At 68.7% G+C, this 108582-nt stretch carries 115 protein-coding genes and 1 pseudogene (1 of these 116 only partly in view); 57 read left to right on the forward strand and 59 right to left on the reverse strand.

Features of this window, described 5'->3' with window-relative positions; all coding sequences use genetic code 11:
- From ACODTB_RS20620 to ACODTB_RS20630, 3 genes and pseudogenes are all read left to right on the forward strand, one after another.
- Positions 1-98, forward strand: a pseudogene (locus ACODTB_RS20620) (electron transfer flavoprotein subunit alpha/FixB family protein); the annotation flags it as partial.
- Positions 99-177: 79 nt separating this feature from the next.
- Entirely contained in the window at positions 178-1968 is a 1791-nt protein-coding gene (locus ACODTB_RS20625) for an acyl-CoA dehydrogenase (RefSeq protein WP_488929700.1), read from the forward strand.
- An 88-nt stretch (positions 1969-2056) separates the two neighbouring features.
- Complete coding sequence (locus ACODTB_RS20630; protein WP_291113042.1) at positions 2057-3037, forward strand: NAD(P)H-dependent flavin oxidoreductase; 981 nt, start codon at positions 2057-2059, stop codon at positions 3035-3037.
- Between the two features lie 5 nt (positions 3038-3042).
- Here ACODTB_RS20630 and ACODTB_RS20635 read toward each other — a convergent pair whose 3' ends face one another.
- Positions 3043-3873, reverse strand: a complete 831-nt coding sequence (locus ACODTB_RS20635; protein WP_291113044.1) for a thioesterase family protein — start codon at positions 3871-3873, stop codon at positions 3043-3045.
- Positions 3874-3942: 69 nt separating this feature from the next.
- Positions 3943-6264, reverse strand: coding sequence for a penicillin-binding protein 1A (locus ACODTB_RS20640; RefSeq protein ID WP_291113046.1), 2322 nt, complete (start codon positions 6262-6264; stop codon positions 3943-3945).
- Between the two features lie 138 nt (positions 6265-6402).
- Between ACODTB_RS20640 and creB the strand changes: the two genes are divergently transcribed.
- The 3 genes from creB to creD all read left to right on the forward strand — a co-directional run bounded on the left by creB (position 6403) and on the right by creD (position 9975).
- Positions 6403-7101, forward strand: a complete 699-nt coding sequence (gene creB, locus ACODTB_RS20645) for a two-component system response regulator CreB (RefSeq protein WP_291113048.1) — start codon at positions 6403-6405, stop codon at positions 7099-7101.
- A gap of 2 nt (positions 7102-7103) precedes the next feature.
- Complete coding sequence (creC, locus tag ACODTB_RS20650; protein WP_291113050.1) at positions 7104-8543, forward strand: two-component system sensor histidine kinase CreC; 1440 nt, start codon at positions 7104-7106, stop codon at positions 8541-8543.
- Positions 8544-8637: 94 nt separating this feature from the next.
- On the forward strand, positions 8638-9975 hold the full coding sequence (creD, locus tag ACODTB_RS20655; protein WP_291113052.1) for a cell envelope integrity protein CreD: 1338 nt from the start codon (positions 8638-8640) through the stop codon (positions 9973-9975).
- On the opposite strand, the gene ACODTB_RS20660 is transcribed toward creD, so the two are convergent.
- Positions 9969-10256: a DUF1330 domain-containing protein gene (locus tag ACODTB_RS20660; RefSeq protein ID WP_291113054.1), complete on the reverse strand. Its 288-nt coding sequence runs from the start codon at positions 10254-10256 to the stop codon at positions 9969-9971. The two genes, creD and ACODTB_RS20660, sit on opposite strands and share 7 nt — an antisense overlap.
- 98 nt (positions 10257-10354) lie before the next feature.
- Between ACODTB_RS20660 and ACODTB_RS20665 the strand changes: the two genes are divergently transcribed.
- A complete protein-coding gene (locus tag ACODTB_RS20665) occupies positions 10355-10720 on the forward strand; it encodes an ArsR/SmtB family transcription factor (protein WP_291113056.1) in 366 nt (121 codons plus the stop codon).
- Positions 10717-11247 (forward strand): SRPBCC family protein, encoded by a 531-nt coding sequence (locus ACODTB_RS20670; protein ID WP_291113058.1) that lies wholly within the window; start codon positions 10717-10719, stop codon positions 11245-11247. Before ACODTB_RS20665 ends, ACODTB_RS20670 begins: the two co-directional genes overlap by 4 nt.
- Positions 11248-11265: 18 nt before the next feature.
- Here the strand turns inward: ACODTB_RS20670 and gntR are convergent, their stop codons facing one another.
- Entirely contained in the window at positions 11266-12351 is a 1086-nt protein-coding gene (gntR, locus tag ACODTB_RS20675) for an HTH-type transcriptional regulator GntR (RefSeq protein ID WP_488929701.1), read from the reverse strand.
- A gap of 120 nt (positions 12352-12471) precedes the next feature.
- Between gntR and ACODTB_RS20680 the strand changes: the two genes are divergently transcribed.
- The 4 genes from ACODTB_RS20680 to ACODTB_RS20695 are packed head-to-tail and all read left to right on the forward strand — an operon-like array spanning position 12472 to position 15851.
- Positions 12472-13011, forward strand: coding sequence for a gluconokinase (locus ACODTB_RS20680; RefSeq protein ID WP_291113062.1), 540 nt, complete (start codon positions 12472-12474; stop codon positions 13009-13011).
- Positions 13008-13499, forward strand: coding sequence for a TRAP transporter small permease subunit (locus ACODTB_RS20685; RefSeq protein ID WP_291113064.1), 492 nt, complete (start codon positions 13008-13010; stop codon positions 13497-13499). Before ACODTB_RS20680 ends, ACODTB_RS20685 begins: the two co-directional genes overlap by 4 nt.
- A gap of 4 nt (positions 13500-13503) precedes the next feature.
- Complete coding sequence (locus ACODTB_RS20690) at positions 13504-14796, forward strand: TRAP transporter large permease (RefSeq protein WP_291113066.1); 1293 nt, start codon at positions 13504-13506, stop codon at positions 14794-14796.
- 32 nt (positions 14797-14828) lie between these two features.
- The gene (locus ACODTB_RS20695; protein WP_291113068.1) at positions 14829-15851 is read left to right on the forward strand and encodes a TRAP transporter substrate-binding protein; all 1023 of its coding nucleotides are present in this window, start codon (positions 14829-14831) and stop codon (positions 15849-15851) included.
- 10 nt (positions 15852-15861) lie between these two features.
- Here ACODTB_RS20695 and ACODTB_RS20700 read toward each other — a convergent pair whose 3' ends face one another.
- Both ACODTB_RS20700 and ACODTB_RS20705 read right to left on the reverse strand, forming a co-directional pair.
- Complete coding sequence (locus ACODTB_RS20700; protein WP_291113070.1) at positions 15862-16005, reverse strand: DUF6691 family protein; 144 nt, start codon at positions 16003-16005, stop codon at positions 15862-15864.
- Positions 15980-16870 carry a LysR family transcriptional regulator gene (locus tag ACODTB_RS20705; protein WP_291113071.1) on the reverse strand — a complete coding sequence of 297 codons (891 nt, stop codon included), beginning with the start codon at positions 16868-16870 and terminating at the stop codon, positions 15980-15982. The genes ACODTB_RS20700 and ACODTB_RS20705 overlap by 26 nt, the downstream gene beginning before the upstream one ends.
- Before the next feature lie 109 nt (positions 16871-16979).
- Between ACODTB_RS20705 and ACODTB_RS20710 the strand changes: the two genes are divergently transcribed.
- Positions 16980-17723: an SDR family oxidoreductase gene (locus ACODTB_RS20710; RefSeq protein WP_291113073.1), complete on the forward strand. Its 744-nt coding sequence runs from the start codon at positions 16980-16982 to the stop codon at positions 17721-17723.
- A gap of 162 nt (positions 17724-17885) precedes the next feature.
- Here the strand turns inward: ACODTB_RS20710 and ACODTB_RS20715 are convergent, their stop codons facing one another.
- The 12 genes from ACODTB_RS20715 to mutL form a co-directional block, all read right to left on the reverse strand.
- Positions 17886-18233, reverse strand: a complete 348-nt coding sequence (locus ACODTB_RS20715; protein ID WP_291113075.1) for a hypothetical protein — start codon at positions 18231-18233, stop codon at positions 17886-17888.
- 155 nt (positions 18234-18388) lie between these two features.
- Complete coding sequence (gene pgi, locus ACODTB_RS20720; RefSeq protein WP_488929702.1) at positions 18389-19963, reverse strand: glucose-6-phosphate isomerase; 1575 nt, start codon at positions 19961-19963, stop codon at positions 18389-18391.
- 22 nt (positions 19964-19985) lie between these two features.
- Positions 19986-20624: a bifunctional 4-hydroxy-2-oxoglutarate aldolase/2-dehydro-3-deoxy-phosphogluconate aldolase gene (eda, locus tag ACODTB_RS20725; RefSeq protein ID WP_291113079.1), complete on the reverse strand. Its 639-nt coding sequence runs from the start codon at positions 20622-20624 to the stop codon at positions 19986-19988.
- Positions 20625-20635: 11 nt separating this feature from the next.
- A complete protein-coding gene (edd, locus tag ACODTB_RS20730; RefSeq protein ID WP_291113081.1) occupies positions 20636-22519 on the reverse strand; it encodes a phosphogluconate dehydratase in 1884 nt (627 codons plus the stop codon).
- 13 nt (positions 22520-22532) lie between these two features.
- Positions 22533-23273, reverse strand: a complete 741-nt coding sequence (gene pgl, locus ACODTB_RS20735) for a 6-phosphogluconolactonase (RefSeq protein WP_291113083.1) — start codon at positions 23271-23273, stop codon at positions 22533-22535.
- Between the two features lie 4 nt (positions 23274-23277).
- Entirely contained in the window at positions 23278-24753 is a 1476-nt protein-coding gene (gene zwf / locus ACODTB_RS20740; RefSeq protein WP_291113085.1) for a glucose-6-phosphate dehydrogenase, read from the reverse strand.
- A 121-nt stretch (positions 24754-24874) separates the two neighbouring features.
- On the reverse strand, positions 24875-25543 hold the full coding sequence (locus tag ACODTB_RS20745; protein ID WP_291113087.1) for an ABC transporter ATP-binding protein: 669 nt from the start codon (positions 25541-25543) through the stop codon (positions 24875-24877).
- Entirely contained in the window at positions 25540-26508 is a 969-nt protein-coding gene (miaA, locus tag ACODTB_RS20750; RefSeq protein ID WP_291113089.1) for a tRNA (adenosine(37)-N6)-dimethylallyltransferase MiaA, read from the reverse strand. Before miaA ends, ACODTB_RS20745 begins: the two co-directional genes overlap by 4 nt.
- 11 nt (positions 26509-26519) lie before the next feature.
- The gene (locus ACODTB_RS20755) at positions 26520-27782 is read right to left on the reverse strand and encodes a multidrug effflux MFS transporter (protein ID WP_291113091.1); all 1263 of its coding nucleotides are present in this window, start codon (positions 27780-27782) and stop codon (positions 26520-26522) included.
- Positions 27783-27829: 47 nt separating this feature from the next.
- Positions 27830-28708 (reverse strand): alpha/beta hydrolase, encoded by an 879-nt coding sequence (locus ACODTB_RS20760; RefSeq protein ID WP_291113093.1) that lies wholly within the window; start codon positions 28706-28708, stop codon positions 27830-27832.
- A 217-nt stretch (positions 28709-28925) separates the two neighbouring features.
- Positions 28926-30269: an NADP-specific glutamate dehydrogenase gene (gene gdhA, locus ACODTB_RS20765; RefSeq protein WP_291113095.1), complete on the reverse strand. Its 1344-nt coding sequence runs from the start codon at positions 30267-30269 to the stop codon at positions 28926-28928.
- A gap of 149 nt (positions 30270-30418) precedes the next feature.
- Positions 30419-32329: a DNA mismatch repair endonuclease MutL gene (gene mutL, locus ACODTB_RS20770; protein ID WP_291113097.1), complete on the reverse strand. Its 1911-nt coding sequence runs from the start codon at positions 32327-32329 to the stop codon at positions 30419-30421.
- 36 nt (positions 32330-32365) lie between these two features.
- Here mutL and ACODTB_RS20775 point away from each other — a divergent pair, with 36 nt between their 5' ends.
- Entirely contained in the window at positions 32366-33019 is a 654-nt protein-coding gene (locus ACODTB_RS20775; protein WP_291113099.1) for a DedA family protein, read from the forward strand.
- Between the two features lie 7 nt (positions 33020-33026).
- On the opposite strand, the gene ACODTB_RS20780 is transcribed toward ACODTB_RS20775, so the two are convergent.
- Positions 33027-33947 (reverse strand): LysR family transcriptional regulator, encoded by a 921-nt coding sequence (locus ACODTB_RS20780; RefSeq protein ID WP_488929703.1) that lies wholly within the window; start codon positions 33945-33947, stop codon positions 33027-33029.
- Between the two features lie 146 nt (positions 33948-34093).
- Between ACODTB_RS20780 and ACODTB_RS20785 the strand changes: the two genes are divergently transcribed.
- From ACODTB_RS20785 to ACODTB_RS20810, 6 genes are read left to right on the forward strand one after another with little or no spacing between them, the layout of a single operon-like run.
- A complete protein-coding gene (locus ACODTB_RS20785) occupies positions 34094-35080 on the forward strand; it encodes a 2Fe-2S iron-sulfur cluster-binding protein (protein ID WP_291113103.1) in 987 nt (328 codons plus the stop codon).
- A gap of 10 nt (positions 35081-35090) precedes the next feature.
- Positions 35091-36338, forward strand: coding sequence for an aromatic ring-hydroxylating dioxygenase subunit alpha (locus tag ACODTB_RS20790; RefSeq protein ID WP_291113105.1), 1248 nt, complete (start codon positions 35091-35093; stop codon positions 36336-36338).
- 2 nt (positions 36339-36340) lie between these two features.
- Positions 36341-36829, forward strand: coding sequence for an aromatic-ring-hydroxylating dioxygenase subunit beta (locus ACODTB_RS20795; RefSeq protein ID WP_291113107.1), 489 nt, complete (start codon positions 36341-36343; stop codon positions 36827-36829).
- A 4-nt stretch (positions 36830-36833) separates the two neighbouring features.
- Positions 36834-37211: a chorismate mutase gene (locus tag ACODTB_RS20800; protein ID WP_291113109.1), complete on the forward strand. Its 378-nt coding sequence runs from the start codon at positions 36834-36836 to the stop codon at positions 37209-37211.
- Positions 37208-38176 carry a Bug family tripartite tricarboxylate transporter substrate binding protein gene (locus ACODTB_RS20805; protein ID WP_291113111.1) on the forward strand — a complete coding sequence of 323 codons (969 nt, stop codon included), beginning with the start codon at positions 37208-37210 and terminating at the stop codon, positions 38174-38176. The genes ACODTB_RS20800 and ACODTB_RS20805 overlap by 4 nt, the downstream gene beginning before the upstream one ends.
- A gap of 15 nt (positions 38177-38191) precedes the next feature.
- A complete protein-coding gene (locus tag ACODTB_RS20810; protein ID WP_291113113.1) occupies positions 38192-38521 on the forward strand; it encodes a non-heme iron oxygenase ferredoxin subunit in 330 nt (109 codons plus the stop codon).
- 2 nt (positions 38522-38523) lie between these two features.
- Here ACODTB_RS20810 and ACODTB_RS20815 read toward each other — a convergent pair whose 3' ends face one another.
- Positions 38524-39972: an N-acetylmuramoyl-L-alanine amidase gene (locus tag ACODTB_RS20815; RefSeq protein WP_291113115.1), complete on the reverse strand. Its 1449-nt coding sequence runs from the start codon at positions 39970-39972 to the stop codon at positions 38524-38526.
- Positions 39969-40505, reverse strand: coding sequence for a tRNA (adenosine(37)-N6)-threonylcarbamoyltransferase complex ATPase subunit type 1 TsaE (gene tsaE / locus ACODTB_RS20820; RefSeq protein WP_291113117.1), 537 nt, complete (start codon positions 40503-40505; stop codon positions 39969-39971). The genes ACODTB_RS20815 and tsaE overlap by 4 nt, the downstream gene beginning before the upstream one ends.
- 42 nt (positions 40506-40547) lie before the next feature.
- On the opposite strand from tsaE, the gene queG reads away from it, so the two are divergent.
- Positions 40548-41636 (forward strand): tRNA epoxyqueuosine(34) reductase QueG, encoded by a 1089-nt coding sequence (gene queG / locus ACODTB_RS20825; protein ID WP_291113119.1) that lies wholly within the window; start codon positions 40548-40550, stop codon positions 41634-41636.
- Positions 41637-41645: 9 nt separating this feature from the next.
- Here queG and ACODTB_RS20830 read toward each other — a convergent pair whose 3' ends face one another.
- The gene (locus ACODTB_RS20830; protein WP_291113121.1) at positions 41646-42083 is read right to left on the reverse strand and encodes a MarR family winged helix-turn-helix transcriptional regulator; all 438 of its coding nucleotides are present in this window, start codon (positions 42081-42083) and stop codon (positions 41646-41648) included.
- 74 nt (positions 42084-42157) lie between these two features.
- On the opposite strand from ACODTB_RS20830, the gene ACODTB_RS20835 reads away from it, so the two are divergent.
- The gene (locus ACODTB_RS20835; RefSeq protein WP_291113123.1) at positions 42158-42967 is read left to right on the forward strand and encodes a siderophore-interacting protein; all 810 of its coding nucleotides are present in this window, start codon (positions 42158-42160) and stop codon (positions 42965-42967) included.
- 6 nt (positions 42968-42973) lie between these two features.
- Here ACODTB_RS20835 and ACODTB_RS20840 read toward each other — a convergent pair whose 3' ends face one another.
- Positions 42974-44536 carry an acyl-CoA synthetase gene (locus ACODTB_RS20840; RefSeq protein ID WP_291113125.1) on the reverse strand — a complete coding sequence of 521 codons (1563 nt, stop codon included), beginning with the start codon at positions 44534-44536 and terminating at the stop codon, positions 42974-42976.
- Positions 44537-44659: 123 nt separating this feature from the next.
- On the opposite strand from ACODTB_RS20840, the gene ACODTB_RS20845 reads away from it, so the two are divergent.
- Genes ACODTB_RS20845 through ACODTB_RS20860 form a run of 4 tightly spaced genes read left to right on the forward strand, consistent with a single transcriptional unit; the run spans position 44660 to position 47622 of the window.
- Positions 44660-45466: an MlaE family ABC transporter permease gene (locus ACODTB_RS20845; protein WP_291113127.1), complete on the forward strand. Its 807-nt coding sequence runs from the start codon at positions 44660-44662 to the stop codon at positions 45464-45466.
- A 4-nt stretch (positions 45467-45470) separates the two neighbouring features.
- Positions 45471-46481, forward strand: a complete 1011-nt coding sequence (locus ACODTB_RS20850; RefSeq protein WP_291113129.1) for an MlaD family protein — start codon at positions 45471-45473, stop codon at positions 46479-46481.
- A gap of 32 nt (positions 46482-46513) precedes the next feature.
- Positions 46514-47137, forward strand: a complete 624-nt coding sequence (locus tag ACODTB_RS20855; RefSeq protein ID WP_366833022.1) for a hypothetical protein — start codon at positions 46514-46516, stop codon at positions 47135-47137.
- A gap of 41 nt (positions 47138-47178) precedes the next feature.
- Positions 47179-47622: an SRPBCC family protein gene (locus tag ACODTB_RS20860; protein WP_291113133.1), complete on the forward strand. Its 444-nt coding sequence runs from the start codon at positions 47179-47181 to the stop codon at positions 47620-47622.
- Here the strand turns inward: ACODTB_RS20860 and ACODTB_RS20865 are convergent.
- Complete coding sequence (locus ACODTB_RS20865) at positions 47619-48596, reverse strand: tripartite tricarboxylate transporter substrate binding protein (protein ID WP_291113135.1); 978 nt, start codon at positions 48594-48596, stop codon at positions 47619-47621. The genes ACODTB_RS20860 and ACODTB_RS20865 overlap by 4 nt on opposite strands.
- Positions 48597-48627: 31 nt before the next feature.
- Complete coding sequence (locus ACODTB_RS20870; protein ID WP_488929704.1) at positions 48628-49500, reverse strand: fumarylacetoacetate hydrolase family protein; 873 nt, start codon at positions 49498-49500, stop codon at positions 48628-48630.
- 154 nt (positions 49501-49654) lie between these two features.
- Here ACODTB_RS20870 and ACODTB_RS20875 point away from each other — a divergent pair, with 154 nt between their 5' ends.
- From ACODTB_RS20875 to ACODTB_RS20890, 4 genes are all read left to right on the forward strand, one after another.
- Positions 49655-50326 (forward strand): FadR/GntR family transcriptional regulator, encoded by a 672-nt coding sequence (locus tag ACODTB_RS20875; RefSeq protein WP_291113139.1) that lies wholly within the window; start codon positions 49655-49657, stop codon positions 50324-50326.
- Positions 50327-50634: 308 nt separating this feature from the next.
- Positions 50635-51795: a hypothetical protein gene (locus ACODTB_RS20880; RefSeq protein WP_291113141.1), complete on the forward strand. Its 1161-nt coding sequence runs from the start codon at positions 50635-50637 to the stop codon at positions 51793-51795.
- Positions 51773-52198 (forward strand): CesT family type III secretion system chaperone, encoded by a 426-nt coding sequence (locus ACODTB_RS20885; RefSeq protein ID WP_291113143.1) that lies wholly within the window; start codon positions 51773-51775, stop codon positions 52196-52198. The genes ACODTB_RS20880 and ACODTB_RS20885 overlap by 23 nt, the downstream gene beginning before the upstream one ends.
- Positions 52199-52230: 32 nt before the next feature.
- Positions 52231-52932, forward strand: a complete 702-nt coding sequence (locus ACODTB_RS20890; RefSeq protein WP_291113145.1) for a hypothetical protein — start codon at positions 52231-52233, stop codon at positions 52930-52932.
- Positions 52933-53124: 192 nt separating this feature from the next.
- On the opposite strand, the gene ACODTB_RS20895 is transcribed toward ACODTB_RS20890, so the two are convergent.
- A complete protein-coding gene (locus ACODTB_RS20895) occupies positions 53125-54039 on the reverse strand; it encodes an AEC family transporter (RefSeq protein ID WP_291113147.1) in 915 nt (304 codons plus the stop codon).
- Between the two features lie 175 nt (positions 54040-54214).
- On the opposite strand from ACODTB_RS20895, the gene ACODTB_RS20900 reads away from it, so the two are divergent.
- Together ACODTB_RS20900 and xerD are read left to right on the forward strand one after the other, a co-directional pair.
- On the forward strand, positions 54215-55192 hold the full coding sequence (locus ACODTB_RS20900) for a tripartite tricarboxylate transporter substrate binding protein BugE (RefSeq protein WP_291113149.1): 978 nt from the start codon (positions 54215-54217) through the stop codon (positions 55190-55192).
- Positions 55192-56109 (forward strand): site-specific tyrosine recombinase XerD, encoded by a 918-nt coding sequence (gene xerD / locus ACODTB_RS20905; protein ID WP_291113151.1) that lies wholly within the window; start codon positions 55192-55194, stop codon positions 56107-56109. Before ACODTB_RS20900 ends, xerD begins: the two co-directional genes overlap by 1 nt.
- 6 nt (positions 56110-56115) lie before the next feature.
- Here xerD and ACODTB_RS20910 read toward each other — a convergent pair whose 3' ends face one another.
- From ACODTB_RS20910 to ACODTB_RS20925, 4 genes are read right to left on the reverse strand one after another with little or no spacing between them, the layout of a single operon-like run.
- A complete protein-coding gene (locus tag ACODTB_RS20910; protein ID WP_291113153.1) occupies positions 56116-56694 on the reverse strand; it encodes a DUF1439 domain-containing protein in 579 nt (192 codons plus the stop codon).
- A gap of 50 nt (positions 56695-56744) precedes the next feature.
- The gene (locus tag ACODTB_RS20915) at positions 56745-57005 is read right to left on the reverse strand and encodes a DUF3297 family protein (protein WP_291113155.1); all 261 of its coding nucleotides are present in this window, start codon (positions 57003-57005) and stop codon (positions 56745-56747) included.
- A gap of 15 nt (positions 57006-57020) precedes the next feature.
- On the reverse strand, positions 57021-57734 hold the full coding sequence (locus ACODTB_RS20920; RefSeq protein WP_291113157.1) for a YebC/PmpR family DNA-binding transcriptional regulator: 714 nt from the start codon (positions 57732-57734) through the stop codon (positions 57021-57023).
- 40 nt (positions 57735-57774) lie between these two features.
- Positions 57775-58704 (reverse strand): SdiA-regulated domain-containing protein, encoded by a 930-nt coding sequence (locus ACODTB_RS20925; RefSeq protein WP_291113159.1) that lies wholly within the window; start codon positions 58702-58704, stop codon positions 57775-57777.
- Positions 58705-58776: 72 nt separating this feature from the next.
- Between ACODTB_RS20925 and ACODTB_RS20930 the strand changes: the two genes are divergently transcribed.
- Complete coding sequence (locus ACODTB_RS20930) at positions 58777-59205, forward strand: VOC family protein (RefSeq protein ID WP_291113162.1); 429 nt, start codon at positions 58777-58779, stop codon at positions 59203-59205.
- Here the strand turns inward: ACODTB_RS20930 and ACODTB_RS20935 are convergent.
- Positions 59195-59512, reverse strand: a complete 318-nt coding sequence (locus ACODTB_RS20935) for a hypothetical protein (RefSeq protein WP_291113165.1) — start codon at positions 59510-59512, stop codon at positions 59195-59197. The two genes, ACODTB_RS20930 and ACODTB_RS20935, sit on opposite strands and share 11 nt — an antisense overlap.
- 189 nt (positions 59513-59701) lie before the next feature.
- A complete protein-coding gene (locus ACODTB_RS20940) occupies positions 59702-60406 on the reverse strand; it encodes an SOS response-associated peptidase (protein ID WP_291113167.1) in 705 nt (234 codons plus the stop codon).
- A gap of 275 nt (positions 60407-60681) precedes the next feature.
- Between ACODTB_RS20940 and ACODTB_RS20945 the strand changes: the two genes are divergently transcribed.
- Both ACODTB_RS20945 and ACODTB_RS20950 read left to right on the forward strand, forming a co-directional pair.
- Positions 60682-61038 (forward strand): SH3 domain-containing protein, encoded by a 357-nt coding sequence (locus ACODTB_RS20945; RefSeq protein WP_291113169.1) that lies wholly within the window; start codon positions 60682-60684, stop codon positions 61036-61038.
- Positions 61039-61397: 359 nt separating this feature from the next.
- Complete coding sequence (locus tag ACODTB_RS20950; protein ID WP_291113171.1) at positions 61398-62027, forward strand: CDP-alcohol phosphatidyltransferase family protein; 630 nt, start codon at positions 61398-61400, stop codon at positions 62025-62027.
- 297 nt (positions 62028-62324) lie between these two features.
- Here ACODTB_RS20950 and ACODTB_RS20955 read toward each other — a convergent pair whose 3' ends face one another.
- The 5 genes from ACODTB_RS20955 to ACODTB_RS20975 all read right to left on the reverse strand — a co-directional run bounded on the left by ACODTB_RS20955 (position 62325) and on the right by ACODTB_RS20975 (position 66422).
- Positions 62325-63020: a phytanoyl-CoA dioxygenase family protein gene (locus tag ACODTB_RS20955; protein WP_291113173.1), complete on the reverse strand. Its 696-nt coding sequence runs from the start codon at positions 63018-63020 to the stop codon at positions 62325-62327.
- 83 nt (positions 63021-63103) lie between these two features.
- Positions 63104-63559, reverse strand: coding sequence for a DUF5990 family protein (locus ACODTB_RS20960; protein WP_291113175.1), 456 nt, complete (start codon positions 63557-63559; stop codon positions 63104-63106).
- Between the two features lie 6 nt (positions 63560-63565).
- Complete coding sequence (locus ACODTB_RS20965; protein WP_291113177.1) at positions 63566-63958, reverse strand: GFA family protein; 393 nt, start codon at positions 63956-63958, stop codon at positions 63566-63568.
- A 208-nt stretch (positions 63959-64166) separates the two neighbouring features.
- Positions 64167-65561 (reverse strand): ATP-dependent RNA helicase DbpA, encoded by a 1395-nt coding sequence (gene dbpA, locus ACODTB_RS20970; RefSeq protein WP_291113179.1) that lies wholly within the window; start codon positions 65559-65561, stop codon positions 64167-64169.
- A 6-nt stretch (positions 65562-65567) separates the two neighbouring features.
- Positions 65568-66422 carry a ferritin-like domain-containing protein gene (locus ACODTB_RS20975; RefSeq protein ID WP_291113182.1) on the reverse strand — a complete coding sequence of 285 codons (855 nt, stop codon included), beginning with the start codon at positions 66420-66422 and terminating at the stop codon, positions 65568-65570.
- A 41-nt stretch (positions 66423-66463) separates the two neighbouring features.
- Between ACODTB_RS20975 and ACODTB_RS20980 the strand changes: the two genes are divergently transcribed.
- Positions 66464-66988, forward strand: a complete 525-nt coding sequence (locus tag ACODTB_RS20980; protein WP_291113184.1) for a gamma carbonic anhydrase family protein — start codon at positions 66464-66466, stop codon at positions 66986-66988.
- Positions 66989-67038: 50 nt separating this feature from the next.
- Positions 67039-68016 carry an Hsp33 family molecular chaperone HslO gene (hslO, locus tag ACODTB_RS20985; RefSeq protein WP_291113186.1) on the forward strand — a complete coding sequence of 326 codons (978 nt, stop codon included), beginning with the start codon at positions 67039-67041 and terminating at the stop codon, positions 68014-68016.
- A 90-nt stretch (positions 68017-68106) separates the two neighbouring features.
- On the opposite strand, the gene ACODTB_RS20990 is transcribed toward hslO, so the two are convergent.
- Genes ACODTB_RS20990 through pyrG form a run of 5 tightly spaced genes read right to left on the reverse strand, consistent with a single transcriptional unit; the run spans position 68107 to position 72992 of the window.
- Positions 68107-68766: an AAA family ATPase gene (locus ACODTB_RS20990; protein WP_291113188.1), complete on the reverse strand. Its 660-nt coding sequence runs from the start codon at positions 68764-68766 to the stop codon at positions 68107-68109.
- Positions 68767-68769: 3 nt separating this feature from the next.
- Positions 68770-69054, reverse strand: a complete 285-nt coding sequence (gene ftsB, locus ACODTB_RS20995) for a cell division protein FtsB (RefSeq protein WP_291113190.1) — start codon at positions 69052-69054, stop codon at positions 68770-68772.
- 50 nt (positions 69055-69104) lie between these two features.
- Positions 69105-70391, reverse strand: a complete 1287-nt coding sequence (gene eno, locus ACODTB_RS21000) for a phosphopyruvate hydratase (RefSeq protein WP_291113192.1) — start codon at positions 70389-70391, stop codon at positions 69105-69107.
- 46 nt (positions 70392-70437) lie between these two features.
- Complete coding sequence (kdsA, locus tag ACODTB_RS21005) at positions 70438-71295, reverse strand: 3-deoxy-8-phosphooctulonate synthase (RefSeq protein WP_291113194.1); 858 nt, start codon at positions 71293-71295, stop codon at positions 70438-70440.
- A gap of 23 nt (positions 71296-71318) precedes the next feature.
- Positions 71319-72992 (reverse strand): CTP synthase, encoded by a 1674-nt coding sequence (gene pyrG, locus ACODTB_RS21010; RefSeq protein ID WP_291113196.1) that lies wholly within the window; start codon positions 72990-72992, stop codon positions 71319-71321.
- Between the two features lie 114 nt (positions 72993-73106).
- On the opposite strand from pyrG, the gene coaBC reads away from it, so the two are divergent.
- On the forward strand, positions 73107-74321 hold the full coding sequence (gene coaBC / locus ACODTB_RS21015; RefSeq protein ID WP_291113198.1) for a bifunctional phosphopantothenoylcysteine decarboxylase/phosphopantothenate--cysteine ligase CoaBC: 1215 nt from the start codon (positions 73107-73109) through the stop codon (positions 74319-74321).
- A gap of 11 nt (positions 74322-74332) precedes the next feature.
- Positions 74333-74926 (forward strand): nitroreductase family protein, encoded by a 594-nt coding sequence (locus ACODTB_RS21020; protein ID WP_291113200.1) that lies wholly within the window; start codon positions 74333-74335, stop codon positions 74924-74926.
- Here ACODTB_RS21020 and ACODTB_RS21025 read toward each other — a convergent pair whose 3' ends face one another.
- Complete coding sequence (locus tag ACODTB_RS21025) at positions 74927-76036, reverse strand: substrate-binding domain-containing protein (protein ID WP_488929705.1); 1110 nt, start codon at positions 76034-76036, stop codon at positions 74927-74929.
- 123 nt (positions 76037-76159) lie between these two features.
- Between ACODTB_RS21025 and ACODTB_RS21030 the strand changes: the two genes are divergently transcribed.
- From ACODTB_RS21030 to ACODTB_RS21060, 7 genes are all read left to right on the forward strand, one after another.
- The gene (locus ACODTB_RS21030; protein WP_291119030.1) at positions 76160-76897 is read left to right on the forward strand and encodes an ABC transporter permease; all 738 of its coding nucleotides are present in this window, start codon (positions 76160-76162) and stop codon (positions 76895-76897) included.
- 11 nt (positions 76898-76908) lie between these two features.
- Complete coding sequence (locus ACODTB_RS21035) at positions 76909-77679, forward strand: ATP-binding cassette domain-containing protein (RefSeq protein WP_488929706.1); 771 nt, start codon at positions 76909-76911, stop codon at positions 77677-77679.
- Between the two features lie 32 nt (positions 77680-77711).
- Positions 77712-78494, forward strand: a complete 783-nt coding sequence (locus tag ACODTB_RS21040; protein ID WP_291119153.1) for an ABC transporter substrate-binding protein — start codon at positions 77712-77714, stop codon at positions 78492-78494.
- A gap of 6 nt (positions 78495-78500) precedes the next feature.
- Positions 78501-79307, forward strand: coding sequence for a molybdate ABC transporter substrate-binding protein (locus tag ACODTB_RS21045; protein ID WP_291119036.1), 807 nt, complete (start codon positions 78501-78503; stop codon positions 79305-79307).
- Entirely contained in the window at positions 79294-80340 is a 1047-nt protein-coding gene (locus ACODTB_RS21050; RefSeq protein WP_291119038.1) for an iron ABC transporter substrate-binding protein, read from the forward strand. Before ACODTB_RS21045 ends, ACODTB_RS21050 begins: the two co-directional genes overlap by 14 nt.
- 86 nt (positions 80341-80426) lie before the next feature.
- The gene (locus tag ACODTB_RS21055) at positions 80427-81401 is read left to right on the forward strand and encodes a FecCD family ABC transporter permease (protein WP_488929707.1); all 975 of its coding nucleotides are present in this window, start codon (positions 80427-80429) and stop codon (positions 81399-81401) included.
- Positions 81398-82201 (forward strand): ABC transporter ATP-binding protein, encoded by an 804-nt coding sequence (locus ACODTB_RS21060; protein ID WP_291119042.1) that lies wholly within the window; start codon positions 81398-81400, stop codon positions 82199-82201. The genes ACODTB_RS21055 and ACODTB_RS21060 overlap by 4 nt, the downstream gene beginning before the upstream one ends.
- Here the strand turns inward: ACODTB_RS21060 and kdpE are convergent.
- From kdpE to kdpF, 7 genes are read right to left on the reverse strand one after another with little or no spacing between them, the layout of a single operon-like run.
- A complete protein-coding gene (kdpE, locus tag ACODTB_RS21065) occupies positions 82183-82875 on the reverse strand; it encodes a two-component system response regulator KdpE (protein ID WP_291119045.1) in 693 nt (230 codons plus the stop codon). The genes ACODTB_RS21060 and kdpE overlap by 19 nt on opposite strands.
- Complete coding sequence (locus tag ACODTB_RS21070) at positions 82872-85580, reverse strand: DUF4118 domain-containing protein (protein ID WP_291119048.1); 2709 nt, start codon at positions 85578-85580, stop codon at positions 82872-82874. Before ACODTB_RS21070 ends, kdpE begins: the two co-directional genes overlap by 4 nt.
- Before the next feature lie 20 nt (positions 85581-85600).
- Positions 85601-85756: a hypothetical protein gene (locus tag ACODTB_RS21075; RefSeq protein ID WP_291119051.1), complete on the reverse strand. Its 156-nt coding sequence runs from the start codon at positions 85754-85756 to the stop codon at positions 85601-85603.
- Positions 85753-86367, reverse strand: coding sequence for a potassium-transporting ATPase subunit KdpC (kdpC, locus tag ACODTB_RS21080; protein WP_291119052.1), 615 nt, complete (start codon positions 86365-86367; stop codon positions 85753-85755). Before kdpC ends, ACODTB_RS21075 begins: the two co-directional genes overlap by 4 nt.
- Before the next feature lie 19 nt (positions 86368-86386).
- A complete protein-coding gene (gene kdpB, locus ACODTB_RS21085; protein ID WP_488929708.1) occupies positions 86387-88465 on the reverse strand; it encodes a potassium-transporting ATPase subunit KdpB in 2079 nt (692 codons plus the stop codon).
- Positions 88466-88478: 13 nt separating this feature from the next.
- A complete protein-coding gene (gene kdpA, locus ACODTB_RS21090; protein WP_291119057.1) occupies positions 88479-90251 on the reverse strand; it encodes a potassium-transporting ATPase subunit KdpA in 1773 nt (590 codons plus the stop codon).
- Positions 90248-90340, reverse strand: coding sequence for a K(+)-transporting ATPase subunit F (gene kdpF / locus ACODTB_RS21095; protein ID WP_291119061.1), 93 nt, complete (start codon positions 90338-90340; stop codon positions 90248-90250). Before kdpF ends, kdpA begins: the two co-directional genes overlap by 4 nt.
- 358 nt (positions 90341-90698) lie before the next feature.
- On the opposite strand from kdpF, the gene ACODTB_RS21100 reads away from it, so the two are divergent.
- Positions 90699-91106 carry a DUF3597 domain-containing protein gene (locus ACODTB_RS21100; RefSeq protein WP_291119064.1) on the forward strand — a complete coding sequence of 136 codons (408 nt, stop codon included), beginning with the start codon at positions 90699-90701 and terminating at the stop codon, positions 91104-91106.
- Positions 91107-91210: 104 nt separating this feature from the next.
- On the opposite strand, the gene ACODTB_RS21105 is transcribed toward ACODTB_RS21100, so the two are convergent.
- On the reverse strand, positions 91211-93307 hold the full coding sequence (locus tag ACODTB_RS21105; RefSeq protein WP_291119066.1) for a hypothetical protein: 2097 nt from the start codon (positions 93305-93307) through the stop codon (positions 91211-91213).
- Between the two features lie 223 nt (positions 93308-93530).
- Between ACODTB_RS21105 and ACODTB_RS21110 the strand changes: the two genes are divergently transcribed.
- Both ACODTB_RS21110 and ACODTB_RS21115 read left to right on the forward strand, forming a co-directional pair.
- Positions 93531-94208 carry a response regulator transcription factor gene (locus ACODTB_RS21110; RefSeq protein WP_291119068.1) on the forward strand — a complete coding sequence of 226 codons (678 nt, stop codon included), beginning with the start codon at positions 93531-93533 and terminating at the stop codon, positions 94206-94208.
- Entirely contained in the window at positions 94201-96057 is a 1857-nt protein-coding gene (locus ACODTB_RS21115) for a sensor histidine kinase (RefSeq protein ID WP_291119070.1), read from the forward strand. Before ACODTB_RS21110 ends, ACODTB_RS21115 begins: the two co-directional genes overlap by 8 nt.
- 16 nt (positions 96058-96073) lie before the next feature.
- On the opposite strand, the gene ACODTB_RS21120 is transcribed toward ACODTB_RS21115, so the two are convergent.
- Genes ACODTB_RS21120 through ACODTB_RS21130 form a run of 3 tightly spaced genes read right to left on the reverse strand, consistent with a single transcriptional unit; the run spans position 96074 to position 98041 of the window.
- Complete coding sequence (locus tag ACODTB_RS21120; protein WP_291119072.1) at positions 96074-96265, reverse strand: hypothetical protein; 192 nt, start codon at positions 96263-96265, stop codon at positions 96074-96076.
- A gap of 7 nt (positions 96266-96272) precedes the next feature.
- Positions 96273-97007 carry an ATP-binding cassette domain-containing protein gene (locus ACODTB_RS21125; protein ID WP_291119074.1) on the reverse strand — a complete coding sequence of 245 codons (735 nt, stop codon included), beginning with the start codon at positions 97005-97007 and terminating at the stop codon, positions 96273-96275.
- Positions 97004-98041, reverse strand: a complete 1038-nt coding sequence (locus tag ACODTB_RS21130) for a tripartite tricarboxylate transporter substrate binding protein (protein WP_291119076.1) — start codon at positions 98039-98041, stop codon at positions 97004-97006. The genes ACODTB_RS21125 and ACODTB_RS21130 overlap by 4 nt, the downstream gene beginning before the upstream one ends.
- A 192-nt stretch (positions 98042-98233) precedes the next feature.
- Here ACODTB_RS21130 and ACODTB_RS21135 point away from each other — a divergent pair, with 192 nt between their 5' ends.
- The 8 genes from ACODTB_RS21135 to ACODTB_RS21170 all read left to right on the forward strand — a co-directional run bounded on the left by ACODTB_RS21135 (position 98234) and on the right by ACODTB_RS21170 (position 105600).
- Complete coding sequence (locus ACODTB_RS21135; RefSeq protein WP_291119078.1) at positions 98234-99202, forward strand: PQQ-dependent catabolism-associated beta-propeller protein; 969 nt, start codon at positions 98234-98236, stop codon at positions 99200-99202.
- A complete protein-coding gene (locus ACODTB_RS21140; protein WP_291119080.1) occupies positions 99202-100386 on the forward strand; it encodes an ABC transporter substrate-binding protein in 1185 nt (394 codons plus the stop codon). The genes ACODTB_RS21135 and ACODTB_RS21140 overlap by 1 nt, the downstream gene beginning before the upstream one ends.
- Positions 100368-101210 carry an ABC transporter permease gene (locus ACODTB_RS21145; RefSeq protein ID WP_291119082.1) on the forward strand — a complete coding sequence of 281 codons (843 nt, stop codon included), beginning with the start codon at positions 100368-100370 and terminating at the stop codon, positions 101208-101210. The genes ACODTB_RS21140 and ACODTB_RS21145 overlap by 19 nt, the downstream gene beginning before the upstream one ends.
- 2 nt (positions 101211-101212) lie before the next feature.
- Entirely contained in the window at positions 101213-101998 is a 786-nt protein-coding gene (locus tag ACODTB_RS21150; RefSeq protein WP_291119084.1) for a quinoprotein dehydrogenase-associated SoxYZ-like carrier, read from the forward strand.
- 11 nt (positions 101999-102009) lie between these two features.
- Complete coding sequence (locus ACODTB_RS21155) at positions 102010-102939, forward strand: quinoprotein relay system zinc metallohydrolase 1 (RefSeq protein WP_291119156.1); 930 nt, start codon at positions 102010-102012, stop codon at positions 102937-102939.
- Positions 102940-103195: 256 nt separating this feature from the next.
- Positions 103196-104893, forward strand: coding sequence for a PQQ-dependent methanol/ethanol family dehydrogenase (locus ACODTB_RS21160; RefSeq protein WP_291119159.1), 1698 nt, complete (start codon positions 103196-103198; stop codon positions 104891-104893).
- Positions 104894-104966: 73 nt separating this feature from the next.
- On the forward strand, positions 104967-105287 hold the full coding sequence (locus ACODTB_RS21165) for a c-type cytochrome (protein WP_291119086.1): 321 nt from the start codon (positions 104967-104969) through the stop codon (positions 105285-105287).
- Positions 105288-105315: 28 nt separating this feature from the next.
- Positions 105316-105600: an SEL1-like repeat protein gene (locus ACODTB_RS21170; RefSeq protein WP_291119088.1), complete on the forward strand. Its 285-nt coding sequence runs from the start codon at positions 105316-105318 to the stop codon at positions 105598-105600.
- Here the strand turns inward: ACODTB_RS21170 and ACODTB_RS21175 are convergent.
- The 5 genes in view from ACODTB_RS21175 to pqqE are tightly spaced (at most 13 nt apart) and all read right to left on the reverse strand, a layout consistent with a single transcriptional unit that may run on beyond the window.
- Positions 105593-106282, reverse strand: a complete 690-nt coding sequence (locus ACODTB_RS21175) for a hypothetical protein (RefSeq protein WP_291119090.1) — start codon at positions 106280-106282, stop codon at positions 105593-105595. The two genes, ACODTB_RS21170 and ACODTB_RS21175, sit on opposite strands and share 8 nt — an antisense overlap.
- Positions 106279-106803 carry a hypothetical protein gene (locus tag ACODTB_RS21180; RefSeq protein ID WP_291119092.1) on the reverse strand — a complete coding sequence of 175 codons (525 nt, stop codon included), beginning with the start codon at positions 106801-106803 and terminating at the stop codon, positions 106279-106281. The genes ACODTB_RS21175 and ACODTB_RS21180 overlap by 4 nt, the downstream gene beginning before the upstream one ends.
- A gap of 13 nt (positions 106804-106816) precedes the next feature.
- Positions 106817-107428: a DUF2135 domain-containing protein gene (locus ACODTB_RS21185; RefSeq protein WP_291119094.1), complete on the reverse strand. Its 612-nt coding sequence runs from the start codon at positions 107426-107428 to the stop codon at positions 106817-106819.
- On the reverse strand, positions 107403-108140 hold the full coding sequence (locus tag ACODTB_RS21190) for a hypothetical protein (protein WP_291119095.1): 738 nt from the start codon (positions 108138-108140) through the stop codon (positions 107403-107405). Before ACODTB_RS21190 ends, ACODTB_RS21185 begins: the two co-directional genes overlap by 26 nt.
- Positions 108137-108582 carry the end of a pyrroloquinoline quinone biosynthesis protein PqqE gene (gene pqqE, locus ACODTB_RS21195; RefSeq protein ID WP_291119096.1) on the reverse strand. The gene runs 682 nt beyond the window's last position, so 446 of the gene's 1128 nt are visible here — the last part of the coding sequence; its start codon lies off the right edge, out of view — the gene reads right to left on this strand; its stop codon occupies positions 108137-108139. The genes ACODTB_RS21190 and pqqE overlap by 4 nt, the downstream gene beginning before the upstream one ends.

Here is a 108582-nt window from a genome sequence, read left to right on the forward strand (position 1 = left end):
TCAACAAGGACCCCGAGGCCCCGATCTTCTCGGTGGCCGACTACGGCCTGGAGGCGGACCTGTTCACCGCCGTGCCCGAGTTGATCAAGGCACTCTGAGCCGCTTGAGAAAGACAAGGGCATCGTTCGCGATGCCCTTGCCGCATCTGCCCCCTGAATTTCCCCCGGAGACAAGACGATGAGCTACACCGCCCCCCTCAAGGACATGCTGTTCGACATCGAGCACCTGGCCCGCATCGACCAGGTGGCACAGATGCCCGGCTTCGAGGAAGCCGGCCTGGAAACCGCGCAAGCCGTGCTCGAGGAGTGCGCCAAGCTCAACGAAGGCGTGATCGCACCGCTGAACTTCGAGGGTGACAAGAACCCTTCGTGGTTCAAGGACGGCGTGGTCACCACCACGCCCGGTTTCAAGGACGCCTTCAAGCAGTACGCCGAGGGCGGCTGGCAGGGCTTGCAGCACCCGGTGGACTTCGGCGGCCAGGGCCTGCCCAAGACCATCGGCGCGGCCTGCGGCGAAATCCTCAACAGCGCCAACATGAGTTTCGCGCTGTGCCCGCTGTTGACGGACGGCGCGATCGAAGCGCTGCTCACCGCGGGCTCCGACGAGCTCAAGGCGACTTACCTCGAAAAACTGGTGAGCGGCCAATGGACCGGCACCATGAACCTGACCGAGCCGCAGGCCGGCTCCGATCTCGCTGCCGTGCGCAGCCGCGCCGAGCCGCAGCCCGACGGCAGCTACAAGGTGTTCGGCACCAAGATCTTCATCACCTACGGTGAGCACGACATGGCCGAGAACATCGTGCACCTCGTGCTCGCGCGCGTGACCGGCGCGCCCGAGGGCGTGAAGGGCATCAGCCTGTTCGTGGTGCCCAAGTTCATGGTGAACCAGGACGGCTCCCTGGGCGCGCGCAACGACGTGCATTGCGTGAGCATCGAGCACAAGATGGGCATCAAGGCTAGCCCCACCGCCGTGCTGCAGTACGGCGACCACGGCGGTGCCGTGGGCTACCTCGTGGGCCAGGAAAACCGGGGCCTGGAGTACATGTTCATCATGATGAACGCCGCGCGCTACGCCGTGGGTGTGCAAGGCATCGCCATCGCCGAACGCGCCTACCAGAAGGCCGTGGGCTACGCGAAGGACCGCGTGCAAAGCCGCCCGGTCGATGGCTCGATGAGCACGGCCGCGCCCATCATCCACCACCCGGATGTGAAGCGCATGCTCATGACCATGCGCGCGTCCACCGAAGGCTGTCGCGCCATGGCCAGCGTGGCCGCCGCGGCGTACGACGCCACCCACCACCACCCTGATGCCGAGGTGCGCAAGCAGAACGCGGCCTTCTACGAATTCCTGGTGCCCCTGGTCAAGGGCTACAGCACCGAGATGAGCCTGGAGGTCACCAGCCTGGGCGTGCAGGTGCACGGCGGCATGGGCTTCATCGAGGAGACGGGTGCGGCGCAGTACTACCGCGACGCCAAGATCCTCACCATCTACGAAGGCACGACCGCCATCCAGGCCAACGACCTCGTGGGCCGCAAGACCGCGCGCGACGGCGGCACCGGCGCCAAGGCCATCGCGGCCCAGATCGAGAAGACCGAAGCCGAGCTGGCCAAGCGCGGCAGCGCCAACGCCAAGGCCGTGCATGCGCGCCTGAAGGCCGCGCGCGAGGCCTTTGTGGACGTGGTCGAGTTCATCGCCGCCAACACGCGCGCCAACCCCAACGCGGCCTTCGCCGGCAGCGTGCCCTACCTCATGCTCGCGGGCAATCTCGTGGCGGGCTGGCAGATGGCGCGCGCGCTGATGGTGGCCGAGGACCAGCTGGCCCAAGGCAAGGACACGGCCTTCATGCAGGCCAAGGTCACCACTGCGCGCTTCTACGCCGACCACCTGCTCAGCCGCGCCCCGGGCGTGCGCGACAGCATCGTGGACGGCGCCGAGGCCGTGACCGCGCTCGCCATCGAGGCCTTCTGATCGCGGTTTTCGCGGGCCCTGTCGCCGCATCGACAGGGCCTCGCCCCGCGCTGCCCCCAGAATCCTGACGAACCCCAACGGAGACACCATGACCGCACCCGCCCGCAGCCTGCCGCCCGTTCTCAAGAACCTGAAGTTCCCGGTGATCGGCTCGCCGCTGTTCATCATCAGCAACCCCAAGCTCGTGATCGCGCAGTGCAAGGCCGGGGTTGTGGGCTCCATGCCCGCGCTCAACGCCCGCCCGGCCTCGCAGCTCGACGAATGGCTGGCCGAAATCACCGAGGCCCTGGCCGCGCACGACAAGGCGAACCCCGACAACAAGGCCGCGCCGTTCGCGATCAACCAGATCGTGCACAAGAGCAACGACCGGCTGGAGCACGACATGCAGCTGTGCGCCAAGTACAAGGTGCCGATCGTGATCACCAGCCTGGGCGCGCGCGAAGACGTGAACCAGGCGGTGCACGCCTGGGGTGGCATCGTGCTGCACGATGTGATCAACAACGTGTTCGCGCACAAGGCGATCGACAAGGGCGCCGACGGCCTGATCCCCGTGGCCGCCGGTGCCGGTGGCCACGCCAGCGTGAAGAGCCCGTTCGCGATGGTGCAGGAAATCCGCGAGTGGTTCGGCGGCCCGATCGCGCTCTCGGGCGCCATCGCCTCGGGCGGCGCCATCCTGGCCGCGCAGGCCATGGGTGCCGACCTGGCCTACATCGGCTCGGCCTTCATCGCCACCGAGGAAGCGCGCGCGGTGGACGGCTACAAGGAGATGATCACCGCGTCGAACTCCGACGACATCGTCTACAGCAACTTCTACACCGGCATCCACGGCAACTACCTCAAGGGCAGCATCAAGAACGCCGGCATGGACCCGGACAACCTGCCGCAGAGCGACCCGAGCAAGATGAACTTCGCCACCGGCGAGGGCGCCAACGCAGCCAAGGCGTGGCGCGACATCTGGGGCTGCGGTCAGGGCATCGGCGCGATCCGCGAGGTGCTGCCCGCCGCCGACCTGGTGGCGCGCTTCAAGCGCGAGTACGCCGAGGCCAAGGCGCGCATCTGCGCGGGCTGAGCGCTTCAGGCGCGCTCGCGCATCACCAGGGTCTGGATCGCGACGCCGATGGGGCCGCGCACGTCGTAGAGACGTGACAAGGTGGTGCCCACGCCGCCACCGTGGGCCTGGGTTTCCGAGCGCAGCCCGATCCACTCGCCTTCGGGTGGGCGGTGCAGGTGCAGACTGAGGTCGGCGTTCGAGAACAGGTAGCGCTCGGCCGGCAGCACCCAGCTCAGGCCGTTGCCGAAATCGGCGGCTGCCGCCGCCCGCATGGCGGGGGAGTTGGGCTGACCGTGCACCAGCGGCACACTCAGGCGAAACCAGGCGGCGGCCGGGCCGGGCTGCGCGGCATCGCCCTGAGCCATCCGGTGGTCCATGGCGGACTGGTAGAACGAGACACCATCCGGCAGGCCTGGAATGCGCAGCCGCTCGTGGCATTCGTCGGGCAGCGGCTGCAGCCGTTGCGGCGACCAGCCCGGCAGGCCGGACGGCAACTCGAACGGCTGCCCACGCACCAGGAGCGCATGGCCCCGGGCCACCAGAACATCGTCAGCGAAGAGGTCGATCGTCATGCGCGTGGTGGAGCGACCCGGGTGGGTGTCCAGGCGCGAGGTCAGCGGCGCCACCGGCACCGGCTTGATCAGCTCGACGCTCAGGCGCGAGAGCTGCCAGGCCGGGTCGGGCAGGGCGCTTTCGGCCAGATGCACCAGCAGGGCACAAGGCGCGCCGCCGTGCTGGGCGCGGGCATCCCAGGGGCCGCGGGCCAGCACGCTGGGCTGCCAGCGGGTGCCGTCCTGTTCGAACACGGCGGTGGGAAGGGCGTCGGCGTCGGAAGAGAGGGCGGCAGGGCTCATGGTGAGCCGATGATAGGTGCGCGGTCCGCGTGGGGCTGTCGCCGCTGTGCAGCGCTCAGGGGCCTTCGCTCAGGGCCTGGATTCGCCGCGCAGCCAGGCGCCGAACGAGTTGAACACCTTGCCGATCTCGCTGCCGATGTGGGTCTTGTATTGCACCCCGCTGGTGTCCGAGATCTGCGACACCCAGCCGCCGTCGTGCCATTCGGCGTACAGCCAGTCCTCGCCATCGCGCACCAGGCCTTCCGGCGGGGCGGGCGGTTGCGCCACCGGCACGCCCTTGAGCGCCGCGCCCATGTAGTCGATCCAGATCGGCAGCGCGATGCGCCCGCCCGACTCGCCGCCGCCCAGGCTGCGCGGCTTGTCGTAGCCCACCCACACGGCCGCGGCCAGCGAGGGCTGGTAGCCCGCGAACCAGGCGTCCACCGCGTCGTTGGTGGTGCCGGTCTTGCCGTAGATGTCGGGTCGCTTGAGCAGGGCCTGGGCCCGCGCGGCGGTGCCGGCGCGCGCCACGTCGTTGAGCAGGCTGCCGACCACGTAGGCGTTGCGCGCGGGAATGGCACGGGTCTCTTCGGTCAGCGCGGGCGCGGGCGGGGCTTCGAACAGCACCTTGCCCTGCGCGTCGGTGATCTTCTCGATCACCACCGGCGCCACCGGCCAGCCACCGTTGGCCAGGGTGGCGTAGGCCTGGGCCATCTGCAGCGGCGTCGCGCTGCCGGTGCCCAGGGCCAGGGTGAGGTCGTTGGGCTGGCGCGCCACGTCCAGGCCGAAGCGGCCGGTCCATTCGCGCGCGGGTTGCGTGCCGGTGTGCTGCAGCACGCGCACGCTGGCCAGGTTGCTCGAGCGCTTGAGCGCTTCGCGCACCGAGATCGGGCCCTGGTGTTCGCCGTTGGCGTTGTTCGGGCTCCAGCCGTTGGCGGCGGTGAAGGGCAGGTCGTCCACCATCGTGGCCGGCATCACACGCGCTTCCAGCGCGGCGGAGTAGAGCAGGGGCTTCAGCGCCGAGCCCGGCTGGCGCCAGCCTTGAGTCACGTGGTTGAACGGCTGGTTGGTGAAGTCGAAGCCGCCCACCAGCGCGCGCACGCGGCCGGTCTGCGGGTCCAGCGCCACGAGCGCGGCCTCGGCCTCGGGCCACTGCGAGATGGCCCACAGCGGCGTCTTCTTGTCCTTGGCCTTGCCGTTGGCGACCACGCGCACGATGGCGCCGCGCGTGATCTTCAGGGGCGCCTTGGCCTTGGCGTCCAGCGCCTTCTGTGCCCAGCGCAGGCCTTCGCCCTGGATGGTGAGGCGTTCGCCGCTGGCCAGCTGCACCTCCAGCGCCGTCGGGCTGGCCGCGAGCACGATGCCCACGCGCAGGGTTTCGTCGTCGCGGTGGTCCTTGAGCGCCTCGGCGGCGGCGCGCTCCAGCTCGGCGCCGTTGCCCGAGGGCAGCGATTCGGTGTCTTCCGGGCCGCGCCACGCGCCCCGGCGCTCGAAGGCCAGCACGCCGCGCTGCACGGCGGTGTGCGCCGCGCGCTGGTCGGCCGCGCGCAGCGAGGTGGTCACGCGCAGCCCGCTCGAATAGGCCTCGGTGCCGAAGCGCTCGACCACGGCGCGCCGGGCCATCTCGGCCACGTGGGCCGCGTGCACGCTGCGCGTGCCCGGGGTGCGGATGACCAGCTTCTCGGCGCGCGCGGCGGCGAGTTGCTTGTCGTTGATCGCATCGACGGCGCGCATGCGCTCGAGCACCACGCGCTGGCGCTGCGTGGCGCGCTCGAAGTTGGCCACCGGGTTGGCGTAGTACGGGTTCTGCGGCAGGCCCGCGAGCATGGCGGTCTCGGCCAGCGAGAGCTTGTCCAGTGGCTTGCCGAAGTAGATCTGCGAGGCGGCGGCGAAGCCATAGGCGCGCTGGCCCAGAAAGATCTCGTTCATGTAGATCTCCAGGATGCGGTCCTTGGAGATCTCGTCTTCCAGCTTGAGGGCCAGCCAGATTTCCTTGGCCTTGCGCTCGGCCGAGAACTCGCGCGTGAGCAGCATGGTGCGCACCAGCTGCTGCGTGATGGTGGAGGCGCCTTGCTTGCGCCCCCCGGTGATCACGGCCAGCACCGCGCGCGCCATGCCCTTGGGGTCCACGCCCGAGTGTTCGCGAAAGCGCGCGTCTTCCACCGCCAGCACGGCCTGCTGCAGCTGCATCGGCATGCGCGAGAGCGGCACGTAGTCGCGCCGCTCGGTGCCGAACTGCGCGATCTCTTCGCCGTCGGCGGTGTAGACCTGCAGCGGCAGCTTGGGCTGGTAGTGGACGATGCGGTCGAGCGAGGGCAGGTCGAAGGTCGACGCCGGGACCGGGAACGCCACGATGAGGGCGGCGGAGAACGCCAGGGCGAGAGCCGTCCTGCGTGGGGTGAGCTGAAGCATGGGGTGGAATTATCCCGCCCCCGTGTGAAGCCGGCGTGTGGTCAAAGGTCGTGCTCGTAACCAGCTGTGACTGGCTTTCAGGCCATTCCAGTGCCTTGGTTAAGATGGCCCGCTCCATCCGAACGCCCCCTCTACGCCATGCGCAAGCGCATCCTGCTGCTGGAAGACGAACAGGCCATCGCCGACACCTTGCTGTACGCGCTGCAGAGCGAGGGCTTCGAGGTGCGCCACGTGGGGCTGGCGCGCGAGGCGCTGTCGGCCTTCGAAGAGGCACCGCCGGACCTCGCCATCCTGGACGTGGGCGTGCCCGACGGCAACGGCTTCGACGTGTGCCGCGCGATCCGCAAGACCAGCGAGCTGCCCATCGTGTTCCTGACCGCGCGCCACGAGGAGATCGACCGCGTGCTGGGCCTGGAACTGGGCGCCGACGACTATGTGGTCAAACCGTTCTCGCCGCGCGAGGTGTGCGCCCGCGTGCGCGCCATCCTGCGCCGCAGCGCGGCCGGTGGCGCCCCGGCCGCCGTGGCCGCGCCCACCCCGGTGGTCCCGGGCCTGCTCACGCTGGACGAGAAGGCGCAGCGCATCGCCTGCGAAGGCGAACTGCTGGCGCTCACGCGCTACGAGTTCCTGCTGCTGGCCACGCTGCTGCGGCGGCCGCAGCGCATCTTCTCGCGCGCCGAACTCATGGAGCTGGTCTGGGGCGGTGCACCACACACCTCGGAGCGCACCGTGGACGCGCACATCAAGCTGCTGCGCGCCAAGCTGCGTGAGCGGGGCCTGGTGGCGGACGTGATCCAGACCCACCGGCACATGGGTTATTCCCTGCGGTTGCCCTGACGATGCGCATCGGCCTGCGCCTGCTCGTCGGGTTCTTCCTGGTGCTGGGCCTGGCGCTGTTCGTGGTGCTGCGCGTGCTGCTGGACGAGGTCAAACCCGGCACCCGCCTGGCCATGGAGGACAGCCTGATCGACGCCGCCTACACGCTGGCGCAACTGGCCACGCCCGACATGAAGGCCGGCACCATCGCCGAGGGCTTCTTCGCCCGCTCGCTGCAGGGCCTGGACACCGCGCGGCCCGGCGCCAACATCGGGGGCTTTCGCAAGGACCGCATCGACTACCGCATCACCATCACCGATGCCGAAGGCATCGTGCGCTTCGACACGCAGCCGCAGGCCATCGGCCAGGACCATTCGCGCTGGAACGACGTGGTGCGCACGCTGCGCGGCGAGTACGGCGCGCGCTCCAGCCCCGCCAGTCCCTACGACCCCGACAACACGGTGATGCACGTGGCCGCGCCGATCCGCGATGGCGACCGCGTCATCGGTGTGCTCACCGTCTCGCGCCCCAACCAGCGCCTGCAGCCCTACATCGACCGCAGCGAGCAGCGCATCCTGCGTTGGTCCTGGGCGCTGCTGGGCCTGTCCCTGCTCATCGGCCTGCTGTTCAGCTGGTGGATCGCGAGCTCGCTCTCGCGCCTGCGCGGGTATGCGAACGCGGTCTCGCGCGGCGAGCGCGCGCCGCTGCCGGTGCTCGGTCGCTTGAGCGGCAGCACCGAGTTCGCCGACCTGGCGGTGGCGCTGGAGCGCATGCGGCTCAAGCTGGAGGACAAGGCCTATGTGGAGAGCTACGTGCACACGCTCACGCACGAGCTCAAGAGCCCGCTGGCCGCGATCCGGGGCGCGGCGGAGCTGCTGCAGGAAGACCTGCCCGCGCCGGATCGGCAGCGCTTCGCCGGCAACGTGCAGCGGCAGGCCGAGCGCCTGCACCTGCTGGTGGACAAGCTGCTGCAGCTGGCCCACGTGGAGCAGATGCAAGGCCTGGGCACGCGCGAGCCGGTGGACCTGAGCGCGCTCACGCGCGAGCTGCTGCAGCGGCTCGAACCGCGCCTGCGCCGCAAGTCGCTGCGCGTGCGCGACGAACTCGGGCAGGGCCTGGTGGTGCAGGGCGATGCCTTCCTCATCGGCCAGGCCCTGCAGAACCTGCTGGACAACGCGATCGACTTCTCGCCGCCGCAGGGCGAGCTCTGGCTGCGCCTGCACAAGGAAGGAGGCCAGGTGGAGTGGTCGGTGCGCGACCAGGGACCGGGCATTCCCGACTACGCGCGAGAGCGCCTGTTCGAGCGCTTCTACTCGCTGCCGCGCGGCGAGGGGCAGGACAAGGGCTCGGGCCTGGGCCTGTGCCTGGTCAAGGAGGTGAGCGACCTGCACGGCGGCCAGGTGGTGGTGGAGAACGTGTCCTCCCCCGGCGGCTGCATCGCCCGCTGGCGCCTGCCGGCCTGAGGGTTTCACACCCACTGCACAAAACGCTGCCGCAGCGCACGGCCGCTTCGCACGGCGGGGCCAGACTGGCCGGGTTCTCACCACGGAGCCCGACTTGAACAAATACCCCCTGCTGAGCAAAGTCCTGGTCATCGGCCTGCTGATGCTGCTGCTCTCGATTCCCCTCCTGATGGTGCGCGACCTGATCCAGGAGCGCAGCCAGAACCGCGAAGCCGCCACCGAAGAGGTGGCGCGCGCGCACGCCGGCGCGCAGACCCTCACCGGACCGGTGCTGTACGTGCCCTACACCGAGACCTTCACGCGCACCGTGAGCGTGGGCGAGACCGGCCACACGCGCGAGGAGCGCGTGACGCAGTCGCACGCGGTGATCCGCTTTCCCACGGTGATGGAGACCCGCAGCGAACTCGCGACCGAGACGCGCTGGCGCGGCGTCTTTCCGATCACGGTCTACACCAGCGTGAACCAGAGCAGCGGCCGCTTCGTGTGGACCGAGGTCGAGCCGCGCGAGAAGAACGGCCAGATCAGCCTGGGCCAGCCACGCCTGCTCATGGGCGTGAGCGATTTGCGCGGCCTGCTCAACGCGCCTCAGCTCAAGGTCAACGGCGGCGCGCTGGCCGTGGCGCCCGGGCCGGCCGCGCAGCGGCTGCCCCTGCCGCTGGCCGCCTCGCTCGACGCGGCCCAGCTGCGGCCCGGCGCGGTGCTGTCCTTCGAACTGCAGCTCGAACTCGCCGGCACGGGCCGCATCGGCTGGGTGCCGCTGGCCGACGAGAACCGCGTGCAATTGCAATCGAGCTGGCCGCACCCCAGCTTCGACGGCGACTTTCTGCCGCGCACGCGCAGCGTGAGCGCCTCGGGCTTCGATGCCGCGTGGAGCGTGCCCTCGCTCTCGACCCAGGCGCAGCAGCAGTTCGTGCAGCAGGGCGGCGAGCCGCGGCGTGCGCCCGAGAGCTTCTCCGTCTCGCTCGGCAACCCGGTGGACGTCTACCGCATGACCGAGCGCGCGACCAAGTACGGGATGATGTTCATCGTGCTCACCTTCGCCGCCTTCTTCGTGCTGGAGATGGTGAAACGCTGGCGCATCCACCCCATGCAGTACCTGATGATCGGCGCCGCGCTGGTGCTGTTCTTCCTGCTGTTGCTGTCGATCGCCGAGCACCTGGACTTCGTCTGGGCCTACCTCGTGGCCAGCGCGGCCTGCATCGGTCTGCTGGCGCACTACCTGCGCCACGTGCTGGGCGGCTGGGCGCCGGGTCTGCTCATGAGCGGCCTGCTGGTGGCGCTCTATGGCGTGCTCTACGGCATCCTGATCTCGGAAGACAACGCGCTGATGATGGGCTCGCTGCTGATGTTCGGCGTGCTGGCCGCCATCATGGTCGCGACGCGCAAGGTCGACTGGTACAGCGTGATGGGGGCATCCGCCCCGCCTCAATAGCCTTCGATGGCGAACAGCGTGCCGCTGGCGGCGCGCTGCCGGATCGCCACCAGGCGCTGGTACTCGGGCGAGTGGTAGAAGGCCTCGAGCCGCGCCATGTCGGGGAATTCGAGGATCACCTGGCGGTTTGGCACGCCGTGGCCTTCGAGCACCTTCACCGCGCCGCCACGCACCAGGTAGCGGCCACCGTGTGCGGCGATGAGGGCGGGCACCTCGCGGCGGTATTCCTCGTAGAGGGCCGGGTCGGTGATGTCGATGTTGCCGTAGAGGTAGGCGGGCATGGTGTCTCCTGGTGGGGCCTGTCATGCAGCTTACCGTTGATCAGGAATATTCAATCACTCGGTTGACTATCTGGGGGGTGCTGGATATATTCAATCACATGGTTGAATATAAAACGTCCCCTCTCGACGCGGTGTTCCACGCGCTGGCCGACCCGACCCGGCGCGCCATGTTGCGCACGCTGTGCGCTCAGCCCTTGCCTGTGGGCGAGCTGGCGGCCCCGTTCGAGATTTCGCTGGCGGCGGTGTCCAAGCACATCCAGGTGCTCGAACGCGCCGGGCTCATCCGGCGCACCGTCACCGGCCGCACGCACCTGTGCGAGCTCGACGCGGCGCCGCTGCACGCCGGCATGGAATGGATTCGCCACTACGAACAGTTCTGGCAGCAACGCGTCGATGCACTCGAGGCGCTGCTCAAGACCGAGGACCTGTCCCGCTCCCCCCGCAAACCCAGGAGAAAACCATGACCGACGACCATGGCGTGCGCACCGCCGCCGACACCGTGCGCATCGAACGCCTGCTGCCCGGCCCTATTGAACGGCTGTGGGCGTACCTGACCGAATCCGACAAGCGCGCCCAGTGGATGGCGGCGGGCGACATGGCGCTGTCACCGGGCGGGCCGGTGGAACTGGTTTTTCGCCATCAGGATTTCGCTGCCGTTGACGATCCGGTGCCCGAGAAGTACCGCAGCGCCAGCGGCGAACACCGCCTGCGGGGTCGCATCACGGCTTGCGAGCCACCGCATGTGCTGGCTTACACCTGGGACGCGCATTCCGAGGTGCGCTTCGAACTCCATCCGCGTGGCGGGCAGGTGCTGCTGGAGATCACGCATACGCGTCTGCCCGATGTGGACGAGGTTCTCAGCGTGTCCGCCGGCTGGCATGCCCATCTCGCCATCCTGCGCGCGCGGCTGGAAGGACGCTCGCTGACCGAGGGCTTCTGGGCTCTGCACACCCGGCTGGAAGCGGAGTACGCCGCGCGCCTCATGGGCTGAGGCGAAGCGCGCGAGCGCTCAGCTGCTGCCGCGGATCAGGGGCTCGAAGCCCAGGTCCAGCGAGGGCTTGGGCGGCAGCTCGCCGCGCATCAGGCTCAGCAGCATCTGCGCGCTGGCCTCGCCGATGGCGCGGCGCGGCGTGCGCACCGTGGTCAGGGGCGGCACCATCTGGTCGCTGCCCGAGAGGTCGTTGAAGCCCGCCACCGCGATGCGCGCGGGCACCTCGATCTTCAGGCGCAGCGCGCACAGCAGGCCGCCCTGCGCCAGGTCGTCGTTGCAGAAGAACACCGCGTCCACCTCGGGGCGGGTGCGCAGCAGGTCTTCGAGCAGCTCACCGCCCAGTTGCATGGACGAAGGCTGCGGGCTCAGCAGCTCCAGCTTCGCGTCGTACAGGCCGTGCTGGCGCAGGCAGCGGCGGTAGCCCTCGGCGCGCTGCATGGTGCGTGGGTCCAGCTGCGCGGCCACGAAGGCGATGCGCCGGCGCCCGCGTTGCACCAGGTGCTCGGTGATCGCATGGCCGGCTTCCACCTGCGAGAAGCCCACGCAGTACACGCCGGGCGCCTGCGTCAGTTCCATCAGGTGCACGCAGGGCACACCGCTGCCGGCGATGAGCTGGCGCGCGGCCTCGGTGCGATCGAAGCCGGTGAGCAGCAGGCCCGCCGGCCGGTGCGCGAGGTAGCTGCGCAGCAACTGCTCTTCCTCGCGTGGCTCGTAGTGCGTCACGCCGATCAGGGTTTGGTAGCCGTGGGGCAGCAGGGTGCGGTGCACGGCCTCCAGCACATCGACGAAGAGCGCGTTGGACAGCAGCGGCACCAGCACCGGCACCTGCGTGCTGCGCTGGGAGGCAAGGGCGCGCGCCGCCGGGTCGGGCACATAGCCCAGCTGCTCGGCGGCGAGCTTGACGCGCTCCACCAGCTCGGCCGCCACGCTGCGCTCGCCGCGCAGCGCGCGCGAGGCGGTGATGGGGCTCACGTCGGCCGCGCGGGCCACGTCGCTGAGGGTGGTGCGGCCGCTGTGGCGGCGCTTGCGTTCGGTCGGTTCCAAGGGTTTTCCCGGTGTTGGAGGCGGTGAGGCTGGCGTTAGGATAGCGCTGTCCAAGGCCATGGACACCCGAATTTACCCTGAATCGTGCCACAGGCCGACCAATGTCCCAGCCAGGAAGGCGGGCACGGTCGGACATGAGGACCGGTTTTCTTTTTCATCCTGTTGGGACAGCGCTACCAAATGAATGCATCGCCCCCGAACACCTCCCTCGTCGTCATGGGCGTGGCGGGTTGCGGCAAGTCCAGCCTGGGCCAGTTGTGCGCCCGGACGCTGGGCGTGCCCTTGCTGGAGGGAGACGATTTCCACTCCGCCAGCAACGTCGCCAAGATGCGCGGCGGCATCCCCCTGAGCGACGACGACCGCGCGGTGTGGCTCGACACCCTGGCCGAGCAGTTGCAGGTGCACGCGGACGGCGTGGTGCTGACCTGTTCGGCGCTCAAGCTGCGCTACCGCGACCGCCTGCGCGCCGCCGTGCCGGGCCTGCGCTTCGTGTTTCTCGAACTCACGCAGGCGCAGGCGCGCGACCGCGTGGCCGCGCGCCCGGCCCATCTGTTCCCGGTGAGCCTGGTGGCCAGCCAGTTCGCCACGCTGGAAGACCCACGCCGCGAGCCCGGTGTGCTGCCGCTGGACGCCACGCGCCCGCTGGCCGAACTCGGTGAGGCCGTGGTGCACTGGGTGCACGGCAACGCCACCCCCCATTCCCTGGAGCTTCGCTCATGAAACCATCGCAAGTCTTGAAACACGGGGCCGAGGCCCTGCTCGCGCTGTGCCTGGCGGGCATGGTGGTCTGCGTGTTCGCCAACGTGGTGTTGCGCTACGGCTTCGACAGCGGCATCAACGCCACCGAAGAACTCTCGCGCCTGCTGTTCGTGTGGATGGTGTTCCTGGGCGCGACCGCCGCCTACCCGCTGGGCCAGCACATGGCCTTCACCAGCCTGGTCGGCGCGCTGCGCGACCGGCCTCGCGCGTTCGCCTTCGCCACGCTGGCCATCCGCCTGCTGGTGCTGCTGGCCTGCGTGCTGCTGGGCCGGGGCGCGTGGCAGCAGGTGGTGGTGGGCATGGACAGCCACTCCGTGGTGCTGGGTTACCCGGTGGCGCTGCTGCCCCTGCCGGCGCTGCTGTGCTCGCTGGCCATCGGCGCCATGGTGCTGGTCGAGATCGTGCGCCGCACGCCGCTCGACCTGGGCCACGCGGTGGACATGGAGTGACACGATGAGCGTTGAAGCATTGGCCTTCGTGGTCTTCATCGCCGGCATGCTGGTGCTCATGGGCATCGGCATGAACATGGCCTTCGCGCTGCTGCTCACCGGGGCCGCCATGGCCTGGGTCATGGACTTCTGGGACACCCAGCTGCTGGCGCAGAACATGGTGGCCGGCATCGACAGCTTCCCGCTGCTGGCCGTGCCCTTCTTCATCCTCGCTGGCGAGCTCATGAACTCGGGCGGCATCAGCAAGCGCATCATCGACATGGCGCAGGCCTGGGTCGGCCACGTGCGCGGCGGGCTGGGTTATGTGGCCATCGGCGCGGCGGTGCTGCTCTCGGCCATGTCGGGCTCGGCGCTGGCCGACGCGGCGGCGATGTCCGCCATCCTGCTGCCCATGATGCGCAAGCACGGCTACCCGGTGGCCTCGTCGGCCGGGCTCATCGCTGCCGGCAGCGTCATCGGGCCGATCATTCCGCCGTCCATGGCCTTCGTGATCTACGGCGTGACCACCAACACCTCGATCTCGGCGCTGTTCATCTCGGGCATCGTGCCCGGCCTGGTGATGGGCGTGGCGCTGGTCGTGGCCTGGCGCGTGGTGCTGCGCAAGATGACGCTGACCAGCTCGCCGCCGGTGCCCATGGCCGAGCGCCTGCGCCTCACGGGCCGCGCGGTCTGGGCATTGGTGATGCCGGTGATCATCATCGGCGGCATGAAGAGCGGCATCTTCACGCCCACCGAGGCCGCCGTGGTGGCCGCGTTCTATGCGCTGGTGATCGCGCTCTTCGTGCACCGCGAGATGCGCCTGCCCGAGCTGTACAGCGCGCTGGTGCGCGCCGCGAGCACCACCTCGGTGGTGATGTTCCTGTGCGCCGGTGCCGCCGTGGCCAGCTACATGATCACGCTGGCCGACCTGCCGTCCACGCTCACCGGCTGGCTGGGCCCGCTGGTGGAACACCCGCGCGTGCTGATGGTGGTGATGATGCTGGTGCTGGTGGCGATCGGCACCGCGCTGGACCTCACGCCCACCATCCTGATCTTCGCGCCGGTGATGCTGCCCATCGCCGTGAAGGCCGGCATCGACCCGGTGTACTTCGGCCTGATGTTCGTGCTCAACGGCGCCATCGGCCTGGTCACGCCGCCCGTGGGCACCGTGCTCAACGTGGTGGCCGGTGTCGGGCGCCTGCCCATGCACCAGGTCATCAAGGGCGTGAACCCTTTCCTGATCACCTACCTCATCGTTCTCGGCCTGTTCATCGTGTTCCCGCAGATCGTCACCGCGCCCGTGGCCTGGATGCGCTGACGCCTCAATTCACCCACTTCAAGGAGACAACCATGACCCTCTTGCGCCGCACCCTCATCGCCGCCACCGCGGCCGCCGCGCTCGCCACTCCCTTCGCCGCCAGCTGGGCGCAGGACATCAAGCCGCGCATCATCCGCTTCGGCTACGGCCTCAACGAGATCTCCAACCAGGGCCGCGCCACCAAGCTGTTCGTCGAAGAGGTGGAAAAGGCCTCGGGCGGCAAGATGAAGATCCGCGCCATCGGCGCCGCCGCGCTCGGCTCGGACGTGCAGATGCAGCAGGCGCTGATCGGCGGCGCACAGGAAATGATGGTGGGCTCCACCGCCACCCTGGTGGGCATCACCAAGGAAATGGCGATCTGGGACACGCCCTTCCTGTTCGACAACGCCAGGGAAGCCGACGTGGTGCTCGACGGCCCTGTGGGCCAGAAGGTGATGGACAAGCTGCAGGAGAAAGGCCTGGTCGGCCTGGTGTACTGGGAGAACGGTTTCCGCAACCTCACCAACAACAAGCGCGCGGTCACCAAGCTCGAGGACATGGACGGCATCAAGCTGCGCGTGATGCAGAACAACGTGTTCATCGACAGCTTCAAGACCCTGGGCGCCAACGCCGTGCCGCTGCCGTTCTCCGAGCTGTTCACTGCGCTGGAGACCAAGACCGTGGACGGCCAGGAGAACCCGTACAACACGATCCTCTCGAGCAAGTTCTACGAGGTGCAGAAGTACCTCACGGTGACCAACCACGTCTACAGCCCGTGGATCGTGCTGGTGAGCAAGAAGTACTGGGACGGCCTGAGCAAGGACGAGCACAAGGTGCTGCTGGACGCCGCGAAGAAGAGCCGCGACTTCGAGCGCCAGGACACGCGCGCCGAGGCCGACAAGGCGCTGGCCGATCTCAAGAGCAAGGGCATGCAGATCAACCAGCTCTCGCCGGCCGAAGCCAACCGCATGCGCGAAAAACTCGCCGGCGTGAACTCGGGCATCGCCGCCAACGTGGGCGAGGACCTGTGGAAGGAAACGCAGGCTGCCGTGGCCAAGGCGCGCGCCGCGAAGTAAGCCGGGTTCATCAGCGCGCGCCCGACACCCGGCTGCCCAGCACGAGGCGCCGGTCGATCTGCGTGGCTTGCGGCAGGTGCATGGCGCCGCCGAAGAAACTGGTGGTGCGCCGCTGACCCAGTGGGTGCTCAGGTGACTGTGTCGAACAGCTCACCCAGCCACTGCGCGAAGGCGCGCACGCGCACGGAGAGCTGGCGGTTCTGTGGATACAGCACCGACACCGGCAGCGGCGGCGGTGGCAGGTCCGCCAGCACCTCGCGCAACTGGCCCGAGGCCAGTTCGTCGGCCACGCGGTAGCGGGGGACCTGCACCAGGCCCAGGCCGGCGATCGCCGCGCCGGCGTAGACGTCGGCCCCCGTCACCGAGACCGGGCCGTTCAGGTTCAGCGTGCGCACTTCGCCGTTCACCGTGAACTCCATCGGCAGGGCCTGGCCCGTGGCGCTGGAGAGGTAGTTCACCGCGCGGTGGCCGGCCAGGTCGACCAGGGTCCGAGGCTCGCCGAATTGCGCGAGATAGCTCGCGCTGGCGCAGGTGAGCTGCGGCAGCAGCGCCACCCGACGCGCCACCAGGGACGAGTCGCGCAGCTGCCCGGCGCGCAGCACGCAGTCCACGCCTTCGCGCACCAGGTCGACCAGGCGGTCATCCTCACCGATCTGCAGTTCCAGCAGCGGGTGCCGCGCGAGGAAGGCGGGCAGGGCGGGTACGACGAAGCGGCGCGCCAGCGTGCCCTGCAGGTTCACCCGCAGCAGGCCCTTGGGCACGGCCTGGCGGAACAGGCCGTCGGCTTCTTCGAGGTCGGCCAGCAGGCCCACGCAGCGCTGGCGGTAGGCCTCGCCATCGGGCGTGAGCCGCACCGTGCGCGTGGTGCGCTCCAGCAGGCGCACGCCCAGGCGCGCCTCCAGCCGCTGGATCAGGTTGCTCACCGTCGCGCGGGGCAGCTGCAGGTCGTCCGCCGCCTGCGTGAAGCTGCCCCGCTCGGCGATGCGCACGAACACCTGCATTTCCTGGAATCGGTCCATGGGCGCTATTGTTGATGAAATTCGAACGATGTTGCCAATTTCCAGGCAATGATCTTTCAGGGAGAACGATCCATCATCGGGCCATCGTTTCAACTTTCAGGAAAAACCCATGAGCTCCAACGCCTCCTCCCCCGTCGCCATCGTCACCGGCGCCTCGCGCGGCATCGGTGCCGCGTTGGCCCGCCGCCTGGCCGCCGACGGTTGCGCCGTGGTGGTGAACCACGCCCACAGCGCCCCCGAGGCCGATGCCCTGGTGGCCGAGCTGCGCGCTGGCGGCGCCCGGGCCATCGCGGTGCGGGCCGACGTGTCGAAGGCCGACGAAGTGCGGGCCCTTTTCGACATCACCGAGCGCGAACTCGGCCCGGTGGACGTGCTGGTGAACAACGCCGGGGTGCTCCAGACGGTGCCGCTGGCGCAGACCAGCGATGCCCTGTACGACCGCACCTTCGACACCAACGTGCGCGGCACCTTCAACACGCTGCGCGAGGCCGCCACGCGGCTGAACGAGGGCGGGCGCATCGTCAACTTCTCCAGCACCACGGTGGCGATGAACCTGCCGGGCTACAGCGTGTACATCGCCTCCAAGGCGGCGGTGGAGTCGCTGACCCAGGTGTTCGCCAAGGAACTGCGCGGGCGCCGCATCACGGTCAACGCGGTGGCGCCCGGCCCGGTGGCCACTGCGCTGTTCTTCGACGGCAAGACGCCCGAACAGATCCAGGCGCTGGCCCAGATGCCGCCGCTGCAGCGGCTGGGCGAACCGGACGACATCGCTTCGGTGGTGGGGTTTCTGGTGAGCCCGGCCGGCGGCTGGGTCAATGGCCAGGTGCTGCGCGCCAATGGCGGCCTGGTGTGAGGAAGGAGGCACCCCCTGCGCCGCTTCGCGGCTTCCCCCTCTCTGGCGCCTTCGGCTGGGAGGGGGACGGCATCTGGGGCCGGCGGAGCCGGACCCTCGATGCCCCTGGGGGGCGTGGCTTCAGGCGTGACGGGGGGCGCTTGGCGCCACCTCGTGGGTCGTTCAGCGGCGTTGGCCGCGCTGGAAGGACTGCAGCTGCGCCTTGGAGACGTTGCCCTCGAAGAGGGGCGTGAGGTCGGAGACGGCCGCCAGGGCGCTGGATTCGTCGCGCTGCAGGCACAGGGCCTGGGCCAGGTCGGCGCGCAGGAACCAGAGGGCCTCGATGCTGGAGGCGTAGCGGATGCGGTGTTCCAGCTGGGGGTTGAGTTCGGCGCCTCGCACACCCAGCAGGCGGAGCATCGATTTCTGGATCAGGACCATCGCCCTCGGGTCGGGCGCCTTGGGCGCGGACTCCGAATTCGGCGTGAGGATCGACGTCAGGCTGCTGAGGAAGGTCTTGACTCTTTGCATGCTGGTGGATGCTGTCCGTGTGTGCCGAACCTGATGGAATAGCGCCTGCCCTTTCGGGAACTTTTGCGTTTATACCCGATACGGTATTTTTTGCCGCATTTTTGCGCGACAAGGCACGGTTTGGGCCCGCTTACGCCCCGTTGCTGCCACCAGGCTCAGCGGGCGGCCTGCTCCATCGCCTTGGCCATGGTCTTGCCCAGCTCCACGCCCCACTGGTCGAAGGCGTTGATGCGCCAGATCGCGGCCTGGGTGAACACCTTGTGCTCGTACAGGGCGATCAGCGCCCCCAGGCGCGAGGGATCCAGCCGGTCGAGCCAGAGGATGTGGCTCGGGATGTTGCCCTCGAAACTGCGGTGCGGCGCCGTGGCCCGGGCATCGGCTTCGCTCATGCCGTCCTTCTGCAGCAGCGCCTGCGTGTCAGCCAGCGAACGCCCGCGCGCCATCGCTTCGGCCTGGGCGCGCAGGTTGAGGTTGACCACTTCGTGGTGCGTCGCGGCCAGCGGCAGGGGCGTGTCCTCGTTCTGCACGCCGATGAAGTCCACCGGCACGGTGTGCCGGCCCTGGTGGATCAGCTGGAAGTAGGCGTGTTGCCCGTCGATGCCCAGCCCGCCCCAGACGATGGGGCCGGTGTCCACCGTGGCGGGCGTGCCGTCGGTGTGGGTGCGCTTGCCGTTGGACTCCATGTCCATCTGCTGCACGAAGGGCGTGAAGCGCACGAGGCGCGACGCGTAGGGCACGATCAACTGCGTCGGCAGGCCCAGGAAGTTGCGGTTCCAGATGCCGTTCAGGGCCAGCTGCACCGGCAGGTTTTGCGCCAGCGGCGCGCTGCAGAAGTGCTCGTCCATCGCCCGCGCGCCGGCCAGGAAGAGGCGGAAGTGCTCGGTGCCGATGGCGATGGCCAGCGGCAGGCCCAGCGCCGACCACACGGAATAGCGCCCGCCCACCCAGTCCCAGAACAGGAAGGTGCGCTCGGCCGGGTAACCCAGCTTCGCGGCCTGCGCCGGGCTGGCGGTGATGGCCACCAGGTGCCGGCCCACCGCCTCGGCGGGGCAGCCGTGGTCGCTCAGCCAGCGCCGCGCGCTGGCGGCGTTGGTGAGCGTTTCCTGGGTGGTGAAGGTCTTGCTGGAGACGATGAACAGCGTGCGCGCCGCGTCCAGCCCGCGCAGCACGCTCCACAGCGCCCAGGCATCGGGGTTGGAGACATAGTGGACTCGCACGCCGGGGTGGGCCAGGTGTGCCAGTGCGTCGGCCGCCATGCGCGGGCCGAGGTCGGAGCCGCCGATGCCGATGTTCACCACGTCGGTGATGGCCTCGCCGCTGTGCCCGCGCACCGTGCCCGCGCGCAGGGCCTCGGCGAAGTCGCAGACGCGGGCCAGTTCGACCTGCACGGCCTTCTGCACGTCCGCGCCCCAGGGCCCGGTGTGCAGCGGGTCGCCGCGCAGCGCCACGTGCAGCACGGGTCGGCCTTCGGTGGTGTTGATGGGCTCGCCGCGGAACATGGCGTCGCGCCGGGCCGCCACGCCGGCCTGCTCGGCCAGCGCCAGCAGCGCCTGCTGGATGGCGGGCGAGACGCGCTGGCGGCTCGCGTCCAGCGTGATGCCTGCGGCGCGCAGCGCCATGCGCTCGGCGCGGCCGGTGTCGGCGGGCAGCAGCTCGCGCAGATGGGGCTGCGCTGCCCCGGCCAGGGATTGCAGTTGGGCCCAGGCGGGCAGGGTGGTGGGCAGGGTCATGGGTTGGTGGCGTGCGGTGGCGTCAGACGGCGGTGGCCAGTGTGGTGGCTTCGCGCGCGAGGCGGGCGATGCGTTTCCAGTCGCCCTGGCGCAGCGCGTCCGAGGGCGTGAGCCAGGAGCCGCCGGCCATCGCCACGTTGGGCAGGGCCAGGATCTCGCGCAGGTTCTCAGGGCTCACGCCGCCAGTGGGGCAGAAGCGCACGTCGGGCAGCGGCGCGCCCAATGCCTTGAGCATGCCGATGCCGCCGGCCTGCGCGGCGGGGAACAGCTTCATGAGGGTGAAGCCGTGGTCGCGCGCGCGCATCACCTCGCTGGGCGTCATCACGCCGGGAATGAAGGGCAGTTTCGCGGCCTTGACCGCGTCCACGAGAGACTCGGAACATCCCGGTGAGAGGGCAAATTTCGCGCCTGCGTTCACCACCTGGGTCACCTCGGCCGCGCGCGTGACGGTGCCGGCGCCCAGGTGCATCCTGGGCACGGCGCGCGCCACGGCCTCGATGGCGCGCAGCGCGACGCCCGAGCGCAGGGTGATCTCCATCACGTCGATGCCGCCTTCGAGCAGCGCATGCGCCAGCGGCACGGCCTGGGCCTCGTCGCTCAGGACGATGACGGGCACGACACGGGCGGTGAAAGCAGGGCGGGTGAAGCAGGTGGTCGTCATGGTGTCTGGGTTCAGGCGGTGGGGGTTGCAACGGGGGCCACGGGGCGGTTCACCGCCAGCGGGGCGAACAGGGGCGAGGCGCCCGATTCGGCCGCGCCCGCATTTTCGCGGAACAGGCCGAACAGTTCGCGCCCGCTGCCGTGTTCGTTGGCGCTGAGGTCGGGGTGTTTGATGCGGCGGCGGGCCAGGGTGCGGGCATTGACCTCGAGTTCGAGCACGCCGCGCTCGCAATCGAGCGTGATCCAGTCGCCGTCGCGCACGCGCGCGATCGGTCCATTGGACAGGGCCTCGGGGCTGAGGTGGATGGCCGCGGGCACTTTGCCCGAGGCGCCGGACATGCGGCCGTCGGTGACCAGCGCCACCTTGAAGCCCTTGTCCTGCAGCACGGCCAGCGGCGGCGTGAGCTTGTGCAGCTCGGGCATGCCGTTGGCGCGCGGGCCCTGGTAGCGCACCACGGCGATCAGGTCGCGTTCCAGCTTGCCTTCGTTGAACAGGGTCAGCAGGTCCTGCTGGTCGCTCACGACCACGGCCTGGGCGCGCACCACGCGGTGCTCGGGCTTCACCGCCGAGACCTTCACCACGCTGCGCCCCAGGTTGCCCTGCAGCAGGCGCAGCCCGCCGTCGGCGCTGAAGGGCGCGCTCACCGGCCGCAGCACCGAGAGGTCGCCGCTCTGTTCGGGCACCGGGCGCCAGGCGAGCTGGCCGCTGTCGAGCCAGGGCTCGCGCGTGTAGCTGTCCAGGCCCGCGCCCATCACGGTGTTCACGTCGGCGTGCAGCAGGCCGGCGGTCAGCAGCTGATGCATCAGGTAACCCATGCCGCCGGCCGCATGGAAGTGGTTCACGTCCGCGCTGCCGTTGGGGTAGACGCGCGCCAGCAGCGGCACCACGTGTGAGAGCTCGGCGAAATCGTCCCAGTCGATCAGCACGCCGGCGGCGCGCGCCATGGCCACCAGGTGCAGCGTGTGGTTGGTCGAGCCGCCCGTGGCCAGCAGGCCGACGATGCCGTTGACCAGGGTCTTCTCGGTCACGATGTCGGCCAGGCTCAGTGCGGGTTCGCCGGTGCGGCCGGTGTTGGCCACCGCGCGCTTGACCGCGCCCAGGGTGAGCGCCTCGCGCAGCGGCGTGCCTGGGTTGACGAAGGACGCGCCGGGCAGGTGCAGGCCCATGATCTCCATCAGCATCTGGTTGCTGTTGGCCGTGCCGTAGAAGGTGCAGGTGCCGGGGCTGTGGTAGGCCTGGGCCTCCGATTCGAGCAGCGCGTCGCGGCCCACCAGGCCTTGCGCGTACTGCTGGCGCACCTTGGCCTTGGCGTCGTTCGAGAGGCCCGAGGTCATGGGGCCGGCGGGCACGAACACGGTGCTCAGGTGGCCGAACTGCAGCGCGCCCATGAACAGGCCGGGCACGATCTTGTCGCAGATGCCGAGCATGAGCGCGGCGTCGAACACGTTGTGCGAGAGCGCGACGGCGGTGGAGAGCGCGATCACGTCGCGCGAGAACAGCGAGAGCTCCATGCCCGCCGCGCCCTGCGTGATGCCGTCGCACATGGCGGGCACACCGCCGGCCACTTGCACCGTGGCGCCCAGGCCGTGCGCGTGGTCGCGGATCTTCTGCGGGTAGGTCTCGTAGGGCTGGTGCGCCGAGAGCATGTCGTTGTACGCGGTGACGATGCCCAGGTGCGGCGCGCGTTCGGCGTGGATCTGGAGCTTGTCGGCCAGGGGCAGCGCGGCCGTCGTGTGGGCCATGTTGGCGCAGCCCATGCCGGTGCGCTGCGTGCCCTTCTTGCGCTGAGCGGCCATGGCGGCCAGGTAGGTGGCGCGGGTGGCGGCGCTGCGCTCGGTGATGCGCTCGGTGACGCGGGCCAGGGTGGGGTGCAGGGGGGTGTTCGTGGTGGTCATTTTGGGATCTCGTTCAGGCCAGCCAGACACTGACCGGCGTGAGGTGCTGGTTCAGCACCAGTGAAACGGGCAGGCTTTCGTCGGCGGCGAGCCGGGCCTGCTGGTACACGGCGAGCTTGCTCGCGCCGCTGAGGGACAGGGCCAGCTCGCGCGTGGCCAGCAGGGCGGGCAGGGTGAGGGTGAGGCGCGCGTGCGGCGCGCGCGACGCTTCGGCCGGGCGCTGCCAGGTGACCGGCCCGCTGCCGTGCAGCGCGCGGGCCAGGCCGGGTGCGCCCGGAAAGATCGAGGCGGTGTGGCCGTCTTCGCCCATGCCGAGCACGGCCAGGTCCATGGGCCAGGGCTGGGTGGCCAGGCGGTGGTTGGCGCCGTCGGCCAGGGCCGCGAGCGCGGCGTCGTCGAGCACGGTGGGCAGGCGATCGAAGAAGGGCACGAAGCGGGCGGCGGCGGCGGCGCCCTGCAGCAGGTGGGTGCGCACCAGGGCGGTGTTGCTCTCGGGGTGATCGTGGGGCACGCAGCGCTCGTCCACCAGCAGCACGCTCACATGGGCCCATTCCACCGGCTGCTCGCGCAGGCGTTCGAACATCGCCACCGGCGACTTGCCGCCCGAGACCGCGAGCACCGCGTGGCCGCGCGCACCGATCGCCTCGCGCAGGCGCTGCGCGGCATGCAGGGCCAGTTGCGCCGCGAGTTCGGCCGCGTTGCGGGCGGGGTGCACCTGCAGCGGGTTGGGTGGGGGGCGGTCGAGCGCGTTCATGGGGTCAGGCTTCTTCCACCCAGGCCGAGCCTTCGCGCGCCATCAGCGCGGACGAGGCCGCAGGGCCCCAGCTGCCGGCGGTGTAGGGGCGGGGCTTCTCGTTCAGGTTGCTCCAGCCTTCGAGGATGGGCTCGACCCAGGTCCAGGCGGCTTCGAGTTCATCGCGCCGCATGAAGTGCGTCAGGCGGCCCTTGATCACGTCCATGAGCAGGCGCTCGTAGGCTTCGGCGCGGCGCGCGCTGAAGGCCGATTCGAGGTCCAGGTTCAGGCTCACCGGGCGCAGGCGCATGCCGCTGCCGGGTTCCTTGGCCATCATCTGCAGCTGCACGTGTTCTTCGGGTTGCAGGCGGATCATCAGGCGGTTGACCGGCTGGCGCGGTGCGTCGGGGAAGATGGTGTACGGCAGGTCGGCGAACTCGATGACGATCTCCGAGCGGCGCTCGGCCATGCGCTTGCCGGTGCGCAGGAAGATCGGCACGTTGGCCCAGCGCCAGTTGTTGATGTGCGCGCGCAGGGCCACGAAGGTTTCGGTCGTGCTGTCGGCGGGCACGTTCGCTTCCTGCAGGTAGCCCGCGGCCTTGTCGCCGTTGGAGGCGCCGGCGGTGTACTGGCCGCGCACGGTGTCGCGCGCCACGTCGGCCTCGGTCATGGGGCGCAGCGAGCGCAGCACCTTGAGTTTCTCGTCGCGCACGGCATCGGGGTCGAGCGAGACCGGCGGCTCCATGGCCACGATGCACAGCAGCTGCAGCAGGTGGTTCTGCACCATGTCGCGCAGGGCGCCGGTGCCGTCGTAGAAACCGGCGCGGCTGCCCACACCGACCGACTCGGCCACCGTGATCTGCACGCTCTTGATGTACGGGCTGCGCCAGAGCGGCTCGAAGATGGTGTTGCCAAAGCGCAGCACCATCATGTTCTGCACCGTCTCCTTGCCCAGGTAGTGGTCGATGCGGAAGGTCTGCCCCTCGCTGAAGTAGCGGCCCACCTCGTCGTTGATGGCGCGCGCCGAGGCGAGGTCGTGGCCCAGCGGCTTTTCCAGCACCACGCGCGAGCGCTCGTCGATCAGGCCGGCGCCGTGCAGGTGGGCGCAGATGCCGGTGAACAGCGTGGGCGCGGTGGCGAGGTAGTACACGCGGTCCGAGCCCGGTTGCAGCGCGCCGGCCAGGGCGGCGAAGTCGGCCGGCTGCGTGGCGTCGAGGCACACGTAGCCCAGGCGCGCCACGAAGCCTTGCCAGGCGGTCTCGTCCAGCGTCTCGGGGGGGATGAAGCCGCGCACCTTCTCGTGGATGAAGGCGGTGAAGGTCTCACGGTCCCAGGGCTGGCGGCCCAGCGCGTGGATGCGCGTGGCCTCGGGCAGGTTGCGGTGCAGGTGCGCCATGTAGAGCGCGGGCAGCAGCTTGCGCACCGAGAGGTCGCCCACACCGCCGAAGATCACCAGATCGAGCGGTTCGGCGGGAGTGGGGGCGGGATTCGTTGTGACCATGATCTAATTTAGTTACTTGTGATTTTGGATTTTATTGTAATCAAGTTACATGGCGGGTTCTTTTCACCCGGCCACGCCTGACCTTACCGCGATGCCCCGCGCCGTGCACGCGGAAAACGTGTCAGGTGGTGAGCGCGGGCTGCAGGCCCGAGGCGGTGAGGTGCAGCACGCGGTGCGCGCGCGCCGCGGCCGCGCGGGAGTGCGTGACCAGCACGAGCGCCGCGCCACTCTCGGTGGCCTGTTGCTGCAGCACGTCCATGACCTGGGCGGCGGTGCTGGGGTCGAGGTTGCCGGTGGGCTCGTCGGCCAGCAGCAGGCCGGGGCGGTGCACGAGCGCGCGCGCGATCGCCACGCGCTGCAACTGGCCACCCGAGAGTTCGGCCGGCAGCCGCGCACCCAGCCCGCCCAGGCCCACGGCGTCGAGCATCTGCTGCACGCGCGCCGGGTCGGGGCGGCCCAGCAGCAGCAGGGGCAGGCCGACGTTCTGCGCCACGTCCAGGTGCGGCAGCACGTGGAAGGCCTGGAACACGAAGCCCAGGTGCTCGCGCCGCCAGTGCGCGCGCTGCGTCTCGTCGAGCGTGCCGAGGTCCACGCCCTGGTGGGTGATGTGGCCTTCGCTCCAGTCGTCGAGCGCGGCCAGGCAGTTGAGCAGGCTGGACTTGCCCACGCCCGACTCGCCCACGATGGCGACGAACTCGCCCGGGGCCACGCGCAGGCTCACCTGGCTGAACACGGGCGTGTCGCCGTAGCGCTTGCCGAGTTCGTGGACCACCAGGGCCGGCGTGCTCATGCGGCCGGGCCCAGCAGGGTGTCGACGGTGTGCAGCACCTGGGCCAGCGCGTCGGGCGCGTCGCAGGCGATCACGCGGCGCTGCGGCATGGAGCGCAGCCAGGTGAGCTGGCGCTTGCCGAGCTGGCGGGTGGCGAAGATGCCGAGGTCGCGCAGCTCGGCGAGCTGTTCGCGCGTGAGCGCGTCGCCATGGGCCTGCAGCATGTCCCAGGCCTGGCGGTAGCCCACGCAGCGCATGGACGGCAGCTCGGTCGAGAGGTCGCCGCGCGCGCGCAGCGCGCGCACCTCGTCGAGAAAACCGGCGGCAAGCATGTCGTCGAAGCGCTGGGCGATGCGCGCGTGCAGCCAGGCGCGGTCCTGCGGTTCAAGCGAGATCAGGTGCTCGGGTGCGAGCGGGCTGTCCGGGTTGTGGGTGCGGCCGGTCTGGAAACTGGAGATCGGTCTGCCCGACACCTCGTGCACCTCCAGCGCGCGCTGGATGCGCTGCGAGTCGTTGGGTGGCAGGCGCGCGGCGGTGGCCGGGTCCACGCGAGCGAGTTCGGCGTGCAGCGCGGGCCAGCCCAGTTCGAGCGCGCGCGCTTCGATGCGTTCGCGCACGCGGGCGTCGGCCTGGGGCATCTCGTCCAGGCCCACCAGCAGGGCCTTGAAATACAGCATGGTGCCGCCCACCAGCAGCGCGGTGCGGCCGCGCGCGGCGATCTCGTCCACCAGGCGCGTGGTGTCGCGCACGAAGTCGGCGGCGCTGTAGCTCTGCAGCGGGTCGAGGATGTCGATCAGGTGGTGCGGCACCAGGGCGCGTTCTTGCGCGCTGGGCTTGGCGCTGCCGATGTCCATGCCGCGGTAGACCAGGGCCGAGTCGACGCTGATGATCTCCACCGGCCAGCGCAACGCGATGGCCAGCGAGGCCGCGCTCTTGCCGCTGGCCGTGGGGCCGGCGAGTGCGATGCAACGGGGAGCGACTGGCATGGTGAGGGGTGTCAACGGGCCGGTGTGCTCACGCGCTGCGGCGCGGTGTGCGCCTCGCCATGGCGCTGCACCAGCGTCCAGGCCACGAGGGCGATGAGCACGCTCCAGAACCACAGGCCATTGGTCAGCGGCAGCACCGAACCGCGCCCTTCACCGATGCCGGCCAGGCTCACACCGAGCCAGCCGCCCATGGCGAAGGCGGTGACCATCGACAGGAAACCGCTGAGCGCCGAGGCCGCGCCAGCGGCCTGCGGAAACGGTCCCACCGCGCCGCTCTGGCCGCAGGGCTGGTGCACACCGTGCGCGAGCATGAAGAGCCAGAACGGCACCAGGATGGCCCAGGTGTTCTGCACGCCCAGCAGCCCCAGGACGCCCATGCTGGTGCCGGCGGCCAGCGTGATGACCCCGGCCACGGCCACCGTGCGGCGCAGGCCCAGGCGCGGCAGCAGCTGGCGGCACAGGAAGGTGCCCAGAATGTAGACGAGTGACATGCTGAACATCACCACGCCATAGGCCGTGGTGGACAGGCCGAGCACGCGGATGAACACGAAGGACGAGGCCGCGAGAAAGGTGAACAGGCCGCCGTAGGACGCGGTGGACAGCAGCGCGAAGGCCCAGAACGTGGGGTGGCGCGCGATCTGCACCCAGTTGCTGAACAGGGTGCCGGGCGAGAGCGCGCGCGGGTTCTTCTGAGCGAGGGTCTCTTCGAAACGCAGGGCCACGACCAGCAGGGTGATGGCGCCGAACACCGCGAGCGCCATGAGCGAGACGCGCCAGCCGAACAGGTCCGACAGCAGGCCGCCGGTGGGCGACGCGGCACAGGCGATCACGCCCAGGCCGGTGAGGCCCTTGGACATGACGCGCGCGCCTTCGCTGGGTGCGTACAGGTCGCGCACGATGGCGCGTGCACACATCACGCCCGCGCCCATGGCCGCGCCCTGCACCGCGCGCCAGACGATGAGCTGTTCCATCGACGGCGCGAAGGTGCTGCCGATGGATGCCGCGACGAAGGCGCCCATGCCCACCAGCAGCACGGGCCGGCGGCCGAAGCGGTCCGAGAGCGGGCCCCACACCAGCTGCGACAGGCCGAAACACAGCAGCAGCGCGGTGAGCGTGAGCTGGGCCTGCGACATGGGCGCGCCGAAGCCGGTGGTGAGCGCCGGCAGCGCGGGCAGGTAGAGATCGGTGGCGATGGGTTGCAGACCCAGCAACAGGGACAGCACCAGCACGATCAGGCCGGGCGACATGGCGGAAGAAGGGGGCGGGGCGGGCATCCGGTCGAGGGTAGCAGAACACCCCGGCCGCGGCGCCGCGCGCGGGTCTACTTCTCGACCACCTTGAGGGTGTCTGCGGCGTCGTCGCGCATGCCGAACAGGCTGGAGAGCGCGGCGCGGTACTGCGCCTGCCCGACCGAGTTGGTGTTGTGGTGCGAGCCGCCTTCGACCAGCACGAACGCCTTGCGGCCCTTGGCAGCCTCGTACAGCCTGCGGCCCAGCTCGGGCTGGATCAGGCGGTCGTCCCCGCCATGCACCACGAGCAGCGGCGAGCCGATCTCGGGCACGCGCTTGACGGCCTCGAAGCGCTGCGTGATCAGCAGCGAGATGGGCAGCCAGCCCCATTTGAAGGTGCTCACCACGTCGGGGATGGAGGTGAAGGTGCCTTCGACCACGGTGCCGGCCTCGTCGTCCACCTGAGCCGCGAGTTCGATGGCGATGGCGCCGCCCAGTGAATGGCCGAAGATGTAACGGGGGCGGCCAGGGTACTTCTCACCGAGCCAGTCCCAGGCCGCGCGGGCGTCTTCGTAGGCGGAGGTTTCGGAGGGCAGCTCGTTGGTGCTCTTGCCGAAGCCCCGGTAGTCGATGGCCAGCACCGAGAAACCCAGGTCTTCCATGCGCCGGGCGCGGAAGGCCGAGCCGGTGACGTTGAAGCGCGCGCCGTGCAGGTAGAGCAGCACGGGCGCGTCCTTGCGGCGCTCGAAGTTCTCGTGTGCCGCCCACAGGCCATGCAGCTTGACCGGCTTGCCGGTCTTGGGGGAGTCGAAATCGATCCACACGTCGTCCATGCCCTCGGCGGCGCTGAGGCCGCCGGCCCAGGTGCGGTCGGAGGGCTGGAAGATCCAGAAGCGCTGCTTCTCATCCAGTGTGGCGCACCCGGCCAGCAGGGCCAGGGCGGCGAGCAGGGTGACAATGAGGCGCTTCATGGCGGTAATGGATGCACCAGAAGGGGAAAAAGTTCAGGTACTTTCCACCTTCCGCAGGTTCCATGCCACACCGCCGGGCCCTTGCACAGTGTGTGCGTGGCGCACATCACGCCGAGCGCCAGGCCCATGCAACCAGAGGCACCGAGGGTCCGGCTTCGCCGGCCCCAGGTGCCGTCCCCCTTCAGGGGGAAGCCGCGTCAGCGGCGCAGGGGGTGCTCTAGATGACGCCCTGGGCGAGCATCGCGTCGGCCACTTTGACGAAGCCGGCGATGTTCGCGCCGTCCACGTAACTCACCGTGCCGTCGGCGCGGCGGCCGTGCAGCAGGCAGGCTTCGTGGATGCCGCGCATGATGGTGTGCAGGCGCGCGTCGACCTCGTCGCGCGGCCAGGACAGGCGCATGGCGTTCTGGCTCATCTCCAGGCCGGAGGTGGCCACGCCGCCGGCGTTGCTGGCCTTGCCGGGCGCGTACAGCACGCCGGCTTCCTCGAAACGCTGCACCGCCTCCATGGTGGTGGGCATGTTGGCGCCCTCGGCCACGCAGATCACGCCGTTGCGGATCAGGGTGGCCGCGTCCTCGGCGTTGAGCTCGTTCTGCGTGGCGCAGGGCAGGGCCACGTCCACCGGCACGGCCCAGGGGTTCTTGCCAGGCTCGAAGCGCGTCTTGGTGCGCTCGGCATAGTCGCTCACGCGGCCGTAGAGGTGGTTCTTCACCTCCATCAGCTCGGCGAGCTTGGCGGGGCTGAAGCCGTCTTCATCGATCACGGTGCCGCTGGAGTCGGAGACCGTGACCACCTTGGCGCCCAGCGCCATGGCCTTTTCCACCGCGTACTGCGCCACGTTGCCCGAGCCGGACACGCTCACGCGCAGGCCCTGGAAGCTCATGCCGCGCTGCTTGAGCATCTCTTCGGCGAAGTACACCGTGCCGTAGCCCGTGGCCTCGGGGCGGATCAGCGAGCCGCCGAAGGACAGGCCCTTGCCGGTGAAGACGCAGTCGGCGCGGTTGCTGAGCTTTTTCATCATGCCGGCCATGAAGCCGACCTCGCGCCCGCCCACGCCGATGTCGCCGGCCGGCACGTCCGTGTCGCTGCCGACATGGCGGAACAGCTCGCTCACCAGGGCCTGGCAGAAGCGCATCACCTCGCCCGGGCTCTTGCCCTTGGGGTCGAAGTCGGAGCCGCCCTTGCCGCCGCCCATGGGCAGCGTGGTCAGCGCGTTCTTGAAGGTCTGCTCGAAGGCCAGGAATTTCAGGATCGACAGGTTCACCGAGGGGTGGAAGCGCATGCCGCCCTTGTAGGGGCCGATGGCCGAGCTGTGCTGGATGCGGTAGCCGCGGTTGACCTGCACATCACCGTGGTCGTTGACCCAGGAAATGCGGAACATCACCACGCGCTCGGGCTCGACCAGGCGGTCCAGCAGGCCGTGTTCGGCGTACTTGGGGTGGGCGGCAATGAAAGGCCAGAGGCTTTCCATGACCTCCGAGACGGCCTGGTGGAATTCGGGTTGACCGGGGTTCTGCTGCGCGACGTGTTCGAGGAAATGGTGGGCCGAGGTGTATTTCATGTGTCTCATGCTTTAAAAAAGTGCATGAGATTATGCGCAACCTGCATTTCGTGACGCAAAACGCCCTGTTTTGGCGCGACGGACGATGGACGTCCTCCGCGTTTACCCGAGGGTCTCGCCTGCTTTTGGTGCGGAAAAGCGGTCGCGCGTCAGCGGCCGCGCAGAAACAGGGCGTCCAGTTCCTTCATGCCCATCTGCCGCCAGGTGGGGCGGCCATGGTTGCACTGGTCGGAGCGCTCGGTCACTTCCATCTGGCGCAGCAGCGCATTCATCTCGTCCAGCGTGAGGCGCCGGTTGGCGCGCACCGCGCCGTGGCAGGCCATGGTGGCCAGCAGTTCGTTGCGGGCGCGCTGTACCACGGTGCTGGCCTCGTGCTGGCCCAGCTCCGCGAGCACGCTGCGCGCGAGTTCCACCGGGTCGCCCTGGGCCAGCGTGGTCGGCACGGCGCGCACGGCCAGCGTTTTGGGCGAGAGGGCGGTGATCTCCAGGCCCAGCGTGGTCAGCACCTCGGCGCCGTCCTCGGCGGTGGCCACCTCGTCGGGGGTGGCGGAGAAGGTGGCCGGGATCAGCAGCGGCTGGCTGGCCAGCTGCTGCTCGTCGAGCTGCTGCTTGAGCCGCTCGTAGACGATGCGCTCGTGGGCCGCGTGCATGTCCACGACCACCAGACCGTGCGCGTTCTCGGCCAGGATGTACACGCCCTGCAGCTGCGCGATGGCGCGGCCCAGCGGCCAGTCGCCCTCGGGCAAGGCCTGGGGTGGCGCAGGGTCGGCGCTGCGCGCGGGCGGGGCCCAGGCATTGGCATTGGCGTTGATGCTGGCCGTGGTCGGGGGGGGCGCGGCCGGCGCGGTGGCCCACAGGGCCCCCACGTCGCTCACGCGGTGGCCCACCTCGGGCTCGCGCGGCGCGAATGCAAACGGGGCCTGCCTGGTCGGAGGGGTCCAGGCCGGGGCGGCGGGCGCGGCCACCGGCATGGGGGCCGCATCTGCTGCGCTGTTGCCCGAGCGGGGTACCGCGAGCGCGGCTTCCACTGCATGGTGCACGCCCTGGTGCACCTCGCGGCTGTCGCGGAAGCGCACCTCGATCTTGGTGGGGTGCACGTTCACATCCACGCGCGTGGGGTCGAGTGAAATGAACAGGGCGTAGACCGGCTGGCGGTGGCCGTGCAGCACGTCTTCGTAGGCGCTGCGCGCGGCGTGGGTGATGACCTTGTCGCGCACGTAGCGACCGTTCACGTAGGCGAACTGCCAGTCAGCGCGCGAGCGCGCGGCGTCGGGCACGCCGGCGAAACCCCACACGCGCAGGCGCTGCTGGCCGTTGGCCACCAGGACGGGGGCCTCGATGGGCCAGTCCACCGCCACCGCCTGTGCCACGAAGTCCTCGCCCAGCACATCGGCCAGGCGCTGGCGCAGCGCGGCGATGCCGCTGTCGCCGGCCACTGCGCGCCATTGCGCCACCAGCTTGCCCTCGTGCCAGATGGCAAAGCCCACGTCGGGCCGGGCCAGCGCGTGGCGGCGCACGGCCTCGATGCAGTGGGCGAGTTCGGTCGCGTCGGTCTTGAGGAACTTGCGCCGAGCGGGTGTGGCGAAGAACAGTTCGCGCACTTCCACCGTGGTGCCGGGGGCGCGGGCGGTGGGCTGCAGCTCGCCGCTGCGGCCGTCGAGCAGCCAGCCGTGGGGCTCATCGGGGGTGTCCACGCGCGTGAGCAGCGAGACCTCGGCGATCGAGCAGATGGCGGCCAGCGCCTCGCCGCGAAAGCCCATGGTGCCCACCGACTCTAGGTCGGAGAGGCTGGCGATCTTGCTGGTCGCATGGCGCTTGAGCGCGTGGGGCAACTCGCTGCGCAGGATGCCGCAGCCGTTGTCCTCCACACTGATGAGCCGCACGCCACCGGCCTGCAGCCGCACCGTGATCTGCGTCGCGCCGGCGTCCAGCGCGTTGTCCACCAGTTCGCGCACCACCGAGGCGGGCCGCTCGACCACTTCGCCCGCGGCGATCTGGCTGATCAGCTCATCGGGGAGTTCGCGGATGGGGCGGCGGGGGAGGGGGGGAAGACTTGTCACGGGCAAATTGTAGGCCGCAGGGATAATGCCCCCACCATGGAAATCGTTACCTTCCTCATCGACTTCATCCTGAATGTGGACCAGCACCTTCAGGCCTTCGTGCAGACCTACGGGGCCTGGGTGTATGCCCTGCTGTTCCTGATCATCTTCACCGAGACCGGTGTGGTGGTGATGCCCTTCCTGCCCGGGGACTCGCTGCTGTTCGTGGTGGGCGCGCTGTGCGGTGTCGGCCTGATGAGCCTGCCGCTGGCGATGGCGCTGCTGGTCATCGCCGCGATCCTGGGCGACCAGACCAACTACACCATCGGCCGCTACTTCGGCCCCAAGGTGTTTCAGTGGGAGAACTCGCGCCTGTTCAACCGCAACGCCTTCAACCAGGCGCACGCCTTCTACGAGAAGTACGGCGGCATCACCATCATCCTGGCGCGCTTCATGCCCTTCATCCGAACCTTCGCGCCCTTCGTGGCCGGCGTGGCCGAGATGACGCGCGTGAAGTTCACCGCGTACAACGTGATCGGCGCGCTGATCTGGGTGGTGGGCCTGACGACGGCGGGTTACCTGTTCGGCAACCTGCCCTGGGTGCAGGAGAACCTGAGCATGATCATCTGGGCGCTGATCATCGTGCCCGGCCTGATCGCGGTCTTTGGCGCCTGGAAGGCCAGCCGCGAGGCCAAGCGCAACCCGGCCTGAGCCTCGGTCACGAGGGCAGGCCGCCGCCATCGGCGTGCAGCTCGAAGACCAGGTTGCGCAGCCACTGGTTGGCCGGGTCCTTGTGGTACTTCGCGTGCCAGAACAGGTTGATGGCGATCTTCGGCAACTCGACCGGGTGCGGCAGCTGCCGCAGGCCGAACGGCTGGACCATGCGCTCGGCCAGGCGCTCGGGCACGGTGGCGATCAGGTCGGTCGATTGCAGGATGTGGCCGATGGCCACGAAATGAGGCACCTTGAGCTTCACCCGCCGCCGTGGTGAATGGTTATCGAGGATTTCATCGACCTGACCGTGGCCCGTGCCCGCCGACACGACAGCCAGGTGGTCGGCCGCAAAAAAATCACTGGTCTTCATGCGCTTGAGGTCCAGCCGGTGGCCCTGCCGGAACAGGCAGACGTAGCGCTGTTCGAACAGGCGGCGCTGGAAGAACCCGGCCTTGAGCTGGGGCAGCAGGCCGATGGCCAGGTCGATCTGGCCCGCTTCCATGGCGTCGCGCAGGTGCAGGCCGCTGTTGCGCACCGTGCTGATGGTGACACCGGGCGCCAGCTGCTGGATGCGCTGCATCAGCTGCGGCAGGAAATAGATCTCGCCGATGTCGGTCATGCCGATGGAGAAGCTGCGCTGGCTGGTGGCGGGGTCGAAGCTGCTGCGCGCGTTCACCGCGCTGTGGATCATGCCCAGGGCATAGCCGACCGACTCGGCCAACTGCTCGGCGAAGGGCGTGGGCTGCATGCCCTGCGCGGTGCGCAGGAACAGCTCGTCGTCGAACAGCTTGCGCAGCCGGGCCAGGGCGTTGCTCACGGCGGGCTGGCCCAGGCCGAGGTTCTCGGCGACCCGGGACACCTTGCGTTCGGTCAGCAACTGGTTGAACACCACGAGCAGGTTCAGGTCGATGTCTTCGAGCTTCATGGGGCGTCTTCGGTCAGTTCATCAATATTGATTTGAATGATATTTTGAATTGATGCCATTGCATTGACTGATTTTCCTGGGGCGATGATCATCGCCGCCATCGCTCCCCACGAGCGCCGATAACCACAAAGACGAGACAAGCCCCCATGGACATCCACGTACGCCCGTTGCAGCGCACCCTGAGCGTCGAGGCCGGGGTGAACCTGCTGGATGCGCTCCGGGCCCACGACATCCCGGTGTCGTACAGCTGCATGGCCGGCCGTTGTGGCACCTGCCGTTGCAAGGTGGTCTCGGGTCAGGTGCTGGCGTCGGGCCGCGAGCAGCGGCCGCCCCAGGCGAACGAGGACGAGGGCTGCGTGCTGGCCTGTCAGACCTTTGTCACCGAGTCCTGCACCATCGAGATCCCCGAGCCCGACGAGGTGGTGGTTCACACCGCGCGCATTGTCAAGGCCACCGTGGTGGCGATCGAGGCGCCCACGCACGACATCCGGCGCCTGCGGCTCAAGCCCGCCAAGCCGATCGAGTTCTCCCCCGGGCAGTACGCGCAGCTGCAGTTCACGCCCGACCACATCCGCCCGTATTCCATGGCAGGCCTCTGCACCGACGGTGAGCTGGAGTTCCATGTGCGCTGCGTGCCCGACGGCCGCGTGAGCGGCTACATCAAGAACCAGCTGAAGGTGGGCGACGCGGTGCGCGTGAGCGGCCCGCTGGGCGCGGCCTACCTGCGCCGCAAGCACACCGGCCCCATGCTGTGCGTGGCCGGCGGCACCGGGCTGGCGCCCATCCTGTCCATCGTGCGCGGCGTGGTGGCGGCCGGCATGCACAGCCCCATCCACCTGTACTTCGGTGTGCGCTCCGAGCGCGACGTCTATGGCCTCGACTGGTTGGACGAGCTGCGCCAGCGGTACCCGAAGCTGCAGGTCCACACCGTGCTGGCGTCCGGGACGGCGGCGGGTTGTCGCACCGGTCTGGTCACCGACGCCATCCGGCAGGACTGGCGCGACCTGGCCGGTTTCCGCGCCTACCTCTGCGGCGCGCCGCCGATGGTGGAGGCCACCTCGATGCTGATCCGCCAGATGGGCGTGTTGCCCGAACAGATTTACGCCGACGCTTTCTACGCCAGCGGCACCTAAGGAGACCCCCATGAGTACCTTTCCCGAGCAACTGCGCTGGGAATCCGACGGCACCAGCCGGATTCCCTTCATGGCCTACACCGATGCCGAGCTGCACAAGAAGGAGCTGGAGCGCTTCTTCTACACCCGGCACTGGAACTACGTGGGCCTGGAGGCCGAGGTGCCCAACGCCGGCGACTACAAGCGCACGGTGGTGGGCGAGCGCTCGGTGATCATGGTGCGCGATGCCGACGGCGGCATCAGCGTGGTGGAGAACGTCTGCGCCCACCGGGGCATGCAGTTCTGCCGCGAGCGCCACGGCAACAAGAAGGAATTCGTCTGCCCGTACCACCAGTGGAGCTACACCTTGAAGGGCGACCTCCAGGGCGTGCCGTTCCGGCGCGGCGTGAAGCAGGACGGCAAGGTCAACGGCGGCATGCCGGCGGACTTCAAGACCGCTGACCACGGGCTGAACAAGCTCAAGGTGGCCACGCGCGGCGGCGTGGTGTTTGCCAGTTTCGACCACGGCGTCGAGTCGCTGGAAGACTTCATGGGCCCGGCCATTCTGGGCTACTTCGACCGCCTCTTCAACGGCCGCAAGCTCACCATCCTCGGGTACAACCGCCAGCGCATTCCGGGCAACTGGAAGCTGATGCAGGAGAACATCAAGGACCCGTACCACCCGGGCCTGCTGCACACCTGGTTCGTGACCTTCGGCCTCTGGCGCGCCGACAACAAGAGCGAGTTGAAGATGGACGCTCGCCACCGCCACGCGGCCATGATCTCCACGCGTGGCCAGTCGGGCAAGGCCGAGCAGGTCACGCAGGTCTCCAGTTTCAAGGAGAGCATGCAGCTGCACGACCCGCGCTTCCTGGACATCGTGCCCGAACCCTGGTGGGAGGGCCCGACGGCGGTGATGATGACGCTCTTCCCCAGCGTCATCCTGCAGCAGCAGGTCAACAGCGTCTCGACCCGCCACATCCAGCCCGACGGCCATGGCGCCTTCGATTTCGTCTGGACCCACTTCGGCTTCGAGGACGACAGCGAAGAGATGACGCAGCGCCGCCTGCGCCAGGCCAACCTGTTCGGCCCGGCCGGCTTCGTCTCGGCCGACGACGGCGAGGTGATCGAGTTCTCGCAACAGGGCTTCGAGCAGAAGCCCTATCACCGCACGCTGGCCGAGCTGGGCGGGCGCGAGGTGGGCGACACCGACCACATGGTCACCGAGACCCTGATCCGCGGCATGTACGCCTACTGGCGCGAAGTGATGGAGGCCTGAGCATGAGCCACACCACCGCGCTCCGCTTCGAGGACCACATGGCCATCTCCCGGCTCTATGCCGATTACGCCCAGGCGGTCGATTCGGGCGACTGGGATCTCTGGCCCGAGTTCTTCATCGACGATTGCGTCTACAAGCTGATTCCGCGCGAGAACCACGAGCGCGGCTTCCCGCTGGCCACGCTGTCCTTCGAGAGCAAGGGCATGCTCAAGGACCGCGCCTACGGCATCAAGGAAACGCTGTTCCACGACCCGTACTACCAGCGCCACGTGGTGGGTGCGCCGCTGGTGCACAAGGCCGAGGCCGACCGCTTCGAGGTCGAGGCCAACTACGCGGTCTTTCGCACCAAGCTCTCGCGCGAATCGACGGTGTTCAACGTCGGCCGCTACATCGACGTGATCGTGCGCACGCCCGACGGGCTCAAGTTCGCCTCGCGCCTGTGCGTGTACGACAGCGAAATGATCCCGAATTCCATCATCTATCCGATCTGACCCCATGGCCCACGAACCCCAGACCGAACCCGACACCCACGCGCCACCGCTGCGCCGCTTCATTGACCCGGCGTACGTGCCCCTGTGCGAGAACCTCGCCCAGGTGCGCGAGCACATCGACGCGCTCGATGCGCAGATCGTGGCCCTGCTGGCCGAGCGCGGCCGCTACGTGAAAGACGCGGCGCGCTTCAAGCGCGATGCGTTCCAGGTGTCCGCGCCGCAACGCCAGCAGCAAGTCTTCGACAAGGTGCGGCAGCTGGCCGAACAGACCGGCGCCTACCCCGAAGTGGTGGACGCCTGTTACCGCGCGATGGTCGCGGGCTTCATCGCGCGCGAACAGCGCGACCATCTTGAAATGAAAAACATCGAGGAGAACCCATGAAAACCTTCCGCCTGATGGCTTGTGCGCTGATCGCGCTGTCCGGTACCGCCGCCCACGCACAGGACTGGCCGGCGCGCGTCGTGCGCATCGTCGTGCCCTTCGGCGCCGGCTCGTCGCCCGACATCCTGGCGCGCGTCATCAACGACAAGCTCGCCGCGCGCCTGGGCCAGCCGGTGATCGTGGAGAACAAACCCGGTGCCGGCGGCAACAGCGGCACCGACCTGGTGGCCAAGGCCGCGCCGGACGGCTACACCTTCCTGCTGTCGGTGAACGCGCCCCTGGTCTACAACACCGTGCTCTACAAGCGCCTGCCGTACGACCCCTTCCGAGACCTCGCGCCGGTGACGCTGGCCGCCACCACGCCCAACGTCTGCGCCGTCTCCAACAGCATGGGCGTGGACACCGTGAAGGGCTGGCTCGACGCGCTCAAGCGCAACCCGGGCCAGTACAACTTCGCGTCCACCGGCAGCGGCTCGATCGCACACCTGGGTGTGGAACTGATCAAGGCCCGGACCAAGTCGTTCGCGGTCCACATTCCCTACGCGTCCTCGGGCCAGGCGGTCACGGCGATCATCGCGGGCGACGTGCATTTCGCCTGCCTGCCGCCGGTGGCGATCATGCCGCAGGCCAAGGCCGGGCGCCTCAAGGCGCTGGCCGTCACGTCGGCCGAGCGTTTCGACCTGCTGCCCGAGCTGCCGACCCTGCGCGAATCGGGCATCGCCGACATCCAGGCCGAGCCCTGGTTCGCCTACATGGCGCCGCAGGGCACGCCGCCCGAGGTCGTCCAGCGCATGAGCCGGGAGATCTCCGCCGTGCTCAAGGACCCGGAGACCCGCCAGCGCCTGCAGGGCGCGTACTTCAATCCCGTGGGCGGCACGCCGCAGGAGCTGGCGAAGTTCATGAAAGAGGAGCTCGCCCGCTGGAAGCCGGTGATCGAACGCGCCGGCCTCAAGCCCGAGAACTGACACGGAGCCACTGCCATGACCACCGACAGCAGCCTGCCCTGGACCGACGCGACCGCGCTCGACGATGTGCCCGACGACGACGTGACCAGCGTGGAGGTCGACGGACTCGACATCGCCCTCTACAAGGTGGAGGGCAGCGTGTACGCCACCGACAACATCTGCACCCACGGCCACGCGCGCCTGTGCGACGGCTTCCTGGAAGGCCACGAAATCGAATGCCCGCTGCACCAGGGCAAGTTCGACGTGCGCGACGGCAGCCCGACCTGCGCGCCGGTCACCGAGGCCTTGCGCAGCTACCCGGTGCGCATCGAGAACGGGCGGGTGTTCCTGCAGCTGCCCGTCTGAGCTCAGATCTGGCGGTTGCGCGCCAGCGGCGGGTTCTTCGAGAAGTAGGCGACGATGCCGCGCACCAGCGCGTCGGCCAGGTCGTCCTGGTACTTCGGGTCGTTCAGGCGCTTTTCTTCATCGGGGTTGCTGATGAAGGCCGTTTCCACCAGCACGCTGGGGATGTCGGGCGCGCGCAGCACGGCGAAGTTGGCCTGCTCCACCTGGGGCTTGTGCAGCTTGCCGATTTTCTTCACGTGGCCCAGCATGGCCGAGCCCAGTTTGAGGCTGTCGTTGATCTGGGCCGTGGTGCTCATGTCGAACAAGGCGCGCCGCACATGGGCGTCGGCTGCCTTCACGTTCAGGCCACCCACCAGGTCCGCGGCGTTCTCCTTGTCGGCCATCCACTTCGCGGCGGTGCTGGTGGCACCGCGCGTGCTCAGCGCGTACACGCTCGCGCCCTGGGGCCTGGGCGTGAGGAAGGCGTCGGCGTGGATGCTGATGAAGAGATCGGCCTGCACGCGCTGCGCCTTCTGCACGCGCACCTGCAGCGGCACGAAGAAGTCCTTGTCGCGCGTCATGTAGGCGCGCATGGGGTTGCCGTTGACGCGGGTCTCGTTGATGCGCTCGCGCAGCTTGTGCGCGATCTGCAGCACCACGCGTTTTTCCTGTGTGCCGTTGGGGCCGATGGCACCGGGATCCTCGCCGCCATGGCCGGGGTCGAGCGCGATGATGATGAGGCGCTCGGTCTTGCCCTTGCCGCCGGGCGGCTGCTTGGCCGGGCTGCCCTTGGGGCCAGCGCCGGCGACCGTGGTGTCGTCGCTGCCACCGGGTGGCTTGGCCGCCGGCAGCGGCGGGCCCTGGTCGGGGTTGGCAGGGGCCTTGGGCCGCTCGCGGCCCGCGATCAGCTCGCCCAGCGGGTCGTCGGCCGGCGTGGCCGGTTTGGTGACCTTGTCGGCTTCCAGGCCCAGCAGGCGCGCGGCGCGTTCGCTGGCCGCGTCCATGTCCTTCATGCGCTGGGCGATCAGCTGCTCCAGCGGGTCGGGCGGGTTGAGGGGGTAGAGGTCGAACACCAGCCGGTGCTGGTAGGCCGCCACCGGCTCCAGGTTGAACACCTGGGGTTTGATCGGTTTCTTGAGGTCGATCACCAGGCGCACCACGTTGGGCGCGTTCTGCGCGGCGCGGATGCCGGCGATGTTGGGGTCGTCCGACTTGAGCTTGCCCACCAGCTCGCGCAGGCCGGGCAGCAGGTCGATGCCTTCGATGTCCACCGCCAGCCGGGGCGGGTCGGTCACGAAGAACTGCTTGGCCTGCAGCAGCGCGTCGGATTCGATGGTCACGCGCGTGTAGTCCTCGGCCGGCCAGATGCGCACCGCCACCACACTGGCGCCGCGCGCGATCTGCTGCGCGCCCAGCAGCAGCACCAGCGAGCCGGTGCGCAGCAGGGTGCGGCGGCTGAGGTGGCCGCTCACGCCAGTGCCTCCAGCAACAGGCGGCCAGTGGCGGTGAGCGCCGTGGCGTGCACGGTGCGCTGGGTGTCCTGGTCCGGGTCGGTGTGGGCTTGGGGTGTGATCATGTCGTCGGGTTGAATGTCGATCTGGAGATCGACCACCGGCAGAAACTCACCGGCGCGCTCGGGCCATTCCACCAGCTTGAGGCCGGGGCTGGCGAAAAGTTCGCGAAAGCCCGCGTCTTCCCATTCGCGCGGGTCGTTGAAGCGGTAGAAGTCGAAGTGCCAGATCTGCAGCGGCTCGCCCTCGGGCATCACCGCGCAGTCGATCGCGCTGTGCGGCTCGACCACCGCGTAGGTGGGGCTCTTGATGCGACCGCGCACGCCCAGCGCGCGCAGCAGGTGGCGCACCAGCGTGGTCTTGCCCGCGCCCAGGTCGCCCTGCAGGGTCAGCGTGGCGTGGGCGATGGCCGGGGTGGTGGCGAGGCGGCGCGCGAAGGCCTGGGTGTCTTCTTCGGTGGCCCACTGGCCCTGCCAGCGTTCGACAGGGGGCACAAGGCCTGCAGAAACCGGTTCGGTTCCTACAATCGGCTTGCCATGAAGTTCGCTTTTGATGCCGCTCAACTCGTCTCGCAGATACAGGCCTGGGGCCAGGAGCTTGCATTTTCCCAAATTGGCGTGGCTGGTGTGGATTTGTCGGCCGCGGAACCGGGTTTGCAGGCCTGGTTGTCGGCTGGATGGCACGGTGACATGGCCTACATGGCCGCGCATGGCATGAAGCGTGCCCGCCCCGCCGAGCTGGTGCCGGGCACGCTGAGCGTGATCACCGCGCGCATGGACTACCTGCCGCGTGGCACACCCGAGGACTGGCAGGCCCGGGAATTGCGGCGCCTGGAGCGCCCGGACGAGGCCATCGTGTCGGTCTATGCCCGGGGGCGCGACTACCACAAGGTGCTGCGCAACCGGCTGCAGACCCTGACCGAGCGCATCCAGGCCGCCGCCGGGCCGCTGGGCCACCGCGTGTTCACCGACTCGGCGCCGGTGCTCGAGGCCGAGCTCGCACAGCGCAGCGGCCAGGGCTGGCGCGGCAAGCACACGCTGCTGCTGCACCGCGAAGCCGGCTCGATGTTCTTCCTGGGCGAGATCTACACCGACCTGCCCCTGCCACCCACCGAGCCCATCAGCGCGCACTGCGGCGCCTGCAGCGCCTGCATCGACATCTGCCCCACCCAGGCCATCACCGCACCGCACCGGCTGGACGCACGCCGTTGCATCAGTTACCTGACCATCGAACATGCCGGCCCGGTTCCCGAGGCCCTGCGTCCCTTGATCGGCAACCGCATCTACGGCTGCGACGACTGCCAGCTGATCTGCCCCTGGAACAAGTTCGCCCGGCGCAGCCCCTTGCCCGACTTCGACGCGCGCGAGGGCCTGAGTGGTGCCACGCTGGTGGAGCTGTTTGCCTGGAGCGAGCCGGAGTTCCTGCGCCGCACCGAGGGCAGTCCGATCCGGCGCATCGGACACGAGCGCTGGTTGCGCAACATCGCGGTCTCGCTCGGCAATGCGCTGCGCGCCGGGCCCGATGAAGCGGTGCTTCAGGCCTTGCAGGCCCGCGCCGACCACCCCAGCGAACTGGTGCGCGAGCACGTGGCCTGGGCGATGGCGCAAGGGGCCGCCGCCCACTGAGCGTTCGCCTCAGGCTTCGCCCACGTTGTCCTCCAGCCGGCCGAGCAGGGCGAGCAGGGTGGTGCGCTCGTTGTCGGTGAGGCCGGCCATCATGGTCTTCTCGAAGCGCACCCGGTGCTGCTGCATCTTGCGCTGCAGCGCCTGACCTTCGGCGGTCACGCCCACGCGCTGGCTGCGGCCGTCGTCGGGGTCGGGGCGGCTGTGCAGCAGGCCGCGCTCGTGCAGGGCTTTGACGATGCGCGCGATCTGCGCCTTGTCGCGGCCCGAGTGCTGCACCAGGTCGCTCTGCGTGGCGCCATCGTGGCGCATGAAGTAGCCCAGGCAGCGCGCCTCCATCGGTCCCAGGCCCTCGCCGTCGTGGCGCATGGCCTCCTGCAGGTGGCGCCGCAGGCCGTGCATGAGGCTGTGCAGGCGGTCCAGCACCTCGGTGTTCGAATTTCTTGTCATCGTGGGTTGTCCATGTTGTTGACAGTGTCATCCAATCAAGGCATGATGGTTGTCATTATCAACCAAATAGAGCCATGAACACAAGCATTCCCAACCCACTGGCCGTGGAGCGCGTGCGCCACGAGATCAAGGTGCGCCGCCTGACCGTGCAGCGCATCGACGCGGTCAGCCCGCACTTTCTTCGCATCCGTTTTTTCAGTGAGGCCCTGCGCGATTTCGTCAGCGCTTCGTTCGACGACCACGCCAAGCTCATGCTGCCGGCCCAGCCCGGCCAGCCGCTGGTGCTGCCCCGGCCCGGTCCCGACGGGCTGGCCCTGCCGCCGGGTGCCGAAAAGCCCGTGATGCGCGACTACACGCCGCGCCAGTTCGACCGCGCCGCCGGCACGCTGGACATCGAGTTTGTGCTGCACGGCGACGGCGTGGCCTCGCGCTGGGCCGAGGCGGCCCGACCCGGCGACGAAGTCGGCCTGGGCGGCCCCCGGGGCTCCTTCGTCGTGCCCACAGGCTTCGACTGGCACCTGCTGGTGGGCGACGAGTCCGCCGTGCCCGCGATCGCGCGGCGCCTGGAGGAACTGCCCGAAACGGCCCAGGCCATCACCGTCATCGAAACTGCCGAAGCGGCCGACCGCCGCACTTTCACCAGCCGCGCGCGCCTGCAGACGCACTGGATTCAGACCGGCGCCACCGACGCGCTCGCGCAGGTCGTGGCCGCATTGACGCTGCCCGCCGGCGAAGGTTTTGCCTGGGCCGGTGGCGAAGCCGCCAGCATCGCGGCCGTGCGGCAGGCCCTGGTGGATGGCCACGGCCTGGACAAGGGCCGCGTGCGCGCCTCCGCCTACTGGAAGCGCGGTGCCGTCGGCCACCACGAAACGCTGGGCGGCTGAAGACGCTCAGCCGGTGTAGCGCTGGCGCAGTTCGCGCTTGAGCAGCTTGCCGCTGGGGTTCTTGGGCAGGCTGTCGCTGAACACCACGCGCTTCGGTGCCTTGAACGCCGCCATGTGCCGGTTGCAGTGCGCGATCACCTCGTCCTCGGTGAGCGCCTGGCCGGCCTTGACCACGATCACCGCCGTCACCGCCTCGACCCACTTCGGGTCGGGCAGGCCGATCACCGCGACCTCGCTCACGGCCGGCAGGCGGTAGACCATTTCCTCCACCTCGCGGCTGGCCACGTTCTCGCCGCCGGTCTTGATCATGTCCTTCTTGCGGTCCACCACGGTGATGAAGCCTTCCTCGTCGATCACCGCGAGGTCGCCGCTGTGGAACCAGTCGCCCTCGAACGCGGAGCGCGTGCGCTCGGGGTCGTTGAAGTAGCCCAGCATGAGGTGGGGCGAGCGGTGCACGATCTCGCCGACCTCGCCCACGGCCACGTCGCGCAGGTCGTCGGTGACCACGCGGGTCTCCACGTTGATGACCGCCTTGCCGCAGGAGCCGGGCTTGCGCAGCTGGTCGTCCGGGCCGAGCATGGTGGCCAGCGGCGCGATCTCGGTCTGGCCGTACAGGTTCCACAGCCGCACCGAGGGCAGGCGCGAGGCCAGTTCCTTGAGCACCTCCACCGGCATGATGGACGCGCCGTAGTAGCCCTTGCTCAGGCTCTGCAGCCTGGCCGCATCGAAGAGCGGCGAGCGCAGCAGCGCGATCCACACCGTGGGCGGCGCGAAGAAGCTGGTGATGCGGTACTTCTCGATCAGCGCGATCAGGTTGTCCGGCACCGGCTTGGCGGTGATCACGTTGCTGCTGCCGATGTAGACCGCCGGGCCGAAGAACACGTCGAGCTGCGCGCAGTGGTAGAGCGGCAGCGCGTGCAGGGCGTGGTCGTCTTCGGCGATCTCGGCGTTGATCACGCAGCTCACGTACTGCCACAGCACCGCGTCGTGCGTGAGCATGGCGCCCTTGGGCGTCGATTCGGTGCCGCTGGTGTAGACGATCTGCGCGAGGTCGTAACTGCCGAGGGTGACTTCGGGCAGCGGGTCGGTGCAGGCCGCGAGTTCGTCGAAGCGGTGCATGCCGGGCACCGGCTCGCTCGGGTCTTCCGAGGGCAGCCAGACGTATTGCTGGACCTGGGTGTCCAGCGCCGCCGCCGCGCGCGCCAGTTCGGCCAGCCCGCTGTCGGTGGCCAGGGTGCGCGCACCCGCGTGGCGCAGGATGTAGGCCACCTCGTCGGCCTTGAGCATGAAGTTGATCGGCACCATCACCGCGCCGCGTCGGGCCAGCGCGAAGCGCAGCGCCGCAAAGCCGTGCGAGTTGCGCGCCAGCACCGCCACCTTGTCGCCCTGGGCGACGCCGATGCGCGCCAGGCCGGCGGCCAGGCGGCTGACCAGGGCGTCGAACTCGGCGTAGGTCCATTGCGTGTCGCCGCAGACCACGGCGGACTTGGCGGGCAGGCGCTGCGCGGTGCGGCGCAGCGCGTCGGCGATGGTCTGGCGGCGGACCACGGGGTGGACGGAAGCGGTCATGGCGGGTCTCCTGTCGGCGGATGGCTTGCGCACGGATTCTGACCGTTGCGGCCGCTGCATGCTGTCACATTTGCCGGTGGCCGCACCTCTGGCTTGGCGAAGACCCACGGCTATCATGGCCCCATGAACCCCGTGAACGCTGCAAACGATACCCTGGGCCGCTGGGGCCGGGGCCTGCGCGCTAGCTGGAACGCCTGGTGGCACACCCTGTTCGTGGGCGCCCAGATCCTGGTGCTGGCGCTGTCGCCGGCCAGTTACCGCGCGCCCACGCACCGCCAGGCGGTGCTCGGCAGCCTGTACCGCGCCACCGCGCCGCTGCTCACCTGGTTCCTGGTGCTCTCGGCGCTGGTGAGCCTGGTGCTGATCCGCATCGTGGTGGCCACGGCCTACAGCTACGGCCTGTCTCAGTACGCGCTGGAGGTGCTGGTGCGCACGCTGGTGCTCGAACTCATTCCGCTCTACGTGGCCATGTTCGTGGCGGTGCGCTACGCGATGCCGGGCGCGCAGGAGGTGCGCAAGCAGCTGGCGCTGCAGCAGCGCGAGGGCAGCCTGCCGGAGCGGCAGTCGCTGCTGGCCAACCAGCTGCTGCCGCGCGCGCTGGGCAGCATGTTCTCGGTGCTGCTGCTCGCGGGCCTGAGCTCGGTGGTGGCGCTGGTGCTGACCTACCTCACGGTCTACGGCTTCTCGCCGTGGGGGCTGCCGGGCTACACGCGCGCCGTGGGCGGCGTGTTCTCGCCGGCGGTCACGCTGATCTTCGGCCTCAAGACCGTGTTCTTCAGCCTCGCGGTGGCCGTGGTGCCGCTGGCCGGAGCGGCGCAGGCCGACCGCGACGGCCGCTACAGCCGGCGCAGCGACATGAGCGAATTTGCCCGCCTGTTCTCGGTGGTGCTGCTGATCGAGGTGGTGTCGCTGGTCGGCAACTACTATTGACACCATGAACCCCACGCCCCCTCCGCCACCGCCGCCCGAAGCCCCGCCGGTGAAGAACCTGGAATTCAAGGCCGGGCTGCTGCTGATGCTCATGGCCGTGCTGCTCGTAGGCTCGGCGGGCTACATCCTGTTCGCGCGCGGCGTGCTCGAACCCACGCAGCGCCTGGTGCTGATCTCCGACGATTCCGAGGGCGTGGTCGTGGGCATGGACATGACCTTCGCTGGCTTCGCCATCGGGCGCGTGGCGCGCATCGAATTGGGCGACGACGGCAACGCGCGCATCCTGATCGACGTGCCGCGCAAGGACGCGAAATGGCTGCGCACCTCCAGCATCTTCACCATGGAGCGGGGCCTGGTGGGCGGCACGCGCATCCGCGCCTACAGCGGCGTGCTCGAAGACCCCGCCTTGCCCGACGGCGCCGAGCGCACCGTGCTGCGCGGCGACACCGCGGCCGAGATCCCCAAGCTGGCCGCCAGCATGCGCGATGTGCTCGACAACCTGGCCGCGCTCACGGCCAGCGACGGCGCGGTCGCCGGCACCCTGGGTGGCGTGAAGGTGGCCACCGAGCGCCTCCAGGGGCCGCACGGCGGCCTGGGCGTGCTGATGGGGAACGACGAGGACGCGAAGAAGCTCGTCGCCACCATCGACCGCACCAATGCCCTGCTGCTGCGCGCGGACTCGCTGGCCCGGCGGCTGGACAGCCTGGCCGCCAATGCCGACCGCCAGGTCTTCGGCCAGGGAGGCGCACCTGGCGAGGCCGGCCTGGTGGGCGATGCGCGCGCGACGGTGCAGCAGCTCAACGGCCTGCTGGCGGAGACGCGCACCAGCCTCAAGAAGGTGGACGCGGTGCTGGTGGAGGTGCAGGGCATCGCCGGCAACACGCGCGAGGCCACCAGCGACCTGGGTTACCTGCGCGGCGAGGTCGAGGCCAGCCTGCGCAAGGTGGACTCGATGATCAACGACATCAACCGCAAGTGGCCCTTCGCCCGCGACACGGAGTTGAAGTTGCCATGACGCCGCGTTTTTTTCTCCTCGCATGCGCTGTCGTGGCATTGACCGCTTGCGGCAGCAAGCCCCCCACGCCCGAATGGCAGCTGAACGCCAAGGACGGCAGCGAGCGCGCGGCCGAGGCCTGGTTGCGCGGTGACTCGGCCGTCGAGGCCGCGGAGTTCGCGCGCGTGCGCCGCGAGCTCACGAGCACCGGCCGGCCCGATCTGCTGGCGCGCGCCGAGCTGCTGCGTTGTGCCACGCGCGTGGCCGCGCTGGTGTTCGAGCCTTGCACCGGTTTCGAGGCGCTCGCGCCCGACGCGGCACCGGCCGAGCAGGCGTATGCGCGCTACCTCGCGGGCAATGCGCAGCCGGCCGATGCGACCCTGCTGCCCGAGGCGCAGCGCGCGCTGCTGGGCGGCGGGTCGCCCGAAGCCGCCCTGGCCGGCGTGAAGGATCCTTTGTCGCGGCTGGTGGCGGCCGGCGTGCTGCTGCGCAGCGGCCGCGCCACACCGGCCGTGCTCACGCAGGCGGTGGACACCGCCTCGGCGCAGGGCTGGCGCCGCCCCCTGGGGGCCTGGCTCGGCCTGCAATTGCAACGCGCCCAGGCCGCGGGCGCCACCGAAGAGGCGGCGCGCCTGCAGCGGCGCATCGACCTCGTGTTGGGCACCGCCGTGCGCTGAGCGCCTGCGGGGGCCCGTTCTTCCCGAAAAGGAGAAACCCCATGCAGACAATGACCTTCACCGTCCACATCCAGGCACCGCGCGAGCGGGTGTGGAACACCATGCTCGATGCCGACAGCTACCGCGAATGGACCCGCCCTTTCATGGAGGGTTCGTACTACGAAGGCTCGTGGGACGAGGGCGCCACCATCCGCTTTCTCTCACCCAGCGGCGAGGGCATGGTGGCCACCATCGAGCGCAACCAGCCGCACGAGTTCATCTCGATCCGGCACCTGGGCTTCGTGGCCCACGGCAAGGACGACACCACCAGCGAGGCCGTGACCTCGTGGGCCCCGGCCCACGAGAACTACCGCTTCGAAGCCGTGGGTGGGGGCACGCAGCTCACCGTCGAGCAGGACATGCTGGACGACTATGTGCCGATGATGGAAGCCGCGTGGCCCAAGGCGCTGGAGGCCCTGCGCGCCTTGTGCGAGGCCAAAGCCTAATCCACCTTGCCGATCTTCTGCACCACGGCCGCCATGGCCTTGGCGTCGCTCTGCACGAACTTGTCGAAGTCCGCCGCGTCCTGGAACTGGAACGAGGTGCCGGCGGTGGTCATCACCTGGACCGTCTTCGGGTCCTGCGCGGCCATGCGCGCAGCCTCGCGCAGCTTGTTCACCACCGCGGGTGGGGTGCCCGCCGGCACGAAGATGCCCGCCCACTGCGAGTAGTTGATGGGCACACCGAGCTCCCGGAAGCTCGGCACATCCGGCAGCAGGGCGAGGCGGCCCTCGCCCCAGTGCGCGAGCGCGCGCAGCTTGCCGGCCTTGATCTGACCCACCGCGCTGGCCGGCCCTGTGGCCACGGCATCGACCTGGCCGCTGAGCATGCCCAGGATGGCCGGGCCGGCGCCGGTGTAAGGCACGTGCAGCATGTAGCTGCCGGTGGCGGCCTTGAGCTGTTCCATGGGCACGTGCATGGTGCCGTAGTTGCCCGATGAACCGAAGGTGATGCGGCCCGGGTGGGCCTTGGCGTGCGCGATGAACTCGGCATACGTCTTCCAGGGGCTGTCCGCGCGCACCACCAGCACCGTGGGGTCGGCCGTCATGCGGGCGATGGGCAGCAGCTGCGAGAGTTCGAACATCGGCGCGCGGCCAAGGATCTTGTCGGCCTCGGGCAGCACCACGATGGAGGACAGCGCCATCAACACGTTGTAGCCATCGGGCGCGGCCTTGGCCACCTGCGCCATGCCGATGCCGCCGCCCGCACCGGCGCGGTTGACCACCACCACCGACTGGTTGAGGTGGCGCGCCATGGCCTCGGCCACCGGGCGGCCCACCACGTCGGCCACCCCGCCGGGCGGGAAGGGCACGACCATGGTCACGGGTTTGCTGGGGTAGGCGTCCTGCGCCTGGGCCAGGCCCAGGGTGGCGGCCAGCGCCAGCGCGAGGCTGCACAGTCTGAGTGCGGTTCGGTTCATCCTGTTTGTCTCCTGTCGTTGGTTGCGGGGCTCAGACGAAGCGGTTCTGCAGCGTGCCGATGCCGTCGATCTCGATGCGCACCACGTCGCCGCTTTTCAGGAAGGTGGGCGGCGTCATGCCCAGGCCCACGCCGGCCGGCGTGCCGGTGGCGATCACGTCGCCGGGGTAGAGCGTGATGCCGCGAGAGATGGTCTCGATCAGCGTGGGGATGTCGAAGATGAGGTCTTCGGTGCGGCCGTCCTGGCGCGGCTCGCCGTTGACCCAGCAGCGCACGCGCGTGTGCTGGCCATCGAGCTCGTCGGCCGTGACGATCCACGGACCCATGGGGCAGAAGGTGTCGAAGCTCTTGCCCATGTCCCACTGCTGGTGGCGCATCTGCACGTCGCGCGCGGTGACGTCGTTGACGATGGTGTAGCCGTAGATGTGCTTCATGGCATCGGCCTTGGCGATGTTCTTGCCGCCGGTGCCGAGGACCACGGCCAGCTCGGCTTCGTAGTCGATCTGGGGCGAGATGTCGTCGCCGGGCAGCACCACATCGGCGCCGTCGGCGATCACGCATTCGGGCACCTTGGTGAAGACGATGGGCCAGACGGCGGGGTTGGCGTTGTTGTTCTTGAACACCGAGCCTTGCAGTTCCTTGGCGTGCTCGTGGTAGTTGCGGCCCACGCACCAGAGGTTGCGCCGGGGCAGGGGCAGCGGGGCGTCGAGCTTCACGTCGGCCAGTTTCAGCGCCGCGCCGGTGGTGGCGGGCAGGGGCTGGCCGGCGGCCGCAGCCTCGATCAGCGGCAGCACGCCGCGCTGGGCATCGGCGGGGTTCAGGGCGAGGGGGGTAACGGTCTGGCCGTCGGCCGAAACGAGGCCGACCTGGCGTTGGCCCTGATGAACGAAAGTGGCGAGGCGCACGCAAACTCCTTGTTGAAATCCAGATGAAATACCAAAAAATACCAATTGGTACCAGAGCCATGATGGTAGGCGATGAGAGCGGTTTTAGACCTGGGGAAATCACCTAATTGGTATGGTGTTGCCTGATTGGTCTGTTTTGGTACATTCGTCACCCATGAGCATGTCAACGCCTTTGCGCGAATCGATCCTGGACCAGCTGCGCTCGGGGCATTGGCGCGCCGGTGACCGTCTGCCGACCGAGCGCGAGCTCTCGGAGCGGTTCGGTGTGAGCCGCACCACGGTGCGCAAGGCTTTGCTGGAGCTGAAGCAGCAGGGCCTGATCGAGCAGACCGTGGGCAGTGGCACCTATGTGGCCGAGCAGGTGGGGGCGCGGTTGGGTCAGCGGGTGCAGCAGGACTCGTCGCAGCACACGAGCCCGGCCGAGTTGATGGAGGCGCGGCTGGCGATGGAGCCGGCGATCATCGACATGGCGATCCGCAACGCGAACCAGGCGGATCTGCAGCGCATGGAGGCCTGTTGCGCCAACGCGGAGGCCGCCGAGACGCTGGAGGCTTTCGAGCATTGGGACGCGGAGTTGCACCAGGCGATCGCGGACGCGGCGCACAACAGTTTCGTGGCGAATGTGTTCACGCTGATGAAGACGGTGCGGGCGCAGGGGGACTGGGGGCAGCTCAAGAAGAAGAGCGTCACGTCGGAACGCCGGTTGGCCTATCAGGCCGAGCACCGCGCGATCGTGGGGGCGCTGCGGGATCGGGATGCGGTGCGCGCGCGTGAGTTGACCTTGGCGCATCTGCTGCATGTGCGGCAGAACCTTTTGGGGTACTAAGTCCATTCCCCGGCGCTCCGCTCCGCAGAACGTCTCACCCTCGCATCAATGGCAAGAGCGTTCCGCAACGGGCGAGGGTGACCGCGGGACGCGGATTTTGGCGTTCCTGTCCCTTGCCGCCCTGGAGCTGGCGATGAGTGGATGAACTGGAGCGATCGACCCTTTCACTGATCTTTGTAACGGGACTCCTTGCTTGAGGTGCATCGGGCGGTGGTGACAACCATGGCTTTTGATCGTGGAACTCGCCAACGTGTGCTTTTCGTGTGTATGGGTCCCGTCCACGGGGCCAACCATTTGAAAGGACCGTCATGATCCCGACGATTTCCCGAAGCATGATCTTCCACAAAGACAGCTCGTTCGAAAATAACAACTCTGTTAAAGGCAATCAGACTTTGCCAGAGCAAAAGAGAGAAAGCCATGACGCCATTCTGCAAATCACCGATCAAGGGCAGGACCGAAAAGAATTGTCCACTCTCGATAACGCAGTATTGAGTACCAACAATGTGTCTGACACTGTTAACGAAATCGAGACGGCACTGGGTGCAAGTTGGAGCGACACGCTGAAGGTCGCTCTCGCGCAGACAATCAAGGATGCTGTGGTCACTTTCGGGGCGTCTTGCGTGGGGTTCTCGGTGCAAACCGCACTCAAATACCTGCTTGCTGCCTCGGGTGGGATCGGCGCTGGGGTTGGTGTTGGGGTTGTGGTCACGTTGCTCAATATGGGTTGCGCGATATACCAAGGTCAGCGCCTGGGCATGTGTGGCGGTACGATGGGGCGTGTGATCGGTGGCTGCATCGGGAGCTTTGTCGGTATCGCTCCGGGGCTCTCCAGCCTTTTGACCACTTATGGCGATGCAGAAAAAATGACCAAGGAGGCCATAGGATTGGTAACCTCCACCGCTTATTCCATCAGCCGTGATGCCTTCAATACCCATGGGAAAGCGTATGTCCCGAAGCTCAGTGGGTCACCCAATGTGGTGACCTGCACCGACGAGGGGACGTTGGAGTTCAATCGCAAAGCGCTCAAGCGTCTGACCGTCAACACATTCGCCTACGGTGGACTTTCTTACGCCAGTGCGGGCTTTGGCGAAAACGCCGTGCCCATGCTGAAAAACCCGGAGGCCAGTTGGTCCGAATTCTTGGTGGAATCTCTCAAGGTGGCTGGCCTGCGTTCAGGGATCGAGGGGGCGGATGCTTTCATCGGCAATGTCACGCAAAAAGTGTTTTTCCCCGAAGTGAAAAAAACGAATCCGGAGGCTGACACTGCGAAACAATTTTTCGACAATACGACGCTTCGCGTCGCTTTGAATCAGATCACGTCCTTGACTGGCCTGAAAAGCAATGCTTGGGGTTCGGGCGCCGTGAACACCCTCACGGAGGGGCGCAGCGCTTTGGTGGGCACGGGAGATGCCGTAGAGAAAAAATATCAGTTTCAATTGAGAGACGATGATGTTCCCAACAAAGTCTGAGTTCGATTTTTTTACCCATGTGGCAAAGATCGCTGAACTGCTTGGCTCATCTTCCGTGGCGGTTCCAGCGGGTTGTCTGCCTGAAGCGAAGGCATCCTTTGTAATCGATGAGTGCCCGATCGACATAATTTGTGCGCCGGAAAAATCATCGCTGGGTATTTTTCGCTGTGCCTTTGGTGCGCCTCCATCGACATCTTTTTTGCAGTCCTATGGCTCTCTGTTGAGGTTCAATTTCCAGCACTACTCACCGGGGGGATGTTCAACGTTCGGTCTGGATCCCGCCACTGGCCATGTGATGTTTCATAGTGAATTGCTGTTGGAGATGCTGACGCCACAAATGACGCTGGACTACATGGCGGGCGTCGCTGCCATGCGTCGACTTTGGCGCGAAGGTCGCCTTTGATTTCCAACGTGCTGCACGAAAACTTTTGATTTGTGAATTCTTCCATTGCCCTTCTCTCCAATTATTTCGGCTTTTACCCACCCGAGGAGCCTGTATCTATCGCTACGCAGTTCGGAAGATATATCCCGCCGTCCATTCATGATGAGCGGCGACAGCATGTCAATCAATTCCAAGAGCACATCCGTGCGAGCGTGCAGTCAGGCTCAGTATTCCTCGTGCCGGAGGAGATACTTTCATCTGTCGGTCGAACTGACGGCCAATGCTGGTTGCTGGATCAATCCCGCTCCATCAGCACGGAGATCGATGTGTACACCGCCATCATTTTTCTCAAGCACTATGGTGACGCGCATACGTTCAAGCTGTACGGTGCAAATTGGCCTGGGTTGACCGCATTTGCCTTAATGAATGCAACGGTATCCAACGAGTCGAACGGAGAGCTTCTTGACACGCTCGCTGAATCCGTGATCCTCAAGGCCGATCAACTGAACTTCGAGATCGAAGCGAAGGCCGATTTGGCGAGCACATGCGCTGGGGCTCTGTGTCAGTTGTTGTTGCTGGCCCATGTCACGGAGCAGATCTCCGCCGGCCATCCAATCTTTGAAAAGCTCCAAAAACTGCACATCCCGAGAATTTGGCGAGGCTCCTTGAGTGAAGCGTCGGCTCAATGTCTGGAGCAATTGAAGGAACAAGACAGCTTTCGCGGGCAGGTTGCTAGGTTGATCCAGCTGTTTTGATCGCGCGCCAGACGGCATGCTCGGAGGGGTCTGTTCGCTCGGTGGCGGGTGCAAATGGAGCTGGCGCTGGTGAGGGCGCGAGTGGAGTACCGACGTCACCTGCATCGCCACCGACGGCGGCTGGCCGCGCCTGGTGCTCCCGCTGTCGCGGAGCCGATCAATCGCCCCAGCGGCTCCGCAGAAAAACAGCCCTCAGGGCATTCCCCCCAACACCCCCAAGGCAAAGGGAAGACTCACGATCCCCAGCAAGGTGGACAAGGTGACCAGCCCCGCCACATAAGGCCCGTTGTAGCCCATGCGCGCCGCCAGCACATAACAGCTCGACGCGGTCGGCACCGCGGAGAACATCAGCAACACCGTGGTCTGCGTCGGGTCCAGACGGAACAGCTTCGCCAGACCAAACGCCAGCAAGGGCATGCCCAGGTGCTTGCAGGCCAGCACCATGCCACCCAGCAGCTTGGCCGACGCCAGCATGCCGAACTGCATGCCTGCGCCGGCAGCGAGCAGGCCCAAGGCCAGCGAAGCCTGGCCGATGCGGTTCACCGTCGGCTCCAGCCAGAACGGAATCGAGAACCCCAGCAGGTTGGCGATCAGGCCGCCGAGCGTGCCGATGATCAGCGGATTGCGCAGCAGCTCGCGCCCAAAACCCTTGTTCGCGTGGCGCGCCATCGGCCAGACCGCACCCACGTTGAACAGCGGCACACACACGCCGATCAGCACCGCGATCATCAGCAGGCCTTGCGGGCCGGCCACCTTGTCGGCCAGGGCCAGGGCGATGAACGAATTGAAACGGAAACCCACCTGCGCGCTCGCGGCGTGCAGCCGCACGTCCAGCTTCGGGCCCAGCCAGGGCCAGTGCGGCAGCGAATAACTCAGCGCGATGCCCAGCAGACCCAGCGTGATGCCCGCGCCCATCAGGCTGGAGGCCGCGCTCAGGTCCAGCGGGCTTTTCACGATCGAGTGGAACAGCAGGACCGGGAACAGGAAGTAGTACACCAGACTCTCGACCTGCTCCCACACCTTGCGGTTGAGCGCGGTGAAGCGGCAGACGAGGTACCCGCAAAAAATCAGCGAGAAATCGGGGAAGAGAAGCTGGGCGAAATTCACCGCCCGAGCATAGCCGCAGGCCGGTGCCGTTTCCGGGTTAATACGTATGTAGTCTCCCCATGTTCACTTCGGGCCACCCCGTCTAAAGTGCGGGGCTGGTCAGGGTGGACCGGGCGGTTAGCATGGGCGCCACCCTGGAATTTTTTCGATGTTTCAACGTCAAGGAGTACACGTCATGGTTTCTCGTCGTCAGCTGGTTGCGATCGGTCTGGCCACCGCCTCGGTGGCCGTGGCAGGCAGCGCCTGGGCACAGGCCTACCCCAACAAGATCATCAAGTTGCAAGTGCCCTTCGCACCGGGCGGCACGACGGACATCATCGCGCGCGTCATGTCCGACTCCCTGGGCAAGGCCCTGGGCCAGAGCATGGTGGTCGAGAACAAGGCCGGTGGCGGCGGTGTGGTCGGCGCGACCGAATTGGCCCGCACGCCGGCCGACGGTTACGTGCTGGGCATGGCCACGGTGTCCACCACCGCCGCCAACCCGGCGATCAACGACAAGATCCCGTACAACACGCTCACGGACTTCACGCCCATCATCAACATCGCCGCCACGCCCAACGTGATCGCGGTGCACCCCAGCTTCCCGGCCAAGGACTACAAGTCCTTCGTCGCCGAGCTCAAGAAGAACCCCGGCAAGTACAGCTACTCCAGCTCGGGCACCGGCGGCATCGGCCACCTGCAGACCGAGCTTTTCAAGAGCCTGACCAACACCTTCATCACCCACATTCCGTACCGTGGCGCGGGCCCGGCGCTCAACGACACCGTGGGCGGCACCGTGCCCATCATCTTCGACAACCTGCCCTCGGCGCTGCCCTTCATCAAGTCGGGCCGCCTGGTCGCCATCGTGGTGGCCGCACCGCAGCGCCTGGCCGTGCTGCCCGACGTGCCGACCTTCAAGGAAGTCGGCCTGGAGCCGGTGAACCGCATGGCCTACTACGGCCTGATCGGTCCCAAGGGCCTGCCGCAGGAGGTGGTGGACAAGGTCTACAACGCGACCAAGCAGGCCCTGACCGACCCGGCCGTGAAGAAGCGCATCGAGGACACCGGCTCGCTGGTCGTGGGCAACACGCCGGCCGAGTTCACCGCGCAGATCAAGGCCGAGTTCGAGGTCTACAAGGAAGTGGTCGCCAAGCAGAAGCTCAAGCTGGAGTGATGGACCAGGCCCTGGCATCGGCCAGCGAAGGCATCGCCGGGGCCTTCATCGACAGTCTCTGGCTGGAGGAAGGCCTCTCGCGCAACACGCTCGACGCCTACCGGCGCGACCTCGTGCTGCTCGGCCAGTGGCTGGCCGGGCGCGGCAAGACCCTGCCCGAGACCAGCGAGGCCGACCTGAACCAGTACTTCAGCGACCGCCACGCCGAAACCCGCGCCACCACCGCCAACCGGCGGCTCACGGTGTTCAAGCGCTATTTCCGCTGGGCGCTGCGCGAGCGCGCCATCCAGGCCGATCCCACGCTGCGCCTGGTGCCCGCGCGCCAGCCGCTGCGCGTGCCCAAGACCATGTCCGAGGCCCAGGTGGAGGCGCTGCTGAACGCGCCCGACGTGGGCACGCCCCTGGGTCTGCGCGACCGCTGCATGCTCGAACTCATCTACGCCAGCGGCCTGCGCGTGAGCGAGCTGGTCACGCTCAAGACCTGGCACGTGGGCATGAACGAGCACGTGCTGCGCATCACCGGCAAGGGCAACAAGGAGCGCCTGGTGCCCTTCGGCCAGCTGGCGGGGCAGTGGCTGCAGCGCTACCTGGGCCAGGCGCGCGGCGAGATCCTCCACGGCCAGCAGAGCGAAGACCTGTTCGTCACCTCGCGCGGCTCGCGCCCGGGCGAGGCCATGACGCGCGCGATGTTCTGGCACCTGGTGAAGAAGTACGCGCTGCAGGCCGGCATCACCTCGCCGCTGTCGCCCCACACGCTGCGCCATGCCTTTGCCACCCATCTGCTCAACCACGGCGCCGACCTGCGCGCGGTGCAGATGCTGCTCGGCCACGCCGACATCTCCACCACCACGATCTACACCCATGTGGCCCGCGAGCGCCTCAAGAGCATCGTGGCTCAGCACCACCCACGCGGTTGAAGCTCATCAGAGCGGCTTGAGCACCAGGCCGACCACCAGGCCGTTGCGCGTGACGGTGATGGCGCCGGGCTGCATGCCCATGGCGTCCACGGCGGCCAGGTCCTTGGCGGTCAGTTCGTGCACCACCACCTCTTTCAGCGACTGGTCCGCCAGCAGGGGCGCGTAGGCATTGAGCATCTCCACCACCCGGGGCTGCAGGGTGGGGAAGTCGAGCCGGGCCAGGCGCAGGTCATGGGCGCGCAGGGTGCGGTCGCTGGCTTCGTAGCGCAGGCCGAACTCCACGTCGAAACGGCCCTGGTGTGCCCGGTTGAGCGCCGGGCCGGCGGCCTCCACGGCCATCTCGGCGCGCAGGCGGTTCTGCTCGGGCAGCAGCCGCAGGCGCGGGGTCTGCAGGTCCAGGTTGAGCAGGCCTTGCACCGGGTAGCGGCGGGGGAAGCGCTGCGCCACCGCCTGTTGCATCTGCTCGAGCGAGACCGGGTAGCCCGCCGGCTGGTCGGGCCGGTCTTCGGTGTCGGCCGCCAGGCCCAGCGCCGGGCCGCCGAGCGCCAGCGGAAGGGAGAAGAGGAGAAGGGTTCTGCGTCGCATGGGTACCGGTTGGAGCCCAAGGCGCGCCGCAGGTTCAGGGCAAGTCGTCTCTATTTGTAGAAGGCTTCCACCGTGCCCTTGAGCTGGATCAGCAGCGGGTTGCCCTTGCGGTCCAGGGTCTTGCCCGAAGGCACCTTCACCCAGCCGGCGCTGATGCAGTACTCGGTCACGTCGAAGCGTTCCTTGCCGTTGAAGCGGATGCCGATGTCGTGTTCGAACACGGCGGCCACGTGGTGCGGGCTGCGCGGGTCGATGGACAGGTGGTCGGGCAGGGGTGGGCGGTTGGGGGTGGAGGCGGTAGCGTCGTTCATGGGGGAGATTGTCGGTCAACCGCCGAGGCCGGCAAAGACGTTCTGCACGTCCTCGTTCGCGTCCAGCGCGGCGAGGAAGGCCTCCACCTCTTCCAGGTGCTCGGCGCTCAGGCTGGCCGGGTCGATCGGGTTCCTGGGCTTGTAGCCCAGCTTGGACGACAGCACCGTGAAGCCCTGCGCTGGCAGGGCCCGGCTCACCAGGTCCAGGTCGGTCGGGTCGGTCAGGAACACCGTCACGCCTTCCTCGTGGCCGGGGTGGAAGTCCTGTGCGCCGGCCTCGATGGCGGCCACTTCGGGGTCCGCGTCCTTGCGGGTGGGTTCGGCTTCGATCATGCCCACGTGGTCGAAGTCCCAGGCCACCGTGCCCGAGCTGCCCAGTTGCCCCTTGCGGAACAGCACCCGCATTTCCGAGGCCGCTCGGTTGACGTTGTCGGTGAGGCATTCCACCATCACCGGCACGCGGTGCGGTGCGAAGCCTTCGTAGACCACATGTTCGTAGTGCACGGCCTCGCCCGTGAGGCCGGCGCCCTTCTTGATCGCGCGGTCCAGCGTGTCCTTGGGCATCGACACCTTGCGCGCCTGCTCCATCACCAGCCGCAGCCGGGCGTTGGAGGCCGGGTCGGCGCCGTGCCGGGCGGCGATCACGATGTCCTTGACCAGCTTGCCGAAGAGCCGCCCTTTGGCGTTCGCCGCGAGGTCCTTGTGTTTGGCTTTCCACTGTGCGCCCATGGCGTGTTCCTTTTGGTGATGGTGGCGTTGACCGGCGAGCTTAGCGGCTGGCCGACGGGTTGGGGGTGCGCTCGAAGCGGTAGAACAGGTTGGGTTCGGACAGCACGTAGAGCGCGTTGTCGGGGCCGACGGCCAGGCCCTCGGGTTGCGGCACCTTGCGCTGGAGCCCATTAAACCCCCGCCAGAGCGGCAGCATGCCGATGGGCTGACCGTCGGGCGCGTACTCCACCACCAGGGCCGACTCGTCGCTGAGCAGCAGCAGGTGGCCGGTGGGCTCGTGCAGGGTGAGGGAAGAGAGGTCGCTCATGAAGAGCGAGGCCGCGCTGGACGACTTCCATTCGCTGATGTCGATGTTGAAGCCGGTGGAGGCGTTGAACACGTCCAACCCGCGGATGACCAGCACGCGCAGGGGCAGCTTCTCCTTCACCACGAACAGGCGGTCCTGCTCGCTGTCCCAGGACACCCCCTCGAAGCTGCTGTTGTGCACGCTGTCGATGCGGATGCCCAGGCTGGACTTGCCGGTGACCGAGACGCGCGAAGTCTGCGGCCCGATCTGCACCCAGTACATGCTGTGGCTGTCCTCGTCGGAGATCACGTAGGTGTCGCCCTGCACGTAGGTGATGCCCTCGGGGTCCTTCGCGCCCTGGAGTTCGATGATGCGCAGCAGCCGCCCATCGGTGGTGAGCTCGGCGATCTGCGGCGGGCGGTTGATCACCGTGAACAGGGTGCCGGTTTCCGAGTTGAAGGTGAGCCCCGAGGCGTTGCGCGACAGGCCCTCGATCGGAGCGCCTTCCACCGCCACCCGGTAGCCCGGCAGCCAGAGGGAGGAGCCTTCCCATTGCGCCGCGTTGACGGAGGTGCTGAGCCAGTAGTAGCCCAGGGCCAGCACCTTGAAGTACCAGATGCAGAGGAAACCGATGCCGGCCAGCGCCGTCCAGAGACAGGGTTTGCAGATTTTTACGCGGGCCATCGCACCGAGTTTAGTGGGCGGCCCCGGTAGGATGCCCTCTCTGTTTCACCCTTTCAAGCACAGGAGCGCACCATGGAGACCCAGGAACTGCACCGAGGCCGCCTGATCGACCACATCCAGCTCGTCGTCAAGGACCTGCCCGCCAGCCAGGCCTTTTACGAAGCCGTTTTCAAGGCGCTGAAGGTGCCCATGAGCGGCAAGGGCGACAACTACTTCTGGGCCGACGAACTGTTCGTCTCCACGGCCGACAGCGAAGCCGCGGACGGCCAGCTGACCGGCCGGCACCACCTGGCCTTCCAGGCGCAGGACCGGGCCATGGTCGATGCGTTCCACCAGGCCGCACTGGCCGCCGGGGGAAAGGACCACGGCGCACCCGGCGAGCGCAAGTACCACCCAGGCTACTACGCCGCTTTCGTGATCGACCCGGACGGCAACAACATCGAGGCCGTGTACCACGGCGAAGCGAAACGCAGCGCGCCCTCGGTGAAGGTCACGTTCTAGGCTTGCCGCCCGTGCGGCGGCGGCACTGAATCGCCATCACCGCCAGCTCCGCGCCCAGATCACCGAGTTCCGCGATCAGCCAGCCCAGGGCCTCGATGGCATCCGAGTCCACCGAACCGTCCTCGATCTGCGGCGCCGACGTGGCCAGCAGATGGCCGATGGCGCCCATGCCCATGTGCAGCGCCCGGGCGATGCTTTCCGCGTTCTGCCCCGCCGCGGCGACGATCGCATGGTCCGACTTGGCGTAGTCGGCATTTCCTTGACCGTCCTTTTGAAGGCGGGGCAACTGGCGCAACAGATCGCGCATGGGGCGAGCGCTTGCGCTGATGTCCGGCAAGAAGGCTGTCTTTTGCATGCCGCAAGTTTGGGTCGGCTGGTTTCGCGAGTCCACAGACGTTGAATCTACATGGCCCGTGTCCAGCGCGGGCACCTGGTCCCGCCAGCAGGCCGATGGCAGTACCGGGGCGCGATCACGGCATCGGTCACGTTGTGCCGATCAAGCGGCCGAGGGCTTCTTCTCGATGGGGTTGGCGGTCAGCCCCTCCGCCGGATACGCCCGCATGAATTCGCGCGCTTTCTCCGGATGGGCCGCGCTCAGCCAGGCGCCATACGAACCTTCGTTCAAGATCGCCAACATGCGCTTTTCGCTGCCCGGTTGCCCGTAACGGTGCATCAGCGCGTGGCTGTTGGCGTTCACCGTGAGCAGGCAGAAACTGACGATCACCTCGCCTTCCGCCCCGGTCCAGCACTCCCACAGACCGGCCACGCCCATGGGTTTGCCGTCCACCCGCGCGACACGCGTGGGCACGGCTTTGCCGCTGCGCAGGTCGTCTTCCTGAAACGCCATCATGGGCACGATGCAACGCTGCGCACCCAGCCAGGCGCCGCGAAAGTTGTTGGACGTGCTCGCGGTCTCCGAGCGTGCGTTGACCAGCTTGGTCGAACGCAGTTTGGCGTCGGAAGCGGATTTCACCCAGGGCGGGACCAAGCCGAACTGCCCCACGACGAGCTCGCGCACGATCGCGCCAGGGTGCGGGTGTTCGGCGCCTTCGGCCGAAGGCGGTGCAGGTTGGTTGCGGATGAAAACGCCAGGGCGGCGGGGCCAAACCTGGCGACCCACCGCGGTGTCGCTCGGCGCGTCGACGTCAAAAATATCCCGATACAGGTGGTCGGGGCGCAGGCATTCGTATTGGGAGCTCATGGCGAGAATGTTAGACCGAGCGCTTCGGCGTTTTGTCGGTGTACGCGGGTGATGGCCCCGCTGCCGATCCAACACCCAAAAAAAGCGGCTGGCTGTTGCCACATTCCGCAAGAGATACCCAAGCACTGGCTCCTGCGGACGGTTTCGCCGCCCGCTGAGATTCACGTTGAACGACCGCTTCGGGCCCGCTCGAGCCTGAGCTAGCATGCTGCTTTCGGCCAGAAGCGGACGCCGCCGGCTTTCAATTTGCGGGCGAAATTCGCCTGAAGGCTTCCATGAAATACACCGTAGTCAAGCCTCACTTGAGTGAGTTTCCAAATCCCATGCGGTTGAACGCCGGTGACAAGTTTTCGGTCGGCGAAGTCTATGAAGGCCCTGAAGAATGGGCCCATTGGTACTTGTGCAGTGCACCCGGACAAGAGCCTGGGTGGGTGCCTATGCAAGTCATCTTGCTGCAAGATGATGGGAGTGGTGTGGCCGCGATGAACTACACCGCCCAGGAGCTGGATGTCACGGTAGGGGAAATCGTTGAGGGCGGAAGAAGGCTGAACGGATGGGTGTGGTGCTCTTCCATCACGACCGACAAAGAAGGATGGGTGCCAGAAGACAACTTGCAGACGGCAACGCCGTGAGCATGTAGTAGAGGTGGTGTCTCAGCATATTGGCGCCGGGCCCATCAGCGACTTTGGAGCTACCGATCTCCGCGCCTCGAGGCTGACTTTCAGACATCGAGCCATGCAAAGCGGATGACTGCAAGCGCAGCGTCGAGAGGAGCGCCGGATGAGGCTCGTCGGTCGATCACTCTGCGTCGCAAAGTTCCACAACTCTGCCGGCCTTCTGAATTGCTTTTCGCCCAGAGGGGGCCGCGCGTGCCATAGTAGAAGTCAACTCGTTTTTGCAGCCCGAGGTAGTGTGTTTGCTGCCCACAAATGTGTCTGCACAACGCAGTCGCGTTCGCTGTTGACTCACCGCAAGTTACCGAGACTCTGACATGACGCCCTCCACCCCGCCACGCCGCTTCACGATGATCCGCGGCTTTCATCTGGCCGACTTCATCACACTGGGCAATGCAGCCTGCGGCGTGTTGTCAGTGTTCCTGGCCATGATGTACATGGCCAGCGGCTCGCTCACGCACTTTCTGCTGTCGGCCTCAATGACACCGCTGGCCTTCGTCTTCGACGTCTGCGACGGGAAGGTGGCGCGCTGGCGGCATCAGCATTCGCCGCTGGGCCGCGAGCTTGATTCTCTGGCCGACGTCATCTCCTTCGGCGTCGGACCGGCAGCGCTGGGCTTTGCCGCGGGGCTGCAGGGCGGTTGGGACATCGTCATCCTGTGCTACTTCGTCTGCTGCGGCGTCAGCCGGTTGGCGCGCTTCAACGTCACGGCCGAAGGTCTGACCACCGACTCGGGCAAGGTGGCTTACTTTGAAGGCACGCCGATCCCCACGAGCGTGATCCTCACTGGGGTGCTGTCCTGCGCCGCGTGGCAGAGTGCGCTGAGTACGCAACTGTGGGGCGGAGTGTGGCAACTCGGGCCCTGCCAGCTACATCCCATGAGCCTGTTGTTCGCACTCTCAGGCACGGCCATGATCAGCAAGACCCTGCGCATCCCAAAGTTCTGACTGAGGCCAGCCATGCGTCGCACTGATGATCCCGGTGGCGATACAGCATGCCGTCGGGCCGAGGGAGTTACCTCAAACGGTCTCCGCAGCGCGTCACGGCTCAATCGCACAGGGCAGGACTGGGCTGTCGATGCCTCCATCTGAGAGGCACCGTGCTGGTGACCCCGCAATGACCTTCAGCACGACGTCGTTGAGACGCGCTGCTGCGAAGCTGCCTGTCGCCATCGACCGCTACTGGCCGATGACCGTCATGCCAGCTCAGGCAGGACCGGGCCCCAAAGCGGACGTTGCTGCGGCCTACGTTCGCATGCCGAATCGCGTCGTAGCCATCATCCTGATTTTTGTCGTGCTGTTCACCGATGGGGTGTGCAGCACACGCATGTCCATGAGGTAGACATCGCCAGCCTGCCCTGCCATCTCTACAACTTCAACGTCGAAGTCGCGCAAGGCCGCTCGAACATCACGCGACTCTCTGATCGCCACTCGAAGACGCTGCAATTCCAACGGCGCCATGCGATGCGAGCGCGCTAGGGCAAGCGTCGCACCGCCCTGTGCCTGAACATCGTCAACAAGATGAAAAGCCTGAACTTCTGTCTCGCGGTTGGTCGGCTGGGAGGATATGTCGACGTGCCAACTCAGTCCGTCTAAAGCCCATGTGCCTTGCCGACCTGGCGATAGCAGGAGTTGCGTTCCTTGCTCAGCGCGAGGCTCGCGCCCTGAAACTGAGCGAGCCGCTGCGAGAACGTCAGATGTGCAAAGAATCTCGTGCAAGTCCACTTTGACGAGCGAACCCAGCTTGGCGATCTGCTGAAAAGGCGTCAGGCCCTGCAGCGCGATACCCCGCTTCTTGCCATCCGGCGAGACACCGAGCCGTGACAGTTCGCCAGCGATCTTCTCTCTCGCTGAACTTAAGCGGGCCTTGGGATGTAGTTTGTGCAGCCGCACTACGCCTTGCCGATGAAAGCACTCAATCTCTGAGGTGTCGAGGGGCATCAAAGTACTCTCTGCTACGTCCGCTTCTGGCCGATGAGAGCCATCGTAGCCGACGCCCGAAACGGGTCGCAGCGATCGACGGATCAAGGGCGCCCTGCCGGCCAATCCGCTTTGCTTTCCAGAGACCAACGGATCAAACCAGGATCAACACTCGCACACACCGGCCCGCCATCTTTGGCCGTGCCGTGGATGCGGCCTGCAATGGCAACGTTCGCATCTCCCGCTGCGGTCTCCACCAAAGACCGGGGGATGCCGGCCAATTTGATCTTCGCCCTGCGCGCCCAGACCGTGTCTTGCTGACCGGCATAGGTGCCCGAGTTCAGATAGAGGAAGCGGTCGGCAGGTGTGCCGTGCGCGAAGGGGCCGCGGAAGTTGAACGACCTGTCCGGCAGTGCAGGCCCGAGACCCAAGGTCAAGGCGAATGACATGAGATCGGGCGCCGATGCGCAGGGCGGCAGCAGGCCATCGCGGCCGTGTTGCACGGCCCACCGGACGCCGGGCGGGGCTTCAGTGATGAGCAGGATGACCTGAACTTGCATGGTGGTTCACCCCTCGAACCGGCCCGTGTCTTCGCGATCGCGCTCATACCGTCTGCTGAGCGGAAACGGTGGCAGCCAGGCTTCGCGGCGCACGGTCCAGAGTTCGTAGGTGGGTTTGAACTGGTCCGGGGCATCGAGGGCGCCCAGGTTGACTTCGATTTCATCGCCGCTGCGGCCATACACCGAGGAGCCGCAGCGCGGGCAGAAGAAGCGGCCTTCGTAGTCGCGTGTCTCACCGTCGATGGTCACGGCGTTTTCCGAGAACACCGCCGAAGCATGAAAGAGCGTGCCGTGGTGTTTGCGGCAGTCGAGGCAATGGCACAGGCCCACCCGGAAGGGCCGGCCCGTCGCTTCGATCCGAACGTTGCCGCACAAGCAACCACCCGTGAATGTGTCCATGTGGTGTCTCTCATGGGTTGGAAACGGCTTCGTTATACCGTCTGCCTGCGTCTTGCTTGGTAACGGATTGATAAGTGCTTGTTTTTGCGCAAACCCGCCCACGCCCGCATGACCGTACGAACATCTGCGACACCCTGCGTGCCCGGTACGCCAATAGCCGAGCTGCGGTCACGGCACGGATCTTCGCTCCGCTCGGCCTGGCGCCCTGTCAGTCCTCGAGCACCCGCACCTTCACACTCTTGCCTTTGATGCGCCCGGCGTTGAGCCGGCTTGCGGCCTGCTGGGCGATGTCGCGGTCCACCGCGACGTAGGTGGACCACTCGTTCACGTTGATCTTGCCCACCTGCTCGCGGGCGTAGCCCAGGTCGGCGGTGAGCGCGCCCAGCACGTCGCCGGGGCGGATCTTTTCCTTGCGCCCGCCCTGGATGTGCAGCGTGACCATGGGGGGCACCAACGGGTCCTTGCTGGCAGGCTGGAGTTCGCTCAGCGGGTGCCATTGGGACTCGCGGCCTTGCAGGTGTTCGATCTTGCCGACGCTGCCCATCTCATCGAGGCTGGCGAGGTTGAGCGCGAGACCGCTTTCACCGGCGCGGCCGGTGCGGCCGATGCGGTGGATGTGCACTTCGGGGTCGGGCGTCACGTCCACGTTGATCACGGCGGCCAGGTTGGCGATGTCCAGCCCGCGCGCGGCCACGTCGGTGGCCACCAGCACCGAGCAGCTGCGGTTGGCGAAGCGCACCAGCACCTGGTCCCGTTCGCGCTGCTCCAGCTCGCCGAACAGCGCCAGCGCGCTGATGCCCTGGGCCTGCAGCACGGCCACGAGGTCGCGGCACTGCGCCTTGGTGTTGCAGAAGGCGAGCGTGCTGGCCGGGCGGAAGTGGAAGAGCAGCTTGCTCACCGCGTCGAGCCGCTCGTTTTCTGTCACCTCGTACCAGCGCTGCTCGATCTGCGCGCCCGCGTGCTGAGCCTCCACCTTCACGGTGAGCGGCTCGCACATGAACTGCGCGCTGAGCTTGGCGATGCCTTCGGGGTAGGTGGCCGAGAACAGCAGGGTCTGGCGCGCCTTGGGGCACTGGCGGGCGACGGTCACGATGTCGTCGAAGAAGCCCATGTCGAGCATGCGGTCGGCTTCGTCCAGCACCAGGGTGTTGAGCGCGTCGAGCTGCAGGCTGCCGCGCTCCAGGTGGTCCATGATGCGGCCGGGCGTGCCGACCACGATGTGCGCGCCGTGCTCCAGCGTGGCAAGCTGCCCGCGCAGCGGCACGCCGCCGCAGAGCGTGACGACCTTGATGTTGTCTTCGGCGCGCGCCAGGCGGCGGATTTCGGTGGTCACCTGGTCGGCCAGCTCGCGCGTGGGGCACAGCACCAGGGTCTGCACCGCGAAGCGGCGCGGGTTGAGATTGGCCAGCAGGGTGAGGGCGAAAGCGGCGGTCTTGCCGCTGCCGGTCTTGGCCTGGGCGATCAGGTCTTTGCCAAGCAGGGCGGGCGGCAGAGCGGCGGCCTGGATCGGCGTCATGGCCGTGTAGCCCAGCTGCTCCAGGTTGGCGAGCATGGCAGGGGAGAGCGGCAGGGCGCTGAAGGCGGTCGAGGGTGCGGAGGTCATCCCCGATTATCGGTGCTCACCCAACTGCAACTCGGTCAGTTCCGCTTCGCTGAACCCGGCCGCCAGCCGCGCCGCGTCATTGAAAGGCGGCTTCAGGCGCGGTGCCGAGTGTTCGCGCGCCAGGCGGCGGTAGTGGCCCAGGGGCTCGATGCCCTGTTGCGCGCACAGCCAGCCGTACCAGCGGTTGCCCACGGCCACATGGCCGATCTCGTCGCGCAGGATCACGTCCAGAATCTCGACCGCTCGCAGCGCTGGTGGCGTGCCCACCTTGCGCAGGCGCGCCTGCATGGGTGGCGTGGCATCCAGGCCCCGGGCCTCCAGGGTGCGCGGCACCAGCGCCATGCGGGCGGTCACGTCGCCCTGGGTCCGCACGCACATCTCCCACAGGCTGCCGTGCGCGGCGAATTCGCCGTAGTGGTGTCCCAGGCTTTGCAGGTGGCTCTGCAGCAGGCTGAAATGGATGGCTTCCTCGTGGGCCACGCGCAGCCAGTCGGTGTAGAAGTCGGGCGGCATGCCGGGGAAGCGCCAGACGGCGTCGAGCGCGAGGTTGATCGCGTTGAACTCGATGTGCGTCACCGCGTGCAGCAGCATGGCCAGGCCCGGCGGCGTGAAGGGCGAGCGCTGGGGCACGTCCACGGGGGGCAGCAGCACGGGCTGCTCAGGGCGGCCGGGCAGGGTGGCACCCGGGGCTGGCGCAAGGTGTTCGGTGGTGTCCAGCACGGTCTGGCCGGCCTGCCAGGCCTCGAACAGCGCATGGGTGGCCGCCACCTTGCGGCCGGGGTCGGTGAGGCACAGGGCGCTCAGGGCCTGCGCGCGCAGGGAGACCGGGGACGGTGGCGACAGGGGCGCGGGGGCTTGCATCCCTACAATTCTAGGTTTCAGGAACGACGGAGACTTCCCCCATGGCGATTTACGAACTCGATGGCGTCGCACCCCGCATGGCCGACTCGGCCTGGGTGGCCGACAGCGCGCAGGTGATGGGCAACGTGGTGCTGGGCGAAAACAGCAGTGTGTGGTTCGGTGCGGTGCTGCGGGGCGACACCGAGACCATCACGCTCGGCGAGGGCAGCAACATCCAGGACGGCAGCGTGATGCACGCCGACGTGGGCTTCCCGCTGACCGTGGGCAAGCACGTGACCGTGGGCCACCAGGTGATGCTGCACGGCTGCACCATCGGCGACGAGTCGCTCATCGGCATTGGGGCGACGGTGCTCAACGGCGCGAAGATCGGCAGAAACTGCCTGGTGGGCGCGGGTTCGCTGGTCACCGAGGGCAAGGAATTCCCCGATGGCAGCATGATCATCGGCAGCCCGGCGAAGGTGGTGCGGACGCTCACGCCGGAGCAGATCGAGGGCCTGCGCCGCAGCGCCGGGCATTACATCGAGAACGCCGCGCGTTACCGCCAGGGCTTGAAAAAGATCGCCTGACCCCGACCTGCTCTCCTTCGATTTTTTTGACCTGACCCTGAAAGCCCCGCGTGTCCGAACTCCACAAATTCGTCTTTGAAGGCCTGCCGGTGCGCGGCATGCTCGTGCGCCTGACCGACGCATGGCAGGAAATCCTGCAGCGCCACCGCGAGGCGGGGGGCTACCCTGCGGCGGTGACCGAGCTGCTGGGCGAGATGACGGCGGCGGCCACGCTGATGCAGGCCAACATCAAGTTCAACGGTGCGCTGATCATGCAGATCATGGGCGATGGCCCGGTGAAGCTGGCCGTGGCCGAAGTGCAACCCGACCTGAGCCTGCGCGCCACCGCCACCGTGGTGGGCGAGGTGGCGGCCGATGCGCCGCTCTCGCACATGGTGAACGTCACCAACCAGGGCCGTTGTGCCATCACGCTCGACCCCAAGGACCGCCTGCCGGGCCAGCAGCCCTACCAGGGCGTGGTGCCGCTGTTCGGCGACCGGCGCGAGAAGCTCGAAAAGCTCAGCGAGGTGATCGAGCACTACATGCTGCAGAGCGAGCAGCTCGACACGCGCCTGGTGCTCGCGGCCGACGACAAGATGGCCGCCGGCCTGCTGATCCAGCGCCTGCCGCTGCAGGGGGTGGACAACCTCGCGGGCCAATCGGGCGCGCGCGACGAGGACCAGATCGGCGTGAACGAAGACTACAACCGCATCGCCATCCTGGCTTCCAGCCTCAAGCGCGAGGAGCTGCTGAGCCTGGACGCCGACACCATCCTGCGCCGCCTGTTCTGGGAAGAGGACGTGCGCCGCTTCGAGCCGCTCACCGGCGAGCAGGGCCCGCGATTTGCCTGCACCTGCTCGCGCGAGCGCGTGGGCAGCATGCTGCGCAGCCTGGGGCGCGACGAGGTGGAGTCCATCCTCGAGGAGCAAGGCCAGGTGGAGGTGGGGTGCGAGTTCTGCGGCGCTCAGTACCGCTTCGATCCGGTGGATGCCGCTCAAGTCTTCCTGCAGCCAGCGCAGCAGGCACCGGCCAGCGACCAGAAGCATTGACCCCCCGCAGCGCTGCGCGCTACCCCCCAGGGTGCAACACCTGCGGCCTGGCGAAGCCAGTTCCGCGGTGTTCTGGACGGGGCTTCCCCTCTAGGCGTTGCGCGACAGCAGCCCGGTGAACAGCCGGTGCTCGCAGTCGGGGTCGCTGCAGTTGTCGCACGACCAGGGCCGCAGGCCGTTGGCCAGCGCCGGGTCGTCCTGCACCAGTGGCCTGCCCAGCGCCGTGCCCACGGCGCGCAGGGCCTGTTGCAGGCGCGCGTTGCCTTGCCCGTACACCGTCTGGAAGGCGATGCCCGCGCCCTGCAGCTCGCGGCGCAGCAGTTCGTCGGTGGCGTCGCGCACGGCCGGGCTGTCGCGGAACAGGCCGTCGGGCGTCCAGGGCAGGTCCAGGCCCATGAGCAGGGTGAGCTCGCAGGACCGTTGCGCGGCAAGCGAAGGCGCGAGCAGGGCGGTGTCCTGGAAGTACAGCGCGCTGTAGGCCGCGACCATCAGGGCTGTGGTGTCGGCGATCACGATGTCCACGCCGGGTGTCTGCCTGGCGCGCTGGATGAGCCGCGTCTGCTCGTCGGCAATGGCGGCCTGCTCATCGGCGTGCGGGGCCCGGCCCCGGGCCTCGCACCAGGCACGCAGATGCTCGGGCACACAGATGGCGTGCAGGCCGTGGTTTTCAGTGAGGTGCCGCTGGAGCGCCGTGGCCAGCGTGGACTTGCCGCTGGATTCGCCGCCGAGCAGCGCGACGCAGACCGCCATCGATCAGCGCTTGTTCTGCGCGATCTGGACGAAGATCTCGTTGGGCTTGACCATGCCCAGTTCCTGGCGGGCGAGTTCCTCGACCATGTCCAGGCCCTCCTGCAGGTCGCGCACCTCGCTCTGCAGCTGGTCGTTGCGCGACTGGGCTTCGCGGTTCATCTGCTCCTGCGCGGCCAGCTGCTGCTTCATGCTCGCGACCTGGGTCACGCTGCCGCGCCCGAACCAGAGCTGCGCGTGCACGATGAAGAGCAGCGCGATCAGCAGGGCGGGGATGAAGCGGCGGGCCATGACGGGTGATTGTTACCGAAGTGGCCGGCCGCCGCGCAGGGTCGCCACGCTTACTTGAGGTTGTAGAAGGCGTCGCGGCCGGGGTACACGGCCACATCACCCAGGTCTTCCTCGATGCGCAGCAGCTGGTTGTACTTGGCCATGCGGTCCGAGCGCGAGAGCGAACCGGTCTTGATCTGGCCGGCGTTGGTGCCCACGGCGATGTCGGAGATGGTGCTGTCTTCGGTTTCGCCCGAGCGGTGGCTGATCACGGCGGTGTAGCCGGCGCGCTTGGCCATTTCGATGGCGGCGAAGGTTTCGGTCAGCGTGCCGATCTGGTTGATCTTGATCAGGATCGAGTTGCCGATGCTCTTCTCGATGCCTTCCTTGAGGATCTTGGTGTTGGTGACGAACAGGTCGTCGCCCACCAGCTGCACCTTCTTGCCCAGGCGCTCGGTCAGCACCTTCCAGCCGTCCCAGTCGCCTTCGGCCATGCCGTCCTCGATGGAGACGATGGGGTACTTGTCGCACCAGGTGGCCAGCATGTCGGTCCACTGCTCGGCGGTGAGGGCAATGCCGCCTTCGCCTTCGAGCACGTATTTGCCGTCCTTGTAGAACTCACTGGCCGCGCAGTCCAGGCCCAGGGCGATCTGGTCCCCGGCGGTGTAGCCGGCCTTGTCGATCGCCTGCAGGATCAGCTGCAGCGCGGCTTCGTGGTTCTCGACCGACGGGGCAAAGCCGCCTTCATCGCCAACGGCGGTGCTGATGTGCTTGTCGTGCAGGATGGCCTTGAGGGCATGGAACACCTCGGCGCCCCAGCGCAGGGCTTCGCGGAAGCTCGGTGCGCCCACGGGAATGATCATCAGTTCCTGCAGGTCGAGCGAGTTGTTGGCGTGCGCGCCACCGTTGATGATGTTCATCATGGGCACGGGCATCTGCACCGCGCTCATGCCGCCGAAGTAGCGGTACAGGGGCAGGCCGGCTTCTTCGGCGGCGGCACGGGCCACGGCCATCGAGACGGCCAGCATGGCGTTGGCGCCCAGGCGGCCCTTGTTGTCGGTGCCGTCGAGGTCGATCAGGGTCTTGTCCAGGAAGGCCTGTTCGGAGGCGTCCAGGCCGAGCACGGCTTCGCTGATCTCGGTGTTGATGTTCTCCACCGCCTTGAGCACGCCCTTGCCGAGGTAGCGGCTCTTGTCACCGTCGCGCAGCTCGATGGCTTCGCGGCTGCCGGTGGAGGCGCCCGAGGGCACGGCCGCGCGGCCCATCACGCCGCTTTCCAGCAGCACGTCGCATTCGACGGTGGGGTTGCCGCGGCTGTCCAGCACTTCACGGCCAACGATGTCAACGATTGCACTCATGGATTCACTACCTTTGGGTCAGAGACAGAAAAGAAGAAAGGGGAGATCAGGTGTTGAAACGGTCTTCGAGGAAACCGTTCTTCTTGGTCACGGTGTCGAGCGCGAGCAGGGTTTCCAGCAGCGCCTTCATGTGCTTGAGCGGCACGGCGTTGGGCCCGTCGCTCAGGGCCTTGGCCGGGTCGGGGTGGGTTTCCATGAACAGGCCGGCCACGCCCACGGCGACCGCCGCGCGCGCCAGCACCGGCACCATCTCGCGCTGGCCGCCGCTGCTGGTGCCCTGCCCGCCGGGCAGCTGCACGCTGTGCGTGGCGTCGAACACCACCGGCGCACCGGTCTCGCGCATGATGGCCAGGCCGCGCATGTCGGAGACAAGGTTGTTGTAGCCGAAGCTGGCACCGCGCTCGCAGGCCATGAAGCTGTCTTCGTCCAGGCCGGCTTCCTTCGCGGCCGCGCGCGCCTTGTCGATCACGTTCTTCATGTCGTGCGGCGCGAGGAACTGGCCCTTCTTGATGTTCACCGGCTTGCCGCTCTGCGCGACGGCGCGGATGAAATCGGTCTGGCGGCACAGGAAGGCGGGGGTCTGCAACACATCGCAGACCTTGGCCGCATCGGCGATGTCGTCCTCGCTGTGCACGTCGGTGAGCACCGGCACGCCGAGCTCGCGCTTGACCTTGGCCAGGATCTCCAGGCCCTTGTCGCGGCCCGGGCCGCGGTAGCTGGTGCCGCTGCTGCGGTTGGCCTTGTCGAAGCTGCTCTTGAAGATGAAGGGCACGCCCAGGCTGCCCGTGATCTCCTTGAGCTGGCCCGCCACGTCCATCTGCAACTGCTCGGACTCGATCACGCAGGGCCCGGCGATCAGGAAGAAGGGCCGGTCCAGGCCGATGTCGAAGTCGCAGAGTTTCATGGGGTGCCTCTCGGTGGGGGTGCTCAGGCCGCGACCGGGGTCTTGGTGCTTGTCTGTCCCTGGTGGACCAGTGCCGCTTTCACATAGGCGTTGAACAGCGGGTGGCCGTCCCACGGGGTGGACTTGAACTCAGGGTGGAACTGCACGCCCACGTACCAGGGGTGCACCTTCTGCGGCAGCTCGATCATTTCGGTGAGCTGCTCGCGCTGGGTCAGCGCCGCGATCACCAGGCCGGCCGCGCGCAACTGGTCCAGGTAGTTCACGTTCGCTTCGTAGCGGTGGCGGTGGCGCTCGGTGACCACCGGGCCGTAGATCTGGTGGGCCAGGGTGTCGGGGGCCACGTCGGAGCTTTGCGAGCCCAGGCGCATGGTGCCGCCCAGGTCGGAGCTGGCGCTGCGCTGCTGGATGCTGCCGTCGGCGTCCTTCCACTCGGTGATCAGGGCGATCACGGGGTGCGGCGTGTCGGGCTCGAACTCGGTGCTGTTGGCGTTCTTGAGGCCGGCGACGTGGCGCGCGTACTCGATGGTGGCGACCTGCATGCCCAGGCAGATGCCGAGGTAGGGCACCTTCTGCTCGCGCGCATAGCGGGCCGCGCAGATCTTGCCTTCGATGCCGCGCTTGCCGAAGCCGCCGGGCACCAGGATGGCGTCGAACGCGCCCAGCGTCTTGGCGACGTTGGCCGGCGAGATGGTTTCCGAATCGATGTAGTCGATCTGCACCTTGGCATGGTTCTTCATGCCGGCGTGGCGCAGCGCTTCGTTGAGCGACTTGTAGCTGTCCGACAGGTCGACGTACTTGCCGACCATGGCGATCTTCACGATGTGCTTCGGGTGCTCGACTTCGTACACCAGGTCGTCCCAGCGCTGGAGCTTGGCCGGGGGCGTGTTGATGCGCAGCTTGTCGCAGATCAGGCCGTCCAGGCCCTGCTCGTGCAGCATGCGCGGCACCTTGTAGATGGTGTCCACGTCCCACATGGAGATCACGCCCCATTCGGGCACGTTGGAGAACAGCGAGATCTTGGCGCGCTCGTCGTCGGGAATGCGGCGGTCGGCGCGGCACAGCAGCGCGTCGGCCTGGATGCCGATGGCGCGCAGCTCCTTGGCGGTGTGCTGCGTGGGCTTGGTCTTGAGCTCGCCGGCGGCGGCGATCCAGGGCACGTAGCTCAGGTGCACGAAGGCCGAGTTGTTCGGGCCCAGGCGCAGGCTCATCTGGCGCACGGCCTCCAGGAAGGGCAGGGACTCGATGTCGCCCACGGTGCCGCCGATCTCGACGATGGCCACGTCCACCGCGTCGGGCGTGCCGATGCCCGCGCCGCGCTGGATGAACTCCTGGATTTCGTTGGTGACGTGCGGGATCACCTGCACCGTCTTGCCGAGGTAGTCGCCCCGGCGTTCCTTCTCCAGCACCGACTGGTAGATCTTGCCGGTGGTGAAGTTGTTGGTCTTCTTCATGCGCGTTTCGATGAAACGCTCATAGTGGCCCAGGTCCAGGTCGGTCTCGGCGCCGTCGTCGGTGACGAAAACCTCACCGTGCTGGAAGGGGGACATGGTGCCCGGATCCACGTTGATGTACGGGTCGAGCTTGATGAGGGTGACTTTGAGGCCGCGGGACTCGAGGAGAGCGGCCAGTGATGCGGAGGCAATGCCCTTGCCCAGGGAGGACACCACACCGCCGGTGACGAACACAAATTTGGTCATGTCTCGGGCGAGCCAGTTGCTCGCAGGAGGTGGAAATGGCGATTATAAAGGCCGCCTCTTCCCGGGCTGTCCCTGGGGTCTGTCGGGGCGGACCCGAACTGCTACATTGCGCCCATGAACGACCTCGCCGGAAAACACATCGTGCTGGGCCTCTCCGGGGGCATCGCCTGTTACAAAGCCGCCGAGCTCTGCCGGGCGCTGGTCAAGGAGGGCGCGACGGTGCAGGTCGTCATGACCGAGGCAGCCGAACAGTTCACCACCGCGGTGACCATGCAGGCGCTGTCGGGCCGGCCGGTGTTCACCTCGCAGTGGGACGCGCGCCCGGGCAACAACATGGCCCACATCAACCTCAGCCGCGAGGCCGACGCCATCATGGTGGCGCCGGCCAGCGCCGACTTCATGGCCAGGCTGGTGCATGGCCGGGCCGACGACCTGCTCAGCCTGATGTGCCTGGCGCGGCCGATCGATCGGGTGCCGCTGATCCTGGCGCCGGCCATGAACCGCGAGATGTGGGCCCACCCGGCGACCCAGCGCAACGTCAAGCAGCTGCGCGCCGACGGCGCCACCGTGCTGGACGTGGGCGCGGGCGAGCAGGCCTGTGGCGAAACCGGTGACGGCCGCATGCTCGAGCCCGACGAACTGCTCTACGACCTCACCCGCTTCTTCCAGCCCAAGCCGCTGGCCGGCCAGCATGTGCTGGTGAGCGCCGGCCCGACATTCGAAGCCATCGACCCGGTGCGGGGCCTGACCAACCTCTCCAGCGGCAAGATGGGGTTCGCCATCGCGCGCGCCGCCCACGAGGCGGGCGCCCAGGTCACGCTGGTGGCCGGCCCGGTGGGGCTGCCCACGCCGCGCGGCGTGGGGCGGGTGAACGTGAAATCGGCGCTGAACATGCAGAAAAGCCTGGACCTGCTGGTGCCGAGCGCCACGGTCTTCGTGTCCGCGGCGGCGGTGGCCGACTGGCGCCCCGCGACATCGGCGGAACACAAGATCAAGAAGGACGGCTCGGGCGAGGTGCCCACGCTGTCGTTCGTCGAGAACCCGGACATCCTGGTCGCCATCGCGGCCTCGCCACGTGCGAAGAGCGGCGAACTCTATTGCGTGGGTTTCGCCGCCGAAAGCCACGACCTGGAGGAACACGCCCAGGCCAAGCGCAAGCGCAAGGGTGTGCCGCTGCTGGTGGGCAACATCGGCCCGGCCACCTTCGGCCAGGACGACAACGCGCTGCTGCTGGTCGACGAGCGCGGCATGAAAGAGTTGCCCCGCGCGCCCAAGCTGGTGCTGGCGCGCCAACTGGTGGCCGAGATCGCGCGCCGCCTGTCGACCTAGGCTGGCTGGCCATGCGATCGATGGGTGCGCCGGTAGGCGATGCGTTGCTGGCGGGCTTGCTGAGCCGCTTCTCGGTGGGCGCCAGGCACCTGGAAGGGCCCGCCCCGTCCCTGGACGCGCTGCACCGCATGGCCGAGGCCGCTCTGCGCGCGCCGGATCACGCCGGTCTGGTGCCGTTCCGCTTCGCGGCGGTGCGGGGCGAGGCGCGCGAGCGCCTGGCCGACCTGTTCGAGCAGGCCGCTGTTCTGGCCGGGAAAAACCCGGCAGAGGCGTCGCTGGACCGGGGCCGTGCGCTGAACGCCCCGCTGCTGGTGGCGGTGATCGCGCGCATCGACCCCGGCCACCCGGTGGCCACGCTGCACGAACAGTGGATGACCGTGGGCGGCGCGCTCACCAACTTCCTGAACGCCGCGCACGCGCTGGGCTACGGCGGCAAGATGCTCTCGGGTGCCAAGGTGCGCGCCGCACCGGTGGTGGCCGCGTTCTGCGAGCCCGGGGAACAGCTGGTGGGCTGGGTGGTGCTGGGCACGCCGAGCAAGCCGGGTTCGCCCAAATTCAGCAAGCCCGATCCGGTGGCTGTCTTGCGGGACTGGTCGTCTGTCTGATCAGTCCCACCAGGGCAAGAGGCGCTTCATCGCTGCGACCTCGCCGCAATGGTCGGTCGCATAACCGGGCAGGGCGTTCAGCCGCTCCTGCCAGGCCCCGCTGCGCAGGCTTTTCAGCAGGCGCTGCATGGCGGGCTGCTCCAGTGCGCTCTTGAGGCACACCAGCAGGTACCGCTCCTCGGTCAGGGGCACGAAGTCCAGGCCCCGGGATCGCGCCGCGTACTCGGTGCCCAGGCCCACGTCCGCGCTGCCGCTGGCCACGGCCTGCGCCACGGCGGCATGCGAGCTTTCCACGTTGTGGTAGCCCACGACGTCCATGGGCAACAACATGGCCTGCGCCAGCAGCTCGTCGAGCAGCAGGCGCGTGCCGGTGCCGATGGCGCGGTTCACGAAGCGCGCCTGCAGGCGCGAGACGTCGCCGACGTCGTGCAGGCGCAGCGGGTTGTCCGGCGCCACCATCAGGCCCTGCGAGCGGCGCGCGAAACCGATGATCTTGTGCAGTCCGGGCTTGAGCAGCGGCCGGTAGGCGCGCGCACTCAGGCTGCCCGCGGCGGCGAAGGGCTGGGTGTGGAAACCCGCCAGCTCGCAGCGCCCTTCGTTGAGCGCGCGGATCGCGTCCACGCTGCCGCAGAAGCGGATGTCCAGGTGCAGGGGCGGCGCGGCGTTGCCCGCGTGCTGCTGCAGTTCGGTGAGCGCGTGGTCGTGGCTGGCGTAGAGCGTGAGCACATCGGCCGCACTGGCGTGCTGGCCTTCGTCGAAGGCCATGGCGAAGGCGCGCTCCAGCTCGGCGCGCAGGCTCTCCATCTGGGGCCCCAGGCGCGCCTGGGCCAGCCGCTCGGCCATCAGCAGCCGCTCGCCGAAGGGCGTGAGGCGCGCGGCCTGCCCCCGCTCCCAGAAGATCAGCGCCTGCCCCAGGCCGGCTTCCCAGTCCTTCAACTGGCCCCACACGTGGCGGTACGACAGGCCCAGCTCGCGCGCGGCACCCGAGATCGAGCCGCTGCTGCGCACGGCGTGCAGCACGTCCATCATGGGATTGCGCAGCTGCACGGGATGGGACGAGCGCTCCGGCGTCGGTGACGTCAGTGTGTAGGAGAGCTCGATTTTTCGCATGGACGTCGAGTTTGCACCAAACCACCGGCAGCTCCGGCGAGCGGGTGTCCTATGCATTGAATTTCATACCGCGTCATTACGTACTCTCGATTCAGGAGCACACCCGTAAGCTCGGCCGAACATATGAACACATTTTCAGACAGCCTGGCCACGGCGCTGCGGCTGATTCTTTCGGGCGACCCGGGCCTGTGGGCGGTGGTGATGCGCTCCCTGGCGGTCAGCGCCACGGCCTGCCTGCTGGCCTGCGGCCTGGGCCTGGTGCTGGGCGCCTGGCTCGCGGCCGCGCGCTTCCCTGGCCGGGGCGCGGTGCTCACCGTGCTCAACACCTTCCTCGCCATCCCCTCGGTGGTGGTGGGGCTGGTGATCTACCTGCTGCTCTCGCGCTCGGGGCCGCTGGGCTTCCTGGGCTGGCTGTTCAGCTTCCAGGCCATGGTGCTGGCGCAGACGGTGCTGGTGCTGCCGCTGGTGACCGCGCTCACGCGCCAGGTGGTGGAAGACGCCGACCGCAGCCATGGCGAGCAGCTCGCCTCGCTGGGCGCCGGCGCCGCCTTGCGCAGCCTGCTGCTGGCCTGGGACGAGCGCTACGCGCTGCTCACCGTGCTGCTGACCGCCTTCGGCCGTGCCGTGTCGGAAGTGGGCGCGGTGATGATCGTGGGCGGCAACATCGAAGGTTTCACGCGCGTCATGACCACGGCCATTGCGCTGGAGACCAGCAAGGGCGACCTGCCGCTGGCGCTGGGCCTGGGCGTGGTGCTGCTGCTCGTGGTGCTCCTGCTCAACGCCCTGGTGTCGCTGCTGAGCCGCTGGCGCGAGCGCGCCGACGGTGCGGCCAGCGCACCGGCGCCTCTGGTGGCGGCATGAGCGGGCTGCCCATGACCGCGCAACGCGCCGTGGTCCCCGCCCCCTGTTTCGAGTTGCGCGGCGTGCAGGTGCACCTGGGCCCGGCCGCGCGCCTGCAGGCATTGACGGACGTGTTCCTGCGCATTGAAGAGGGCGAGCGCGTGGCGCTGGTCGGGGCCAACGGCAGCGGCAAGAGCACGCTGCTGCGCACCCTGCACGGGTTGCAGCGCCCCAGCGCGGGCGAGCTGCACACGCCCGCGCACCAGCGCGTGGCCATGCTGTTCCAGCGGCCGCACATGCTGCGCATGAGCGCGCGGCGCAACATCCAGCTCGGCCTGTGGCTGCAGGGCGTGCCCGCGCGCCAGACGCGCGCGCTGGCCCTGCAGGCGCTGGAGCGCGTGGAGATGGGCCACCTGGCCGAGCGCAGCGGGCGCGCGCTCTCCGGCGGCCAGCAGCAGCGGCTGGCGCTGGCGCGGGCCTGGGCGCTGCGCCCGGCCGTGTGGCTGCTCGACGAGCCCACCGCCAGCCTGGACCCGCACGCCAAGCGCGAGGTGGAAGCGCTGATCGCCGAGTTCACCGCCGCCGGCCGGCGCGATGTGGCCGGCCAACCCACGGGCAAACCCACCACGCTGGTCTTCAGCAGCCACAACCTCGGCCAGGTCAAGCGCCTGGCCAGCCGAGTCGTGTACCTCGAAAAAGGCCGCCTGCTGGCCGACCTGCCCGTGAACGATTTTTTCAACCACGATCTCCTGCGGTCCCTGTGCCCGCAGGCCCATTTGTTTGTCCAAGGAGAAAGCCTGTGAACACCACCTTCCGCCACCTCACCCTCACCGCCGTGCTGGGCACCGCAGGCCTGCTGGCCAGCGCCGGTGCGCTCGCCCAGAGCATCGTGGTGGCCTCGACCACCTCCACCGAGCAGTCGGGCCTGTTCTCCTTCCTGCTGCCGGAGTTCAAGAAGGCCAGCGGCATCGACGTGAAGGTGGTCGCGCTCGGCACCGGGCAGGCGATCGACATGGCGCGCCGGGGCGATGCCGACGTGCTGTTCGTGCACGACAAGGTGGCCGAAGAGAAGTTCGTCGCCGACGGCTTCTCGGCCGGGCGCCAGGAGGTCATGTACAACGACTTCGTGCTGATCGGCCCCAAGGCCGATCCCGCCAAGACCAAGGGCGACGACATCGTGGCCGCGCTCAAGAAGATCGCCAGCTCCAACACCGAATTCATCTCGCGCGGCGACAAGAGCGGCACGCACGCGGCCGAGCTGCGCTTCTGGAAGATGGCCGACAGCGAGGCCAACAAGGGCACGGGCTACAAGGAATGCGGTTGCGGCATGGGCCCGGCGCTCAACATCGGCGCCAGCAGCGGGGGCTATGTGCTGTCCGACCGCGGCACCTGGCTCAACTTCAAGAACCGCGCCGACCTCGCGGTGCTGGTGGAGGGCGACAAGCGCCTGTTCAACCAGTACGGCGTGATGCTGGTGAGCGCGGCCAAGCACCCGCAGGTGAAAACGGCTGAAGGCCAGAAGTTCGTGGACTGGGTCACCGGCCCGGCCGGTCAGGCGGCGATCGCCAGCTACAAGATCGGTGGCGAGCAGCTCTTTTTCCCGAACGCGGCGAAGTGAAGCGCGATGCACCGCGCCAGCCTGACGGCCGTTGCCCTGGCCATGCTGATCGGCTGTGCCGCTCCTGAGGTGGCGCCGATGAAAGAACCCCTTCAGGTCTACGCCGCCGGCAGCCTGCGCGAGGTGCTCACCGAGATCGCGCGCGATCACGAGGCGCGCACCGGTCAGAAAATCGCGCTGACGTTCGGTGCCTCGGGCTTGCTGCGCGAGCGCATCGAGAAGGGCGAGGGCGCGATGGTGTTCGCCTCGGCCGACACGCAGCACCCGCAGCGCCTCGCCGCTGCGGGCGGCTGGGCGCCGCACACCGTGTTCGTTCGCAACAGCCTGTGTGCGCTGACGCAGGCGAACGTGAACGCCACGCCGCAGACCTTGCTGACCACCCTGCTCAACCCGGCGGTGAAGCTGGGCACGTCCACGCCCAAGGCCGATCCGTCGGGCGACTATGCGTGGGCGTTGTTCCGCAAGGCCGACCAGGTGCGCGCTGGCGCCTACGCGGCGCTCGATGCCAAGGCCCTCAAGCTCACCGGTGGCCCGGATTCGCCCAAGCCACCGGCCGGCCAGGGCACGTACGCCTGGGTGATGGACCAGGGCCAGGCCGATGTGTTCCTGACGTACTGCACCAACGCCGTGGCGTCGCAGAAGGAAGTCCCGCGCCTGAAGGTGGTGCAAGTGCCGGTGGAATTGCAGGTGGGGGCGTCGTATGGCCTCACGGTGCGGCAAGGGGCTCCCGCGCAGGCCGAGGCCTTCGCCCAAGCCCTGCTGGCGCCGCCCGCGCAAGCCACGTTCGCGCGTTACGGCTTTGGAAAGCCCTGACCAAGCCGCCCCGCGCCGGCGCGATCTGCTGATCGCCGCCGGCCTGGGCGCCTGCCTGCCGGCGTGGGCACAAGGCACGCGCAGCGTGGTCGACGGCGCCAACCGGCGCGTCAACGTGCCGGCTCGGGTGCAGCGCATCTTCCCGGCTGGTCCGCCGGCGGCCATCTGGCTCTACACGCTGGCACCCGATGCGCTCATCGGCTGGCCGCGCGCCAACCGCGGCCCAGAGCTCGAATTCCTGTTGCCCGGCATCGGCAACCGGCCCGAGGTGGGGCGGCTCACCGGGCGCGGCAACACCACCAACCTGGAGCAATTGCTGGCCAGCAAGCCCGACCTGATCGTGGACGCCGGCTCCACGCGCAAGACCTTCGTCGAACTCGCCGACCGCGTGCAGGCGCAGACCGGCATTCCGTATGCGCTGCTCGACGGCCGGCTGGAGGCCACGGCGCAGGGCTACACCCTGCTGGGCGAACTCACTGGCCGCACCGACCGCGCAGCGCGGCTGGCCCGCTACACCGCCGACACGCTGCGCACGGTGCGCGAACGCGTGGCGCGCGCGACCGCACAACCCCGCGTGTACTTCGCGCGCGGCCCCGAGGGGCTGGAGACCGGCCTGGGTGGATCCATCAACGTCGAGATGTTCGAGGCCATGGGCATTCGCCACGTGGCCGCCGGCCTGCAAGGGGGCCTGGCCACGGTGTCGATCGAACAGGTGCTGGCCTGGGACCCGGAGGTGATCGTCACCATCGACCAGACGTTCGCGCAGACCGTGCACAACAACCCGCTGTGGCGCGGCGTGAGCGCGGTGAAGAACGCTCGCGTGCACCTCTCGCCCAAGCTGCCGTTCGGCTGGATCGACTTCCCGCCCAGCGTGAACCGCCTGCCGGGCCTGTGGTGGCTGGGCAGCAAGGTGTTTCCCGCGCTGTTCCCCGAGGACCTGGGCGCGATCGCGCGCGATTTCTACCAGCTCTTCTACCAGGTCGATCTCACGCCCGCGCAGGTGCAGCGCGTGCTGGCAGGACGAGAGCAGTGAAACACCCCCGCCGCGCTTCGCGCGACCCCCTCGAGGGGGCGACACCAGCCGTCCGGCAAAGCCGGCCCGGCGGTGTCTCTTGGGCTGTGCTCGTGCTCGTTGCCGGCCTGTTGCTCGCGCTCACGCAGGGCCGCATCGACATACCCTTGTCCGACCTCGCGCAGCTCGTGGCGTCGCTGCTGCAGGGCGACCCCGCGCCCAACGAGCAGGTGCAGACCATCGTGCTGCAGGTGCGCGGGCCGCGCGCACTCGCCGCCCTCGCGGTGGGCGCGGCGCTGGCGGTGGCCGGCGCTGCCTTCCAGGGGCTGTTCCGCAACCCGCTGGTCTCGCCCGACATCCTCGGCGCCTCGGCCGGCGCGGCGCTGGGCGCGGTGCTGGGCATCTTCTTCTCGTTCGGCGTGTTCGGCATCCAGATGGCCGCGTTCGCGGGCGGCCTGCTCGCGGTGGCCCTGGTGTATGGCGTGGGCGCCACCGTGCGGCACGGCGACCCGGTGCTGGTGCTGCTGCTCGCGGGCATCGTCATCGGCTCGCTGCTGGGCGCGGGCATCGGCCTGGTCAAGGTGCTGGCCGACCCCTACAACCAGCTGCCCGCCATGACCTTCTGGCTGCTAGGCAGCCTGGCCGGCGCGCACGCCGACGACCTGCCTTCGCTGATCGGGCCGGTGGCGCTGGGCACGGTGGTGCTGTTGCTGCTGCGCTGGCGCATGGACGTGATGTCGCTGCCCGAGGACGAAGCGCGCTCGCTGGGTGCGCGCACCACCGGCCTGCGCCTTCTGATCGTCGCCGCCGCCACGCTGGTCACGGCCGCGAGTGTGGCGGCCGCCGGCATCGTGGGCTGGGTCGGGCTGGTCGTGCCGCACCTCGCGCGCTTTCTCGTCGGGCCCTCGTTCGTGCGCCTGCTGCCCACCTCGGCCGTGCTCGGCGGCGGCCTGCTGCTGCTCATCGACACGCTGGCGCGCACCCTGGCGCCGGTGGAGATCCCGCTGGGCATCCTCACCGCGCTGATCGGCTCGCCGTTCTTCATCGTGCTGCTGCGCCGCGCTTCGCGAGGATGGACATGACGGTGCCTCTGCTGCACGCCGACGGCCTGAGCGCGGGCTACCCCGGCCGCGTGGTGGGCTCGGGCCTCTCGCTTTCGCTGAAGGGCGGCGAGGTGCTCGCGCTGCTCGGCCCCAACGGCTGCGGCAAGACCACGCTGCTCAAGACCGTGCTCGGGCTGCTGCCCGCGCTGGCGGGTTCGGTGCGCCTGCAGGGCCGCGCGCTTGCGGCCTGGCCATTGGCCGAGCGCGCATGCGTGGTGGCCTATGTGCCCCAGGGCCAGGCCAGCACCTTCGGTTTCACCGCGCTCGAGATGGTGCTGATGGGCCGCACCTCGCACCTGGGTCTGATCGCGCGGTCTGGCGCGAAAGACCGCGCCATCGCGTTGCAGGCGCTGGAGCGCCTGGGCATCGCACACCTGGCCGCGCGCTCGGTGCACGAGGTCAGCGGCGGCGAACGCCAGCTGGTGCTGATCGCCCGCGCGCTGGCGCAGCAGCCGCAGGCCGTGCTGCTCGACGAACCCACCGCCAGCCTGGACTTCGGCAACCAGGGCCTGGTGATGCGCGCCATCCGCGGCCTGGCGCGCGAAGGCCTGGCGGTGCTGTTCACCACGCACGACCCCAACCAGGCCTTGCGCTGCGCCGACCGCGCGCTGCTGATGCGCGAAGGCCAGGTGCTGGGCGAAGGCGCGGTGGGGCAGGTGATCGAGGCCGAGGGCCTGCGCGCGCTCTACCGCGCGGGTGTGCACCAGGTGGACGACGCGGGTGGCGGTCTGCCGGTGTTCCTGCCGGCGTTCGAGCCCGATCAGGCCACGAAGCGGTAGCCGATGCCGGTCTCGGTGATCAGGTGGCGCGGCATCGAAGGCTGTGCCTCGATCTTCTTGCGCAGGTTGGCCATGTGCACGCGCACGTAGTGCGAGTCCTCCAGGTGGCCGGGGCCCCACACGGCCTTGAGCAGCTGCGCGTGCGTGATCACGCGGTCGGGCTGCGAGGCCAGGTGTGTGAGCAGCTTGTATTCGATGGGGGTGAGGTGCAGCGCCTCGCCCGCGCGCTCCACCACGCGGCGCACGAGGTCGATGCGCACCTCGCCGAACACGATCTGCGGCGCGCCGCCCGGCGTCTGCTGCTGGTGGCGGCGCAGCTGGGCGCGCACGCGCGCGCCGAGTTCGCCCGCGCCGAAGGGCTTGACAAGGTAGTCGTCCGCGCCCGCGTCGAGTGCGGCGATCTTGCTGGCTTCGGCGCTGCGCGCCGAGAGCACGATCACCGGCATGGCCGACCACTGGCGCAGCTCGCGGATGAGGTCCACGCCATCGCCATCGGGCAGGCCCAGGTCCAGCACCACCAGATCGGGCCGGCGCGTGCCGGCCTCGATCAGGCCGCGCTGGTAGTTCTCGGCCTCGTGCACGGTGTGGCCCTCGGCCTCCAGCGCCAGGCGCACGAAGCGGCGGATGTGGGCCTCGTCTTCGACGATCAGGATCTGGCTGCCGGCGGTGCTCATGGCGGGGGCGCGTCCTCGGTCTGCGTGCCCAGGTCGGCGGGCGGTGTGCCCCGGGGCAGGGTGATGACGAAGCGGGCGCCCGACACGGCACCGCCCGACTCGCGGTTGTGGCCCTCGATGGTGCCACCATGCGCCTGCACGATGGCGCGGCAGATCGCCAGCCCCAGGCCGACGCCGGGCAGGGCGCTCTCGCGCTGGCCGCGTTCGAACTTCTCGAACACGCGCGCCTCGTGTCCCTTGGGCAGGCCGGGGCCGTGGTCGTCGACCAGGATCACCACGCTGTCGCTGCGCTCGCGCGCGGTGACCTGGATGGCGCTGCCCGCCGGCGTGTATTTGGTGGCGTTCTCCAGCAGATTCACCAGCACGCGTTCGATCAGCACCGTGTCCAGGTGCAGCAGGGGCAGGCCGTCAGGCAGGTCCACGCGGATGTCGCGCCCGGCCAGCAGGGGCCCGCAGGCGGCGAGGGCGCTGCCCACCACCTCTTCCAGCGGTTGCCAGGCGCGGTTGAGCTGCACCGCGCCGGCCTGCAGGCGGGCCATGTCGAGCAGGTTGTTGACCAGGGCGTTCATGCGCTGGGCCGATTGCCGCATGGCGCCCGCCACCTCGCGTTGCGCCTCGCTGAGCGCGGGCGGCGTGAGTTCGAGCGCGTCGGCCAGGCCCACCAGCGAGGCCAGGGGCGTGCGCAGGTCGTGCGAGATCGCCGAGAGCAGCGAGTTGCGCAGCCGCTCGGACTCGATCTGCACCGTGCTGCTCTGCGCCACCTCGATGTAGTGGATGCGCTCGAGCGAGATGGCCAGCAGCGAGGCGCAGGTCTGCAGCAGGCGGCGCTGTTCGATGCCCCAGGGACGCCCGCCGGGCGGCTCGATCACCAGCACGCCGCGCACTCGCATGGGCGCTTTCAGGGGCAGCACCAGGCAGGCGCTGGCGGGCAGGGTGTCGGTGCCGCGCCCGGCTTCCTCGCCGCGCTCGAAGGCCCATTGCGCCACCGCGGTGTCCACTGGCGCGCTGCCGCCATCGAGGGCCTGCAGCCGGTCGTGCTCGTCGGCCACCAGCAGCGCCGACCGCGCACCGAACTCGCCGGTGAGAAAACGCGCGCCGATCTCGGCCACTTGCGCGGCCAGCAGCGCGGCCGAGAGGTCGCGCGACATGTCGTACAGGCTGCGCACGCGGTGCTCGCGCTGCGTGGCGGCCTCGGCCTGCTGCTTGAGGCCGGCCGTGAGCTGGCCCACCACCAGCGCCACCACCAGCATCACGCCGAAGGTGACGAGGTACTCCACATCGCTCACCGCGAAGTCGTGGAAGGGCGGCACGAACAAAAAGTCGAACAGCCCCACGCCCAGGAAGGCGGCGAGCACGGCCGGCCCGCGCCCCAGCGCCAGGGCCACGCCGACCACCACGAGCAGGAACAGCATGACGATGTTGCTGCGCTCCAGCAGGTCGCGCAGCGGCATTGCGAGCAGGGCCATGAGCAGGCAGATGGCGGCGGCCCAGAGGTAGCCGCGCCAGCGGCCCTCGCCGGGTTCGGCGCGCGCGGCAGGCGCGGCGTCGGCGGGCGCCGCCGGCAAGCCGACTTGCACCAGGTCCAGGTCGTCGGCGCGCTCGGCCACCCGCTCGGCCAGGCTGCGCTGCCAGGGCCAGCGGCGCGCGCGGCGGCGGCCGAGCACCAGCCGCGCCAGGTTGTGTTCGCGCGCGTGGCGCACGAGGGCGGTGGCGGTGTCCGTGGAGGACAGCGTGGCGGTGCTCGCGCCCAGCGATTCGGCCAGGCGCAGCGTGCGCTGCGTGGCCTCGGCCATCGGGTGCCCCGGGGTCTCCACGTGCACGGCGTGCCAGGGCACGTCGAGCTGGGCGGCCATGCGCGCCGTGCTGCGCACCACCTTCTCGCCGTGCGCGCCCGGCCCCACGCCGGCCAGCAGGGCCTCGCGGTTGGGCCAGACAGGCTTGTCTGCACCGCCGCGCCGGTAGGCGCGCATCTCGTCGTCCACCCGGTCGGCGGTGCGGCGCAGCGCGAGTTCGCGCAGCGCCAGCAGGTTGCCCTTGCGGAAGAAGTTGGCCGCCGCGCGTTCGGCGCGCTGGTCGTCGCCTTGCGGCAGGTAGACCTTGCCGGCCTTCAGTCGCTCCAGCAGTTCATCGGGCGGCAGGTCGACCACCACCACCTCGTCGGCGCCGTCGAAGAAGCGATCGGGCACGGTCTCCCAGACGCGGATGCCGGTGATGCCGCTGACGATGTCGTTGAGGCTCTCCAGGTGCTGCACGTTCATCGTCGACCACACGTCGATGCCAGCCGCCAGCATTTCCTCGGCATCCTGCCAGCGCTTGAGGTGGCGTGTGCCCGCCACATTGCTGTGGGCCAGTTCGTCGAGCAGCACGAGGGCCTGCCCGGGGTGCTGCTCCCCGAAGGCCAGCGCGGCATCGAGATCGAACTCGTGCAACTGGTGGCCCCGGTAGGCCACGGCCTGGAGCGGCAGGCGCGGCAGGCCGCGCGCAAGCGCCTCGGTCTCGGGCCTTCCGTGCGTTTCCACCACGCCGATGGTGACCGGCGTGCCCTGGAGCAGGGCCGCGCGCGCGGCCGAGAGCATGGCGTAGGTCTTGCCCACGCCGGCCGAGGCGCCGAAGAAGATCTTCAGGCTGCCCCGGCGCGCGCGGGCTTCTTCCTGCTGCACCCGCGCAAGCAGGGCATCCGGGTCGGGGCGGGAGGAGTCGGGCATGGGGTGGCGGGGCCGGCGCGTCAGGAAGGGTCGCGCGGGTGGCTGCCATTGTCGCCCGAGCGGCGCTTGCGCTGCCGGGGGCGCTGCGCCCCGCGCGCCACCAGCCACCAGGCCAGCAGCAGGGGCAGCACGATGGCCCCGAACGCCAGCACTGGCTCCAGCCAGCCGCCGTTCATGGCCGCTGCGCGTCGAGCGCGAGGTTGAGGGCCAGCACGTTCACGCGCGGCTCGCCCAGGAAGCCGAACAGGCTGGTCTCGGTGTGCTGCTCCACCAGCGCGTTCACCTGCCCGGGGGCGAGGCCACGAGAGCGCGCCACGCGCGCCACCTGGTAGCGCGCGCCGGCCAGGCTGATGTGCGGGTCCAGGCCGCTGGCGGAGGCGGTGACCAGGTCCACCGGCACCGGCGCCGTGTTGCCCGGGTCGGCCGCGCGCAAGGCGTCGAGGCGGGCCTTCACGGCCTCGGCCAGCGCGGGGTGGTTGGGGCCGAGGTTGGAGCCGCTGGAGGCGCTGGCGTTGTAGGCCATCGGCCCGGTGGCCGAGGGGCGGCCCCAGAAGTGCCCGGCCTGGGCGAAGGGCTGGCCGATGAGCTCGGAGCCCACGGCCTGGCCCTGGCGCTCGATCAGGCTGCCGTTGGCCTGGTGGGGAAACACCGTCTGCGCCACGCCAGTGACGAAGAAGGGGTAGAGCAGACCGGTGACCAGGCTCAGCAGCACGAACAGCACGAGGGCCGGGCGCCACACCGGCTCGGTATCGGTGGGAGATGGGGATGGGGTGGTGGTGGGGTTCATGGCAAATCCTTGGGGGTGTTCAGGCGAAGCCGATGGCCGAGAGCAGCAGGTCGATGGCCTTGATGCCGATGAAGGGCACCACGATGCCGCCCAGGCCGTAGAGGGCCAGGTTGCGGCGCAGCAGCGAGGCCGCGCCGACCGCGCGGTAGCGCACGCCCTTGAGCGCCAGCGGGATGAGCACGACGATGATCAGCGCGTTGAAGATCACCGCCGAGAGAATGGCCGAGTCGGGGCTGGCCAGTTGCATCACGTTGAGCGCCGAGAGCTGCGGGTAGGTGGTGACGAAGGCCGCGGGCACGATGGCGAAGTACTTGGCGATGTCGTTGGCGATGCTGAAGGTGGTGAGCGAGCCGCGCGTCATCAGCATCTGCTTGCCGGTCTCCACGATCTCGATCAGCTTGGTTGGGTTGCTGTCGAGGTCGACCATGTTGCCGGCCTCCTTGGCGGCCTGCGTGCCGGTGTTCATGGCCACGGCCACGTCGGCCTGGGCCAGCGCGGGCGCGTCGTTGGTGCCGTCGCCGGTCATGGCCACCAGCCGGCCCTGCGCCTGGTGTTCCCGGATCAGCCTGAGCTTGGCCTCGGGCGTGGCCTCGGCCAGGAAGTCGTCCACGCCGGCCTCGGCGGCGATCGCCGCGGCGGTCAGGCGGTTGTCGCCGGTGACCATCACGGTCTTGATGCCCATGCGCCGCAGCTCGGCGAAACGCTCCTTGATGCCGCCCTTGACCACGTCCTTGAGCTCGACCACACCGAGCACGCGGTCGCGCTCACTCACCACCAGTGGCGTGCTGCCGCGGCGCGAGACCTCGTCCACCGTGGCCTGCACGTGGGAGGGGAAGGCGCCGCCCAGCGACTCCACATGCCGGCGGATCGCGTCGGCCGCGCCCTTGCGCAGCGTGCGGCCTTTGCCATCAGGGGATTGCAGGTCCACCCCGCTCATGCGCGTCTGCGCGGTGAAGTGCACGAAGCTCGCACCCAGGGCTTCCACCTCGCGCTCGCGCAGCTGGAACTTCTGCTTGGCCAGCACCACGATGCTGCGGCCTTCGGGCGTCTCGTCGGCCAGCGAGGCGAGCTGCGCGGCGTCGGCCAGGGCAGCCTCCTGGACGCCGGGCGCCGGCAGGAAGGTGCTGGCCTGGCGGTTGCCCAGCGTGATGGTGCCGGTCTTGTCCAGCAGCAGCACGTCCACGTCGCCGGCGGCTTCCACCGCGCGGCCCGAGGTGGCGATCACGTTGGCCTGCATCAGCCGGCTCATGCCGGCCACGCCAATGGCGCTGAGCAGGCCGGCGATGGTGGTCGGGATCAGGCACACGAGCAGCGCGACCAGCACCACCAGGCTCACCGGCTGTCCCGCGCCACTGGCTTGCACGCTGAAGGACGAGAAGGGCAGCAGCGTGGCGACCACGCCGAGGAACACGATGGTCAGCGCCACCAGCAGGATGGTCAGCGCGATCTCGTTCGGCGTCTTCTGCCGCTTGGCGTTCTCCACCATCGCGATCATGCGGTCCACGAAGGTCTCGCCGGGGTTGACCGAGACGCGCACCACGACCCAGTCGGACAGCACGCGCGTGCCGCCGGTCACGGCCGAGAAGTCGCCACCCGATTCGCGGATGACCGGAGCTGACTCGCCGGTGATGGCGCTCTCATCCACCGAGGCCACGCCGTCGATCACCTCGCCGTCGGCCGGCACCGTGTCACCGGCCTCGACCAGCACCACGTCGCCCTTGCGCAGGTTGTCGGCTTCCAGTGGCAGCCACTTCATGGCCGTGCGGGGTGTTTGGCGGTCGTAGCTGCCCTCGAGCTTCTTGGACCAGGTCTGGCGCTTGAGTCCGCGCAGCGCGGCGGCCTGTGCTTTGCTGCGGCCTTCGGCCAGTGCTTCGGCGAAATTGGCGAACAGCACGGTGAACCACAGCCAGAGCGCCACCGCGATGGTGAAGCCCTCGGGCCGGGCGAAGGCGAGCGCGGTGGTGAACGCGCTGCCCACGTAGACGACGAACATCACGGGGTTGCGGCGCTGCACGCGGGGGTCGAGCTTGCGCACGGCGTCGAGCAGGGCCGGGCGCACCAGCGCCGGGTCGAACAGGGTCAGGGTTGTGCGGGTCATGGTGATGAGGCTTTCAACGGGCCCACAGCAGCAGGTGGTCGGCCACCGGGCCGAGCGCCAGCGCGGGCACATAGTTCAGGAGGCCGACCAGCAACACGGTGCCGATCAGCAGGGCCACGAACAGCGGGCCGTGGGTGGGCAGGGTGCCGTCGGTGGCGCTGGCGCGCTGCTTGGCGGCGAGCGAGCCGGCCATGGCAAGCACCGGCACGATCACCCCGAAGCGGCCGAACACCATGGCCAGGCCCAGCAGTACGTTGTAGAACGGCGTGTTGGCCGACAGGCCGGCGAAGGCGCTGCCGTTGTTGTTGGCGGCCGAGGTCAGGGCATACAGCACCTCGGTGAAGCCGTGCGCCCCCGGGTCCTGGATGCCCGCGCGCCCGGCGCCGGCCATCACCGCCACCGCCGTGCCCACCAGCACCAGCAGGGGCGTGACCAGGATGGCGATGGACACCATCTTCATCTCGTGCGCCTCGATCTTCTTGCCCAGGTAGGCCGGTGTGCGCCCGATCATCAGGCCGGCGATGAACACCGCCATGATGGCGAACACCAGCATGCCGTAGAGGCCCGCGCCGACGCCGCCGAACACCACCTCACCCAGCTGCATCAGCACCAGCGGCACCATGCCGCCCAGGGGCGTGAAGCTGTCGTGCATGGCGTTCACCGCGCCGCAGCTCGCGGCGGTGGTGACCACCGCGAACAGGCTGGAGGCGTTGATGCCGAAGCGCACTTCCTTGCCCTCCATGTTCCCGCCGGATTGCAGGGCCGTGGTGGCCTGGTCCGCACCGAGCGAGGCCAGAACCGGGTTGCCTTGGTGCTCGAAGGTGGTGGCTGCGACCACGAAGGCCACGAACAGCACCGTCATCGCGGCCAGCACGGCCCAGCTCTGGCGCCCATCGCCCACCATGCGGCCGAACACGAAGCACAGCGCGGCCGGTATCAGGAAGATGGCCAGCATCTGCATGAAGTTGGACAGCGCCGTGGGGTTCTCGTATGGGTGCGCGGAGTTGGCGTTGAAGAAGCCGCCGCCGTTGGTGCCCAGCATCTTGATCGCGAGCTGCGAGGCCACCGGCCCCATGGCCAGCGTCTGCGTCGCGCTGCTGTGCGCCTCGGTGAGCGCCGGCTGGCCTTCGGCGCCGGGGGTCGAGGTTTCCCAGGTGACGGTCTCGACCGTCTTCACCTCGGTGTAGGGCGAGAGGTTCTGGATCACACCCTGGCCCGCGAAGAACACCGCCAGCACCAGCGACAGCGGCAGCAGCACCCACAGCGTGGCGCGCGTCAGGTCCACCCACACGTTGCCGATGGACTGGGCCGAATGGCGCGAGAAGCCGCGAACCAGCGCGACCACCACCACGAGGCCGGTGGCGGCCGACAGGAAGTTCTGCACCGTGAGGCCCACCATCTGGGTGAGGTAGCTCATGGTGGACTCGCCGCCATAGCCCTGCCAGTTGGTGTTGGTCATGAAGCTGATGGCGGTGTTGAAGGCAGAGTCGGGCGTGACCGCGCCGAAGGCCTGCGGGTTGAGCGGCAGCACGCCCTGCAGGCGCTGCAGCGCGTACACCGCGAGCAGGCCCAGGCCGTTGAACACCAGCAGGCCCAGCGCGTAGCGCAGCCAGCCGGATTCACGCTCGGGCCGCACGCCTGCCAGGCGCCACAGCGGTGCCTCCAGGCGCTGGCCGAGCGCGAAGCGGCCGGCCATCACCGCATCGATCGCGCGCGCCAGCGGCCAGGCCAGCGCGAGCAGCAGCGCGAGGAACACCGCCAGTTGCAGCCATGCCATCGCGCTCATGAGAAGTCCTCCGGCCGCAGCAGCACGGCCACCAGGTAGATCAGCAGCCCGCCCGAGAGGGCGGCCGCCAGCAGGGTCCAGCCGCTCATAGGAGTACCTCCGCGCGACGCGCTGCGGTGCGAGCTGGCTTGGGGCGGCCCGGCGCGGCGCTCATGGGCGCCCCCCGCCAGTGGGTTGCAGGCGCTGGCAAACCAGTGCCAGGCCCCAGACGAGCAGGCCGCAGGCAGCGGCCAGGCCGAGGTAGATGAAGTCCATGGGGTTCTCCGTTCAAGACAGTCCACCGATGCTAGGAACGGGGGCGTCAAGACGGGCGCAAGACTGCGCGGGCCGGCATCAAGAAAGCATCAAGACCGGCGGTTGGGCTTGTCGCATTTATGGCCTATGCTGGCGTGGCGCGCCTCCGCACTGGCCAGGCGGGCCTTTTTCAACGGAAACAAGGAGAACACCATGGGATTTTTCAGCAACATCCTCGAGAAGCTCGGCATGTCCAAGGCCGCGGAGGCCCCGGTCATCACACCGCCCACCGTGCCCACGGCGCCTGCTGACGCACCGGCGCCCGCACCGGCTGCCGCGCCCGCCGTCGCATCGATCACCATGGTCGACGTGATGGCCTTGATGGAGAAGAAGGCGGCCGCCAACCCGCAGAAGCTGAACTGGAAGACCTCCATCGTTGACCTGCTCAAGCTGCTGGATATCGACAGCAGCCTCGAGGCGCGCAAGGCGCTCGCCAAGGAGCTGTATTGCCCCGACGAGCTGATGGGCGATTCGGCCAAGATGAACATGTGGCTGCACAAGAACGTGCTGGCCCACATCGCCGCCAATGGCGGCAACGTGCCGAAGGAACTGTTCAGCTGATCGGCTGAACCGGTGCCGCAGAAACGCCCCGCTTGCGGGGCGTTGTCGTTTCAGGCATGAAAAAGCCCCGCCGAAGCGGGGCTGCGGAGCCAGGCCCGGGAGCTTCAGGGCACGATGTTGAGCTGGTACAGCGCGTAGAAGTTGGCGTACTCCCGCCCAGCGACGTCGCGGGCGGAGAGGTGCAGGCCGCTCAGGCGCGAACCCTCGGCGAAGGTCGGGCCGCCGTTGAAGCAGTGGTCGTCCGTCACGCTCTGCGGCGAGCAGGCCACGACGGCCTGGCGCGCCGTCGATCGCACCTCGACCGAATCGGTGAAGTTGGCGTTGCTGCCCGTGCGCGGCGAGCGCCCGAACATCGTGATCTGCGTGGGGGGCAACTGGCCCGTGCCCACACTCCAGCCGTTGCCGCCGCCTTCGGTGGAGATGTCGCCGGGGTCGCCGGCGACGAACACGATCTGTCCCGCGTCCTGGACGCCGGCCGGCTCGGTGCCCGACCGGATTTCGGCGATCAGGGCCGGCGTCAACTGCGCGAGACCTTGCGTGCGCAGCTCGGCGATGGTGAGGGCGCGGGCGCGGTTCTTGTAGTACTGCACCTCGGGCACCGTGGTGTCGTCCTGCGGCGTGGCCGGGTCGTCGACGTTGAGGTAGTACTCGAACCGCCAGCTGCCCTGTGACTTGGCGCTGGCCAGGCTGGCCTCGGTGCGGTCCGGATCGGCCACGAAAAACAGCGTGGGGTCGACGTTGCGCGGATGCGGCCGCGACGTGTTGCCATCCACATACTCGCTGCGCAAGCGGACGAAGCTGGTGCCGGAGACCACCGGCCCGGGCTTGACCAGCCCCAGGAAACTGGAGTTGCCGCTCGGTTGCAGGGTGAGGACCGAACCGGTCGGCGTGGTCACGACGACGCGGTTGAAGAGCGGACCCTGGTTGCCCGGGCGCTGGCGGTTGGCCACGTCCAGCACGTAGCCGGTGCTGAAGTAGTCGTAGGCTTCCTGGTCCAGGCTGATGAAGTTGCGCCGCTGCTGGTAGGCCGCGACGCGGCCGGGGAAGCGGTACTGGTTGCCGATCAGCCGCAGCTTGCCGTCCACCGTGCTGGTGCGCAGCACGAAGCTGTCGTAGGACTCGCTGCCGTCAGGGCCGGTGGTCTTGTAGCCAACGACGATGTCCTTGTCGGCGTTGTCGCGGGTGAATTCGTAGTTGCCCTGGCTGAACACGACGCCGACGGCGTTGGGGTTGAAGAGGCTGGCGAAGGCGCCGCTGCTGCCCACGGTGCCGCCGTTGTTCCTGAAGAGTGCGGGGTCGTTGTTGTGGAACACGTCGAGGCAGGCGGCCGCCAGCACGGTGCTGGGCGCCGTCGCGCGCTGGTTGGCCGGCAGGGCATAGCAGGCGGTCAGCGCTTGAAGGAACTGGGTGATCTTCGCGGAGGTGCCTTCGGCGATGAGCGTGGTCGGATCGATCGCTGGCAAGGGCGCGACGGTCGTCGTGTTGCTGCTGAAGCTCAGGCTGGTGGGTTGCTGGCCGTCGGCCACTTCCTGCTTGACCGAGATCTCGATGTTGGTGGTGGTCGAGCTGGCCGGCAGGAAGGTGATGTTGACCGAATCCAGCAGGCGGTCGTAGCCGGTGCCATCGGTGCTGAAGGTGCCCGTCAGCGGATTGAAGCCGGTCGTGCTGGTGGCCGTGAGCAGCGGGGCCAGGATGGCCTGCACCTCGGTCACGGTGGCGGCCACGGCCTGCGCCGAGATCACGGCATTGCCCGCGGCCAGTTCGCCGGCCAGCTTGCCCGGGTCACCGGAGGGCGACAGGCGCGAGGCGATGAGCGTGGTGATCGGCGTGATGTTGGCGGTGGTCGCGCTGGCCGACGGGATCACGCTGACCAGCGTCTGGACCGCGCCGTTGGCGTCGGTGCGGTTGGCCACCAGCACGAACGGCGCCACGGCCGCCGCGTCCAGCGTGATGCTGTAGCTGCCGTTCGTGCCGACGGGCTGGCTCTGGCCCACGGTGACGCCGCGGCTGTCGACCACGGTGATGACGGCGCCTGTGAAGGCCGCGCCGGTGGCGGCCACGCCGCTGACGGTGAGGCCCACCGGGGCCGTGACGGTGCCGCCGCCACCGGCGCCCGAGTTGACGCCGCTGCTGCCGCCGCAGCCCGCCAGCGCCAGCATCAACAAGCCCGTGAGGGCATACCGTCTGTGGTCGTTTCGCATGCAATCTCCATGTGTTTGTGGGACAGTGGCCCGGGATCCCTGGACCCGGGCATCGGCATTGGAGGTCTGGTGGCGACAAATTGCATCCCATGAACATGGGGTTCGAGGCGTTCCAGGCCTGCGCGGTGTGCCGCTTTGCACGGTCGGCGCCCGCTTTCTGGGTATGCTCGAAGGACCCCGCGCGCAATGTGTCCAACCCGCGGGCCGCTGGAGACCGATCCCGATGTGGCGTGTGCTGATCGTCGAAGACGACCCCGAGATGCGGGGTTTTTTTGAGTCCTGCGTGGCCCGCTCGCCGGCCTTGACGCTGGCCGGTTGCGTGGGCACGGTGGCGCACGCCAAGGACTGCCTGACCCGCCCGGGCGAGGGCGTGGACGTTCTGCTGACCGATCTGGGCCTGCCCGACGGCTCCGGTCTGGAGGTCATTCGGCAGGCGCGCCAGACCCACCCGGCCTGCGAGACCCTGGTCATCTCCATGTTCGGCGACGAGGACAACGTGCTGGCCAGCATCGAGGCCGGCGCGCTGGGTTACATCCACAAGGATGCGGCACCCGAAGACATCGCCCAGACCATCCTGGACATGAAGGCCGGAGGCTCACCGATCTCCCCCATGATCGCCCGCCGCGTGCTGGCCAAGTACACCACCCGCCAGGCCGTCGTCCCGCCGCCCGCCGCCGCGCCGCCCCCGGTCGAGCGCCCGCCCTTGTCGCGCCGTGAGCAGGAGGTGCTCGGCCTGATCGCCCGAGGCTTCTCGTACCAGGAAATCGCCGTGCTGCAAGGCGTGAGCGTGCACACGGTGCAGGCGCACATCAAGAGCCTGTACAGCAAGCTGGCGGTGCACTCCAAGATGGAGGCGGTGTTTGAAGCCACCCGCATGGGCATGTTGCCTCGGCATGACTGAGGGCCTCGGCTGGCGCTGGCTGGTGTGCCTGAGTCTGGCCCTGGGCCTGACGGGATCGCTGCACGCCGACGACCCGGATGTGCCTCGCCCACAGGCCCTGGAATTGCGCGAGGCCCGCGCCACCGTGGTGGTGGACGGTCACCTCGAGCGGCGGCAGCAGACCCTGCCTTACCACTGGGACCGCCACAACCCCGGGCGCGCCGGCCGGGCGACCTTCGACTTCCGCTTCACTTTGCCCGAGGTGCCACAGGACCCCTGGAGCCTCTACCTGCCGCGGCTGGGCAATGCCTACGAGGTCTGGCTCAACGGCATGCTGGTGCAGCACCAGGGGGACATGCTGGAAGCCAACGGGGCGGACTACGGGCAGGTGCCTCGCATGGCGCCGCTGCCGGCCGGCCTGCTGCAGCTGAACAACAGCCTGCAGGTCCGGGTGCGCGCCGACGTCGGCCGCCGGGGCGGACTCTCCACGGTCTGGATCGGGCCGCGGGAGGTGGTCGGCGAAAAGTACGCCGAGGCGCATCGCTGGCGGGTGACCGGCTCGATGGTCGTGGTCGGCTTCAGCCTGCTCGTCGGGCTGATCTCGCTGTCCCTGTGGGTGACCCAGCCCGATCTCTCCAACCCGGTGCGCCAGCGCCGCGACCCCCTGTACCTGTACGCCGGACTGGCCGAGCTGTTCTGGGCGGTGCGGGTCGGGGATGCCCTCATCGAGAACCCGGTGCTGGCCTGGCCCTGGTGGGGCGTTGTGCCGGTCGTGGCGCTCGCGGTGTGGAGCTGGAGCATGGGCCTGTTCTGCATGCATGTGGCGCGCTGGGAGAACCGGCCGGCCGGCCGCCTGATGGCCCACTGGCTGCTGGCACTGATGCTGGCCAGCGGGCCCATGGCGATCTGGGCGCTGGGCTTTGGCCACCCGCTGGCGCTCACGACCTGGTACGCGGCGCTGGGCCTGACCTTTCTGTTGTTCGGTGTCATCTTCATGGGCCAGGCGCTGCGTGGCGCCAGCGTGGCGCACCGGGTGGTGGCGCTGGCGGTGCTGCTGAACGTGGCGGTGGGTTTCCGCGACCTCTACGTGTTCCGCATCAACCCGACCTACGCGGACAGCAGCCTGATGCGGTACTCGTCGGTCGTGTTCGGCCTGGGGCTGCTCTACATCGTCATCGCGCGGTTCCGGCGGGTGTCGGCTCAGGTGCGCGACCTCCTGAACACCCTGGCCGCGCGGGTGAGCGAGAAGGAACGCGAGCTCGCCGAGACCTACCGGCGGGTCGAGCAACTGGCCCGCGAGCAGGAGCGCACCGCCGAGCGGACCCGCATCCTGCGCGACATGCACGACGGCGTGGGAGCCCACATCAGCTCGGCGATCCGGCAGCTCGAGTCGGGCCGGTCCAGCCAGCAGGAACTGCTGCAGACGCTGCGCGACTCGCTGGATCAGCTCAAGCTCTCGATCGACGCGATGAACCTGCCGCCGGGCGACGTGACGGCGCTGCTGGCCAACCTGCGCTACCGCCTGGAGCCTCGCCTGCAGGCCAGCGACATCGCGCTCCGCTGGGCGGTCGAACTGATCGAGCCGCTGCAGCGGCTGGACGCCGGCGCGATGCGCCAGCTGCAGTTCATGGTCTTCGAGGCCTTGTCGAACGTGCTGCAGCATGCGCAGGCCACTGAGCTGTGCATCGAAGCCGTCGCGGCCGAGCGGGGTGTGCGCCTGCGCATCGTGGACAACGGCCGAGGGTTCGACGCCACCGTGGCGTGGCGCAAGGGACTGCTGGCGATGCGGGAACGCGCCCGCGCGATCGGTGCGGTGCTCTCGCTGCAGAGTGCGCCGGGACGCACGGTGGTCGAGATCCAGTTGTCTTGACGGTTCCGGGTGCGGCTCAACCCGCCAGGTTGCGAAAGAAGTAGCGCGCCAGCGCCAGCCAGAAGTCGCCCCCCGCGTGCTGCTGCCACAGCAACGAGATGTCCGCGAACCCCTTGTGGAAGATCATCGCAAGCATGCCCGTGAGGCCCAGGATGCCCACCACCTGCAGGGCGGTCTTGAAGCGGGCGTCGGGGTCCTTGTCGGGCATGTCCTGATTATGGCGGCCCGAGCTGGCGCAGCACCTCGGCCTGAAAGTCCGCGCCCTGTGCCTGCGCCATGAAGGCCGGGATCGAGCCCTCGAAGCGCACCGTGCCCTGGTGCAGCAGCATCAGGCGGTCGGCACCCTGCACTTCCTCGATCAGGTGGGTGGCCCACAGCACGCCCATGCCCCGTGTGCGGCACAGCGTGCGCACGGTGTCGAGCAACTGCTGGCGCGAGGCCGGGTCCAGGCCCACGGTGGCCTCGTCCATCAGCAGCACGCGCGGTTCGTGCAGCAGCGCGCGCACCAGCTCCACCTTGCGCCGCGTGCCGCCCGAGAGGCTGCGCACCACGGCGCGCGCCTGTCCGCCCAGGCCCATGGCATCGAGGTGCGCCGCGATGCGCTCGCGCGCCTGCGCGCGCGGCATGCCGTGCAGGTCGGTGTGGAACAGCAGGTTGGCCATGACCGACAGGTCCAGGTCGAGCGCACCCTGCTGGAACACCACGCCCAGCCCGGCCAGCGCGTGGCTGGGGTGGCGGCGCATGTCGTGGCCCAGCACCTCGATGCGGCCCTGGTCGGGCGTGAACAGACCGGTGAGGAGTTGCAGCAGCGTGGACTTGCCCGCGCCGTTGGGCCCGAGCAGCGCGAGCATCTCGCCGGCCCGCAGCGCCACGTCCACACCTTTCAACGCGGGCTTGCCCGCGTAGGCCTTGTGCAGGCCGCTGGCCTGGAGCAGGGTGGTGGGGGTCATCCTGTCGCTCCCATTGGCCGGGCCAGCAGGTTCATGCGCTGCAGCAGGCGTTTCTCGCGCTCCACCGTGTCGCGCACCGCCTGCCGGTAGTCGCGCGTGTTGAGGTAGTCCAGCGTCTGGTCGTAGCGCGCCAGTTCGCGCAGGTGGCGCTCGCTCTGCATCGCGCGGGCGAAGGCGTCGTGCAGTTTGCGCACCACCGGCTCGGGCGTTCCGCGCGGCGCGGCCAGGCCCCAGGGCGAGGTGTAGACCGATTGCGGGTAACCCAGCTCGCGCAGCGTGGGCGCGTCGGGCCAGCGTGGGCTGCGCTGTGCGCTGAAGATCGCGAGCACGCGCATCCGGCCCTGGTCCACCCAGGGCGCGAAGCCGGTGGAGTTCACGCCTGCCATCAGCTGGCCGCTGGCCACCGCGAGCATCTGGTCGGCCGTGCCCCGGTAAGGCACGTGCACATAGCGGATGCCGCGCTGCAACAGGATCTCTTCCATCGCCAGGTGGGCGGTGGTGCCGATGCCGGTGGAGCCAAGGATGAGTTCGCCCGGGTGCTCGCGCGCCCAGTCGAGCATCTCGGGCAGGCTCTTCCAGGGGCTGGTGCCCGGCACCAGCACACCGAAGGTGGTGCCCGAGACCTGCGCGATGGGGCTGAGATCGGTCAGCGGGTCCCAGGGCACGGGGTTCATGAGCGCGTGCCGGTACACCGTGATGGGCACCTGGCCGATGGTGTGGCCGTCGGGCTCGGCGGCCTTGAGCAGAGGCGCCACCTGCGTGCCCGCCGCGCCGGGCCGGTTGATGACCACGATGGGCTGGCCCAGCAATGGCTCGGCTTCTTCGCACAGGATGCGCAGCGTGAGGTCGGTCGCGCCGCCAGCGGGCCAGGGCACGATGAGCTGCAGGGGCCGGCTGGGCCAGGCCACCGTGCTGGCCAGCGACGAGCCCGCCGAGGCCGCCAGCGCCAGGCCCCAGGCCAGCGCGCGGCGGCGTGTCACAGGGCAGTGTTCCTTGCTGGAACAGTCGGCGGGGCCGTGGGGCAGTCGGGTCATGCGGTGGGGCCTGCGAAGGGGGGTGGTCTCAGGGTTTGTCCGTAGCGATCGGGCCGCCAGCGGGGTGTTTGAGGCATGTCACCGCAATTTCCATTCCGCGTCGGCGCTGGCATCGAATTTGCGGAACAGGTGGTGCGGCGCCACCCCGGCGACCGCTGTGCCATCCAAAAAACCTGATCAGGAGACATCGACATGACCCGCCCGTTTCGTCTGTTCACGCTTGCGGCCCTGCTGGGCTGTGCATCCCTGGCCATGGCCCAGGGCAAGGTGTATGTGTCCAGCGAGAAGGACAACAAGCTCTATGTGTTCGACGCCCAGGGCGAGCGTCTCGCCGCCATCGACGTGTGCAAGCGCCCGCGCCACATGATGTTCAACGCCAGCCGCAGCCAGCTCTACGTGTGCTGCGGCGACAGCAACCAGCTCGGCGTGGTGGACACCGCCAGCGGCAAGATGACCGGCACTGTTCCATTGGGGGACAGTCCCGAGATCTTCGATCTCAGCCCCGACGGCAAGACGGTGTACGTGTCGATCGAGGACGAGAACGTGATGGCCGCCTACGACCTGGCGAGCAAAAAGCCCGTGTTCGAGGTGAAGACCGGCGGCGAGCCCGAGGGCGTGCTGGTCACGCCCGACGGCAGGTTCGCTTATGTCACCTCCGAGGTGGCCAACGTCGTGCATGTCATCGACCTGGGCCAGAAGAAGGTGGTCAAGAACATCCAGGTGGGCAAGCGACCGCGCCGCTTCGTGCTCGCCGCCGGCGGCGCCGAGCTGTGGGTGAGCAACGAGCTCGATGCCACCGTGAGCGTGGTCGACACGAAGGACCACAGCGTCAAGGGCACGGTGAAGTTTGCGGTGAAGGGCATGCGCGAGGCCGACATCACCCCCGTGGGCATGGCGCTGAGCCCCGACGGCAAGACGATGTGGGTGGGCCTGGGCCGCGCCAACCACGTGGCCGAGGTGGACGTGGCCACGCGCGCCGTGGGCCGCCAGGTGCTGGTGGGCAAGCGCGCGTGGGGTCTCACCTTGCACCCGGACGGCAAGACGCTCTACGTGACCAATGGCCTCTCGGACGACATGACCCTGGTCGACACGGCCAGCGCCAAGGCGGTGAAAACCGTGGCGGTGGGCCGCGTGCCGCACAGCGTGATCGTGGCGCCGTGATGGGGAAGGCCACGCTGCTCGCGCTGGCCGCCTTGCTCGGCGCGTCGCTCGCGCAGGCCGCCGCGGTCAAGCTGACGGTGGCCGTGGTGTCGCTGGCCGACGATCCGCGCTACGCGCCGCGACGCCTGGAACGCGCCTACCCCGGCCACCCGCAGGGCCGGGCGGTGCAGGGCGTGCGGCTGGCGCTGGAAGACGCGGCCTTCGAACTCGACGCCGCCGGCATCGAGCTGGTGCTGCGCGAGGTGGTGCTGCCCGATGCGTCGGCGCTGCCCAAGGCCCTGGCCGATCTCAAGGCCGCGAAGGTGCAGCACCTCGTGGCCGACCTGCCGCTGGCCGAGCTGCGCCAACTGGTGCAGGGCGCGCCGGCCGCGCTCGGTGGCGCGATGGTCTTCAACACCGGCCTGGACGACGACAGCCTGCGCGCACAGGACTGCGCCGCGCACCTGCTGCACACCCTGCCCAGCCGCCACATGGCCAGCGACGCGCTGGCGCAGTACCTGGCCGCGCGCAACTGGCGCAAGGTCCTGCTGCTGCAGGGCCCGGCGTCGGGCGACCGTCTCGTGGGCGAGTCCTTCGCCCGCGCGGCCAGGCGCTACGGCCTGAAGATCGTGCAGAGCAAACCCTTCAAGCTCAGCGGTGACCCGCGCGAACGCGACCTGGCCAACACCCGGCTGCTCACCGGCGAGCGCGAGCACGAGGTGGTTGCCGTGATGGACGCCGACGGCGAGTTCGCGCGCACGCTGCCCTACGCCACGCAGTGGCCGCGCCCGGTGGTCGGCGCCAATGGCCTGGTGGCCAGCGCCTGGCACGCGCAGTGGGAGCGCAACGGCGGGCCACAGCTCTCGCGCCGGTTTCAGAAGCTTGCGCAACGCCCCATGCAGTCGCACGACTGGTCGGCCTGGGTGGCAGGCCGCGCGGTGGCGGCGGTGCTGGTGGACGACCCCAGGGCGCCCGTGGCCCAGCAGTTGAAGAAGCTGCGCGGTGGCAGCGTCTTCATCGACGGCTTCAAGGGCCCGCGCCTGTCCTTCCGTGCCTGGGACGGGCAGTTGCGCCAGCCCGTGTTTCTGAGCCACATCGACGGCGTGGTGGGCGTGGCACCGCTGGACGGCGTGCTGCACCCCAAGGACGTGCTGGACACGCTGGGCGTGGACGAAGCGGAGACCGCATGCCGGCAACGCCCCTGAGCCCTCTGGCCGCACCCTCGCTGCCGCTGCACCTGGCGCGCGCGCTGCGCGCCGTGGTCGGTCGCGAGCTGGGGCGCTTCCTGCGCCAGCCCACGCGCCTGGGCTCGGCGCTGGTGCGGCCGCTGCTGTGGTTCGTGGTGTTCTCGGCCGGTTTCCACAACGTGTTCGGCGTGGCCATCATCCCGCCCTACGAGACCTACATCGAATACCAGGTCTACATGGTGCCTGGCCTGCTGGGCATGGTGGCGCTGTTCAACGGCATGCAGAGCTCGCTCTCCATGGTGTACGACCGCGAGATGGGTGTGATGCGCCTGCTGCTCACCGCGCCGCTGGCGCGCGGCTGGCTGCTGGCCTTCAAGCTGCTGGGCAGTACCGTGCTCTCGGTGCTGCAGATGGCGGTGTTCCTGCTGATCGCGCTGGCCTTCGGCGTCGAGCTGGCGTGGGCGAACCTGCCGGGCCTGTTGCTGGCCATGGCCTGCGCCGCCGCGATGCTGGCCGCGCTGGGACTCGTGCTCTCGGTGTACGTGAAGCAGCTGGAGAACTTCGCCGGCACCATGAACTTCGTGATCTTCCCGATGTTCTTCATCAGCCCGGCGCTGTACCCGCTGTGGAAGCTGGAGGAGTCGGGCGCCTACTGGCTGCTGAAGATCGCGGCGTTCAACCCCTTCACCCACGCGGTGGAGGCCATGCGCTTTGCGATGATGGGGAAGTTCAACGCCATGGCCTGGGCCGTGGTGCTGGGGTGCACTGCCGTGTTCTTCGTCCTCGCACTCTGGGGCTACGACCCGCAGCGCGGTTTCATCCGGCAGAAAGGAGGGGGCTGAGCATGCTGCGGCGTCGAACGTTGGTGTGGGGTGGCCTGCTGGGCGCGCCACCGCTGTGGGCCGCGGACGACCCCACCGGGGGCGACCCGCTGGGCTCGATGCAGTGGCCCACGCTGCGCCGGCAGTACCTGCGCGATGCGCCCATGGTGTTTTCCGACGCGGTGCTGGTGCGCGGCCCGGCCTTCGCCGACGACGCGATGAATGTGCCACTGCTGGTGGACGCGCGCGGCCTGTCGCGCACGGGCGGCGGTGTGGCGCGCATCCTGGTGGTGGTGGACCGCAACCCGGTGCGCGAGGTGCTGGCCTTCGAGCCCTTGCGCGCGCTGCCCATGCTCGCGTTCCGCATCCGCATGGAACAGGCCTCGCCGGTGCGCGCCATGGTGCAGACGGCAGACGGCCGCTGGCACGTGGGCGGCACCTGGGTGCAGGCCGCCGGTGGGGGCTGCACGGTGCCCGGCGCCACGCGCGCCGACGGCTCGTGGAGCCGCACGCTCAACCAGGTGCAGGCGCGCTTCTTCCCGAATGTGATCGAAGGCAGCCGCCGCCTGCGCGTGCGCGTGATGCACCCGATGGACACCGGCCTGGTCGCGGGCATCCCCGCGTTCTACATCGAGCAGCTGCAGCTGGTGGACAGCGCGGGCCAGGCCTGGTGGCGCCTGGCCCTGCACGAGCCGGTGTCGGAAAACCCCCTGCTCACCTTCGAGCTGCCGCCGCAGCACGCCGGCGGTTTCCGGCTGACCGGGCGCGACAACAACGGCAACCGCATCGACGCCGAGGTGGCCGCGTGAAGGCCTGGCGCATGGTGCCGTGGATGCTGGCGCTGTGGGCTGCCCCGGCGCACGCACAGCTCGACCACGGCCTGCGGCCGCGCCAGATCGCCGAACACACCTGGGTGATCGAAGGCGCGGTGGCCGACTTCTCGCGCGCCAACGGCTGCAACATCATCAACACCGCCTTCATCGCCACGGGCGAGGGCGTGGTGGTGGTCAACACCGGTCCTTCGCGCGGCTACGGCGAGCAGCAGCGCCGCGCCATCGAGCGGCTCACGCGCGAGCCGGTGCGCCACGTCTTCAACCTCAACCTGCACCCCGACTACTTCTTCGGCAACCAGGCCTGGGCCGACCGCCCCACGCAGGCCCTGGCCGGCAGCATCGCGGGCATGCGCGCAGAGGGAGCGGCCTACGCCGACAACCTCTACCGCCTGTGCGGCGACTGGATGAAGGGCACCGAGCCCACGCCCGCGCGCGAGGCGGTCGAATCGCAGACCCTGCGGCTGGGCACGCACACGCTCGAACTGCGGCGCCTGAGTGGTCACACTGGCGACGACCTGGTGCTGATCGACCGCCGCACCGGGGTGCTGTTCGCCGGCGGCCTGGTGTTCGCCGAGCGCGTGCCCACCACGCCCCACGCCGACCCCGCCGCGTGGCTGGCCAGCCTGGACACGCTGGCGCAATGGCTGGCCGCGGACGAGGTGCGGCAGGTCGTGCCCAGCCACGGCCCGGTGCACAGCGGGCCGGTGGGCGTGCAGCAGACGCGCGACTGGCTGCGCTGGCTCACCACGCTCATGCAGGACAGCGCCGAACAAGGCCTGGACCTCAGCGAGCTGCTGCGCACGCCGGTGCCCGCGCGCTTTGCCGGCTGGGCCGCGCAGCCCGCCGAGCTGCACCGCAGCCTCGCGCAGTGGTACCCGCAGTACGAACAGCGGGCGCTGGATTCGCGCTCGCGCTGAACCCTGTTGCAGGGGTTGATTCGTTTCTGAACAGTGTCACAGCCGCGACCCGCCGCGAGGCCCGGGAGTGGCGCATTTCAGGCCGCAAAACCGCTCAAAAGCGCTGGCATGGATGTTGCCATTTGCTGTCTGTGCAAACCCCGACGGCCGCAGGGCCGGGGTGTTCACGGGCGGCCGGGCATGGTGCTCGGTCGCAGGCATCACACATCCACGAACGAGCAGGAGACACACTGTGAAACGCACCCTATTGAGCCTGATGATTCTGGCCGCCACCGCCCACGTGAGCGCCCAGGGCGTGACCGACGCGATGATCGCCGACGACGCCAAGACCCCCGACAACGTGTTGAGCTGGGGTCTGGGCACCCAGGGCCAGCGCCACTCCACGCTGAGCGGCATCACCGAGCGCAACATCAGCAAGCTCGTGCCAGTGTGGTCCATGTCGTTCGGGGGCGAGAAGCAGCGCGGCCAGCAGTCGCAACCGCTGGTGCACAACGGCAAGATGTTCGTGACCGCGTCCTACTCGCGCATCTACGCGGTCAACACCAAGACCGGCGAAAAGCTGTGGAAGTACGAGCACCGCCTGCCCGAAGGCATCATGCCCTGCTGCGACGTGATCAACCGCGGCGCCGCGCTGTACGACAACCTGGTGATCTTCGGCACGCTCGACGCACAGCTGGTCGCGCTCGACCAGAACACCGGCAAGGTGGTGTGGCGCGAGAAGATCGACGACTACGCCGCCGGCTACAGCTACACCGCCGCGCCCCTGATCGCCGAGGGCCTGCTGATGACGGGCGTCTCGGGCGGTGAGTTCGGCGTGGTCGGCCGCGTGGAAGCGCGCGACCCGCGCACCGGCAAGATGGTGTGGACGCGCCCGGTCGTCGAAGGCCACATGGGCTACAAGGACGGCAAGGAAAACGGCATCACCGGCACCACCAACGCCACCTGGCCGGGCGAGACCTGGAAGACCGGCGGCGCGGCCACCTGGCTGGGCGGCACCTACGACCCCAAGACCGGCCTGGCCTACTTCGGCACCGGCAACCCCGGCCCCTGGAACAGCCACGTGCGCAAGGGCGACAACCTGTACTCGGCCTCCACCGTGGCGATCGATGTGAAGACTGGCAAGATCGTCTGGCACTACCAGAGCACCCCCAACGACGGCTGGGACTACGACGGCGTCAACGAATTCGTCACCTTCGACATGGACGGCAAGCGCATGGGCGCCAAGGCCGACCGCAACGGCTTCTTCTACGTGAACGACGCCGCCACCGGCAAGCTGGTCAACGCCTTCCCGTTCGTGAAGAAAGTGACCTGGGCCACCGGCATCGACCTCAAGACCGGCCGCCCCAACTTCGACGACACCAACCGCCCGGGTGACCCGACCGCCGCCGGCGGCGACGGTGCCAAGGGCAAGGCGGTGTTTTCCGCGCCAGGCTTCCTGGGCGGCAAGAACCAGATGCCCATGGCCTACAGCCCCAGGACCGGCCTGTTCTACGTGCCCACCAACGAATGGGGCATGGAGATCTGGAACGAGCCCATCACCTACAAGAAGGGCGCGGCCTTCCTGGGCGCGGGCTTCACCATCAAGCCGCTGTTCGACGACCACATCGGTTCGCTGCGCGCGATCGACCCCAAGACCGGCAAGGTGGCCTGGGAAGTGAAGAACAGCGCGCCGCTGTGGGGCGGTGTGCTCACCGCCGGCGACCTCGTGTTCTGGGGCACGCCCGAGGGCTACCTGAAAGCCGCCGACGCCAAGACCGGCAAGGTGGTGTGGCAGTTCCAGACCGGCTCCGGCGTGGTCGCGCCCCCCATCACCTGGACCGAGGGCGGCGAGCAGTACGTCAGCGTGGTCTCGGGCTGGGGCGGTGCCGTGCCGCTGTGGGGCGGTGAAGTGGCCAAGAAGGTCAACTTCCTCGAACAGGGCGGCTCCGTCTGGACGTTCAAGCTCATGAAGTGATGTGGTGTTGGGGGTGGCCTGGCGAAGGCCATGCCACCCCTTTTTTCCAGTTCCTTTTTCTCCGGTGCCCGCCATGCGTTACCTCCTGATCCTTCCCACCGTGCTGGCCGGCCTGGCCCAGCACGCCACCGCCGCCGACGTGGCCGCCGTGGAGCTTGCCAAAGCCAGCGGCTGCTACAGCTGCCACGCCAACGCCGACAAGGTGGTCGGCCCGGCCTTCAGTGCCATCGCCGAGAAATACGCGGGCGACAAGGACGCCGCGGCCTCGCTCGCGCAGTCGATCCAGAACGGCTCCAAAGGCAAGTGGGGCCGCGTGCCCATGCCGGGCCATCCCAGCCTGAGCGCCGCCGACCTCAAGACCCTCTCGACCTGGGTGCTCACGGTCAAGCCCTGAGCGCGGCGGCCACGCACCTGTTCATGCCATGAGCGCGCAGACCGATCTGTGCCACCCCCGCACCCTGCTGGGTGCGGCCCTCGCCGTGCTCTCCAGCGTGGGCGACGCGCGGTACCGGGCCCAGGCCGAATTCCGGCTGGCCCGCTACGCCCAGGCGCGCGAGATCTGGGCGACGCTGGCCGACGAGGCGGGCAACGCCGAGGCCCTGTTCATGCTCGGCGTGCTGGCCGAAGAAGGCCTGGGCGAGCCGCGCAACCCGGCCCGGGCCGAGGCGCTGTACCAGCGCGCCGCGCAGGCCGGCCGGGCTACCTGACCCACACCGCCGTCAAGCGCCCGCCAACCAGAAACCCCGGCGGCACCGGCTCCTCGCGCTCGAACTTCACCAGGCCCTTGCCTTGGCAGTACCACTCGCGGCTGGTGAGCGGCACGTCGGTGAAGCCGTTCACCGGGTCGGTGAAGAGGTTGAGCTTCGCGCGGCCCACGACCCGCAGGCAGGGCTTGTGCGTGCCGGTGGGGGTGGTCACCTCGTCGTCCACCGCCTCGATGCGCCAGCCCATCAGCGCCTTGTGCGTGTAGCGCAGCTCGCGCGGGTGCTCGTTGCGGCGCAGGATCAGGTAGGGCACGGTGGGCGTGGTCCATTCGGTGCCCACTGCGTACGGTGCCTTCAGCACCCACATCGGCTCCTTGTCGGGCGTGGGTTCGCGGTCGATGTCGGTGCGGGTGGCGAAGCGCTGCACGCCCTGCTCGTTGCTGCGCAGGTAGTAGCTCACGCCGGCGGAATGGTGGCGCGGCATCACGCGCTGGCCGTCGAGGGTCTGCGAGCCCTGCACGGTCAGCGTCCATTCCTCGGGCGGCGGCGACTCGTCGCTTTCCACCGCCACGGCGTAGACCATGCGCTCGCCTTCGACCAGCGGGAACCAGGCGTCGACAGGTGCGGGCCGGCAGCCGGGCAGCGCCAGGCAGGCCAGCGGCAGCGCGAACAGGGACGGTTTCATTTTTCCGGTAACTGCGCGCGCGGCAGGTCGCTCAGCTTGATCTGCAGCCGGTCGTTGCCGGCCGGGCGCAGCCAGGCGAAGCCGCCGGTGCCCGGTACCGGCTCGGTGCTGCCCATCTGCGTGTTGCCGTCGCGCGCCTTGCGCAGGCCGTCGCCCAGGATGCGGTGCAGGTCCTTCTCATAGGGCAGGCGGTGCACGCGCGGCATCGCCAGCGGCTGGTTGTCCTTCATGGGGTTGACCCAGATGTAGATCGCGCCGGCGTGGCCCCGGCCCGGGCTGGGTTCGTCGAACACCGCCGAGAGCAGCACGAAGCGCGGGGGCAGGGCGTCGTCGCTCGGCCAGCCCGCGATGCCCTGCAACGTGGCGTGGCTCAGCGCGTAGAAGCCGCTGACCAGCAGCACCGCGCCCAGCTTCACGCCCCAGTGCCAGCGCGTGGCCAGCAGCAGGCACAGCAACAGGAAGGCCAGCAGCGCGTACACCAGCACCAGCCACAGCAGTTGGGACGAGATGGAGGGGATCATGGGAAGCGGGGGGTCAGAGGCCGGTGCGCTGCACGATGGCCAGCGGCCGGGTGTTGAGGTCGGTCACGGTGCCGGCCTCGTCGAGGGTGAAGCGCACCAGCGTGCGCTCGTCGCCCTTGCGCGGGATCTGCTGCGTGCCGGTGTAGACGATCTCGGCCTGCGGGTTCACCTTCACCACCGCCACCGACACGTCCACCGGCTGCTGGTCGCGCGAGTCGTAGTAGTGCGCGTTCACCACGTACTCGCCCGGCACCAGGCCGCGCAGCGTGACGATCTCCTGCCGCACCGGGCTGCGGATCTCGCGGCCGTTGACGATCACGCTGTTGTTCTTCGCGCCCCGGTCGTCGCGGTCCAGGTGCAGCATGCCGGCGTCGCGCTGGCGGAACCACAGCGTCTTGCCGCCCGGTTCGTTGACCCAGGCGTCCACGTCGTTGGGGTTGTTGTCGGGCCAGGAGATGGTGACGATGAACTCGGCCTTGGCCGGGATGTCGCCGCTCTTGCGCGCCTTGGGGTTGAAGGCGAGCAGCGCGATGACGAAACAGAAGACGAACGCGATCAGCATGTTGAACAACATGTCGTAGAACGGGTCGGTCTCGGTGTCACGGACCGCTCGGCCGATCGCCATCGCGGGCCTCCGGGGTCGGCGTGGTGGCCAGCGTGTCGGCGATGAGCGCGTCGGCGAAACGGTCCAGCCGCATGAGCTGCAGTCCCAGCAGGATGTTGCCGGCGAGGCCCGTCACCGTGGTCAGCAGCGCGATGCCCAGGCCGCCGGTGAGGTTCCTGAGCAGTTGGGTGGACTGGCTGGCATCGAAGCTCTGCACCTCGCCGAGCTGCAGCGCGAGGATGGAAAAGCCGATCACCTTGCCGAGCAGACCGAGCTTGAGCTGGATGCCGTTGAGCCACCAGGCCATCTCGTGCGGGCCGTGCGCGCGCTCGCCCAGCACCTGCAGCCAGACCGAGGGGTCGGCGCCGGGCCGGGCACAGCCGGCGCGGTATTCGGCGCTCCAGGTGTCCAGCGGGTCTTCGCGCGCGGCGTCCTGCCGCAGGCGCTGTTCGCCCAGCACCCAGGCGCGGCGGCCGGCCCAGAGCGAGCCGCCGATGAACAGCAGCACGATGGCCACGGTGAGGCCCGTGGGGTCGGCGTGCACCAGCCGGTGCCAGGCGCCGGCCTGCCACAGCAGCAGGGCGCCGAAACCCAGCAGGCCCATGAAGGCGAGCCACAGCAGGAAGAGACCGTGCGGCGCGTGCTCCAGCGCGAATGGGCCGCGCCGCAGCACCGGCAGGTGGCTGACCACCGCCGCGCCCAGCATGCGGTGGTGGCCGGTGGCGGTGTTCATGCCGGCACCTCGGGGTGCAGGCCGCGCGACTCGGTGTCGCTGCGGAACATGATGGGGATGTGGCGTTGCGTGGGCGCCTGCTTCACGAGTTGCACCACCTTGTCGTGGTGCGGGGACTTGCTGCACACCGGGTCGGCCTGCGCCGCGTCGCCCGTGATCTGGAAGGCCTGGCAGCGGCAGCCACCGAAGTCCTTGTGGCGTTCGTCGCAGTCGCGGCAGGGTGGCTTCATCCAGCCGTCGCCCCGGTAGGCGTTGAAGGCCTGGCTGGTTCGCCAGATGTCGGCCAGCGGCGTGTGCGCCACATTGGGCAGGGCCAGGCCAGGCAGGTTGCGCGCGTTGTGGCAGGGCATGGCCAGGCCGTCGGGCGCGACCGAGAGGAACACCGAACCCCAGCCGTTCATGCAGGCCTTGGGGCGCTGCTCGAAGTAGTCGGGCACCACGA

It is taken from the genome of Hydrogenophaga sp. FG152 (genome assembly GCF_057809615.1).

Bases quoted from the DNA above. Each gene is read 5' to 3' on its own strand.
- kdpB (WP_488929708.1), bottom strand. From the start codon at position 88,465: ATGACCCGCACAACCCTGACCCTGTTCGACCCGGCGCTGGTGCGCCCG.
- dbpA (WP_291113179.1), bottom strand. From the start codon at position 65,561: ATGACCTCCGCACCCTCGACCGCCTTCAGCGCCCTGCCGCTCTCCCCT.
- pgi (WP_488929702.1), bottom strand. From the start codon at position 19,963: ATGACCCTGCCCACCACCCTGCCCGCCTGGGCCCAACTGCAATCCCTG.
- ACODTB_RS21145 (WP_291119082.1), top strand. From the start codon at position 100,368: ATGCCGGCAACGCCCCTGAGCCCTCTGGCCGCACCCTCGCTGCCGCTG.
- ACODTB_RS20865 (WP_291113135.1), bottom strand. From the start codon at position 48,596: ATGAACCGAACCGCACTCAGACTGTGCAGCCTCGCGCTGGCGCTGGCC.
- kdpF (WP_291119061.1), bottom strand. From the start codon at position 90,340: ATGAGCGGCTGGACCCTGCTGGCGGCCGCCCTCTCGGGCGGGCTGCTG.
- ACODTB_RS20690 (WP_291113066.1), top strand. From the start codon at position 13,504: ATGAGCGTTGAAGCATTGGCCTTCGTGGTCTTCATCGCCGGCATGCTG.
- ACODTB_RS21060 (WP_291119042.1), top strand. From the start codon at position 81,398: ATGACGGTGCCTCTGCTGCACGCCGACGGCCTGAGCGCGGGCTACCCC.
- gntR (WP_488929701.1), bottom strand. From the start codon at position 12,351: ATGGCCTTGGACAGCGCTATCCTAACGCCAGCCTCACCGCCTCCAACA.
- ACODTB_RS20875 (WP_291113139.1), top strand. From the start codon at position 49,655: ATGAGCATGTCAACGCCTTTGCGCGAATCGATCCTGGACCAGCTGCGC.
- creC (WP_291113050.1), top strand. From the start codon at position 7,104: ATGCGCATCGGCCTGCGCCTGCTCGTCGGGTTCTTCCTGGTGCTGGGC.
- ACODTB_RS20925 (WP_291113159.1), bottom strand. From the start codon at position 58,704: ATGGCCCGCGTAAAAATCTGCAAACCCTGTCTCTGGACGGCGCTGGCC.
- ACODTB_RS20880 (WP_291113141.1), top strand. From the start codon at position 50,635: ATGATCCCGACGATTTCCCGAAGCATGATCTTCCACAAAGACAGCTCG.
- ACODTB_RS20930 (WP_291113162.1), top strand. From the start codon at position 58,777: ATGGAGACCCAGGAACTGCACCGAGGCCGCCTGATCGACCACATCCAG.
- ACODTB_RS20705 (WP_291113071.1), bottom strand. From the start codon at position 16,870: ATGGACCGATTCCAGGAAATGCAGGTGTTCGTGCGCATCGCCGAGCGG.
- ACODTB_RS21150 (WP_291119084.1), top strand. From the start codon at position 101,213: ATGCTGCGGCGTCGAACGTTGGTGTGGGGTGGCCTGCTGGGCGCGCCA.
- ACODTB_RS20710 (WP_291113073.1), top strand. From the start codon at position 16,980: ATGAGCTCCAACGCCTCCTCCCCCGTCGCCATCGTCACCGGCGCCTCG.
- ACODTB_RS20805 (WP_291113111.1), top strand. From the start codon at position 37,208: ATGAAAACCTTCCGCCTGATGGCTTGTGCGCTGATCGCGCTGTCCGGT.
- miaA (WP_291113089.1), bottom strand. From the start codon at position 26,508: ATGCCAGTCGCTCCCCGTTGCATCGCACTCGCCGGCCCCACGGCCAGC.
- ACODTB_RS20685 (WP_291113064.1), top strand. From the start codon at position 13,008: ATGAAACCATCGCAAGTCTTGAAACACGGGGCCGAGGCCCTGCTCGCG.
- ACODTB_RS21175 (WP_291119090.1), bottom strand. From the start codon at position 106,282: ATGAAACCGTCCCTGTTCGCGCTGCCGCTGGCCTGCCTGGCGCTGCCC.
- ftsB (WP_291113190.1), bottom strand. From the start codon at position 69,054: ATGGCCCGCCGCTTCATCCCCGCCCTGCTGATCGCGCTGCTCTTCATC.
- ACODTB_RS21165 (WP_291119086.1), top strand. From the start codon at position 104,967: ATGCGTTACCTCCTGATCCTTCCCACCGTGCTGGCCGGCCTGGCCCAG.
- ACODTB_RS20920 (WP_291113157.1), bottom strand. From the start codon at position 57,734: ATGGGCGCACAGTGGAAAGCCAAACACAAGGACCTCGCGGCGAACGCC.
- ACODTB_RS20845 (WP_291113127.1), top strand. From the start codon at position 44,660: ATGAACCCCGTGAACGCTGCAAACGATACCCTGGGCCGCTGGGGCCGG.
- ACODTB_RS20940 (WP_291113167.1), bottom strand. From the start codon at position 60,406: ATGAGCTCCCAATACGAATGCCTGCGCCCCGACCACCTGTATCGGGAT.
- xerD (WP_291113151.1), top strand. From the start codon at position 55,192: ATGGACCAGGCCCTGGCATCGGCCAGCGAAGGCATCGCCGGGGCCTTC.
- ACODTB_RS20860 (WP_291113133.1), top strand. From the start codon at position 47,179: ATGCAGACAATGACCTTCACCGTCCACATCCAGGCACCGCGCGAGCGG.
- kdpE (WP_291119045.1), bottom strand. From the start codon at position 82,875: ATGAGCACCGCCGGCAGCCAGATCCTGATCGTCGAAGACGAGGCCCAC.
- ACODTB_RS21135 (WP_291119078.1), top strand. From the start codon at position 98,234: ATGACCCGCCCGTTTCGTCTGTTCACGCTTGCGGCCCTGCTGGGCTGT.
- ACODTB_RS20910 (WP_291113153.1), bottom strand. From the start codon at position 56,694: ATGCGACGCAGAACCCTTCTCCTCTTCTCCCTTCCGCTGGCGCTCGGC.
- zwf (WP_291113085.1), bottom strand. From the start codon at position 24,753: ATGGTCACAACGAATCCCGCCCCCACTCCCGCCGAACCGCTCGATCTG.
- ACODTB_RS20960 (WP_291113175.1), bottom strand. From the start codon at position 63,559: ATGCAAGTTCAGGTCATCCTGCTCATCACTGAAGCCCCGCCCGGCGTC.
- ACODTB_RS21035 (WP_488929706.1), top strand. From the start codon at position 76,909: ATGACCGCGCAACGCGCCGTGGTCCCCGCCCCCTGTTTCGAGTTGCGC.
- ACODTB_RS21180 (WP_291119092.1), bottom strand. From the start codon at position 106,803: ATGATCCCCTCCATCTCGTCCCAACTGCTGTGGCTGGTGCTGGTGTAC.
- creB (WP_291113048.1), top strand. From the start codon at position 6,403: ATGCGCAAGCGCATCCTGCTGCTGGAAGACGAACAGGCCATCGCCGAC.
- ACODTB_RS21025 (WP_488929705.1), bottom strand. From the start codon at position 76,036: ATGCGAAAAATCGAGCTCTCCTACACACTGACGTCACCGACGCCGGAG.
- kdsA (WP_291113194.1), bottom strand. From the start codon at position 71,295: ATGAAACTCTGCGACTTCGACATCGGCCTGGACCGGCCCTTCTTCCTG.
- ACODTB_RS21170 (WP_291119088.1), top strand. From the start codon at position 105,316: ATGAGCGCGCAGACCGATCTGTGCCACCCCCGCACCCTGCTGGGTGCG.
- ACODTB_RS20835 (WP_291113123.1), top strand. From the start codon at position 42,158: ATGAACACAAGCATTCCCAACCCACTGGCCGTGGAGCGCGTGCGCCAC.
- ACODTB_RS20660 (WP_291113054.1), bottom strand. From the start codon at position 10,256: ATGCCCGCCTACCTCTACGGCAACATCGACATCACCGACCCGGCCCTC.
- ACODTB_RS20885 (WP_291113143.1), top strand. From the start codon at position 51,773: ATGATGTTCCCAACAAAGTCTGAGTTCGATTTTTTTACCCATGTGGCA.
- ACODTB_RS20965 (WP_291113177.1), bottom strand. From the start codon at position 63,958: ATGGACACATTCACGGGTGGTTGCTTGTGCGGCAACGTTCGGATCGAA.
- ACODTB_RS20760 (WP_291113093.1), bottom strand. From the start codon at position 28,708: ATGAAGCGCCTCATTGTCACCCTGCTCGCCGCCCTGGCCCTGCTGGCC.
- ACODTB_RS20780 (WP_488929703.1), bottom strand. From the start codon at position 33,947: ATGAAGCTCGAAGACATCGACCTGAACCTGCTCGTGGTGTTCAACCAG.
- ACODTB_RS20850 (WP_291113129.1), top strand. From the start codon at position 45,471: ATGAACCCCACGCCCCCTCCGCCACCGCCGCCCGAAGCCCCGCCGGTG.
- ACODTB_RS21105 (WP_291119066.1), bottom strand. From the start codon at position 93,307: ATGCGAAACGACCACAGACGGTATGCCCTCACGGGCTTGTTGATGCTG.
- ACODTB_RS20810 (WP_291113113.1), top strand. From the start codon at position 38,192: ATGACCACCGACAGCAGCCTGCCCTGGACCGACGCGACCGCGCTCGAC.
- ACODTB_RS21030 (WP_291119030.1), top strand. From the start codon at position 76,160: ATGAACACATTTTCAGACAGCCTGGCCACGGCGCTGCGGCTGATTCTT.
- ACODTB_RS21190 (WP_291119095.1), bottom strand. From the start codon at position 108,140: ATGAACACCGCCACCGGCCACCACCGCATGCTGGGCGCGGCGGTGGTC.
- queG (WP_291113119.1), top strand. From the start codon at position 40,548: ATGAAGTTCGCTTTTGATGCCGCTCAACTCGTCTCGCAGATACAGGCC.
- ACODTB_RS20790 (WP_291113105.1), top strand. From the start codon at position 35,091: ATGAGTACCTTTCCCGAGCAACTGCGCTGGGAATCCGACGGCACCAGC.
- ACODTB_RS20665 (WP_291113056.1), top strand. From the start codon at position 10,355: ATGGTTGAATATAAAACGTCCCCTCTCGACGCGGTGTTCCACGCGCTG.
- ACODTB_RS21020 (WP_291113200.1), top strand. From the start codon at position 74,333: ATGCGATCGATGGGTGCGCCGGTAGGCGATGCGTTGCTGGCGGGCTTG.
- ACODTB_RS21115 (WP_291119070.1), top strand. From the start codon at position 94,201: ATGACTGAGGGCCTCGGCTGGCGCTGGCTGGTGTGCCTGAGTCTGGCC.
- ACODTB_RS20915 (WP_291113155.1), bottom strand. From the start codon at position 57,005: ATGAACGACGCTACCGCCTCCACCCCCAACCGCCCACCCCTGCCCGAC.
- ACODTB_RS20840 (WP_291113125.1), bottom strand. From the start codon at position 44,536: ATGACCGCTTCCGTCCACCCCGTGGTCCGCCGCCAGACCATCGCCGAC.
- edd (WP_291113081.1), bottom strand. From the start codon at position 22,519: ATGACCACCACGAACACCCCCCTGCACCCCACCCTGGCCCGCGTCACC.
- ACODTB_RS21130 (WP_291119076.1), bottom strand. From the start codon at position 98,041: ATGACCCGACTGCCCCACGGCCCCGCCGACTGTTCCAGCAAGGAACAC.
- ACODTB_RS20785 (WP_291113103.1), top strand. From the start codon at position 34,094: ATGGACATCCACGTACGCCCGTTGCAGCGCACCCTGAGCGTCGAGGCC.
- ACODTB_RS20755 (WP_291113091.1), bottom strand. From the start codon at position 27,782: ATGCCCGCCCCGCCCCCTTCTTCCGCCATGTCGCCCGGCCTGATCGTG.
- ACODTB_RS20625 (WP_488929700.1), top strand. From the start codon at position 178: ATGAGCTACACCGCCCCCCTCAAGGACATGCTGTTCGACATCGAGCAC.
- ACODTB_RS20775 (WP_291113099.1), top strand. From the start codon at position 32,366: ATGGAAATCGTTACCTTCCTCATCGACTTCATCCTGAATGTGGACCAG.
- ACODTB_RS21075 (WP_291119051.1), bottom strand. From the start codon at position 85,756: ATGAACGGCGGCTGGCTGGAGCCAGTGCTGGCGTTCGGGGCCATCGTG.
- gdhA (WP_291113095.1), bottom strand. From the start codon at position 30,269: ATGAAATACACCTCGGCCCACCATTTCCTCGAACACGTCGCGCAGCAG.
- ACODTB_RS20795 (WP_291113107.1), top strand. From the start codon at position 36,341: ATGAGCCACACCACCGCGCTCCGCTTCGAGGACCACATGGCCATCTCC.
- ACODTB_RS21140 (WP_291119080.1), top strand. From the start codon at position 99,202: ATGGGGAAGGCCACGCTGCTCGCGCTGGCCGCCTTGCTCGGCGCGTCG.
- ACODTB_RS20990 (WP_291113188.1), bottom strand. From the start codon at position 68,766: ATGGCGGTCTGCGTCGCGCTGCTCGGCGGCGAATCCAGCGGCAAGTCC.
- ACODTB_RS21100 (WP_291119064.1), top strand. From the start codon at position 90,699: ATGGGATTTTTCAGCAACATCCTCGAGAAGCTCGGCATGTCCAAGGCC.
- ACODTB_RS20670 (WP_291113058.1), top strand. From the start codon at position 10,717: ATGACCGACGACCATGGCGTGCGCACCGCCGCCGACACCGTGCGCATC.
- ACODTB_RS21125 (WP_291119074.1), bottom strand. From the start codon at position 97,007: ATGACCCCCACCACCCTGCTCCAGGCCAGCGGCCTGCACAAGGCCTAC.
- pgl (WP_291113083.1), bottom strand. From the start codon at position 23,273: ATGAACGCGCTCGACCGCCCCCCACCCAACCCGCTGCAGGTGCACCCC.
- ACODTB_RS20975 (WP_291113182.1), bottom strand. From the start codon at position 66,422: ATGCAAGCCCCCGCGCCCCTGTCGCCACCGTCCCCGGTCTCCCTGCGC.
- ACODTB_RS20830 (WP_291113121.1), bottom strand. From the start codon at position 42,083: ATGACAAGAAATTCGAACACCGAGGTGCTGGACCGCCTGCACAGCCTC.
- ACODTB_RS20945 (WP_291113169.1), top strand. From the start codon at position 60,682: ATGAAATACACCGTAGTCAAGCCTCACTTGAGTGAGTTTCCAAATCCC.
- ACODTB_RS21045 (WP_291119036.1), top strand. From the start codon at position 78,501: ATGCACCGCGCCAGCCTGACGGCCGTTGCCCTGGCCATGCTGATCGGC.
- ACODTB_RS20715 (WP_291113075.1), bottom strand. From the start codon at position 18,233: ATGCAAAGAGTCAAGACCTTCCTCAGCAGCCTGACGTCGATCCTCACG.
- ACODTB_RS20900 (WP_291113149.1), top strand. From the start codon at position 54,215: ATGGTTTCTCGTCGTCAGCTGGTTGCGATCGGTCTGGCCACCGCCTCG.
- ACODTB_RS21185 (WP_291119094.1), bottom strand. From the start codon at position 107,428: ATGGCGATCGGCCGAGCGGTCCGTGACACCGAGACCGACCCGTTCTAC.
- ACODTB_RS20950 (WP_291113171.1), top strand. From the start codon at position 61,398: ATGACGCCCTCCACCCCGCCACGCCGCTTCACGATGATCCGCGGCTTT.
- ACODTB_RS20955 (WP_291113173.1), bottom strand. From the start codon at position 63,020: ATGCCCCTCGACACCTCAGAGATTGAGTGCTTTCATCGGCAAGGCGTA.
- ACODTB_RS21070 (WP_291119048.1), bottom strand. From the start codon at position 85,580: ATGCCCGACTCCTCCCGCCCCGACCCGGATGCCCTGCTTGCGCGGGTG.
- ACODTB_RS20935 (WP_291113165.1), bottom strand. From the start codon at position 59,512: ATGCGCGATCTGTTGCGCCAGTTGCCCCGCCTTCAAAAGGACGGTCAA.
- ACODTB_RS20680 (WP_291113062.1), top strand. From the start codon at position 12,472: ATGAATGCATCGCCCCCGAACACCTCCCTCGTCGTCATGGGCGTGGCG.
- ACODTB_RS21120 (WP_291119072.1), bottom strand. From the start codon at position 96,265: ATGCCCGACAAGGACCCCGACGCCCGCTTCAAGACCGCCCTGCAGGTG.
- ACODTB_RS21110 (WP_291119068.1), top strand. From the start codon at position 93,531: ATGTGGCGTGTGCTGATCGTCGAAGACGACCCCGAGATGCGGGGTTTT.
- ACODTB_RS21155 (WP_291119156.1), top strand. From the start codon at position 102,010: ATGGTGCCGTGGATGCTGGCGCTGTGGGCTGCCCCGGCGCACGCACAG.
- pyrG (WP_291113196.1), bottom strand. From the start codon at position 72,992: ATGACCAAATTTGTGTTCGTCACCGGCGGTGTGGTGTCCTCCCTGGGC.
- ACODTB_RS20980 (WP_291113184.1), top strand. From the start codon at position 66,464: ATGGCGATTTACGAACTCGATGGCGTCGCACCCCGCATGGCCGACTCG.
- ACODTB_RS21160 (WP_291119159.1), top strand. From the start codon at position 103,196: ATGATTCTGGCCGCCACCGCCCACGTGAGCGCCCAGGGCGTGACCGAC.
- ACODTB_RS20635 (WP_291113044.1), bottom strand. From the start codon at position 3,873: ATGAGCCCTGCCGCCCTCTCTTCCGACGCCGACGCCCTTCCCACCGCC.
- eda (WP_291113079.1), bottom strand. From the start codon at position 20,624: ATGACGACCACCTGCTTCACCCGCCCTGCTTTCACCGCCCGTGTCGTG.
- ACODTB_RS20745 (WP_291113087.1), bottom strand. From the start codon at position 25,543: ATGAGCACGCCGGCCCTGGTGGTCCACGAACTCGGCAAGCGCTACGGC.
- eno (WP_291113192.1), bottom strand. From the start codon at position 70,391: ATGAGTGCAATCGTTGACATCGTTGGCCGTGAAGTGCTGGACAGCCGC.
- ACODTB_RS20695 (WP_291113068.1), top strand. From the start codon at position 14,829: ATGACCCTCTTGCGCCGCACCCTCATCGCCGCCACCGCGGCCGCCGCG.
- ACODTB_RS20640 (WP_291113046.1), bottom strand. From the start codon at position 6,264: ATGCTTCAGCTCACCCCACGCAGGACGGCTCTCGCCCTGGCGTTCTCC.
- ACODTB_RS20800 (WP_291113109.1), top strand. From the start codon at position 36,834: ATGGCCCACGAACCCCAGACCGAACCCGACACCCACGCGCCACCGCTG.
- coaBC (WP_291113198.1), top strand. From the start codon at position 73,107: ATGAACGACCTCGCCGGAAAACACATCGTGCTGGGCCTCTCCGGGGGC.
- kdpA (WP_291119057.1), bottom strand. From the start codon at position 90,251: ATGAGCGCGATGGCATGGCTGCAACTGGCGGTGTTCCTCGCGCTGCTG.
- ACODTB_RS20630 (WP_291113042.1), top strand. From the start codon at position 2,057: ATGACCGCACCCGCCCGCAGCCTGCCGCCCGTTCTCAAGAACCTGAAG.
- kdpC (WP_291119052.1), bottom strand. From the start codon at position 86,367: ATGAACCCCACCACCACCCCATCCCCATCTCCCACCGATACCGAGCCG.